The 115,343-nt window shown below is 37.7% G+C and carries 95 protein-coding genes and 1 tRNA gene; 49 read left to right on the forward strand and 47 right to left on the reverse strand.

All coding sequences use genetic code 11. The features are described from left to right. From IW22_RS00005 to IW22_RS00035, 7 genes are all read left to right on the forward strand, one after another. The coding region (locus IW22_RS00005; protein ID WP_051890838.1) for an RHS repeat-associated core domain-containing protein at positions 1-3,053 on the forward strand (3,053 nt) is incomplete at its 5' end. Between the two features lie 7 nt (positions 3,054-3,060). Next, entirely contained in the window at positions 3,061-3,519 is a 459-nt protein-coding gene (locus IW22_RS00010) for a hypothetical protein (RefSeq protein WP_034723146.1), read from the forward strand. Between the two features lie 168 nt (positions 3,520-3,687). Continuing rightward, on the forward strand, positions 3,688-4,614 hold the full coding sequence (locus IW22_RS24575; protein WP_034723147.1) for an RHS repeat-associated core domain-containing protein: 927 nt from the start codon (positions 3,688-3,690) through the stop codon (positions 4,612-4,614). Next, positions 4,611-5,030: a hypothetical protein gene (locus IW22_RS00020; protein WP_034723150.1), complete on the forward strand. Its 420-nt coding sequence runs from the start codon at positions 4,611-4,613 to the stop codon at positions 5,028-5,030. Before IW22_RS24575 ends, IW22_RS00020 begins: the two co-directional genes overlap by 4 nt. A gap of 141 nt (positions 5,031-5,171) precedes the next feature. Then, on the forward strand, positions 5,172-6,110 hold the full coding sequence (locus tag IW22_RS24760; RefSeq protein WP_034723154.1) for a M91 family zinc metallopeptidase: 939 nt from the start codon (positions 5,172-5,174) through the stop codon (positions 6,108-6,110). Further along, a complete protein-coding gene (locus IW22_RS00030; RefSeq protein WP_034723156.1) occupies positions 6,082-6,651 on the forward strand; it encodes a hypothetical protein in 570 nt (189 codons plus the stop codon). Before IW22_RS24760 ends, IW22_RS00030 begins: the two co-directional genes overlap by 29 nt. Positions 6,652-7,372: 721 nt before the next feature. Continuing rightward, the gene (locus IW22_RS00035) at positions 7,373-9,268 is read left to right on the forward strand and encodes a zinc-dependent metalloprotease (protein WP_034723158.1); all 1,896 of its coding nucleotides are present in this window, start codon (positions 7,373-7,375) and stop codon (positions 9,266-9,268) included. 52 nt (positions 9,269-9,320) lie between these two features. On the opposite strand, the gene ruvC is transcribed toward IW22_RS00035, so the two are convergent. Beyond that, positions 9,321-9,875 carry a crossover junction endodeoxyribonuclease RuvC gene (ruvC, locus tag IW22_RS00040; RefSeq protein WP_034723161.1) on the reverse strand — a complete coding sequence of 185 codons (555 nt, stop codon included), beginning with the start codon at positions 9,873-9,875 and terminating at the stop codon, positions 9,321-9,323. Positions 9,876-10,211: 336 nt separating this feature from the next. On the opposite strand from ruvC, the gene IW22_RS00045 reads away from it, so the two are divergent. Together IW22_RS00045 and IW22_RS00050 are read left to right on the forward strand one after the other, a co-directional pair. Then, positions 10,212-10,703 carry a hypothetical protein gene (locus IW22_RS00045; RefSeq protein ID WP_034723163.1) on the forward strand — a complete coding sequence of 164 codons (492 nt, stop codon included), beginning with the start codon at positions 10,212-10,214 and terminating at the stop codon, positions 10,701-10,703. Between the two features lie 2 nt (positions 10,704-10,705). Then, complete coding sequence (locus IW22_RS00050) at positions 10,706-12,070, forward strand: peptidase M64 domain-containing protein (protein ID WP_034723164.1); 1,365 nt, start codon at positions 10,706-10,708, stop codon at positions 12,068-12,070. A gap of 133 nt (positions 12,071-12,203) precedes the next feature. On the opposite strand, the gene IW22_RS00055 is transcribed toward IW22_RS00050, so the two are convergent. After that, on the reverse strand, positions 12,204-12,734 hold the full coding sequence (locus IW22_RS00055; protein ID WP_034723165.1) for a 2'-5' RNA ligase family protein: 531 nt from the start codon (positions 12,732-12,734) through the stop codon (positions 12,204-12,206). Positions 12,735-12,781: 47 nt separating this feature from the next. Between IW22_RS00055 and IW22_RS00060 the strand changes: the two genes are divergently transcribed. From IW22_RS00060 to IW22_RS23415, 3 genes are read left to right on the forward strand one after another with little or no spacing between them, the layout of a single operon-like run. Then, positions 12,782-13,138, forward strand: a complete 357-nt coding sequence (locus IW22_RS00060) for a PadR family transcriptional regulator (protein WP_051890841.1) — start codon at positions 12,782-12,784, stop codon at positions 13,136-13,138. Continuing rightward, the gene (locus IW22_RS00065) at positions 13,135-13,857 is read left to right on the forward strand and encodes a hypothetical protein (RefSeq protein ID WP_034723167.1); all 723 of its coding nucleotides are present in this window, start codon (positions 13,135-13,137) and stop codon (positions 13,855-13,857) included. The genes IW22_RS00060 and IW22_RS00065 overlap by 4 nt, the downstream gene beginning before the upstream one ends. Before the next feature lie 46 nt (positions 13,858-13,903). Next, the gene (locus IW22_RS23415; RefSeq protein WP_051890844.1) at positions 13,904-14,518 is read left to right on the forward strand and encodes a hypothetical protein; all 615 of its coding nucleotides are present in this window, start codon (positions 13,904-13,906) and stop codon (positions 14,516-14,518) included. Here IW22_RS23415 and IW22_RS00075 read toward each other — a convergent pair. From IW22_RS00075 to IW22_RS00090, 4 genes are all read right to left on the reverse strand, one after another. Then, positions 14,502-15,611: a serine hydrolase domain-containing protein gene (locus IW22_RS00075; protein WP_034723168.1), complete on the reverse strand. Its 1,110-nt coding sequence runs from the start codon at positions 15,609-15,611 to the stop codon at positions 14,502-14,504. The genes IW22_RS23415 and IW22_RS00075 overlap by 17 nt on opposite strands. A 330-nt stretch (positions 15,612-15,941) precedes the next feature. Continuing rightward, positions 15,942-16,652 carry a diphthine--ammonia ligase gene (locus IW22_RS00080; protein ID WP_034723169.1) on the reverse strand — a complete coding sequence of 237 codons (711 nt, stop codon included), beginning with the start codon at positions 16,650-16,652 and terminating at the stop codon, positions 15,942-15,944. A gap of 89 nt (positions 16,653-16,741) precedes the next feature. After that, positions 16,742-17,623 carry a hypothetical protein gene (locus tag IW22_RS00085; protein WP_131401662.1) on the reverse strand — a complete coding sequence of 294 codons (882 nt, stop codon included), beginning with the start codon at positions 17,621-17,623 and terminating at the stop codon, positions 16,742-16,744. A gap of 85 nt (positions 17,624-17,708) precedes the next feature. After that, positions 17,709-21,056 carry a methylmalonyl-CoA mutase family protein gene (locus IW22_RS00090; protein ID WP_034723173.1) on the reverse strand — a complete coding sequence of 1,116 codons (3,348 nt, stop codon included), beginning with the start codon at positions 21,054-21,056 and terminating at the stop codon, positions 17,709-17,711. Positions 21,057-21,241: 185 nt separating this feature from the next. On the opposite strand from IW22_RS00090, the gene IW22_RS00095 reads away from it, so the two are divergent. Beyond that, the gene (locus IW22_RS00095; protein WP_034723174.1) at positions 21,242-21,574 is read left to right on the forward strand and encodes a hypothetical protein; all 333 of its coding nucleotides are present in this window, start codon (positions 21,242-21,244) and stop codon (positions 21,572-21,574) included. Here IW22_RS00095 and IW22_RS00100 read toward each other — a convergent pair. Next, positions 21,571-22,680: a DUF3667 domain-containing protein gene (locus IW22_RS00100; RefSeq protein WP_034723175.1), complete on the reverse strand. Its 1,110-nt coding sequence runs from the start codon at positions 22,678-22,680 to the stop codon at positions 21,571-21,573. The two genes, IW22_RS00095 and IW22_RS00100, sit on opposite strands and share 4 nt — an antisense overlap. Before the next feature lie 1,038 nt (positions 22,681-23,718). Here IW22_RS00100 and IW22_RS00105 point away from each other — a divergent pair. The 9 genes from IW22_RS00105 (at position 23,719) to rpsB (ending at position 32,853) form a co-directional block, all read left to right on the forward strand. Continuing rightward, positions 23,719-23,904 (forward strand): hypothetical protein, encoded by a 186-nt coding sequence (locus tag IW22_RS00105; protein ID WP_034723176.1) that lies wholly within the window; start codon positions 23,719-23,721, stop codon positions 23,902-23,904. 25 nt (positions 23,905-23,929) lie between these two features. After that, complete coding sequence (locus tag IW22_RS00110; RefSeq protein ID WP_034723178.1) at positions 23,930-24,181, forward strand: hypothetical protein; 252 nt, start codon at positions 23,930-23,932, stop codon at positions 24,179-24,181. 28 nt (positions 24,182-24,209) lie between these two features. After that, a complete protein-coding gene (locus IW22_RS00115) occupies positions 24,210-24,389 on the forward strand; it encodes a hypothetical protein (RefSeq protein WP_034723180.1) in 180 nt (59 codons plus the stop codon). Positions 24,390-24,870: 481 nt separating this feature from the next. After that, positions 24,871-27,636 (forward strand): type 2 lanthipeptide synthetase LanM, encoded by a 2,766-nt coding sequence (lanM, locus tag IW22_RS00120; protein WP_034723182.1) that lies wholly within the window; start codon positions 24,871-24,873, stop codon positions 27,634-27,636. Positions 27,637-27,716: 80 nt separating this feature from the next. Then, positions 27,717-29,903 carry a peptidase domain-containing ABC transporter gene (locus tag IW22_RS00125; protein ID WP_034723184.1) on the forward strand — a complete coding sequence of 729 codons (2,187 nt, stop codon included), beginning with the start codon at positions 27,717-27,719 and terminating at the stop codon, positions 29,901-29,903. A 75-nt stretch (positions 29,904-29,978) separates the two neighbouring features. Beyond that, on the forward strand, positions 29,979-30,485 hold the full coding sequence (locus IW22_RS00130; RefSeq protein WP_034723187.1) for a hypothetical protein: 507 nt from the start codon (positions 29,979-29,981) through the stop codon (positions 30,483-30,485). Between the two features lie 550 nt (positions 30,486-31,035). Beyond that, positions 31,036-31,491 carry a 50S ribosomal protein L13 gene (gene rplM, locus IW22_RS00135; protein WP_034706094.1) on the forward strand — a complete coding sequence of 152 codons (456 nt, stop codon included), beginning with the start codon at positions 31,036-31,038 and terminating at the stop codon, positions 31,489-31,491. Between the two features lie 6 nt (positions 31,492-31,497). After that, positions 31,498-31,884 (forward strand): 30S ribosomal protein S9, encoded by a 387-nt coding sequence (gene rpsI, locus IW22_RS00140; RefSeq protein WP_034706090.1) that lies wholly within the window; start codon positions 31,498-31,500, stop codon positions 31,882-31,884. Positions 31,885-32,091: 207 nt separating this feature from the next. Beyond that, entirely contained in the window at positions 32,092-32,853 is a 762-nt protein-coding gene (gene rpsB, locus IW22_RS00145; protein WP_034723189.1) for a 30S ribosomal protein S2, read from the forward strand. Between the two features lie 52 nt (positions 32,854-32,905). Here rpsB and IW22_RS00150 read toward each other — a convergent pair whose 3' ends face one another. From IW22_RS00150 to tsf, 11 genes are all read right to left on the reverse strand, one after another. Next, positions 32,906-34,750: a WG repeat-containing protein gene (locus IW22_RS00150; protein ID WP_034723191.1), complete on the reverse strand. Its 1,845-nt coding sequence runs from the start codon at positions 34,748-34,750 to the stop codon at positions 32,906-32,908. A gap of 56 nt (positions 34,751-34,806) precedes the next feature. After that, positions 34,807-35,241, reverse strand: coding sequence for a DUF6759 domain-containing protein (locus IW22_RS00155; protein ID WP_034723193.1), 435 nt, complete (start codon positions 35,239-35,241; stop codon positions 34,807-34,809). Between the two features lie 10 nt (positions 35,242-35,251). Then, complete coding sequence (locus IW22_RS00160) at positions 35,252-35,941, reverse strand: DUF6759 domain-containing protein (protein WP_185113569.1); 690 nt, start codon at positions 35,939-35,941, stop codon at positions 35,252-35,254. Between the two features lie 20 nt (positions 35,942-35,961). After that, positions 35,962-36,639: a tRNA (guanosine(46)-N7)-methyltransferase TrmB gene (gene trmB, locus IW22_RS00165; RefSeq protein ID WP_034723195.1), complete on the reverse strand. Its 678-nt coding sequence runs from the start codon at positions 36,637-36,639 to the stop codon at positions 35,962-35,964. A 98-nt stretch (positions 36,640-36,737) separates the two neighbouring features. Beyond that, the gene (locus tag IW22_RS00170) at positions 36,738-37,511 is read right to left on the reverse strand and encodes a DUF6759 domain-containing protein (protein ID WP_034723196.1); all 774 of its coding nucleotides are present in this window, start codon (positions 37,509-37,511) and stop codon (positions 36,738-36,740) included. A 202-nt stretch (positions 37,512-37,713) separates the two neighbouring features. After that, positions 37,714-38,502 (reverse strand): hypothetical protein, encoded by a 789-nt coding sequence (locus tag IW22_RS00175; RefSeq protein ID WP_051890847.1) that lies wholly within the window; start codon positions 38,500-38,502, stop codon positions 37,714-37,716. Positions 38,503-38,816: 314 nt separating this feature from the next. Next, a complete protein-coding gene (locus tag IW22_RS00180) occupies positions 38,817-42,215 on the reverse strand; it encodes a T9SS type B sorting domain-containing protein (protein ID WP_034723200.1) in 3,399 nt (1,132 codons plus the stop codon). Between the two features lie 113 nt (positions 42,216-42,328). Beyond that, complete coding sequence (locus IW22_RS00185) at positions 42,329-45,169, reverse strand: T9SS type B sorting domain-containing protein (protein WP_034723202.1); 2,841 nt, start codon at positions 45,167-45,169, stop codon at positions 42,329-42,331. A 139-nt stretch (positions 45,170-45,308) separates the two neighbouring features. Then, positions 45,309-48,134, reverse strand: coding sequence for a T9SS C-terminal target domain-containing protein (locus tag IW22_RS00190; protein WP_034723204.1), 2,826 nt, complete (start codon positions 48,132-48,134; stop codon positions 45,309-45,311). A 79-nt stretch (positions 48,135-48,213) separates the two neighbouring features. Then, positions 48,214-51,564 (reverse strand): T9SS type B sorting domain-containing protein, encoded by a 3,351-nt coding sequence (locus tag IW22_RS00195; protein ID WP_034723207.1) that lies wholly within the window; start codon positions 51,562-51,564, stop codon positions 48,214-48,216. Between the two features lie 191 nt (positions 51,565-51,755). Further along, positions 51,756-52,583, reverse strand: a complete 828-nt coding sequence (tsf, locus tag IW22_RS00200) for a translation elongation factor Ts (RefSeq protein WP_034723209.1) — start codon at positions 52,581-52,583, stop codon at positions 51,756-51,758. 143 nt (positions 52,584-52,726) lie between these two features. On the opposite strand from tsf, the gene IW22_RS00205 reads away from it, so the two are divergent. Then, complete coding sequence (locus tag IW22_RS00205) at positions 52,727-53,455, forward strand: DUF6759 domain-containing protein (RefSeq protein ID WP_034723212.1); 729 nt, start codon at positions 52,727-52,729, stop codon at positions 53,453-53,455. 63 nt (positions 53,456-53,518) lie between these two features. Here IW22_RS00205 and IW22_RS00210 read toward each other — a convergent pair whose 3' ends face one another. The 8 genes from IW22_RS00210 to IW22_RS00245 form a co-directional block, all read right to left on the reverse strand. Beyond that, a complete protein-coding gene (locus tag IW22_RS00210) occupies positions 53,519-54,475 on the reverse strand; it encodes an acetyl-CoA carboxylase carboxyltransferase subunit alpha (protein ID WP_034723213.1) in 957 nt (318 codons plus the stop codon). 48 nt (positions 54,476-54,523) lie between these two features. Continuing rightward, the gene (gene gltX / locus IW22_RS00215; protein ID WP_034723214.1) at positions 54,524-56,248 is read right to left on the reverse strand and encodes a glutamate--tRNA ligase; all 1,725 of its coding nucleotides are present in this window, start codon (positions 56,246-56,248) and stop codon (positions 54,524-54,526) included. 220 nt (positions 56,249-56,468) lie between these two features. Beyond that, positions 56,469-57,377, reverse strand: a complete 909-nt coding sequence (locus tag IW22_RS00220; protein ID WP_034723215.1) for a glycosyltransferase family 2 protein — start codon at positions 57,375-57,377, stop codon at positions 56,469-56,471. Between the two features lie 123 nt (positions 57,378-57,500). Then, positions 57,501-59,441, reverse strand: a complete 1,941-nt coding sequence (locus IW22_RS00225; protein ID WP_034723217.1) for a PQQ-binding-like beta-propeller repeat protein — start codon at positions 59,439-59,441, stop codon at positions 57,501-57,503. A gap of 2 nt (positions 59,442-59,443) precedes the next feature. Continuing rightward, positions 59,444-60,214, reverse strand: a complete 771-nt coding sequence (locus tag IW22_RS00230; RefSeq protein ID WP_034723218.1) for a T9SS-dependent choice-of-anchor J family protein — start codon at positions 60,212-60,214, stop codon at positions 59,444-59,446. A gap of 263 nt (positions 60,215-60,477) precedes the next feature. Then, on the reverse strand, positions 60,478-61,725 hold the full coding sequence (locus tag IW22_RS00235) for a glycosyltransferase family 61 protein (protein WP_051890849.1): 1,248 nt from the start codon (positions 61,723-61,725) through the stop codon (positions 60,478-60,480). 65 nt (positions 61,726-61,790) lie between these two features. Then, positions 61,791-62,978 (reverse strand): glycosyltransferase family 4 protein, encoded by a 1,188-nt coding sequence (locus tag IW22_RS00240; protein WP_034723220.1) that lies wholly within the window; start codon positions 62,976-62,978, stop codon positions 61,791-61,793. Beyond that, entirely contained in the window at positions 62,975-63,952 is a 978-nt protein-coding gene (locus IW22_RS00245) for a glycosyltransferase (protein WP_034723222.1), read from the reverse strand. Before IW22_RS00245 ends, IW22_RS00240 begins: the two co-directional genes overlap by 4 nt. A gap of 59 nt (positions 63,953-64,011) precedes the next feature. Between IW22_RS00245 and IW22_RS00250 the strand changes: the two genes are divergently transcribed. After that, positions 64,012-65,091, forward strand: a complete 1,080-nt coding sequence (locus IW22_RS00250) for a glycosyltransferase family 4 protein (protein ID WP_034723224.1) — start codon at positions 64,012-64,014, stop codon at positions 65,089-65,091. On the opposite strand, the gene IW22_RS00255 is transcribed toward IW22_RS00250, so the two are convergent. The 10 genes from IW22_RS00255 to pdxA form a co-directional block, all read right to left on the reverse strand. Further along, positions 65,088-65,831, reverse strand: coding sequence for a polysaccharide deacetylase family protein (locus IW22_RS00255; protein ID WP_051890852.1), 744 nt, complete (start codon positions 65,829-65,831; stop codon positions 65,088-65,090). The two genes, IW22_RS00250 and IW22_RS00255, sit on opposite strands and share 4 nt — an antisense overlap. Positions 65,832-66,232: 401 nt before the next feature. Beyond that, positions 66,233-66,988 (reverse strand): glycosyltransferase family 2 protein, encoded by a 756-nt coding sequence (locus IW22_RS00260; protein WP_034723226.1) that lies wholly within the window; start codon positions 66,986-66,988, stop codon positions 66,233-66,235. Further along, on the reverse strand, positions 66,988-68,235 hold the full coding sequence (gene rocD, locus IW22_RS00265) for an ornithine--oxo-acid transaminase (RefSeq protein WP_034723229.1): 1,248 nt from the start codon (positions 68,233-68,235) through the stop codon (positions 66,988-66,990). Before rocD ends, IW22_RS00260 begins: the two co-directional genes overlap by 1 nt. A 245-nt stretch (positions 68,236-68,480) precedes the next feature. Next, positions 68,481-69,272, reverse strand: a complete 792-nt coding sequence (locus IW22_RS00270; RefSeq protein ID WP_131401663.1) for a hypothetical protein — start codon at positions 69,270-69,272, stop codon at positions 68,481-68,483. Positions 69,273-69,507: 235 nt separating this feature from the next. Next, positions 69,508-69,915: a type VI secretion system tube protein TssD gene (tssD, locus tag IW22_RS00275; protein ID WP_034723231.1), complete on the reverse strand. Its 408-nt coding sequence runs from the start codon at positions 69,913-69,915 to the stop codon at positions 69,508-69,510. A 333-nt stretch (positions 69,916-70,248) separates the two neighbouring features. Beyond that, positions 70,249-71,604, reverse strand: coding sequence for an acetyl-CoA carboxylase biotin carboxylase subunit (gene accC / locus IW22_RS00280; protein ID WP_034723232.1), 1,356 nt, complete (start codon positions 71,602-71,604; stop codon positions 70,249-70,251). A 100-nt stretch (positions 71,605-71,704) separates the two neighbouring features. Further along, entirely contained in the window at positions 71,705-72,184 is a 480-nt protein-coding gene (gene accB, locus IW22_RS00285; RefSeq protein ID WP_034723234.1) for an acetyl-CoA carboxylase biotin carboxyl carrier protein, read from the reverse strand. A gap of 127 nt (positions 72,185-72,311) precedes the next feature. Further along, positions 72,312-72,515 (reverse strand): 50S ribosomal protein L32, encoded by a 204-nt coding sequence (gene rpmF / locus IW22_RS00290; protein WP_007843326.1) that lies wholly within the window; start codon positions 72,513-72,515, stop codon positions 72,312-72,314. Between the two features lie 66 nt (positions 72,516-72,581). After that, a complete protein-coding gene (locus IW22_RS00295; RefSeq protein WP_034723236.1) occupies positions 72,582-73,112 on the reverse strand; it encodes a YceD family protein in 531 nt (176 codons plus the stop codon). 84 nt (positions 73,113-73,196) lie between these two features. Further along, positions 73,197-74,288 carry a 4-hydroxythreonine-4-phosphate dehydrogenase PdxA gene (gene pdxA, locus IW22_RS00300; protein ID WP_034723237.1) on the reverse strand — a complete coding sequence of 364 codons (1,092 nt, stop codon included), beginning with the start codon at positions 74,286-74,288 and terminating at the stop codon, positions 73,197-73,199. Positions 74,289-74,336: 48 nt separating this feature from the next. Between pdxA and IW22_RS00305 the strand changes: the two genes are divergently transcribed. Genes IW22_RS00305 through IW22_RS00315 form a run of 3 tightly spaced genes read left to right on the forward strand, consistent with a single transcriptional unit; the run spans position 74,337 to position 77,072 of the window. Beyond that, a complete protein-coding gene (locus IW22_RS00305; RefSeq protein ID WP_034723238.1) occupies positions 74,337-74,921 on the forward strand; it encodes a riboflavin synthase in 585 nt (194 codons plus the stop codon). A gap of 1 nt (position 74,922) precedes the next feature. Further along, on the forward strand, positions 74,923-76,377 hold the full coding sequence (locus IW22_RS00310; protein WP_034723240.1) for a sensor histidine kinase: 1,455 nt from the start codon (positions 74,923-74,925) through the stop codon (positions 76,375-76,377). Beyond that, positions 76,377-77,072, forward strand: a complete 696-nt coding sequence (locus IW22_RS00315; protein ID WP_034723242.1) for a tRNA1(Val) (adenine(37)-N6)-methyltransferase — start codon at positions 76,377-76,379, stop codon at positions 77,070-77,072. The genes IW22_RS00310 and IW22_RS00315 overlap by 1 nt, the downstream gene beginning before the upstream one ends. 87 nt (positions 77,073-77,159) lie before the next feature. Here IW22_RS00315 and IW22_RS00320 read toward each other — a convergent pair whose 3' ends face one another. Beyond that, positions 77,160-77,870 carry a cell division ATP-binding protein FtsE gene (locus IW22_RS00320; RefSeq protein WP_034723244.1) on the reverse strand — a complete coding sequence of 237 codons (711 nt, stop codon included), beginning with the start codon at positions 77,868-77,870 and terminating at the stop codon, positions 77,160-77,162. Positions 77,871-78,024: 154 nt separating this feature from the next. Continuing rightward, complete coding sequence (rpmH, locus tag IW22_RS00325; RefSeq protein ID WP_034701860.1) at positions 78,025-78,183, reverse strand: 50S ribosomal protein L34; 159 nt, start codon at positions 78,181-78,183, stop codon at positions 78,025-78,027. Positions 78,184-78,418: 235 nt separating this feature from the next. On the opposite strand from rpmH, the gene IW22_RS00330 reads away from it, so the two are divergent. After that, the gene (locus IW22_RS00330; RefSeq protein WP_034723247.1) at positions 78,419-79,417 is read left to right on the forward strand and encodes a DHH family phosphoesterase; all 999 of its coding nucleotides are present in this window, start codon (positions 78,419-78,421) and stop codon (positions 79,415-79,417) included. Between the two features lie 17 nt (positions 79,418-79,434). Here IW22_RS00330 and IW22_RS00335 read toward each other — a convergent pair whose 3' ends face one another. The 5 genes from IW22_RS00335 to tilS form a co-directional block, all read right to left on the reverse strand. After that, entirely contained in the window at positions 79,435-80,256 is an 822-nt protein-coding gene (locus tag IW22_RS00335; RefSeq protein WP_034723250.1) for a patatin-like phospholipase family protein, read from the reverse strand. A 71-nt stretch (positions 80,257-80,327) separates the two neighbouring features. Beyond that, positions 80,328-81,110 carry an alpha/beta fold hydrolase gene (locus IW22_RS00340; RefSeq protein ID WP_034723252.1) on the reverse strand — a complete coding sequence of 261 codons (783 nt, stop codon included), beginning with the start codon at positions 81,108-81,110 and terminating at the stop codon, positions 80,328-80,330. Between the two features lie 111 nt (positions 81,111-81,221). Next, positions 81,222-81,740 carry a biopolymer transporter ExbD gene (locus tag IW22_RS00345; protein WP_034723254.1) on the reverse strand — a complete coding sequence of 173 codons (519 nt, stop codon included), beginning with the start codon at positions 81,738-81,740 and terminating at the stop codon, positions 81,222-81,224. Positions 81,741-82,013: 273 nt separating this feature from the next. Then, on the reverse strand, positions 82,014-84,080 hold the full coding sequence (locus IW22_RS00350; protein WP_034723256.1) for a protein-disulfide reductase DsbD family protein: 2,067 nt from the start codon (positions 84,078-84,080) through the stop codon (positions 82,014-82,016). Then, entirely contained in the window at positions 84,077-85,396 is a 1,320-nt protein-coding gene (gene tilS, locus IW22_RS00355; RefSeq protein ID WP_034723258.1) for a tRNA lysidine(34) synthetase TilS, read from the reverse strand. The genes IW22_RS00350 and tilS overlap by 4 nt, the downstream gene beginning before the upstream one ends. 90 nt (positions 85,397-85,486) lie before the next feature. Between tilS and IW22_RS00360 the strand changes: the two genes are divergently transcribed. The 7 genes from IW22_RS00360 to IW22_RS00385 all read left to right on the forward strand — a co-directional run bounded on the left by IW22_RS00360 (position 85,487) and on the right by IW22_RS00385 (position 91,020). After that, positions 85,487-86,320: an OmpA family protein gene (locus tag IW22_RS00360; protein WP_034723259.1), complete on the forward strand. Its 834-nt coding sequence runs from the start codon at positions 85,487-85,489 to the stop codon at positions 86,318-86,320. 628 nt (positions 86,321-86,948) lie between these two features. Beyond that, the gene (locus IW22_RS24275) at positions 86,949-87,101 is read left to right on the forward strand and encodes a CCPGW family putative bacteriocin (protein ID WP_165571850.1); all 153 of its coding nucleotides are present in this window, start codon (positions 86,949-86,951) and stop codon (positions 87,099-87,101) included. Positions 87,102-87,508: 407 nt separating this feature from the next. Continuing rightward, entirely contained in the window at positions 87,509-88,156 is a 648-nt protein-coding gene (locus tag IW22_RS00365; protein WP_034723262.1) for an O-methyltransferase, read from the forward strand. Between the two features lie 83 nt (positions 88,157-88,239). After that, positions 88,240-88,956 carry a C40 family peptidase gene (locus tag IW22_RS00370; protein WP_034723263.1) on the forward strand — a complete coding sequence of 239 codons (717 nt, stop codon included), beginning with the start codon at positions 88,240-88,242 and terminating at the stop codon, positions 88,954-88,956. 17 nt (positions 88,957-88,973) lie between these two features. Next, on the forward strand, positions 88,974-89,441 hold the full coding sequence (locus tag IW22_RS00375; protein WP_034723265.1) for a DUF1648 domain-containing protein: 468 nt from the start codon (positions 88,974-88,976) through the stop codon (positions 89,439-89,441). Continuing rightward, positions 89,438-89,782 carry a cupin domain-containing protein gene (locus tag IW22_RS00380; protein WP_034723268.1) on the forward strand — a complete coding sequence of 115 codons (345 nt, stop codon included), beginning with the start codon at positions 89,438-89,440 and terminating at the stop codon, positions 89,780-89,782. Before IW22_RS00375 ends, IW22_RS00380 begins: the two co-directional genes overlap by 4 nt. A 5-nt stretch (positions 89,783-89,787) precedes the next feature. After that, a complete protein-coding gene (locus tag IW22_RS00385) occupies positions 89,788-91,020 on the forward strand; it encodes a 3-deoxy-D-manno-octulosonic acid transferase (RefSeq protein WP_034723270.1) in 1,233 nt (410 codons plus the stop codon). A gap of 273 nt (positions 91,021-91,293) precedes the next feature. On the opposite strand, the gene IW22_RS00390 is transcribed toward IW22_RS00385, so the two are convergent. From IW22_RS00390 to IW22_RS00400, 3 genes are read right to left on the reverse strand one after another with little or no spacing between them, the layout of a single operon-like run. Further along, complete coding sequence (locus IW22_RS00390; protein WP_034723272.1) at positions 91,294-91,920, reverse strand: hypothetical protein; 627 nt, start codon at positions 91,918-91,920, stop codon at positions 91,294-91,296. Continuing rightward, positions 91,920-92,675, reverse strand: coding sequence for a glycosyltransferase family 2 protein (locus IW22_RS00395; RefSeq protein ID WP_034723792.1), 756 nt, complete (start codon positions 92,673-92,675; stop codon positions 91,920-91,922). The genes IW22_RS00390 and IW22_RS00395 overlap by 1 nt, the downstream gene beginning before the upstream one ends. A 22-nt stretch (positions 92,676-92,697) precedes the next feature. Beyond that, positions 92,698-93,675 carry an acyltransferase family protein gene (locus tag IW22_RS00400; RefSeq protein WP_034723794.1) on the reverse strand — a complete coding sequence of 326 codons (978 nt, stop codon included), beginning with the start codon at positions 93,673-93,675 and terminating at the stop codon, positions 92,698-92,700. Positions 93,676-93,873: 198 nt separating this feature from the next. Between IW22_RS00400 and IW22_RS00405 the strand changes: the two genes are divergently transcribed. The 14 genes from IW22_RS00405 to IW22_RS00470 all read left to right on the forward strand — a co-directional run bounded on the left by IW22_RS00405 (position 93,874) and on the right by IW22_RS00470 (position 113,137). Continuing rightward, positions 93,874-94,347 carry a lipocalin family protein gene (locus tag IW22_RS00405; RefSeq protein ID WP_034723273.1) on the forward strand — a complete coding sequence of 158 codons (474 nt, stop codon included), beginning with the start codon at positions 93,874-93,876 and terminating at the stop codon, positions 94,345-94,347. A gap of 179 nt (positions 94,348-94,526) precedes the next feature. Next, positions 94,527-97,502 carry a leucine--tRNA ligase gene (locus IW22_RS00410; protein WP_034723275.1) on the forward strand — a complete coding sequence of 992 codons (2,976 nt, stop codon included), beginning with the start codon at positions 94,527-94,529 and terminating at the stop codon, positions 97,500-97,502. Between the two features lie 240 nt (positions 97,503-97,742). Beyond that, complete coding sequence (locus IW22_RS00415; RefSeq protein WP_034723277.1) at positions 97,743-98,606, forward strand: MotA/TolQ/ExbB proton channel family protein; 864 nt, start codon at positions 97,743-97,745, stop codon at positions 98,604-98,606. Positions 98,607-98,674: 68 nt separating this feature from the next. Beyond that, positions 98,675-99,277 carry an ExbD/TolR family protein gene (locus IW22_RS00420; RefSeq protein WP_034723279.1) on the forward strand — a complete coding sequence of 201 codons (603 nt, stop codon included), beginning with the start codon at positions 98,675-98,677 and terminating at the stop codon, positions 99,275-99,277. A 15-nt stretch (positions 99,278-99,292) separates the two neighbouring features. Further along, positions 99,293-99,865 (forward strand): ExbD/TolR family protein, encoded by a 573-nt coding sequence (locus tag IW22_RS00425; RefSeq protein WP_034723280.1) that lies wholly within the window; start codon positions 99,293-99,295, stop codon positions 99,863-99,865. Positions 99,866-99,888: 23 nt separating this feature from the next. Next, entirely contained in the window at positions 99,889-100,728 is an 840-nt protein-coding gene (locus tag IW22_RS00430; protein ID WP_034723281.1) for an energy transducer TonB, read from the forward strand. Between the two features lie 76 nt (positions 100,729-100,804). Further along, on the forward strand, positions 100,805-101,002 hold the full coding sequence (locus IW22_RS00435; protein ID WP_185113570.1) for a DUF308 domain-containing protein: 198 nt from the start codon (positions 100,805-100,807) through the stop codon (positions 101,000-101,002). After that, positions 100,992-101,864 carry a PstS family phosphate ABC transporter substrate-binding protein gene (locus IW22_RS00440; RefSeq protein ID WP_034723283.1) on the forward strand — a complete coding sequence of 291 codons (873 nt, stop codon included), beginning with the start codon at positions 100,992-100,994 and terminating at the stop codon, positions 101,862-101,864. Before IW22_RS00435 ends, IW22_RS00440 begins: the two co-directional genes overlap by 11 nt. 92 nt (positions 101,865-101,956) lie before the next feature. Continuing rightward, a complete protein-coding gene (locus tag IW22_RS00445; protein WP_051890854.1) occupies positions 101,957-103,606 on the forward strand; it encodes a tetratricopeptide repeat protein in 1,650 nt (549 codons plus the stop codon). An 82-nt stretch (positions 103,607-103,688) separates the two neighbouring features. After that, positions 103,689-104,408, forward strand: coding sequence for a bacillithiol biosynthesis deacetylase BshB1 (bshB1, locus tag IW22_RS00450; RefSeq protein WP_034723284.1), 720 nt, complete (start codon positions 103,689-103,691; stop codon positions 104,406-104,408). Positions 104,409-104,443: 35 nt separating this feature from the next. Then, a tRNA-His gene (locus IW22_RS00455) sits at positions 104,444-104,519 on the forward strand. 600 nt (positions 104,520-105,119) lie between these two features. Then, the gene (locus tag IW22_RS23420) at positions 105,120-107,357 is read left to right on the forward strand and encodes a T9SS type A sorting domain-containing protein (protein ID WP_165571851.1); all 2,238 of its coding nucleotides are present in this window, start codon (positions 105,120-105,122) and stop codon (positions 107,355-107,357) included. Between the two features lie 274 nt (positions 107,358-107,631). Next, positions 107,632-108,066, forward strand: coding sequence for a hypothetical protein (locus IW22_RS00465; RefSeq protein ID WP_034723285.1), 435 nt, complete (start codon positions 107,632-107,634; stop codon positions 108,064-108,066). 25 nt (positions 108,067-108,091) lie between these two features. Beyond that, positions 108,092-113,137 carry a DUF4132 domain-containing protein gene (locus IW22_RS00470; protein WP_034723286.1) on the forward strand — a complete coding sequence of 1,682 codons (5,046 nt, stop codon included), beginning with the start codon at positions 108,092-108,094 and terminating at the stop codon, positions 113,135-113,137. Positions 113,138-113,263: 126 nt separating this feature from the next. Here the strand turns inward: IW22_RS00470 and IW22_RS00475 are convergent, their stop codons facing one another. Then, on the reverse strand, positions 113,264-115,099 hold the full coding sequence (locus IW22_RS00475; protein ID WP_228383967.1) for a M1 family aminopeptidase: 1,836 nt from the start codon (positions 115,097-115,099) through the stop codon (positions 113,264-113,266). Positions 115,100-115,343: the final 244 nt, after the last annotated feature.

Below are 115,343 nucleotides of genomic sequence, written 5' to 3' on the forward strand. Positions count from 1 at the left end.
AACCTGTTAAATTTGAATATGGTGTTAATATAGGAAACGATGTCTTTCAATTCGTGACCACCACTATTTGGGAAAATAATGCTACAAAATCCAATGTAAGTCTGCCATCTGCCTATGCCGCCAATACATTATACAGAAATGCAATTATAGATGAAGATGGAAATAAAACCTATGAATATAAAAATGGAAAAGGGCAGACCATTTTGTTAAGAAAAATGATATCCGGTTCAGAATATGCAGATACCTATTATGTGTATAATGAATATAACCAACTGGCATTTGTTATTCCTCCAAAAGCTGTCAATCAAGCCATCACCGATACCTTATTGAATGATTTATGCTATCAGTACCGCTATGACGGAAAAGGCAGACTGGTGGAAAAGAAACTTCCGGGGAAAGGCTGGGAATACATGGTCTACGATAAAGCAGACCGACTGCTTCTTACCCAGGATGCAATGATGGCCTCCCAAAACAAATGGCTGATGACCAAATATGATATGTTTGGAAGAGTGGCTTACACGGGAATCGTGAACAATAACAGCAGCAGCAGAAATACCTTGCAGAGTCAGATGGCAGATCTGGTTATTTACGATGCGCGACATCCGACAGGTTTTGTAAGGAATGGAATTACCGTTTATTATACCAGTGTCTATTTAAATGCAGATACGCTTTTGTCCGTTAATTATTATGATTCGTATCCTCAGGGATATGGTTTCAATCCACCTTTTCCATCCGCTATTCAGGGCGAGCCTGTTTTAACAGAAACGCCTTCCTCTGACGGAAGAAGCACAAAAGGATTACCCGTAATGGGTATGGTCAAGAATATTGAAGATGACAGCTGGACCACAAATTACACCTACTACGATACCAAAGGCCGCCCTGTGGGCAGCTATTCCATCAATCATTTGGGCGGGTATACCAAAACAGAATCCAAGCTGGATTTTGCGGGAGTTCCCCAGATGACCAATACCTACCATGTAAGAAGACCCGGAGAATCAGGCATAACGGTTAAAGAACGTTTTGTCTATGACCATCAGAACAGATTGAAAGAACATTACCATCAGGTAGATGACAAACCGGAACAGCTTCTTGCTGAAAATACGTATAATGAACTGTCCCAGCTTAAAAATAAAAAAGTAGGGAACAACCTGCAGAGTATTGATTATGCCTATAACATCAGAGGCTGGATGACTGATATCAATAAAGATCAGATGTCTGTTCCTGATCTTGGAGGAAAACTGTTTTCATATAAAATCAAATACAACCAGAAAGAAGGAATTACCCAACCGGGTGGCAGTATGTTCACTGGAAAAGAAGTAAAAGCAAAATACAACGGAAATATTGCCGAAGTAGACTGGAGATCGGTAGAATCATTAGGAGCCAATCCCTCGCTTACGCCTAAAAGATATGGCTATGCTTATGATGCATTAAACAGACTTACTGCGGGATATTATCAGAATCCACAGAATCCTTACAGCAAAGAACATACGGAGTCTTTGACCTATGACCTGAACGGAAACATAAGCAAGCTTTACAGAACGGCCGGCATGGAGAATACGGTCACAGCTGTTATTGATGATCTTGACTATACTTACACCGCAGGAAACCAGGTTTCTAAAATTACCGACAATGGAAATTCTGCAGGCTATGAAGGAGGTGGCGGAGAGATTAAATACGATCTCAATGGAAACATGTGGAAAATGGCTGATAAAAACATCAGCAAAATCCAGTACAACCATCTGAACCTTCCTACCCAAATAGATTATGGTGATATGGGAATAATGGGTTCTTATCAATATATATACCGTGCAGACGGAACCAAGGTTCAGAAAATAGCCCTGCGGTCTGAATGCGGAATTATGAACTGTTATGGAGTTTCCAACATATCAGATTATCTGGATGGTTTTCAGTATATGAGCTCTGCTACGATTAATAATGGTGGGGGCGGAGATACGGAGTTATCCCGTTCATTTGCACAGGAAACTTCAAGAGCAATGGAAATTCAGGCTTTTTCTGTAGAAGAAAAGAAAACGGTCCCTCCAACCAAAACAAAAGATCTCAGTTTTTTTCCTACTGCAGAAGGATTTTATGATTACGCGAAAGATCAGTATATTTATCAGTACAAAGATCATTTAGGAAATGTGAGAATAAGTTTCGGCAGAAACAGCACAGGTGCTCTTGAAATCACAGATGCCAATGATTATTATCCCTTTGGGATGAATCACCTGAAGACCGGAAATGCTTTCTTTGGGCAGAATACGTATAAAAATTATAAGTTTCAGGAACAGGAACTTCAAGAGACTGGATTTTACAGTTTTAAGTGGAGAAATTATATGCCAGACTTGGGAAGATTTTTCAATATAGATCCTTTGGCTGAAAAATATCCTTATAACGGAACTTATAATTTTTCTGAAAACCGTGTAATTGACGGTAGAGAACTGGAAGGTTTGGAAGTTGTTTTAGTTAAAGATACTGAACATAATAAACCTATTATCAAAACTGCTAATAATGGACAATATGCCGATAATGCTAATACAAAAACGATTCACGTTTTCGCCCATGGTAATCCATCAGCTTTTTACAATGAGACAATGAAAGGAGAAACAACAATCAATGATGGTAAGGATTTGAATAATGTTTTGAATCAAGGAAGTAAATTATGGAGTAGTTCTGAAAGTAAAGATGGTTTTACAGTTGTTTTACACGCTTGCAGAACTGGAAGAACAACGATTGATAAAAACGGAAATGTTAAAGAATCTGTTGCTGAAACAATTTCAGGATCTAAAGAAATGAAAGGTGTTACTGTTATTGCTCCTGACGAAAGAGATGGTTTCACCAATAACGGAAAAGAAATTGGTCCACAATCAACAAACAGCACAGATAAGAATGGTGAATATTTACCAGGAACTCCTAAAAGTGAACAAGGAAGACAGACTGGTCAATTTGGAAATTGGAACAGTTTTCAAAATGGACAAAGGACAGATCAGCAACCAGGAAATACAAAACCAAGTGGACAAGATCAACGAAGTTTTTTAGAAAGATTATTTAATTAGCCAACTTATGAAAATTATTGCAACTTTAATATTAACCGTTTTATTTATTTCTTGTCATAAAAAGGAAACATTTGATAAACCAAAGGATACGGATACTATAGTTACCATGAATCAAATCACTACAAATTATGATACTCTTATTAAAAGAGTTAAGTGTAAAGGTGACATAGATGCCTATGATGAAATGTTTTTTAGTTTCATGGACTCTAATGAAGCCGAGAGGACAGATAGTTTGATGATATATTCCAAAATAATGGCTGAAAAATATCATAATAAAAAGGCATACTTAGATTATTTCGTAGCGTTGTGTGAAAAATATAATGTCCATGTTGATTACAGTAATTACTCAACAATTAATTTATCAAAAATGGAATCTTTTTCAAAAAAACAAGCAGAAGACTGGTTAAAGAAAATGTTAGAAAAAAAAGTAATTACACAAGAACAATATAATTCTGTACAAAGATAAACCAAAAGAGGCTGTCTCAAAAGCACCTTCTCTCTCGGACTCCTGAGTGACAACTTTTGTCATTTAAGGAATTCTCAGAGCGTTGGTTTACCTTTTGGTGCAGCCTCTTTTATCATTTCATTCACAGAAAATCGTTATGTTTATCAGTACAAAGATCATTTAGGAAATGTGAGAATAAGTTTCGGCAGAAACAGTGCAGGTGCTCTTGAAATCACAGATGCCAATGATTACTATCCTTTTGGGATGAATCACCTGAAAACAGGAAATGCTTTCTTTGGACAGAATACGTATAAAAATTATAAGTTTCAGGAACAGGAACTTCAAGAGACTGGATTTTATAGTTTTAAATGGAGAAATTACATGCCGGATGTGGGAAGGTTTTTTAACATAGATCCGCTTGCGGAAAAGTATCCTACATGGGGACCATATGTCTTCAGTGGTAATAGAGTAATTGATGCTAGAGAATTAGAAGGTTTAGAACCTTACTTACTTTATGGCTCTTCAGATGAAGCTGCTGAGAATTTTGCCCAGCAATATAACGGAGTTTCTATTGTTAATTCAATTGAATTAAAAACAACTCTTTATTCTCAACAAAAAGAAGGAAAAAATTTTTATTCTTACGTCACTCCAGTTGGCTTTCTAGAATTAGATGAAAAAGGAAACCCTAAACCTGGGACTAGTGTAAATGCTTCTATAGATATCCCTGAGGGGACAAAAAAAGAAGGTGACGCTCATACACATGGAGCTGATTTAATAAACAGAGTTAAAAATTATACGGAAAATGACAATGTTTTTAATGATTTTGATAAAAATGTAGCTAGAGGAAATGGAGATTGGTCTAAAAGATCGACTCAGTATGTAGTAACTCCAAATGGTTTATTATTAGTATATGATCCTAACCTTAATGCTCCTTCAAATAGGAAAGGGAATGTGTTGAAAACTAGTAAACCAATACCTAGTGATCCTTTAAGTCCAACAAGAAAAAACAAAATATCACCTGAGGTTCAGCCTGTAGTTCCTCCTGTGGTTATTGATAGTAATGGAGAGTCTGCGCAGCTAAATTATAAGTTCAAAGAAGAAAAAAAACGACAATGAAAAAAATAATATTATGTTTAATTTTTGCACAAAATATAATTTGCTTTGGGCAGAATACTTTAAATACAAACTTGCTAACAAAGCAATCAATGATATCTTTAATAGCAAATGCCGAAAATTATATAGAAAAAAAAGTTATTTTAAAAGGATTTTTAAATATTCAAAAAGATGATATGGCTATTTACTTATCAAAAGATGATTTTATTAATTTCAATACAAATAACGCAATTTATTTATTTTTATCAATAGATGATATGAATAAACTTAATATCACTAAAATGAGCCGAAAATATGTTTCAATAATGGGAACTTTTTACATTCCAAAAAATAAAGATATACAAATGGGAGATAATTATATAGGAGCATTAAAAAACATAGAGTACGTTGAGTTAATTGAACAAAGAAGAGGAAAATAAAACGATACTATTTTACCCCTGCTGGTGCGAGCGTCTCGCTCGTGCCCCAAACAAAACGACAAAACCACTGTAAAAAAGCAGTGGTTTTTATTATTTCCTCCAAACTGTTATATTTATCAGTACAAAGATCATTTAGGAAATGTGAGAATAAGTTTCGGCAGAAACAGCACAGGTGCTCTTGAAATCACAGATGCCAATGATTATTATCCCTTTGGGATGAATCACCTGAAGACCGGAAATGCTTTCTTTGGGCAGAATACGTATAAAAATTATAAGTATAACGGGAAGGAACTGCAGGAGAATGGGATGTATGATTATGGGGCGAGATTTTATATGGCGGATATTGGGAGATGGAGAGTGGTGGATCCGCTGGCGGAAACTTCACGTCGTTGGAGTACTTATACCTATGCCTACAATAACCCAATTAGATTTATTGACCCTGATGGAATGCAAAATAAAGATATTACTATTCCAAGCGGAACTGATCAAAAAGGCATTGATGCTATAATGGCAAATCTTCAAAAGTTGACAAGAGATAAATTAACAACTGTTAAAGGTATTAATGGAAAAACACATGTTTTTATAGAGAAGTTTGAAAAAAATGGAAAGTATGAAAATGGGACCCAATTAATAAGAGATTTAATAACTGATGAAAAAAATGTTAACATAAGAATTGGTGAAAGTAATTTTGCTAAAGCTGATAACAAGGAAACAGCATCAAATGGCGTTGGAACAGATTCAGATATAACATTTAATCCTACAGGAAAACAAGATGTAAGAGTTTCTGGTGAGGATGGGAAAACGATGTACGAAACATCCCCAAACTTTATTATACTAGGACATGAATTAATACACGCTAAAGATCATGTTAGTGGTACACTTAATAAAACGGATGGTGAGCATAGTTATTTAGATTTGAAAGGAATAAGATTAATTGAAACACATTCCAAGGCTGAATTTAGAGCATCTGGCTTTCCTGGATTTATAGGTAAAGATGGGTTTTCAGAAAATAAAATAAGAAAAGAACATGGACTAAAATTAAGAGCATCATATGAAAGTTTTAGAGGTCGAACTAGGTAAAAGCATAATAATATTGTTTATGATTTTATTTTCATGTAAGGAAAATAAAGTAATTCAAGAAAGAGATAGAAATGATAAACTTTCAGTTGAAGTTTTATCAATTGAGAAGAAAAAAGGATTATCTAATATTTCAATTCTTGTAGATAATTATAATAATGATAAATATGTAATGCTATTTAAATATCATGGATTTGAAGGAAAAGAAACTTATCCGGAAGTGATTGAAAGTGCAAAAGAAACTATTATTGACTATAATTTTTTCCTTAAAAATCATATTCAAGATTCTATTAGTGATCCTTCTATACAAAATACTAATGAGTCATTTACTCTTTTTATAATACCTAAAGGTAAAACTAAGATTACACTAAAGGATATCCCTATATCAAATACAATGAATAAAAAATATTTATATCTATATTTTAGTAAAATGAAAGAAGAAACCTTTAAGGCATTACCAAAAAAGACAAGTGAATATGATATAATTGCAGACGAAAAAGGATTTAGAAATTATAAATTTTCAAAAGAAATAATTGTTTTTTGATAGGAAAAAATAGAAGAGGTTGTCCTAAAAGTTTGGGCAACCTCTAATTTTGTCGTTTTTGTTCGTATCCTCCTCGGCTGTCGCTAGCATCTCCCCTGTTGGCGCGAGCGTCTCGCTCGTGTCCCCAACAAAACAAAACCACTGTAAAATTGCAGTGGTTTTTATTATTTCATTTAACTGTTATATTTATCATCAGTAAATGGTGTATTGCAGAATCGGAATGTGAAAGAAAATGTTCTATGTATAAGTGATACTATTTCATAACCAACATAAATTAAAAAAAACGTAATTAGGATCATAATTTGATCTTTTTAGTTTATTTTTTGAACCTAAAAGAGTCTTCCGTTACTCTTTTTATATCTTCGGTGATTCTTTGAGAATGCATTTTGAATCTAAAATAGTCTTTCGTCACCCTTTTCGTGTCTCGGGCAGGCCTCTGTGGTTATATTTTAAGTCAAAAAGAGTTTCCGGACATTCCTTTTCAATGGGGTTTATACCTTTTGACGGTTCACAACAGAACAAAGACGAGACGTTTTAGAATATTCCTTTTCTTATAAAGCAAAATAGGTAATTAATCAAAAAAAATTGTCAGTTGAAAAGGATAAAATACTGTTATTATAATGGTTTTGTTATTTTAATTGGTGATTATAAGTTGTTTGTTTTATTGTTTTGGTAAAAAAAACTTATATTTACGCCGAATTAATCAAAAAATTAGTGAAAAATGAAGAAAATAAGTATTCTTTCAATGTTTTTGTTGTTTTTTAATGCTTTTTCTCAAAATGTTGAACATTTTTGTGGTTTTGACGAAGAAATGAGAAAAATGGACATAAGATTTCCTGAATTAAAGAAAAGCAGAGAAGAAGTAGAAGCCAGATTAAGTAAAATGGACAAGCAGTCTTTTCTTAATAAAGTAGGCGGAACAACTTCCTGGAATGGTCTGTACACAGGACAAACCTTTGAAATCCCAATTGTAGTACACGTTATTGAATCCAGTGCAACCGCTAACTCAAATTTAGCTTTATCAGATCAGGATGTGATCAACTGGATCGACAGAGCCAATAAAATGTATGCCACCACTTACGGAAACGGGTTCTATGCAGAAGGGGCAGGGGCAACAGGAGGAAATGTCATTCCTTTTAAACTGGTACTGGCTAAAAGATCACCAACATGTGCTCCAACCAATGGAATTGTAAGATATAACGGAAGTACAATCCCTTTATATGATACCAGAGGTGTAAAGTCTGCTTCTACAGGCAACGGGGCAAGTGACAGCCAGATCAAAACTATGGCACCGCACTGGCCTGAAACTTCTTATTTCAACATCTATGTAGTTATTGGATTTGATGGTCAGCAGCAAAATGCGGGTGGGCTAATGGGATATGCAAGATTCCCGGAATCTTATGACTATTTCTATGAAAGCTTTATGAAGGTAGCTACCCTTAAAAATCTGAATGATACCACACTTACTCATGAGCTGGGTCATGCATTTGGTCTTTATCATACGTTTCAGGGAGTTAATTATACAAGCCAGACAACATGTCCTGTCAATAATAACTGTGCAACGGACGGGGACAGAGTTTGTGATACGTCACCTTCAAGAAGTATGTACGGTGTAGCTGTTCCGAATAATACGACTATAGATCCGTGTACCAATCAGAACCATGACGGAACACAGTATAACGTAATGAATTATACCAACTCTAACCGTAAATTCACAGAAGGGCAGAGAGACAGAGCGATCATGCTGATGATGGAATACAGAAAAAACCTGATCACTTCAACAGCAGGGCAGGATCCGGCAGCGGTGATCCCATCTCCTGTAACAGTAGTGGCAGCACAGTGTAATCCTTCAGGAATTGTAAATCCAGCCAATAATAACTTCGGAATCGGAGCTTCAAGAGTACAGTTTGGAACTATTAGCAGCACAACGAATGGATATGATTCTGACGAACCTGCTCCGAAATACTATGAAGATTATTCTGCAGCAACGTGCATCAGGCCTGCTTATTATACAGATATTCCGTCCAACGCAAGTACGGAATTGAAAGTTACCTATGATAACGGCTTTAGCCAGGCAGATAAGTTTAAAACTAAGGTGTGGATTGATTATAACAACAATGGAGTATTTGAAGAATCTGAGATAGTAGCCAATGATCTGTCTGCTTCTATGGCTTCGGGAGCAAGAAAAGTTGTTACTGTAAGCGTTACGCCTCCTGCTACAGCTTTAACGAATACTTATTTAAGAATGAGAGTTTCTGTAGATGCAGCCACCTTTAATGGAGCAGTGCTTGCTGATGGGACTTCATGTTCACAGCTTCAGTACGGACAGGTAGAAGATTATGCAGTAAGGATAACCGGAGTTTTAGGAACTTCAGATGTAAAAAACAATACAGCAGAAGCAAAAATTGTTTATCTGAAATCTGAAAATAAATTGAAACTGACTGGTAATGGAATTTTTGGAGATTATCAGATCTATGACCTAAGCGGTAAGCTTATCCAAAAAGGAAATACAAAAACCAACGAGATCCAGATTGAAAGAGCGCTTCCAAAAGGAGCATTTATTATCAATTACTCCGATAAGAACAAAAACGGATCTAAGAAGTTTTTAAATAATTAATTCTGAATTATTCAAATAGTAAAGCCCCGATTAAGGGGCTTTTTTTATATCATTATTTCAACCTGTCCGGATTTTGTTTAAGGAAGCTTTCCCAGCCACTGAATGATTTGGTGTCCGCTATCGTACCGGAATTGAAATGGTGGCATACGGCAACCGCAAGACCATCTGAGGCATCCAGATATTTGGTGGGAAATTCTTTCAGATTTAAAAGATTCTGAAGCATTCCGGCTACCTGTTCCTTGCTGGCATTTCCGTTTCCGGTGATGGCCATTTTAATTTTTTTCGGAGAGTATTCCGTGATGGGAATGTTTCTGTAAAGACTGGCAGCCATTGCTACTCCCTGAGCGCGGCCCAGTTTAAGCATACTCTGCACATTTTTTCCAAAAAACGGAGCTTCCAGAGCTACTTCGTCAGGGTGATATTCATCAATCAGGGCTAATGTTTTGTCGAAAATATATTTCAGCTTCGTTTCGTGATTCGGATATTTTTTTAGGATTAATTCGTGAATAGAAACCATCTCCATTTTGCCTTTTTTTACGGAAATAATACCAAAACCCATAATGGCCGTTCCGGGATCAATGCCTAAAATTATCTTCTCTGAAATCATGGCTCAAAGATAGGATATTCTAAACTTTTTTATCAGACAAAAAGAGGATTTAAAATAACGGGTGTTTGGGCTGAAAAAATAAGTTAAAAGATTTGGAAGCTGGAAGCGGGAGGCTTGAAGATACTATTGGGTTTTAGATTTCTAGTAGTTTTCTTAAAATTTAATGAAGAAGCTTTTTAAGAAAACAATAAAAAGTAGGATACAGCTAATATTGCAGACTTCAATAACTTCCCTCCTCTAGCTTCCGGCTTCCTTCCCTGATCAAAAATCCCAAATTTCAACAAAAAAATATTCAATGTATCGGGAAATATGTATAACTTTAAAATAAAATGTGCCATGAAAAATTTACTTAATTTATGTATTGTTCCCGTACTTCTGTTATTCAGTTTTCAGAAAAACAGTGCGTTAGGTTATTTGGGGAATAAAACATCCGGTGCTGAGATCCGGAAAGAAGGTAAGATTGTTTATCTGTTTTTTAGAACTGATAAAGAAGCTTCCGGGAAAGAAAGAATTATCCTTCAGGAAAAGAAAGTGGCTGAAGGAAAGCTGAAATTTAGCCCTTCTTTTGACAGAAGTGAAGTTGAAGCCGGAGATCTTATTGTGATCCTGTCTGATTCAGGTGGAAAGGAAATCATGAAACAGCTGGTGAAAAATCCACTGCATCCTGAAATGGAAGTTTATGAAAAAGAAGGTGTCAGCAGAAAGAAAATTCCTCTTGAAAATGCTGAATTCAGTGTAAGGTATTCCTATTCTGAACAGATTCAAACCGTAAGAATCGAAAAAGTGACCGAATCCGAAAATCAGCTTTTATTCACCCAAAAACTATAGCCATGAGAAAAATTTTATTATCCCTTTTCGTTGGCAGCTGCTGTGCTGCACAAACCTTTCAGACCGTTCCCCTTCTTCAGAACGGAACGAATGATAAACGGATTATTATTGCGGTATTGGGTGACGGTTTTACCACGGCCCAGCAGAATTCCTTCGTCTCATCGGCGCAGGCTACCGTTAATTACCTTTTTACAAAAAGCCCATATACAGAATATAAAAATTATTTTAACGCCTATGCCGTAAAGGTCGTTTCTACTGCTTCAGGCGTAAAACATCCTGGAACTGCGACTGATGTCACTGAACCTGTCATTCCGGTGTCCAATCCGAATAATTATCTTGGATCTTCCTTTGATTTTGGGGTTCACCGGTGTATTTACAGCAATACGACCAATAAGGTAGGTCAGGTTCTGGCTGCCAATGTTCCGGACTATGATATTACTTATGTGCTGGGCAATTCCACAGAGTACGGAGGATGTGGCGGTTCGTATGCATTCGCATCTCTCAACGGATCTTCCAATGAAATTGTTGTTCATGAATTAGGACATTCATTTGGAAAACTGGCTGATGAATACTGGTTTTCCGGTTCCGGAGAATCTCCCAATAAAACCCAGACTTCAAATCCTACAACAGTAAAATGGAAAAACTGGGTAGGGCTTAACGGAGTAGGTGTATATTCTTATTCAGAAAGCCCTTCATGGTACCGTCCGCACCAAAGTTGTGAGATGAGGTATCTGAATCAGCAGTTTTGCTCAGTCTGTAAAGAAGCCATTATTGAAAAAATTCATTCATTGGTGTCTCCGGTAGATTCTTATACCCCTGCAAATACATCAGCGGTGAATGCCAACTCCAATGTGACCTTTACCGTGAATGAAATTCTCCCGATTCCTAATACATTGGTTAATTCATGGAAGCTGAACGGAACCTTGCTTGCATCAACGGCTAATTCACTCACCATTTCTCCATCCCAATTGAATGTTGGGAATAATACCCTGATCTTTTCGGTGAATGATAACAATACACTGCTTAAAGTGAATAACCACAGTACCCTGCATTTTACCAATGTGACCTGGACACTGAATAAATCTGCTGCCAAAAAAATGACAGAAGTAAAAGCCGAAGAAAGAAGATACAGCATATATCCCAATCCTTCAGACGGTGAATTTTTTATCAAAGGAAAACAGGAATTTGCAGGAAATACCAGAATCGAGCTGTATGATACATCCGGAAAGCTGATCCGTATTAAATCAGATCTAAAAGACCGTTCAACATTGTTAGTTGATATTAAAAATCTTCCTGCCGGAACCTATCTTGTAAATGTTTATGAAAATGAAGGAATGATTATTTCTCAGAAAATTGTGAAAGAGTAGGAGAGGAAGGAAAGGTTAGATGGAAGTTACTGTTAGACCTTTAATTTCTTGCAGCCATCTAATACCTAATCTTCGATACTCAAGCTTCCTTATCCAAATAATGCCGGTTGTAAAAGCCGGCATTTATTGTTCATTAATGATTTCCTGTGAGTTTCTTTTCTGCGATCGGAATCCAATTCTGATCATGACGGAGAAGTAATATTTTATCAACGATAAATTTAGTTTTGTATTCTTTTTCTTCGTAAACTTCCCATGCTTTCAGGTAGTTGTCATAGCTGAGGTCTCTGTAACCAACAGTCATATGGGAATGGAAAGAATATTTGATAAAATTAAAATGCTGTTTTACGTTTTGATGAAGGATGTTTAAATTGTTATTCGGTTCAGGCTGTACAAAGAGGACAGGGTTTTTAGGATTTGGAAAACTTCCAAAACCGTTCAGTATGATTTCAAAGGGAGGCAAATCGGTATCTATCTTTTGAAAAGCTGTATGAATGTCACTCTCAAGCTCCAACTCTCTGGAGAAGGGTGGAAATAAAGTGATGTGGGCATCATTTTTCAATGCTTTTGAATTATCATAGTTCAAAGCGAGATCTTCTTTAAAAATCTTCACCTCGTCAATAACTTCCTGTGGAGGATAGATCGCGATGAAATACATTTTTTTCATACGGCAAAATACATTTTTTTGAGAAAAATTTCATACATAAGAAAATTATGCATAGATTTGAAAGGTATAAAAAAGATCATTTGAAAAAGAACAGTCTTTACAAAGGAACACTCCAGAACATTATTTTGAAGCTGCTTTCAAAAGAAGTGAAAATGTATGGATATCAGATCACGCAACGGGCAAAAGAGCTTACAGAAGGAGAGCTTGAAATGACCGAAGGTGCGCTGTATCCTTTGCTGCACAAACTGGAAAATGATGGAATGATCACTTCAGAAATTCAGAAAATCAACGGAAGAGACCGAAAATATTATCTTTTGACAGAGAAAGGGAAAAAGCATCAGACTGTTCAGGAGAATGAAATGAAAAGTTATTTGTTAAACCTAAATACCATTTTTAACATATGATGACCGAGGTACAGGAAAATGAGGTGACGGACTATCTTATCTTTCAAAGGCTTCCATTGGATATTTTGTTGGAAGTAAAAGACCATATGATTTCGCAGATTTCAGATATCGAGCGTAAAGACCATTTAAATTTTGAAGACGCTTTCTTAAAGACCAAAAGATTGTGGGAAAATGAGTTTAAAATGACGAGTTATTCTATTTTTTACTCAGAGCTGATTCCTGTGATTGTTAAGAAAATCATCAAAGGGAACAATAATAAAATTCTTAAAAAGTCATTGTTATTAGCCCTCATTTCTTTTGTCATTAACCTTTTGCTGATTTACAGTTCCACCAGCAAGGAACAATATGCTCTGTTCTTTAGGATACAGAATTCTCTGTTTTTTCTGGCCCCGGTTTTAGTCTGGGCATTCCACTACAAAATCCGAAAATTTATCAGAACAGATTTTAAGTATAAAGGGAAATTGTTTTATACCATGTATCAGCAGAATATGGGTTTACTGGTGATATGCCTGATGTCGATGGCGCAGGTCATTACCAAAGACGGAAATTCGCTCTACCAGTTTTTTAAAACCCAGAATCATGATGATTTGATCAGCGTTGTGATTTCTCTCGCCTTTATTTTTACACTGCAGACATTTATGATTTTTGGGCTATTCAATTTCTTTGAACATAAAAAGTCTCTTAAAAAACTTCAGAATTTTCTACAGACTGCAGCGTGATAGACTGAACAATCAACTGAAAAATACCATTTAACATTTATTAAACATGATAAATACGGCACAGGAAATCGAGATCATACAGTATCTTATTTCAAAAAAACTGAATCAGAAACTATTGTTGGAAATCAAAGATCATTTTATACTTCAGATATCCAACCTGATGGAGGAACAGAATGAAGGTTTTCAGGAAGCTTTTCTCCAGACCAAAATGAACTGGAAAAGCGAACTTGAAATGGTAAAAGCTGATTTTTTATCGGCAAGAAAAATAACCAGAATTGAGAAAGATATTCTTCAGACCCGCTTCAAAAAAATGAGTGTTTATGCACTGGCCTTTTCACTAATTTTTTCAGGCTTACTCTATATAAAACCCAATCTATTTAATGATGTACAGATCTTATTTTTGTTAACAATATTGGGGCTTTCTGTTTATAATTTTATGCGGAAAACGATGAATCTCAACGGCTATTTTCAGATGAGCTTTCATCCTCTTCTTTTGAAAAACTTTTTTGCAGGAGCTGCATTGATTGCAATTTCATGTTTCTTTTTTAAAGACGTTCATACGGCCCTTTCTGTCATGATTAAACCTTTCTTTCTGTTTGCTGCAGCGATTCAGACCCAGCTTCTATACTGGAACGCAAAGAAAATTAATGTTTTGATCTAAGATGTAACAGCGTATTCTCAAGGTTATCCGTCATTTTTTTAACTTCAACATGAGGCCTGAAAGTAGAACTCTTGCCCTTTTCTTCATCAGCAATATTTGATAAAATCAGGACGGATGTTTTGGTTTGAGGATAATAAATGTTCAGAGAAGGTGACCCTTTTACATAACCGCTGTGAAAATAACTTTCCGGCTTGCCAATATTCATCATAATCCCGTATCCATAACCCATTTTTCCCAGAATAGCATGGTGTCTTTCCGCACTTTTGGAAGTGAACTGCTTTAAAGTTTCCGGTTTGAGAATTTTTCCACTATACAGAGCATTATTCCATAAGTGAAGATCATCTATGGTAGAAAGAATACCGCCTGCAGGAGTGCCAATGTCTTTACTTCCAAGTCGCTTGGGCATATTGGGAACTTCCTGTGCATTTTTTTCATTACCGAGATAAGCACTTGCAAAGTTATTTCCTTCAAAAGTATTTCCGGTAGAAGAATTTTTCATTCCTGCTTTTCTGAACAGTTCCTGCGCATTTTCATCATAAGATTTACCGGAAACTGTTTCTACGATTTTACCCAAAGCATTAAAACCGTCATTGGAATAAAAGAAATCCGAACCGCTTTTAAACATCAGTTTTCCTCCGAAAGTATTAAGCCCTGAAGTATGATTCAAAAGCTGATGAATGATGATATTTTCATATTCTTTAGTCTGAAATTCCTTAAGATATTTGGATGCCTTATCGGTAACATTCAGTTTTCCCTGTTCCATCTGAAGAAGAACCATAGCTGCGGTGAACTGCTTGCTTACAGAGCCAATGGCAAAAACGGTACTGCTGTCGATCTTTGTTTTCGTTTTAAAATTGGAATAACCGTTTTCCTTCCGGTACAGCTGCAGCGAATCTTTGAAGACGGCAATGCTTCCGTTGAAATTATATTTTTTAAATACAGAATCGATCTGCTGCTCCAAAAGGGTTTTCTGGAACGCTGTTATCGTAGAATCAATGATGGCGTTTTTGTCAACCGGTTTTATTTTGGGAATTTCGGTTGTACATGAACATAAAAAGTAAAAAAGGAACAGGAATGTAATTTTTTTGATCACAGGTGTGTTTTTAGGATTAAAATTGAACGTATTGATACTAAGAATAATACCTATTTAAATGTAATAAAATTCTTAAAATTTTCATAATAGATGCAAAATTTATGCTAAAACAAGGAATTGTGTTTATAAGTATTTTTATTTTTGAATAGATGATCAAAGACTATCGTGAAAGAGTATTTGTTTGAATGAGTTATGAGTTTCAATATGGGATCGCCTGTAAAACTTAGGGATGAAATAAGTTTTTTTTAACGCAAAGTTCTATACTAATTTAAACATGTCAAGGTTCAAAACCTTGAGATGGTTAATAGGACTGCCATACGACAGCAGCCTTTATATCAGGATCAGATCGCAGAACCAGAAAACATAGGCTCCATCCTCATCGTCAGGATTGGCTTTTGGTTTTGGATAAGTCTTCTTTACTGTTTCCCCTATTTCAAACTGGATGGGTTCTCTGAAGATCGGTCCGTCAAAAGTAAACGTATGGAACTCCCCATTTTCTCCACAGGGATCAACGTTTTTTGGAAGGTCACGGATAAAATCCCGGTCAATGATTCTCCCTGCGAAACTTTTATCGAGATAGGTTTCATTCACGCAGGTGACAATGGTTTTAAATCCAAGATCCAGAAATTCATGGATAAGGTCTGTTGTGTTCTGTTTCCAAAGTGGGAAAATACCTTCCATACCTATTGATTTTAACTGGTCTTCACGGTATTTCCGGAGGTCTTCCAGGAAAATATCTCCAAAGACAGACTGTGTGATTCCCATCGCCTGAATTTCAGACATCGTCTTATTCATGAGCTCCCGGTATTCTTCCATAGACGGTTCTTTGGGAAGTTCCATCTTAATCAATGGGAATCCCAGACTTTCAGCCTGCTTTTCCAATAGCGAAACGTGAACACCATGCATGGAAATTCGCTGAAATTCTTTGTTAACGCTTGTCAGCAGGGTAATGACTTCGGAACGGTTTTCCTGTAAGGTTTTATAAAGGGCAAGAGCAGAATCTTTTCCGCTGCTCCAGTTGAATACGGCTTTGGGTTTCATATCGCAAACATAGTAAATATTGAAGATAAAAACCTTTCGGAAATGATCAATGTGATTACAGCTCTGTTATCTGATTGCTACTCCAGATCTTAATGTCTTCTGCGGTATGATAAGACTATTCCATACTGAAGATTGTAATCTTTTCCAAGAAGTTCTTCGGCATAAGTTTCCGGTAGAAAATAAGATTCTATATCGGAATCGTTTTTATTTTTATCATATTCCTCATAAGAAATCTCTTCACCATCTAAGAAGTACAGTGTATATCTCCTGTCAGGGTTAAAATTTATCTTTTGGGCCTTGTCAATATTTAAGTTCAATGGAATGTCTTCTTTTGAGCGTCTGCTGTTGGCAGATAAAAACAGCTTGTTTGTATTGGATTCATTTTCGAAAACATAGATGTTTTTGAAGCTGATGTCTTCTTCAGAAATACCGATTTCCCCGGAAAAAAAAGAATAGGTAGAGTATTTTTTGGAAAGGGTAAGAATGCTTGTTTTATTATATTGCTGTACTGTTTCTTTATTTCCTGAAATGTTAAATTTCAATGTTTTTGTTTTAGATCTGTAAAACTCTCTGTCTTTATCCGGTGTGTCCTGTGTATCAGATGATGGGGCATAAAGAATCATGCCGATTTCTAGGGTTCTAAGCGTGTCTGCTTTTTTGGATTGGGCATTCAGGGCGGAGGTGAACATGGCGGCAATAAATATTCCGCTGGCAATTTTACGAAACGGAAGTTGGAAAAGGTGGTGATTTATTTTTGCTGTTTGTTCTTCTTCAGTATATAATCTGCTCTTCTGTATTTTTCCGCATACAGACCGATTTTCACTTAGTAATATCTGTATCTCTTCATCCGTTTTACCAGTAAGATCATACACTTTTTTAGAACACAGGTCGCAAAACTTTCCTCCGGGAGCCTGTTGCATGTTGTCCCAGTTTTCACTGCACGGACTTGAAATTTGAAATTCTTTTTTCATCATGGTCAACTTTAGATTAAAAATACAAAAAAACCTCAAAGAAAATTCTCTGAGGTTTAATTTATATAAGTCGATCCAGGTTGGATTACATATTTCTTCTGTATTTACCACCTACTTCAAACAAAGCATTGGTGATTTGTCCAAGAGAACAGTATTTCACGGCATCCATCATCACGGCAAATAAGTTCTGCTGGTTGATGGCGGCATACTGAAGTTTTCTTAGGGCTTCCTGAGATTTATCTTCATTCGATTTCTGGAAATTATGAAGCGTTTCGATCTGAACCTGCTTTTCCTCTTCAGTAGAACGGATAACTTCTCCCGGACGAACCGTTGGTGAACCATCTTTTCCAAGGAAAGTATTTACCCCGATGATCGGATATTCTCCCGTATGTTTCAGCCATTCGTAATGCATCGATTCTTCCTGGATCTTAGAACGCTGGTACATGGTTTCCATAGCGCCAAGAACACCGCCTCTTTCGGTAATTCTGTCGAATTCTGTATACACTGCTTCCTCTACAAGATCCGTTAATTCTTCAATAATGAATGAACCCTGTAATGGATTTTCGTTTTTAGCTAAACCTAATTCTTTATTGATAATCAGCTGAATAGCCATTGCTCTTCTTACAGATTGTTCAGTTGGCGTTGTAATCGCCTCGTCATACGCGTTGGTGTGAAGAGAGTTACAGTTATCATAAATAGCATAAAGCGCCTGTAGCGTTGTTCTGATATCGTTGAAATCAATTTCCTGTGCGTGAAGAGAACGTCCTGAAGTCTGGATGTGGTATTTCAGCATCTGGCTTCTTTCGTCTGCTCCGTACTTTATTTTCATGGCTTTAGCCCAGATTCTTCTGGCTACACGCCCGATAACTGAATACTCAGGGTCGATACCGTTGGAGAAGAAGAAAGATAAGTTCGGCGCAAAATCATTGATGTCCATTCCACGGCTTAAGTAGTATTCCACATACGTGAAACCATTAGCCAGTGTAAATGCCAGCTGAGAAACAGGATTCGCTCCCGCTTCAGCGATGTGATATCCTGAAATGGAAACGGAATAGAAGTTTCTTACTTTTTCAGTAATGAAGAACTCCTGCACGTCACCCATTAATCTTAGTGCAAATTCAGTAGAGAAAATACAGGTATTCTGAGCCTGATCTTCTTTTAAAATATCGGCCTGAACCGTACCACGAACCGTTGCAATGGTTTTAGCCTTGATTTCAGCATAAGCCTCAGCCGGGATTACTTCATCTCCTGTAATTCCCAATAGTTTTAAACCTAAACCGTTATTGGAAGGAGGAAGTTCACCGTTATATTTTGGTCTTTCTAAGCCTCTGTCATCAAATTTTGCTTTTAAAACAGCTTCAACTTTAGCTTCAAGCTTGTGTTCAGCGATATATTTTTCAACATTCTGATCAATCGCAGCATTCATAAAGAAAGCCAGCAACATCGGAGCAGGACCGTTGATGGTCATGGAAACTGAAGTCATCGCATTAACCAGATCAAATCCTGAATACAGTTTTTTAGCATCATCAAGCGTTGCAATAGAAACGCCCGCATTTCCAATCTTACCGTAAATATCCGGTGGTAAAGCCGGATCCTGACCATATAATGTTACAGAGTCAAATGCTGTTGACAAACGTTTTGCATCCATTTCTGCAGAAACATAATGGAATCTTCTGTTGGTTCTTTCCGGACCTCCTTCTCCTGCAAACATCCTTGTCGGATCTTCACCGGTTCTTTTGAATGGATAAATTCCGGCGGTGTACGGGAATCCTCCAGGAAGGTTTTCCTGACCTTTCCACTTGATCAGGTCACCCCAATCTGTATATTTCGGTAATGAAATTTTTGGAATTCTTAAGTGGGATAAAGATTCGGTAGAGGTTTCCACCTTGATTTCTTTTCCACGTACAAAATAAGAATAGAACTCTTCGTGGAAGGCTTTTTTCGTGTCATCCCAAGTTCTCAGGAAGTCGATGTTTTCCTGTTGAAGGTCTTTTTCTGCTTTTTGATATTCAGCGTCTAATGTTTCATTGGATAAGAAACTTTTTACGCCTTCGATATGATACATTTTTCTGGCAAGCTCAGCCTGCTTTTCAACGTTGGCATCATAAATTCTGTTGTTTTCAACAATTTCAGACAGATAACGTACTCTTTTTGGAGGAATGATGGTTACTTCATCCGTGATTTCCTGCTCAACAAAGCCCTGTAAGTTTAATCCTGAAAACTTATCATTTACTTTTTCAACAAGTCTGTTGTAAAGTTCAGTGGTTCCGTGATCATTAAACTGTGATGCTTTTGTTGCATAAACCGGCATGTCGTCCAACGGACTTTCCCATAATAAATGGTTTCTCTGAAACTGCTTTCTTACAGCCTGAAGTGCATCAAGAGCACCACGTTTATCAGATTTATTCAATGCTACAAGATCTGCATAATCCAGCATGTCGATCTTTTCAAGCTGTGTAGAAGCACCATATTCAGGGGTCATCACATACATGGAAACATCAGCAAAATCTGAAACTTCAGAACCGGACTGCCCGATACCGGATGTTTCAAGAATAATAACGTCAGGAGCGGCCAGCTTCAATACATTCAAAGCAGAATGGATAAAAGGCGAAACGGAAACGTTATTTTCTCTTGTTGCCATAGAACGCATATAAACTCTTGGATCATTGATCGCGTTCATACGGATTCTGTCTCCTAAAAGGGCACCTCCCGTTTTCTTTTTGGAAGGGTCGATAGAAATGATGGCAATTTTTTTATCAGGATTGGAACGGATAAAACGTCTTACCAATTCGTCGGTAAGAGAAGATTTTCCGGCTCCACCTGTACCTGTGATCCCGATAATCGGAATATTTAAGTCTTTTGATTTTTCGTCGATAGCTTTTACCAGTTCAGGTTTTTCGTCTGAAAAGTTTTCTACAGCTGAAATAATTTTAGCAATGCTTGTGGAATTTTCAAAATCAATTAAATCCAAATCAGCGGCTGTGATATCTTTTCCAGTGGCAAAATCCGATCTTTTAACCAGATCATCGATCATTCCCTGTAAGCCAAGTTCACGGCCATCATCCGGAGAATAAATTCTGTCGATTCCATAAGACATGATATCTTCAATTTCCTCAGGCAGAATTACACCGCCACCGCCACCAAAGATCTTGATCTGTGGGGAATTTTTCTCTCTTAAAAGGTCGTAGATATATTTAAAATATTCGTTGTGACCTCCCTGATATGAGGTTAGGGCAATAGCGTTGGCATCTTCCTGGATCGCTGTGTTTACAACTTCCTCTGCTGATTTGTCGTGGCCAAGGTGGATCACTTCACATCCTGTTCCCTGGATCACGCGTCGCATGATATTGATCGCAGCATCGTGTCCGTCAAATAATGACGCCGCGGTTACGATTCTCACTTTGTTGGTTGGAGTATATTTTTGGGTTTCCATATAAAAACTAGAAAATTTCTGAATTTTCAAATATAATAATAAAATAAGAACCTTTTGGTTTTGTTTAATGATTTGATTTCAAGAGGGTTGATTGTAGATAATAGATTGGTTTTTTACCTGCTTATCAATCATTCGTTTAAAAATGATCAGTAAAATCTCTATTTTTGCATCATTATCTATTAAGTATGAAAAAGGCTTTGATGTATTTTGCGTTGGGAACGGCAGTGAGTTTCCTGATCAATTATTTCTTTATAAGTTCAGAAAATGTAGGGTTGGACCTTTACTATGCCATCGCTTTTGGATTGGCGTGGGGGCTGGCTTATTATCTTGATACCCCGAATTTTTCCCTGCCTGGAAAGCTGGGACTGTCATTTGCTGCCATGGGAGTACTTGTTCTGATAGGCACGCTGATTTTTAATGTTCAACTTGCGGTTCCGTCCATTCTGAAATTTTCTACAGTTTTTGTAGCATATTATTTAATTGCAAGTTTCAGGGCAAACAAATCGCTGCGCCGCTAGTGCATGAGCAAAAAGCTGATGATTCCCAGTCCCATCAATAAGAAGGTAAACAGTATAGTGTTGATCGCAAATAATACAGCGCCTACTATAATGGTAAGAACAGGATGCGTTCTGTAAGTTCTGTAGTGGGCGATAAAAAAGTAACATCCTGCATAAATAATAGCAGCTGAGATAAAAAGTCCGTTCATTGCCATAGCAAAACTACTTTCATCAAAATAGTTCAATACTTTCTGAGTGACAAAAAGCAACAGGGTAAGAAGGAGTAAAAAGGAAAAGTAGTGGAGTGTAAAAACACCGTGGTCAAAATACCACCATTTTCTTTTGCTGTGAAAGATCCATAGCAGAAAAGCAAACAAAGGAAGATAAAGGAAAAGAGCTTTGGGTAAATTGTGAATCGAACTTTTTATAAACAGATTCGTGATCTCTCTTGGAGAAAGACCTTTTTCCTCCATTTCAAAAATCTTGGCGATAAACGGGCGGAAGGTTTCATATTTATGGCCGTTCTTTTCTTCCCGTCTGTCAAAATCTTCCATAGACTGTAGTCCTATAGATTTTGTAATACTTTTACTTTGAAGTATATTTCCTACATCAATGTCGTTTTTAGGATTCTTAGAGAGGTTAGTGGTGTCTAACGCCTTTGTTAAAGCTCCGCCTGTAAGAGAGTCTGCTTGAGCCACTTCCGGAGATTCTTTAAGGATTTTTTGAACGGATTCATTTGCTATCACTTTCTTTTGAATTTCTTCTTTGGTGATTTTCTCTTTTTCCGCACCTTGTTTTCCAAAATCCATATTCGCCACCTGAAACGAAATAAACAGGAATGTGACAAAACTTATAAAGATATAAAGTTTTACAGGAGGAACAAATTGTGCTCTTTTGCCTTCCAGATAAATTTTGGTAAGTTTTCCCGGGTTGAAAAGCAGGTTTTTCATGGTTCCCCAAAACTGCCCGTCATAATGGGTAAAGTCCTCAAAAAAGTGGGTGAACAGATAATAAAAGGGGTGGCGGCTTTCGATATTCTCCTGTCCGCAGTGGGGACAGAATCTTTCTTCCACCTGATGCCCGCAGTTCAGGCATGTTTTATCTTCTCTGATTTTTCCGTGGCTCATCGTTTTTAAGGATTTATGGCAAATATAATTATTTCATCAATGGATTATTGAAAAACTTATAGGGATACATCTGAAAATATTAATAATGTGATATTGAGTGATGAGTGATGAGTGATGAGTGATGAGTTACAAGTTATGAGTTTCGAGATAGGAGATTCGGGTTACGAGTTCTGTACGTACGTCCCTGAAATAAGTTGACCAAAAAAAGATCAATTTATTATAAAAATTAACATCAGACTTATTAAAAAGAACAGGGTTTATTCTGAAGATTTTAAGCGTGAAATTGTTTCTCTCTTTGAAAAAGGCCGCTACAGTGTGTACTTCCCTGAAATAAGTTGAAAGCATATGGATATAAGATAGTTGCTGGTTCAGACCACAAAAATGCATTTCCGAAACCCGTATCTCGTACCCCTAATCCCAAACCTCGTACTCCGCAACCGGAATCCCGAAACAATATAAAGTGAAATCTAAAACAAACATTTTATCCCAAACTCAGTTTGCTTGAAGCTATGATCATAAAAAGAAAAAGCAGGCTCAAAGTTATTATTGAGTACTTATTTTCATGAAATTGATTTAAAATTTTAATTAAAAAAGAGTAAAAAAGTAATAAATTTTATACCTCATTTTTGCTTCCGTTTTGAATAATTCCACTTTTCTGATGGCAAATTTTCCAATCTCTTTAAAGATAGCAAAAATCTTATTCCGGGTTCCGGAATTGGGGTGCTTAGATCGGGATATTGATAGGTGTCAATTTCCGTAATAATGCCTGCTGAAAAGAATTAAGATGCCTGTTTGGGTGTTAATTTAAGGCCATGAAAAAATGTCAGGAGACTTAAAAAGCGCTTAGAAAAAATTAACCATAAACTCGATTTTAAATTTAATTTATTTTGTTTATTATTTTTATGAGTTCAATTAAACCGTTGTTTAAACGAGTTTAACATAATAAAATTTTTCTCCAAGTGTGGAATAAAATTTTTACTTTTGGAAAAATCATTTTTAAGGATTTAATTAATAAAACTAATTTTAAATATAAATATCATGAAAAACAAACTAGACAAATTCGAAAAGTTCAACAAAAAGGCAGGTCTTAACAAAGAGATTTTAACTCATGTAAAAGGAGGTTCTGCAGGTCCAGGTCCAGGTTATATTTTTACAGTGAGCGGAGAGTGTAATTCATCAGGAAAAAGCTGCTGGAAAATTTTAAAAGACTTAATAGGTTTATAAACTTTTAATACAAAATCTAAATATCATGAAAAACAAACTAGACAAATTCGAAAAATTCAACAAAAAAGCAGGTCTTAACAAAGAGATTCTAACTCACGTGAAAGGAGGTGCTGCAGGATCAGGTTATATTAATACAGTAAGCGGTGAGTGTAATTCATCAGGAAGAAGCTGCTGGAAAGCTTTAAAAGATTCAGGCTATATTAATACAGTAAGCGGTGAGTGTAATTCATCAGGAAGAAGCTGCTGGAAAGCTTTAAAAGATCTTTTAGGATTCTAAACTTTTATTCATACAAAATCAAATTATCATGAAAATTAATCAAAACAAATTCGAAAAATTCAATAAGAAAGCAGGTCTTAACAAAGAGATTCTAACTCACGTGAAAGGAGGTGCTGCAGGTTCAGGCTATATTAATACAGTAAGCGGTGAGTGTAATTCATCAGGAAGAAGCTGCTGGAAAGCTTTAAAAGATCTTTTAGGATTCTAAACTTTTATTCATACAAAATCAAATTATCAATTAAAGGACTTACTAGGATTCTAGTATTTTTTTAATGCAAAAACATCATGCAAAGTAAAAAATAAACCCGAAAAATTCAGTAAAAAACCACGCTTAACAAAGGGCTTTTAAACCTGGACCGGATTACAGAAAAACGATCAAAGGGGATTGTGATGGTTCAGGAAGAAGTTGTTGGTAAGAGGTAGAAGATATACTTGAATCACTCGCGGTTAGGTTTTAATATAAAATTTGCATGAAGGCCAGACAAAATAAAATAACGCTATTTTGGAAAATGTGAAAGGAGGAAAGCCGGGACAGGAGCAGCATCAATCTGTAAGTGGTAACTATGCTGTTTTAGAAAAAAGCTGCCGGACCGTTTTATTCAGTAACATTTTACCTTTTTAGATTATAAATTTTAATAATACAATGCATTCTGTATATTTCCAATATATAGAATGCTATTTTTTTAGTTATGTTTGATACCCTATTTTTAGATAAACAGCGAGAGTCTCTTTTTGACGAAGAATTTGATAAAACTCTTTTTTTAAATATTTTTACCGACTGGATTTCTTTTGCGAAAAAAGAAATTAAACTGGTTCCGGGAATATTTGAGCAGGAAGCCGTTCAGATATCATTAAATGAATTGCAGGATACTCTTATCTCCCTGTCTGAAAGAGTTCTTTTCATAGAATACAATGTGTTTTTAGAAGAAAATGAAGCTTCATCCATAGATGAGTATGCTCAGATGCTTTTAAACAGTGAGTACAGAAAATATCTGTATGACGAATATCCCCATCTTTTCAAACTGGCCCATGAAACCATTGTTTTATTTATTCATAATATCAATGAGATCGTAAGTCATTTTTTGCTGGATCAGGATCAATTGGTATCGGTCCTGAACATCAGAATATCTCCCATACATTTTATCCGACTGGGATTAGGAGATAAGCATAACGGCAATAAAACGGTCGCTTTAATCAGGCTGAGTGATTGCAATTTAATCTATAAACCCAGAAAGTTACAGATTGAGGGTTACCTGTCAAACTTTATTGAATTCTATAACAAAGAATGCGGCACCCATATCTATATTCCCAAAATGGTCTTAGGAAAAGACTATGGATGGGTGGAGTTTATTGAAAATACTGAAAATCAATTCAGCAGCAAGCCCTATAAAGATATTGGTCATGTTTTAGCCATTCTTTATATGATCAACGGGACAGACTTTCACTACGAAAACATCATTTTTTCTCACGGAAGAGTGGCGCTCATAGATTGTGAAACTATTTTTACGCCCACCAGAAACAAAACGCACGACATACATTCTGTTTTATCCATCGGTTTATTACCCAACAGAGTAGATCTTGGCGGTGAGGAAATCAATATGGGAGGAATCAATCTGGTAAGGAATATGGATATCCAGACTTCTTCCATAACAAGACAGGATATATCCATAGTAGATGGCAGTATCACAAGTGTAGATACAAATATCACTTTTGGAAAAGACATAAAAACAGCAAATGACGAAGCAGATTATAATTTAAAAAATTATTTGGATGATATTCTATCCGGTTTCGAGCATTCCTACAAATTCTTCATGGAAAAAAAGCCTCAGATTATTGACTTCTTGGGCAGTTTACCGGAAGATATACCTGTAAGATACCTGGTAAGACATACTATGGTTTATTCTCATATTTTATATGAATCCCTTAACCCTGAGTTGCTTACCAATGAAGAAGAAAGAAAAGTATTTTTAGAACAGCTGAATCTTTCTTTTGAGCATCATCCCCATCACAGAATCACTTTTTCATCAGAAATCAATGCACTGATGAATAATGATATTCCCTATTTCTATTGCGGTTTCAAATCAGATGGAGTAGAGGATAATTCTTCTCTTCTTAAGAAAGGCTACTTTGATCAAAGCCCTATGGAAGCTTCTCTGGCTAAAATAAACAACAGCTCTGCTGCCGATTTGAATAAGCAGCTGCTGCTGATAAAATACAGTTTTGCTCAAAATACCACCCGGGATTATTCCAATGTTTTTACAGACCGCTATGTACAGGACAACATGCAGTCGTATTACAGCTTTTTTCAATCGCTGGTAGGAAATGATTCCTCTTATTTTAGTTTAAAAAAATCTTTTGATAAGTCTCATGAATATCTGTTAGAGCTTAGCGGTCCGGACTTTTTTAATGGAGGATTCGGAGATCTGCTGTGCCTGGCTGAAGCCAACAAAATTTACGGCAATACTGATATTACCAGGCTCATAGACGTTTTGTATGAGAAAAATAGCGAAACTATGTATACCGGTAATTATCCTTTAGGAATGTCGGGTATTGGAGGTATGCTGTATTCCCTTATCAGATTATACAGCATTAATAAAGAAGAAAAATATGCGGGGCAGATCAGGAAATATATACAGTATCTTGATCTTAACCATTTGATTATAAGTTCTGCGAATAACGGAGTAACGAACGGTAGGGCAGGATTGCTCATCGCGCTCCTTGAAATCTATAAAAAAGGAATAGAAACCCAGCTGGTAAAACCATTGATACAGTCACTTTACCATCATTTGAACACTTCAAAGGTGATCTGCGATGAAGGTATATACTGGAAATCAGAATTTCAGCGTTCCCCACTGTGCGGAATGGCCCACGGATCCTCAGGAATTATTTTATCCCTGCTAAGGTATTATCTCATTTTTGAGAATAGCGAAGCATGCAGAGATCTGATAAAAAATGCCGTTCTGTACGAAAACACTTATTATAACAGCCATCATAACAACTGGAAAGACAACAGAGATTTTGTAGCCGATGAAGAAAATGCCTTCCTTACCTTTGGATGGTCACACGGAAGCCCCGGTATCGGCCTTACGAGGTTATCATTGATACAATCCGGTATTTTTGAAGGAGATTCTTTCCATGATGTGGTGTATAAAGACCTGATCAATTGTGTGAAGTCAACATTAAACTTTGGTCTTACCGGAATGGACAACGTCATTTTTGGAAATTATGGCAATGCAGAACTATTATTCAGATTTGCAAGACATGTTAAAAACAATGAAATTCTTTACGGGATTGAAAACAACTTAAACAGTATAGATCAGCTATACTTAATTGAAAATAACAAAGGCTTATTATCTCCCGGTCTTTTTAACGGCGTTTCAGGATGTGCATATCAGTTACTATACTTCAATCAAAATATTAAAAATTCAATTTTGACCTTTGAATGTAATGAATGAACAGGGATTTAATGGTATAGGCTATTATTGGTAAAATACAAAAATCATCGCGGTGATTTTTTTTAAACAATTCAAATATTTTGAAAGACTTTCCTACGTATAAACAGCTTGATGAAAAAGACTGCGGACCAAGTTGTCTGAAAATAATAAGTAAATATTATAAAAGAAATATCCCTATTCAAATGATTAGGGATTTATCTGAAACCAACCGCGAGGGCAGTAGTTTACTGGGAATAAGTAATGCTGCTGAAAGTCTTGGGTTTAGAACTTTAGGCGTACTGGTAGATTTCAATGCTTTGAAAGAAGCTCCCTTCCCATGCATTATTCATTGGAATAATCAGCATTTTGTGGTTGTGTATAAAATAGACAAGAATGAACTGGTCTATTTGTCAGATCCGGCCTATGGGCTCATTACCTATCCCAAGAAAGAATTCATCAAATTCTGGATTGGAGAAGGCTCCGATGAAAATACAGAAGGCATTGTTCTCATGCTTGATCCCACACCGGCGTTCTTTGAAGATCCTTCTGAAAAAGACGATAAAGTCCTGAATTTTTCATTCCTGTCAAAATATTTTCTAAGGTACAAATCACTCCTTTTTCAGATTTTCGTAGGTCTGGTCGTCAGCAGTATACTTTCGCTGATGCTGCCTTTCCTCACGCAAAGTATTGTAGATATCGGAATACAGAATCAGGACCTTAATTTCGTTTACCTGATCCTTATTGCGCAGATTATGCTCTTTATAGGAAAAACCGGTATAGAAATTATCAGAAGCTGGATTCTTCTGCATTTATCTACCAGAGTCAATATTTCTATCATTTCAGATTTCTTCATTAAACTGATGAAACTGCCCATCAATTATTTTGATACCAGAATGACCGGAGACTTGATGCAGCGTATCAATGATCACCACAGGATTGAACAGCTATTAACGAGCTCCTCTATCAATACTGTGTTCTCTTTAATCAATATTGTTGTTTTCAGCGCCGTTTTATTTTATTACGATTATAGATTATTCTTGGTCTATTTGGGCGGCTCTGCTCTGTATGCCCTGTGGATTGTTGTTTTCCTGAAAAAAAGAAAAGAATTAGACCATAAAAAGTTTTCCCAGATTTCCGATGAACAGAGCAAAGTGATTGAACTGATCAATGGAATGCAGGAAATTAAGATGTTCAATGCAGAAAGAAAAAAAAGATGGGGCTGGGAAGCCATACAGATCAAACTTTTTGATATCCGGATCAAATCCCTGTCACTGGAACAGTGGCAGTCTGTAGGAGGAAATTTCATCAATCAGCTCAAAGATATCACCATTACCTTCTTATCTGCAAAACTGGTTTTAAGTGGTAATTTAACCTTAGGGATGATGCTTTCCGTGCAGTATATAGTGGGACAGCTCAGCAGCCCGCTCGTTCAGCTCATTGATTTTGTGAAACAGGCTCAGGATGCTAAAATCTCCATTGAACGTCTCGGAGAAATCCATAATAAAGACAATGAAGAAAACGCAGATGAATTATATTCTTCGGAAGTCCCTGAAAAAGATATTGAGATCAGGAACGTATCTTTCCGGTATATCGGGTCCGCGAATTTAGTTCTTAAGGATTTAAATTTAACGATTCCATATCAGAAAACTACGGCTATTGTAGGAGCCAGCGGAAGCGGGAAAACCACATTGCTGAAATTGTTATTGAAATTCTATGAGCCTAATGAAGGAGAAATAAAAATTGGAAATACTCCGATGAAAAATATTTCACCAAGATTCTGGAGAGATCAGTGTGGCGTTGTCATGCAGGAAGGATATGTTTTCAACGATACTATTGCCAATAACATTGCGGTAGGAGAAGATTATATAGATAAAGCCAAAATGAGACAGGCGGTAGATGTGGCCAATATAAAAGGGTTTATAGAAGAACTTCCTTTAAGCTACAATACCAAAGTAGGAAATGAAGGAATTGGCGTTAGCGGCGGGCAGAAGCAAAGACTTTTCATCGCACGGGCCGTCTACAAATCTCCCGAATACATTTTCTTTGACGAAGCTACGTCTGCTTTGGATGCCAATAATGAGAAAGTCATTATGGAAAATCTTGAAAAGTTTTTCAAGGGGAAGACAGCTGTTGTTATCGCTCACAGACTGTCTACCGTAAAAAGGGCTGATAAAATCATTGTTCTGGATAAAGGGATGGTGGTGGAAGAAGGAAGCCACGCGGAATTGGTAGCCAGAAAAGGAGAATATTACAGACTTGTGAAAAATCAGCTGGAACTTGGTTCTTAAACGAAGGTTTTAGGTTGATTAGCCGCTTGTTTTTATAAAGCCTTTGATTTACAATACTATAAATATAATGCACACATGAATACACCCAAAGCAAGAATCCTTAATTTAATATATTGGATCATCATTCTCAGTGTTTCCGCATCCATGATGGTGTATGGGTTAGGGAAGCCACTGCAGTTTTCAGGCTATAAAACTGCGGACTTAAATCATATGTCCGGGCATGATGTCATGTGGACTTTTTATGGATATTCAATGGCGCTTCCCATCATTATCGGCGTTTTTGAAGTGGTTGGTGCTGTTTTGATTTTATTTAACAGGACAAGAATTTTGGGATGCTTTTTATTATCAACCATTCTGATCAATATTATACTTCAGGATTACATTTATGAAATATCCGCATTAGGCTCTGCCGTTTATTATCAGTTTCTAATTCTTATTATCCTGTGGTTCGATTCTGCCAGACTGAAAAAAATTATTAACGAACTGTTTAAAAGTGACAAAAAAGAATTTTCCTGGATCATACTTGCCATTGCCCTTGTTTTTGTCTTTTTATTAAAGTTTTTGGAAACCAAAATTTTTTGATGATCTAAGAAAGATATTAGAAAGGAAACATCAGTGCCCTGCTGTCTTAATTTTTTTAAAATTTAACTGGTTCGTTAAATTTTACGTGAATTTTAAGAATGAGATTAATAAAAGAAAGAGCCGAGGGACAAAACTCTTTACTTTATCAGGTGTGTTTTTAGAATCTTCGAAATATTTTTTTTTCAACGGTCATTCATTTTACAAGTTCTGTGCCAAAGAGAAAACAGCTGTTAAAATCTGAGTAAGCTTGGGATAGGACATTTGTTTTAGAATTCATCTATAGTGTTTCGGGTTTCGGGTAATGGGATGCGGGTTTCGTGGTTTAAGCCAGGGACTTTCTTTTCTCCACATGGCTTTCAACCCCAAAATTTCTTACTGCGAAGCCTGTACCTCGAAACCCGTACCCAAACTCACCTTGAAATTCATAAATCAACGTGAAAATCCTGCGGTGATATAGATTAAATAAAATATGTTTTCGGGTTACGAAAATTATTTGTACCTTTGCACACCCTTTTAGGGGAAAATTATGTTTAATCTTTAACTAAAACGTGTGAATACATTAAGTTACAAAACTGTTTCAGCGAACAAAGCTACTGCTAATAAAGAATGGGTTGTGGTAGACGCTGAAGGACAGCCGTTAGGAAGACTAGCTTCTACGGTTGCAAAGATTTTGAGAGGTAAGCACAAAACGAACTTTACACCTCACGTAGATTGTGGTGATAACGTTATCGTTTTGAATGCTGGGAAAATTACGCTTTCCGGAAATAAGTGGGCTGATAAGACTTACATCTGGCATACAGGTTACCCTGGTGGACAGAAGTCTATGACTGCGGCTGAACTTCAGAAGAAAGATTCTTTAAAAGTATTGGAGAAGTCTGTAAAAGGTATGTTACCTAAAAACAGATTAGGATCTGCTTTATTGAAGAACCTTTATCTATATGAAGGAACTGAGCACAAACATGAAGCTCAACAGCCTAAAACAATTAATGTTAACGAATTTAAATAATTAATTATGTCTATAGTTCACAAAATCGGAAGAAGAAAAACTTCTGTAGCTAGAGTTTATGTAAAGCCAGGTTCTGGTGTGATTACAGTAAACGGTAAAGATGCTGCAACTTATTTCTCTACAGACGTGATGGTTTATAAATTAAACCAACCGTTCATCCTTTCTGAGACTGTTGGTCAGTATGACGTTACCGTAAATGTTTTCGGTGGTGGTAATACAGGTCAGGCAGAGGCTATCAGATTAGGTATTTCAAGAGCTTTATGCGAGATCAACGCTGAGTTCAGATTAGCATTGAAGCCTGCTGGTTTACTTACAAGAGACGCAAGAATGGTGGAAAGAAAGAAGCCAGGTCAGAAAAAAGCAAGAAAGAGATTCCAATTCTCAAAACGTTAAGATTTCTTGTGGGCGAATGGCTTATGGCTGTTGGCTACAGAAATGTATTAAATTTTTTTTAAACTTAATCTCGGCGCAAAGCCAATTGCCACAAGCAAACAGCAAACCGCCAATTGCCCGTTACGTTTAGCATCCAAACACTTCTCCCATCTAAAGAAGTTGTTGATTGTTTAAGAAACGGAAAGTAAACTAACAAAAACAGAAAACATGGCAAAAGCAAATGTAAAAGACCTTTTAGAGGCTGGCGTACACTTCGGTCACATGACCAGAAAGTGGAATCCAAATATGGCTCCATACATTTTTATGGAGAAAAACGGTATTCACATTGTAGACTTACATAAAACAGCAGTTAAATTGGATGAAGCTTGTAGTGCTTTAGAAAAATTAACTTCTGCAGGTAAAAAAGTTCTTTTCGTAGCTACTAAGAAGCAAGCGAAAGAAGTAGTTGCAAAGCATGCTGCTGAACTTAATATGCCTTATATTACAGAAAGATGGCCTGGAGGTATGTTAACGAACTTCGTTACAATCAGAAAGGCGGTAAAGAAAATGAACCATATCGACAAAATGAAAAAAGACGGTACGTTCGAAACTTTATCTAAAAAAGAAAGATTACAGGTAGACAGACAAAGAGCTAACCTTGAGAAAAACTTAGGTTCTATCTCTGACATGGTTCGTCTTCCTTCTGCAATCTTCGTTGTAGATATCATGAGAGAACACATCGCTGTAACTGAAGCTAAGAAATTAGGTATTCCAGTTTTCGGTATTGTTGATACAAACTCTGACCCAAGAAAAGTAGATTTCGTTATCCCAGGAAACGATGATGCTTCTAAGTCTATTGATATGATCTTAAACATTGTTTCTGATTCTATCAAAGAAGGTCAGTCTCAAAGAAAAGCTGATAAAGAAAAATCTAAAGAAGAAGGAGAAAAGGTATCTGCTGAAACAGATGCTGATTTCGATGCTGAATAATTAAAGATTTTCTTTAATATAGGAAAAACGCTGGACCCAGGTCCAGCGTTTTTTATTTGGATATAAAAGGACGGAATATCCTGTCATCTTCGATATTGTAAAAAACATTGCCGTAGTGATCTACTGCAGCTCTTTCATCATAATACACAATACCGTAAAAATCATTTCCTGTGGTTCTGGTTTTAGGATCGTGGCATAAGATCATGTCGGTTTTTTCTGATCCGGTGTTTAAGTATTCCAGCGTATGATCTTTATACAGATGGATATAGCCTGGTTTTTTTTCGTTGAAACGGATGTGTGCATAGTTAAAAGGCCTTACAATCCTGTCTTTATGATCTGTAATCCCGTAATACTTTCCTTTTTTAACCGCAAATAAGCCTGTTTCTCCCATGATTTTAATGTCACTGTAGAAATTACTGAAAAGAACCTGATGCGTCTTTTTATCAGCCAGATTTAAAGAATCACCTTTTATAATCCTGAAATATTTCTCCTTAGTGTTGTTAATAGCATCAAAAGGCAAGGAGTATAGCATCGTACCCTTAAAATTATAAATCTCTGTACGTTCCAGCGGAATATTATAAACGGAAACCTGCCCGGTATCAAATACCCTTGGGTCTTTATATTTCTCAGGAGAAAGTGTCAGGAATATGTCTGAAGTTTTCTTGTTGAGAAAATGAAGGCCTTTCCATATCCGTGGTTCGCGCAGGCTTTCATTATAAGGATGAAAACTGTAGAAGTAGCCAATATACTGTGGATCATTATAATCCAGTCTGTTGATCTCTTTATACCCTGAAAATCTGGCAGCATTTTGTTCTACAAACACAGGATCGTTTAGCTTAAAAGGTGCGAAATAATTGTAAAGATAGTAGTCATATTCATTGTATTTTGTGATTACTTTACCCTCGAAATCAAGGATAATATAAACTAAACGATCATTTTCTGTAGCTTTCTGAATAAGATATTGGTCTTCAAAATTTGTTGCATTCGGGTGGGCCAAATTGATAATTTTAAAGTTCTGATCTGCCATATAAACATTCTCACCTTCATAATAGTTATTAGGCTTGCGATAATCCATAATCATGAATGAAATTTTTTTTGAACTTCCGGGATTATTATAACCTGTGAAATTCCGCAGTATTTTTCTTTTACTGACAATATCTACAAGATCAAACCTCGAAGTTTCAGTTTTTCCTACAGAGTAATACTGATCTTTAATGTGATAGGCAGAACGCCCGGGAGTTGCATAGACCAGTTTTCCGTCTTCACTATAAATATCCACCGTCTTCTCATCCTGCGACTGGCAGATGAAATGCTGCCCTTCAAAAGTTATCCATTTGTATTGGGTGGGAACCACTGTTTTACCGTCTCTGTTGATAATTCCATATCCTGTTTGTGGACCATACTTTATGTAAGGGGTATTTGGGATCTGTGTGAAAATGCTGTTTTTTTTCTGTGGCGTAATGTAGCCATCGCTGTGTTCAGCGCATTCAGGAAGTAGAAATGCTCCCTTATCGTTAACTGGCCTTGTACATCTGGTCATCAGATCATCATCCTGCGTATATTGCAGTATAGCAACGCCGTTATTAAAGTCTGATATAAAGCGGTAAAAAGGAGGAATAATTTCGTTCCCTTTTTCATCAATATATCCCCAGCAGTCGTCTATGGATATCTTCGCTAATGTACGGGTGTTTTTCCCGTCGGTAGGAAGGAAATCGCCAATGACCGTATATCTTTTATCAAAATTATTCTTTAAAAATGTGCTGTTTTTCTGCAGGTAAGAAACAAACAGATCCTTTTGCACTTTGATTTGATCTCTGCTCAATGTGTCAGAACATCTTTTCTGGGCGTATTGTTGGGCGTACACAAGGATAAGCAGAGGAATAATGATCTTTTTCATAAGTCAGTAATACCCCTCTAATATAAGAAAACCCGCTTATACAGCAGGTTTTTATTTTAATTGCGAATTTTTATAGAATAGGATGTTGAAATAAATTTGGTAGTCTGGTAAGAAGCATTGCAGAGCATGCCGGACAGTCTGTAATTCTGGTTTTTAGGAACCATGGTGTAGCCAATTTTACCTGAAGCAATCGGGATTTTTTTAAAGAACCCGTTTCCGCTTACCGTAAGAACCATATTGCACCGTGACTGATTTTCTACAGAAATCGATGTTCTGGGATTGCTGGGAGAATCTGCATTCAAAAGGTCATTTAAAACATCTGCCGTTTCAGGTTTGTAGGTTTTACTAAGCTCAGCGTATTCCCTTTCCGTACTGGCAGTGCTGTTTGCTGAACCGGTAGGATAAGTAGTTCTTGTAGGGTAGCTGCCGTAATTTGCATTACAGCTGATAAGAGTAAGGGAGAGGCCGGAGAACACAAACAGCTTTTTCATACAGTTATTTTTAAGATCTTTTCTTTTTTACAGATTTTTCCGGTTTCATCTTCTTTTGATCTTCTGCTAGGTTTTTAGCGGACTCAGATTTCAGTGTTCCGGGATTTTCAATCACTACAAATATACTTTTTTTTACGTCTTTTGCAGAAGTGTACTTGACATCACAAACGTTGCTGTTTAATGTATAATTGCCTTTATTAAGGACAATGAAGTTCTCATTGTGCGCCGGAACAGCAAGATTGTAGAAATCTTTTCCCTCAATTCTCAGAATGATATTGCAGTCCGAATTGTTTCTGAACAGAAGTACAGCCTCCTTTCTGTTAATGTCTTCATTAAACATTGCAGTAAGAAGTTCTGCCGTTTTTTCTTTGTGCTGGCAGGAGTTTTCTGCAATCAGTCTTTTAAATTCTTCTGCTTCACCGGAACCGGAGTTTCGCATGATCCTGTTGGGGATTTCGGTTATGACAGGTCTTGCTTCCATAGGTTTAGCCTGCGTTGCACCTTTTGTCCATTCGGAGTTCTTAAGAGCAATAAGTTTGGGTTTAAGCACACTCCGTTTGGGATCTTCGGGATGGGCATTTTTCAGGTACTCTTCAATTTCGTGGATATTTGTGCTTTTAAGAATTTCTTTGTTTTTTTTCTGCGCAGAAGCAGAACCCGAAATCAGGAAAATGAGGAGGATCGTTAAAGTTTTTTTCATCAGTTTGTGTTATTACTTCATCAGCTTATACGGAATTTTATATACGTTATCGTCTTTCCTTTTGCTGAAAAAAGCTCTTCATAATATGTTTTTATATCTCTTAAGTGTTCTGTACCCGGATCATATTCAGGAGCCCCATAGATATCGTGGTGCGCACTGATGATTTCATGGCCTGCACCTTGTAAATACCCTAAAGTATAACCATGCAGAAACTCTGAATCCGTTTTTAGATGAACGATTCCACCCGGTTTCAGGAATCTTTTGTACCTTTCTAAAAAGTCAGGATGGGTCAGCCTGTGCTTGGTACGTCTGTATTTGATCTGTGGATCAGGGAATGTAATCCAGATTTCGTCCACTTCATTTTCAGCAAAAAAATGATCTACCAGCTCGATCTGTGTTCTCAGGAAAGCCACATTATTCATGTCGTTTTCCACTGCTTCTTTAGCTCCGAACCAGAATCTTGCCCCTTTGATATCGATCCCGATGAAGTTTTTTTCAGGAAATGTTTTCGCAAGTCCTACAGAATATTCTCCTTTTCCGCAGCCCAGTTCCAATACGATTGGATTGTCGTTCTTGAAGAATTCCTTTCTCCACGTTCCTTTAAGGGGAGAACCTTTTAGCGCATCTTCTCTGGTTGGTTGAATTACGTTCGGTAAAATCTTGTTTTCTGCGAATCTTGCTAGTTTATTTTTGCCCATCGAGTCATTTATAAAATCCCGCAAAAATAGCAAATTTTACATAGATTATCGTGCCTTTTACCTATAAAAGACATGTACTGAGTATATTTATGAAGGGTTTATGGAGCAGTTGAAGTTCCCAGCGCTACCATGATTGCTTTCTGGATTGTCTTCTGTGAAGCGTACTGCGCACCGCAGACAAGGCTGGTAAAGAGATACTGGCCTTTATCTATAACAATCGAGCTCTCATCATGGGCAGGAATAGCGAGTCTGTATTTGGTGGTTCCTACACCTTCCATTCTTACAATGATATTGCAGTCGGACTTATTCTGGATGAGTACAATACTTTCCTTGCTGTTGGGGTCGTTATCGAATAGCGAGTTTAATATTTTTACCGTTTTGTTTTGATGTTCCATGGGATTTACGGCCATCAGCATATTGAATTCTTCGGCTTCGGCATTGGGAATGGCTGTATTGGCAGCGGCATTAACGACAAATGTGTTCTGGGCAGTACTTGGGGTATACACTACGGTAGACTGTTTGGCGGCAAGTTCTGCTTTATATTTTGCGATCTGTTTCTGTTTGATAATGGCATTCATTTCATCGAAACTGATCTTTGTAGACGGTCTTCTTTTCAAAAGGGCAAGCATTTCCTGCATATCTTTTACTTTCTGATCTGCGGGATGGGCGTCTTTAATGTAGGCGGTCATCAATTCCATGACGCGGGGTTTCAGAACAGACCTTCGCGGATCATCAGGATGGGCATCTCTGAGAAAAGCATTGATCTCATAGATGTTCTTACTTTTTATAATATTGCTGTAGTCTTTTCCCTTTTTCTGGGCAGACACACTAAAACAAAGAACGGAAACAATAAGTAAAAGTAATTTTTTCATTGACTAATATTAAGTAAAAGTTTGGTGTTCTCTCTTAATTTGTGTTTGGTCAATTAGTTTCTCAATAATAACGGTGTTCTGTTGTTTTTATTTTAAACACTTAATTGTGATATGAAATTAAGCATAATTTTAAACAAAAAAGAAATGTATACTATAAATTTTAAATAGTATACATTTCTTTACTAGTATTTATTTCGAAAAATTATTTAATTACTTCCTGAAGATTCGAGGTTTTCAGCCTTTTCTGATAGATCGGAAGATACTTTTCAATCGGGACTTTTATCGCCTCAAAATTGCCGGCTAATACATATGCCTCTATATTTTCTGAGGTATAGACAAACTGAAGGAAGTTATCAATCAGGTTTTCCGGAATCTTAAATTTGGCAAAATAATCTTTCCCCAGATAATTTTTGATCTGAGACACAGAATTATTCATCCTTTCATAGGCCATATAACGCTGCTTTTTCTTTCTGTCTCCCGAAAGGATGTCGTAGATGCTTTCCAGACTGAAAGTAAGCCCTCCGTCCCTTAATCCGGCTACAGGAAGCTCAGGAGAAGTGCCGTCACCTTTTGGCTCAGGCAGGCCGATCACTTTTTTAAGGGCCAGTCCTTTATCTACTTTACGGATAGAATTGACGTCATACCTTAGATTTCCGGTAGGTTTAAAGCGGTTTAATACAATTTCCTGAATCTCGTAATACGCTATTTTTAATTCTATTAAATTTTTCTGCTGTATCATCTGGGGAGTCAGTTTTACGTCTTTCCTTTCGGTAACGATGGAGGTAAAACGGATCACATCCCCCGGAACTGCCGGTATGTTATAGGTGCCGTTATAATCGGTAAGTACGGTTTTCTGAGTATTCAGATTGGTGACATAAACCTGGTTAAGATATAAGATCGAATTATCTCTTAAGAATACCTCTCCGGAGTAGATCTGTGCACTGACTTTTGCTAGAAAAACCAGCATCAAAAGGGTAATTAGCTTCTTCATATAATTAGGGCAAAATTACGTAGAAATACAGCAATTTATACCTATTTAGATAGTGATCTCAGGTTAAAGTTATATTAAACTTTAACACTAAACTGTTAATGAATGTTATAAACTTATATAAATTAAAACGATAGGGTGAAATTTCAACTAATATCACGAAAATGATTTACTTTAAATTCAGAATAAAAAGTCTTCGTTTTCCCAATCAGCCGGGAAATTTGAAGATGGAAACGAGTAATAACTTCCATCTTCCATCCTTTAGTCTTAGTCTTAGTCTTAGTCTTAGTCTCAACCTTAGCCTTAGGCTCAGCCTCCTATTTATGCTTCACCAGCAGCCAGCTCGAATATTTTACTGTAGTAGCAGTTCCAAACTCGCTCCAGCTGATAAAATACCAGTAAGTCGCTGTAGGCACAGGCCTTCCACCCATTCTTCCGTCCCACGTGTATCTGTTGTCTGGACTTCCTCTGAAAATCTCCGCTCCGTAACGGTCGAATATTCTGAATTCAAGATTGGTGTTACTCATCAGAGCAGAATAATCGATCTGTTCATTATGTCCGTCGCCGTTTGGAGTGATGGTATTGATCAGGTTGATGATGGCAAATGGCCTTGTCACTTCTTCACATAATTTGGAATCTCTTACAAAAACTTTATGAGCTCCTCTTGGCACATTGTTGAAAATATTTGAACTCTGCCAGCTTACTCCATCAAGAGAGTATTCATAAGGAGGTGTTCCTCCGCTTGCGCCTACCGTTACTGTAGTTCCGTTGATCTCAATAGAAGTAATCATTGGGGTGGGTGATTCAGTCACGGTAACCGTCTGTCTGTACACACAACCGTTAAAGGTAAGCTCTACCCAATAGGTTCCCACAGTGACATTGGAAATGGATGGTGAAGTGGCTCCCGTACTCCATAGATATTTTTCAAACCCCGGACCGGCATCTAATGTTGTCGTCGCTTTAGGGCAAATCACCTTGTCTTTTAAAATGTCAGACGCCTTTGGGGTCTTAATCGTAATTCTGATGGAACCCACCTCAGGACAAACTCCGTTTTTCTCGAATCTGATATAATACGTTTGAGTACCTGTGATATTTACAGTTGCTGCTATTGGGCTGGTATTATTCTGGGCATTGGCTAAAGTAGCAAAGAACGTATAAGTAACGTTCGGATCTATGGTAAATGACGGGATAAACTGGGCGAGATTAACCGCTTTTGTTCCGTCCAGATCATCATCACAGACATTGGTAGCCACAGATGTTGTTATTAAAGGAATTCTGGCTCCAATGCTGAATTGTAAAGGTTTTACCACTACGGCACAGCCATCCGGAGATTCCACTCTGATATAAATGGTTGTTGTAGCCGTATAACTCCAGCTGTTAGGAAGGGTATTGGCGTTTCCGGCATTGGCATCAGCGAGTGTAGCGTAGTATTTTACAATGGTGAAATAGCCCGGATTATTCAGGACAATGCCTGTGATATTCGGGAGTATAACGGTGACTGTTCCGTCCATATTGTCATCACAGAAAATGCCGTTGTAATTATTCAGAACGATGGCCAGATTGTATAGGGTAAGAGTGATCTGGGCAATACTTTTACAGCCCATGCTGTTTTTTACGACAGCATAGACGATAGTACCGTCCGCAGCTGTATAAGAATTGGGTGCAGTGATAAGAGCTGCTAAGTTTTCTGTCTGGGCATCTACAAGTGTAGGGTAGTAGGTGATCGCTACCGGTGAATTGTTGGTGACATTCGCAGAGGTAAGATTAAAGGTTCCCTGCCCATTGATATTACACGCTTTTAAAGTCACATTCATCACCTGAAGAGATAAAATATTAATCGTAACGGTTACCGTTTCACAATCCGTGAAAACAGGATCATTTCCACAAAATGTATAGGTGAAAGTATCCGTTCCTGTAGTCCCGGGTGTAGTCACATTGTACGTGATGACACCGGTTACAGGATTTATAACCGCTGTACCTAAAGTAGGAGGAGTCACAATAGCCACTGTAGAAGGTACCGGTGTTTGCGTGGAGGTTGTGAATGCTGGAGTTATGGTCTGTGTAGTACATACATTATAGGTTGATGTACTTAATTTTATACAGTTCAGTACCTTGAATTGGTCTGTGACCAGCGGTGCACAGCTACCCATCGTTACGGAACAGGTATAATATCCGGATTGTGTTGGGGTGATGGATGCTGCGTTAGCCCCCGGAATAATAGATCCGTTTACATACCATTGATACGTGTCATAAATAATAGGATCTACAGTAAGAACCATGCCCGGAACACAGGTTCCTCCCGATCTTAAAATAACAGGCTGGGTAGGAAATCCGGCAAAAAAACCTCCATATCCCACAGCATCACTTCCTGCATTGATTCCTGCAGTGATCGCCTTATCTGAAACTACGGTGATGGTTCCCGTTACATTGGGAATCCCATAGGTCACCCAGTTGGTGGTTCCCGTCATATTAAACGGACCTGTTGAAGCCAGAGGAGTCGCTCCGTTGACCTGAACATTGGCCCCACGTTGGGTAATAAGATTCAGTTTTGTAGGAATAGTAAGGATTCCGGATGGGTTAGCATTGGAGTGAACAAAATTTTCGTTAATAAAACCCAATTCATTGATCTGTTTCGGAAGATAGCAGTTCAGAGCCGGAATAAAATTAAATCCGCCGGTGGCTACCTCACTTCCGGAAGCTGAGTCTCCTGCAAGAACCTGATAGACGTATGCATTTTTAGAGGTTCTTAAATAAAGATTATAATGACCTCCTCCCTGATTCATATATTTTGAATCGGGAATAACGAAATACTGCCCTGCATTGATCGTCGTAAGAGGTGGGATTTCATCATTGACAAAAATTTGGGTATTGTCTTCTGTAGCAATAACGATGGCTCCTTCCATATTGGAGCCTATGCTGCCGTTTCCTTTGACAAGAGCAAATTCAGTTCCCAGCCTTTCCACCGGAACGGCCTGATCCATTAAGATATCAGAACTGGTAGGATTGTTTCCCGCATACTGCCCGTTAAAATTCCCGTTGGTCAAATTGACCGGTTTATTGGCTGTGATCTTAGCGCCGATAAACGGATCTGTATTTCCGGGGGCCGAACCTATACCGTCTATAATATAAGACTGACCTTTATTGAGGGTAAAGGTCATGGTAGGGTTTGTAGCTCCTGTAGTTCCGTTTGAAAATACTGCAGTAGGTTTATATCCGCTTATGGTCACTGTTGTATTGTCTTCCGTAGCGAGAACGCTGGCCATAAAATTTAAGATGGGATTATTAACCGTAATGGGAGCATTGGCTGCGTAAAAGTTTTTTCCTGTGGAAGGTATCCCTTTTGATGTAATAATTTCGGCGTGGTTAAATACCGAGAATCTCAGATTGGCATAAAAGGGGAATTCTGCCTTTAAATATAATCCTTTCGAAGTAGGGGTAAATAGATCCGTCTGACTGGTGGTAATGATATAATTTCTAAGTACGTCAAATTTCTGGGGATTGTTTTTGCTGATATTTACTGTGCCGATAAGCACATTGTTGTTATAAATATTTACCGGAAAAGAAGTAGTCCTGTTGGTAGATAAGTATAATTTCTGATACGGATTCGGACTTCCGCTCCTGTCCATCATAGGAGCAAACCAATGTTCTCTGTCCAATTGGGCAAAGGTAAAGGTGAAAATACAAAATATAAATAGAAAAGATAAAGTTTTCTTCATTCAGTGCGGGAGTTTAACACAAATTTAATAATAAAATGTATTCATAGCTTGAAAAAGTAATAAAAAAACCGCGATGTTAAAATCGCGGTTTTAAAACTTATATTTTTCAGTGATTATTCTCTGCCTTTTACAAGAATCCAGCCTGTATATTTTACAGGAGTTTGCTTGCCAGCAGGTTCATTCCAGTGAATCTCAAACCAGTAGTTTCCGGTAGAAACCCTCTTGCCTCCAATGGTTCCGTCCCATTTATAGCCGTTGGTTTTATCACCCTGGAATATTTTGCTTCCATAGCGGTCGAAAATACTGAACTCAAGGTTCTTCTTAGCCGACAGCAATGAATAATCCAGAACATCATTCACGCCGTCACCGTTTGGTGTAATAGCATTGATCAGGTTTGGAATTGTGATTTCAACTTTAATAGGATCACAGTTGTAGCTGTCCTTCACATACACCGTGGATATTCCTCTTGCCACATCCGTAAATATATTGGAATCCTGCCACTGGATATTGTCGATCGAATACTGATAAGGCGGATTTCCACCTATCGCATATACGGTAACAGTAGTATTGGAAATTTCAATATTGGAAACCACCGGCTGTTCTGAAGCATACACTTTTACGGTCTGAAGGGTTACACAGTCTCCTGTTTTCAATTTTACCCAATACGTTCCCACACCTGCATTTTGTATAGCCTGTGTAGTAGCACCTGTGCTCCACGCATACCCTGAGAAACCGGGACCTGCATCCAGTGTTGTTTTATCCTCAACACAAATGATCTTGTCAACCAAGACTGTAGATTTTACAGGAGGAAGAACGGTCAGTGTTACCTGAGCCACTCTGTAGCAGCCATTCGCGTTGATTACTTTTACATAAGCAACTCCCGTAGGAGCAATGTAGTTGGCAGGATTCAGGATCTCGTTGGTACTGTTGTCAGCATCCGTTGGAGAAGGGTAGTATTTTTTAGTAACTCCCGGCTGTACGGTGACAGGAGCATTGGTAAGGTTAAATAGCCCTGTTGAAGGATTATCTTCCAGAAAACAGGCCCTTAAAGCAGCATTGTTAACGGTTGGACTTTCTGAAACAGTTAAATTTAGCGTTACCTGCTCACAATCTGTAAAGTTCGGGTTGTTTCCACAGAATTTATACACAAAAGAATCAGGGCCTACATAATTAAAGGCAGGCGCATAGCTGATCACACCTGTAGCAGGATCGATCACTGCATTACCGTTTGTAGGAGGAGTGATGATGGTCACAGAACCCGGAACTACAGCCTGGGTCGAATTTGTAAATGTCGGAACAATGAGCTTTACCCCATCACATACGGTTTGGTTGGATGTAGTTTCCGCAAGACATGTGAAAACTTTGTAAACAGGTGTAATGATTGGAGGACATGAGCCCACAGTGATCCTTACGGTATATTCACCGGATTGTGTAGGCGTAAAGGAATTCGTTGTAGCTGCCGGAATAGGAGTTCCATCTCTGAACCACTGATAAGAATCAAAACTGTCATCCAGTTCCAGTACAATTCCCGGGATACAGTCACCCGTCTGTTTTGCTATGACAGGAATCGAGGAGAACCCGGCGAAATATCCACCGTAGCCTACTACACCGCTTCCTCCGGAAATCCCAGCAGTTACAGCCTTTGTTGATGTGATGGTAACGTTTCCTGTTACATTCGGAACAGAATAGGATACCCAGGATGTAGTTCCTGATACAGGATAAGGTCCCTGAGCTGCAGGAGGAGTTGCTCCGTTGACCGTAACTCCGGCTCCTGTTTCTGTAAGGATATTTAATTTTACATTATTAGTTGTAGGAGGGAGGATATTAATGTTTCCTATCTCGTCAATTTTTCTTGGAAGATAACAGTTCAATGGGGGAATATAATTAAACCCGATGGTAGCGTTACTTGTCGCTACACCCGCCAATAGCTGATATACATAAACATTTTTGGTTGTTTTGATGTACATATTGTAATGGTTGTTCCCCTGGTTGATGTAATTGTTGTTATTCAGTTTGTTGACTCTGTAGCTTTCACCTTCATTCAGGGTGACTGCCGGAGCTGTCCCGTTGTTGATATACACCTGTGTACCACCTTCGGTAGCTACAATCAGGGCATCTTCCATTCTCTCGCTGATGTCTCCGTTTCCTTTTACAAGAACGAATTCATTTCCCAGACGGTCCGTAGGTACAGACTGGTCCATGACAATATCAGACCCATCGAAGATACTACCCGGAGGTATAATGGCAAACTGGCCGTTGAAATTTCCGTTGGTTACGGAAATCGGTTTATCAGCTTCTATTTTGGCTCCAATAAAGCCTTCTTTATTTCCTGCCATATCACCTGTTCCCTCAATAATATAAGACTGGCCTTTATTAAGCGTGAAGGTGAGTGTAGGATTGGTAACAGCTGTCCAGCCGTTGGTAAATATTACATTGGGAGAATAGTTAGAAACAGTCACCACCGTATTATCTTCCGTAGCCATGATACCCGCTGTAAAGTTCAGAGAAACAAGAGGGTTTTCTAATGGCGAAACGACAGCATAAAACTTTTTACCGATTCCGGCTTTACCCTTAGAGGTCAGAATTTCACCATGGCTGGCTACGGAAAACCTGAAGGTAGCGAAATAAGGTTTCGTTCCTTTGGTATAAAGTCCCTTGTTGACCGGAGCAAACATTTCAGACGGGTTACTGGTGATGATAGATCCCAGAGGAATCTGGAATGTCTGGGGTGCTCCTTTGGCGACAGTTACTGTCCCAAGCAGGGTATTGTTACTGTAGATTTCCACCGGAAAAGGGGTGGTGGAATCTGTTGAAAAATATAACGCCTGTTGCGGAGAAGAAATCTGGGTGCTTCGGGCTGCCATAGGGGCAAACCAATGCTCAGTATCTCTCTGTCCAAAAAGCGGATTAATTGCTGTAAACAGCAAAAGAAAAATGAGTAAAAATATTTTCATTTATTTGGGAATTAGGATTGCCGCAAAAATAGGAGAATATTTAATGTGGAATTACAAAATATGTAAAAAATGTTGATTTTGGGTTAAAAAAAAACCGCGATCAGGGATCGCGGTTATATATATTATTAAGAAGGAAGGCTTATTCAAGGTTTTTAACTAAAATCCATCCTGTGTATTTAATTGGAGTTTTGTCCTTGTTGGATTCATTCCAGTTGATATGATACCAGTAAGTTCCTGTTAAAAGCTTTTTGTCGTAATGCTTTCCGTCCCACTTGTAATCATTGAATTTGTTTCCGGTGAAGATCATATTTCCATATCGGTCATAAATGACAAAAGAAAGGTTTTCTTTATAGGCTAGCTCGCTGTAGTCGATATAGTCATTTTTATTATCGCCGTTAGGAGTGATGGCATTAATCAGGTTAGGAACTGTTACTTCCACTGTTGTAGGATCACAATTGTAAGTGTCTTTTACGTAGAATGTGTGCTGGCCTCTTGTAAGTCCTGTAAACACATTCGAATCCTGCCAGTTTGTAGGAGTATCCACAGCATATTTGTAAGGCGCTTTTCCTCCGTTTACAACAATGGTAGCTGTAGTATTTGAAATTTCAATCTTAGTGATTACCGGATCTTCCGCTTTTCTTACTCTTACGACTTGTTTTAGTAAACATCCGTTTTTACCCAGGATTACAGAATATTCTCCGATACCTACATTTTGAATGGAAGCTGTAGTAGCTCCTGTACTCCATAAGTAAGAATCATATCCCGGTCCTGCATTCAGATTCGTTTTACTGTCTACACAGATAAACTGATCTACAAGAATCGGAGATTTTTTGATTGGAAGAGCGATCAGTTCAATTTTTGCATTGGCTGTACATCCTTCGCTTGTCGTTACTTTTACATATACAAATCCTCCGGCAGACGGATAATTGTCTGGAGTCAGAATTTCATTCGTTCCTGCTGTAAGGTCAGCCATTGTAGGATAGTATTTTTTTACTACCAAAGCGTAGTCTGTAACGCTGGCTTTCGTAAGATCGAAATAAGCATACGGATCTACATCATACTGACATGCCTTGATCGTAGCATCTCTCACGGTGAAAGGAACTACTGTAAGATTTAATGTAATCTGCTCACAGTCGATAAACTCAGTAGCATTGCCACAGAATTTATATACAATCTGATCAGGACCATAGTAGTTGGCATTCGGCGTATAGGTGATCGTTCCGTTTGGATTAACCACTGCTACTCCGTGTGCTGCCGGCGTAATGAGAACAAGTGTACCTGGTACAACCGCCTGCGTTGACGATGTGAATGCAGCTGTGATTACTTTTGTAGAACATGCATTAAGGGTCTGAGTTGTAAGTTTCAGACAGCTGAATACTTTATACACTGGTGTAGTAACCGGCGGACATGTGCCCATCGTTACTTTTACCGTATAGTTTCCTGATGTTGCAGGTGAAAATGTATTGGCATTGGCTCCCGGAATAGCTGTTCCGTTTAAGAGCCATTGGTAGGTTTCATACCCGTCATCCACTTCAAGAATGATTCCAGGGGCACATTCACCTGTTTTTTTAGCAATTACAGGAATGGAAGAGAAACCCGCGAAGTATCCACCGTATCCTGCAGTGCTGTATCCACCGTTAATTCCCGCAGTTACTGCTTTGTTGGATGTGATGGTGACGTTTCCTGAGATACCCGGTACAGCATAAGTTACCCACTGGGTATTCCCGGTAAGAGGGTAAGGTCCCTGATCAGCGGTAGGAGGGAATCCGTTTACCATAACCGTAGCTCCAGCTTCCGTAAGAATATTAAGCTTCAAATTAATGGTTGAGGTAGTAATACCCGGCATCTCATTAATTTTACCGATTTCATCAATCTTTCGGGGAAGGAAACAGTTTAATGGTGGAATGTAGTTGAATCCACATGTTGCATTATCAGCATTGATGGCAACAAACTGGTACAGATAGACATTTTTATTGGTCGAAATGTACATGTTGGCATGAGTTCCTGTTCCGGGTTGTGTGATGTAGTTCACTTCATCAATCCTGTACCATCCACCTGCACTCAGAGTAGCAGCGGGAGTCGTGGAACCGTTTAAATAAACTTCAGTATTGTTTTCTGTAGCGATGATAATTCCCCCTTCCATATTGGCTGCGGGCTTGGTAGACTTGGTTTTTACGATAGCGAAAGTATTTCCAAGTCTTTCTGTAGGAACAGACTGATCGAGTACTGCATCTGATCCACCGGGTGAATCTACTCCAAAGTTACCGTTGCTGCTTCCGTTGGTAAGGGTTACCGGTTTATCTGCTACCACCTTGGCTCCCATAAATCCGGATAGGTTGGCATCTGTAGTTCCGGGACCTGCTAAAATAAACGATTCTCCTTTATTTAGGGTAAATGACTGTGAATTTCCTGTAGGTGTTCCTCCATAAAATACCAATCCGTTGGTATTCCATGATACGGTTACGTTGGTATTATCTTCTGTAGCCAATATCCCTGCTGTAAAGTTGTAATTACTTGTATAAATGCTCGAAGCAGGTGTATTGGGGCTGGTAGCAACATAAAATTCTTTACCGATACCTGCCTTTCCTTTACTGGTGATAATTTCACCATGGGAAAACTGTGCAAGTCTCAAACTGCAGTAAAACGGTTTATCTCCTTTCAGGTATAGTCCCTTGGTGATTACTTTAAATGCTTCTGTTGTAGCTGAGGCAAAGACGAAACTGGCCGTTGGAGTATAGGTAACAGGATTACCTTTACTTACTGTAACGGTAGTAAGCAGTGCATTATTGTTGTATATCTTTACATCAAACGGAGTTACAGAATCTGTAGAAATATACAGTGTATTCGTGTAAGCTGTTGATACGGTATTGTAGTATGGCGCAATCCAGTGCTCTGTGTCTCTTTGGGCAAAGAGCGAGTGAATTGTAAAAAACAACAACACGAAACTGAGTAGATATCTTTTCATGTGGGTAAGGAATTAGGATTTCTACAAATTTAAAATAATATTTGAAATAGTATTAAATAAATATAACAAAAGTTAAAAATTAATCACGATTTTTAATTAAAAGCCATCCGGAATACGAAACTGGTAATTTTGTATCAGGCTCCGTCCAGGTGATTACATACCAATACGTTCCCGTAGGAAGATTTCTTCCGTTTACCTTTCCGTCCCATATGTAATTTTTGTCAGATGACCTGTAAACAGACATACCATAACGGTCGGCAACCTCTATGATCACATTCTGTTTGATCCTTAAATCTGAGTAATTAAGAACATCGTTAAGCCCGTCCCCATTCGGTGTGATGGCATTTACAAGATTCAGTACCAGAAATTCTTTAGTCACAGGAAGACATCCGTCTGATCCTAAAACATATACTTTGTGAATTCCTCTTGAAAGGCCCGTGAAAACATTGGAAGTCTGATAATTCATTCCGTCAAGGGAATATTGATAAGGAGGGGTTCCGCCTGTTACATACACTGTAGCACTGGATGATGAGACCTCTATTTTTGTAATGGTAGGCCCCTGAGCTGTTGTTACGCTTACCGTTTGACGGTATACACATCCGTTGAATCCTAAATCTACATAATAATTTCCTACCCCTACTGTTATACTCTGCGATGTAGCGCCGTTGCTCCATAGATAGGAAGAGAATCCAGGTCCTGCATCCAGAATCACTTTTTCAACAGAACAGACTACCTGGTTGCGAAGGGTGGTTGATTTTTTAGGTGTTTTTAAAGTCAGTTTCAGAGTTCCGGTATTGGGACATCCTGAGCTGCTTTGGAATCTTACATAATAGGTATGAACTGAAGTTATATTCTGTGTCGGAGAAATAGCATTGATTCCCGCCTGAGCATCAGCCAGAGAAGAATGAAATGAAAGAATTACCGTTGGGTCCGTAGTAAATAAATTCTTATAATCATTAAGATTCGCAGATTCAGAACCGCCCAGGTCATTATCACAGACATCTGCTGCAACTGAATTCGTGATCAGGGTAATTTTAGCTCCGATCTTAAAGTTAATCTGTCCAAATGCGGCAGCACAGTCACCGGTATTGGGTGAGACCCTTACGTAAACCGTTGTATTCGCCGTGTAAGTCCAGTTAGTTGGAAGATTATTGTTGTTTCCTGCTGTAGCATCTGCCTGAACAAGATAGTATTTTACAGTAAAATTGGCAGAATTGGTTACGATCTGTGGGGTTACTGTAGCGAAATTGACACTAATGATTCCGTCAAAATCATTATCACAGAAATTCGCATTAAAATTGCTGGTATTCACATTCGGTGAAGGATTCAGAGTTAATGTGATCTGTGCTGGTTTAGAACATCCGAATGAAGAAGTCACATTGGCATAAATGGTTCCCGCAGGCCCCGAATAGGTAGCAGGGCTGGCAATCTGTCCCGTTAAATTAGCATTCGTATAATAAGTGGCTGTTGTTCCGGTATCCGGACTTAAAACAGCAGTTGTCAGATCAAATGTTCCGTTTCCATTGTTGCTGGCGCAGGAAGACAGGGCAGCATTCTGAGTCTGAAGAACATCAATATTCACCACCACTTTGAAATATTCAAAATCTGCGGGGGTTCCGTTTCCGTCAATAAAATAAATAAAAGAATCTGTAGCATCTGCCGTAAGACCTGCATTGGGTGTATAAGTGATTTGTCCTGTTGTAGTATTTACCGTAGCTGTACCATTGGTTGGCTGTGCAATAATGCTCGTATGGGAAGGAACGATAGCCTGCGCAGAAGCGGTGAAAACCGGCGTGATCACTTTTGTATTACATGATCCGATGTTATAGGTTGTTGTGGATATCGGTGGGCATAATGTATATTCATATTCAGAAGTAAGCCTCGATTCACAGTTGTTTTTGGTGATAAAGCAGGTATAAGTTCCCGCTCCATACAATTCAGGATTGATAAAATAAGAAGTAGCTCCGGGAATTAAAACACCGTTGAAATACCATTGGTACGCATCATAACTGTTGTCCACTTCAAGACGGATTCCAGCATAACAATCACCTGTTTTTGTAATCGCAGGAACTGAAGAGAATCCGGCGAAATATCCTCCATACCCTACAGCACCGCTTCCTGCTGCAATTCCTGCTGTGACAGGTTTTGTCGAATTGATGGTGACATTTCCGGAAACATTCATCACGGAATAAGTAACCCATCCCGGATTTCCGGTGACAGGATAAGGACCTGTAGCCGCAGCCACAGGATTACCGTTCAGTGTTACGGCCGCACCTGTCTGCGTAATAATATTAAGTTTAGTATCATAATAAGTACCTCCGATCCTGTTAATAAAGCCAATTTCATTGATCTCTTTAGGCAAGAAACAGCTTAATGGCGGGATGAAATTCATACCTCCAGTCTGATAAACCGTACTTCCGGAAGCCCCGGCCAGAAGCTGATACACGTAAACGTTTTTGCTCGCGGAAATATTCATATTGTAATGTCCGTTACCCTGGTTGAGATAGCTGGTGCCTTCAATCATATAATAGCCTCCCGCATTAAGGTTAACACCTGGTACAGGGTTTCCGTTGACCATAAGCGTGGTATTGTTTTCTGTAGCAATGATCATGGCTTTTTCCATCCCTACACTCGCGGGACCGTTTCCTTTTACCATCACAAAATCTTTCCCCAATCTGTCTATAGGAACCGCCTGATCCATCAGAATATCTACATTGCTGTTATTTTGAGTAGTATAAAGACCATTGAAGTTTCCGTTGGTTACAGATACGGGTTTATTGGCAACAAGCTTTGCACCCAATAATCCTTTTCTGTTACTGGCACCTCCCATATCGCTTATGACATCTATGATATAAGATTTTCCTTTGTTAATGGTAAATGTTCTGTTTGGCATTACGCTGCCGTTGGAGAATACAACGTCGGAATTATAACCTGATAAAGTTACGGTCGTATTATCCTCCGTAGCTGTCACTCCCAAAGTAGAGTTTACATAATCTTTTGGATAGGTCGTGGGTGCTGTTCCTATGAAAAAAGTTTTTCCGATCCCGGCCAATCCTTTCGAAGTAATAATTTCTGCCTGACTGGGAACCGAAAATCTGAAGTTGGCAAAGAACTTTTTATTTCCTTTTGCATGCAGTCCCATGGAATTCTGTGTAAAGAGGCTGCCGGGCGTGGAAGCAATCATATAATTGTTCGGAACCGTCAATTGTACTGGGTTTCCTTTACTTACCTGTACGGTAGAAAAGACAACATTATTATTGGAAACCTGTACAGAAAAAGGGACCGTTTCGTTAGTCGACAGGTATAGATAACATTGGGGTGTTCCCTGAAGAGAGCTGGCAGACATGGGAGCAAACCAGTGCTCGGTATCCAGCTGCGCATTAAGGATCAGACAAAGAAAAGTGCAAATAGCTAGTAGAAATTTTTTCATGCTTTATTATAAGGGGCAGCAAATTTAAACATTAATAATCTATTTCTAGCTTAAAATATTTCATAAATAGACACTTACGGTTAAGTTGATGAATATTTAAGATTCACTTCATATTAGGTTAACAGCGGCGCATGATTCCATAAAAAATCCCGGTGAATATTCACCGGGATCCGTATTTTCTTTGAAAGAGATTAAGCTAAGCTAATTCTTACAAATCCTGTTACTTTAAGGTCTGAATTTACAGATTTTACATAGTCAGCAACAGAGATGCTTCCGTCTTTAATGAAAGACTGGTGTACCAATGTGTTGTCTTTGTAGAATTTCTGCATTTTACCTTTAAGGATGTTGTCGATAATGTTTTCAGGCTTACCTTCTTTTACAAGAAGTTCTCTTTCGATCTCTAATTCTTTGTCGATCGTTTCCTGAGAAACTCTGGTTTCGTCTAAAGCGATAGGGTTCATCGCAGCAACCTGCATAGAAACAGACTTAGCAGCTTCGTCAGCACCATCTACCTTAGCAGAAAGTGAAGTGATCGCTGCGATTTTGTTTCCAGCGTGGATGTAAGCTCCAAGGAATGGACCTTCGATTCTTTCGAAAGCTCCGATCTCGATTTTCTCACCGATAACTCCTGTTTGCTCGATTAATTTTTCAGCAACAGTAAGTCCGTGGAAATCTGTAGCTAAAAGCTCTTCTTTAGTAGCAGCGAAGATAGCCATTTCAGCTAATTCGTAAGCTAGTTCGATGAAAGCTTCATTTTTTGCAACGAAGTCAGTTTCGCAGTTTAGAGAGATTACCACACCTAAAGTGTTGTCCTCGTTTACTCTAGCGATTACCGCACCTTCAGAAGATTCTCTGTCAGCTCTGTTTGCAGCTACTTTCTGTCCTTTTTTTCTAAGGATATCTACTGCTTTTTCGAAGTCTCCTTCTGCTTCAACTAGAGCTTTCTTGCAGTCCATCATACCTGCACCTGTTTGGTTTCTTAATTTCGCTACGTCTGCAGCAACTGGTGTATAAGACATAATATCTATTATTTTTTATTTAAGATTAGTATTAATTTTTAGCTTAATTTTAGAGCAGGGCAAAGATAATGATTTTAATGATAAACTAAAAAATGACTTTTCACGTTATTGATATATTTAATACTATTTTAAAGACTTGATTAATGAAAAAAATCTTTCTACTCATATTTCTCTGCATTTTTACACTAGGTTTTTCCCAAAAAAAGAAAAAATCGAAATCTAAGGCTGTGGTAGAAAAAGAAACGGTAATCATCTATACAGAGCAGGATGCGGAGGCTTCAAAAGAGGCCAGAGTGATCGCCGGTTTCCTGAAACAAAACCCCGGACACGCCAAATCAGATTATTTTAAAAGAAAACTGATCGATATGATCATGGCAGATAATTCTCCTGAAGCTAAACCTACCATTAAACCAATCAGTAAAGAGAAAATTGAAAAAATTGTTAAGAATAACGAACTGAACAGCGGAAAAACAATTGCAAATACAGCTGCGCCTGCAACTACAACCGCAAAGTCGGAGAGAACGGTCAGTTATGCTTCTGTAGGATCTGCGAAAAGTACCGGAAAAACGAGCAGCAAAGCGGAACCCAGTGAGGAAAACAAAAGAACAGCTGCTATGCTTACCCATCTTTTTAATAATGACATCAGTAAAAATGATGCATATATCAATATTAAGAACAGATCAAGCTGTAATCTGATTGTAAAAATAAGCGGAAAAAAATATTATAATCTGACGGTTCCTGCCAGAGGAGAGAATTTTATCCTCATCGATAAAGGGGAATATGTACTCACCACCATGGTGTGTGACGCTAAATATTCTTCTCTGAAAAAGATCGATAAAGATATTGAGATTGCATTGAATGTATCCGAATGATACCAATAAGAAGGAAACTATAAGCAAAAACGGTTAAGAAATATTTCTTAACCGTTTTATTTTTTATCCTTTAAACTGTCCCATTGCAATGAATTTCTCCTGCCTTTGGGTTTCAAGTTCCTGTCCTGAGAATTTTGAAAACGCTTTGATATTCTGTAAAATTGAATTTTTCAGATTCAGATAAGCTGTTTCCGGGTCATACTGAGCACCTCCAAGTGGTTCTTCAATAATACCATCGATGAATTTTTCTCTTAAAGCATCTTTTGGGGTAAGGTTCAATGCATTGGCTGCATCTTCCTTGTGGTCCCAGTTTCTCCATAAAATAGAAGAACAGCTTTCCGGAGCAATTACCGTATACCATGTATTTTCAAGCATGTATACTTTGTTTCCTACACCTATTCCCAAAGCTCCACCACTTGCTCCTTCACCAATGATATAGGTGAAAATAGGCGTTTTAAGCTGAACCATTTCAAAAATGTTTCTGGCGATAGCTTCACCCTGTCCTCTTTCTTCAGCTTCCAGACCAGGATAAGCTCCTGGCGTGTCTACTAAAGTGACTACAGGAATGTTGAATTTCTCAGCAAGCTTCATCAGTCGCAAAGCTTTTCTGTATCCTTCAGGATTCGGCATTCCGAATCTTCTGTACTGTCTTTCTTTGGTCGTTCTCCCTTTCTGGGTTCCGATGATCATTACTCTCTGACCGTCCAATGTAGCTAAACCGCCGATCATGGCCGGGTCATCTGCGAAATTTCTGTCTCCGTGAAGTTCCAGAAAACTTCCTTTGTCTACCATTCCGTTGATATAGTCGATTGTATAAGGACGATCCGGATGGCGGGATAGTTGTACTCTCTGCCAAGGGGTAAGGTTTTGGTAGATTTCTTTTTTCTTTTCCAAAATCTTATCCTCAATCTGGCTGCATGCTAATTTTACATCAACACCACTTTCTTCTCCTACTAAAGAACAGGTCTGAAGTTGATCCATTAGATCTTTTATAGGAAGTTCGAAACTTAAATATTCCATTTCTTGAAGTAAATTAAATCTTTCAAATTTATGAAAAATTATGAAAAACTATTTAAAATTATTGATAGCATTGTTTATTCGGGAGATACTTTCCTCTTTTCCAATAAGTTCCATGATATCCGGAACGTCCGGGCCTTTCAGTTCTCCAACTAAGGCTAAACGGAGTGGCATCATCACTTTTCCCATTCCCAGGCCTTTGTTTTCCGCGAAATCGTGGATAGCCTGTTTGATAGTTTCTGAAGTATATTCAATGGTACCAAGGTTTTCTGCAAATTCTCCTAAAACGGCAGAAGTCTCGTCGTTCCATGCTTTTTTGGATGCTTTCTCATCATAAGAAGCAGGCGCTTCGAAGAAAAATTTCCCGTTTTCGTAGATATCTTTCGGGAAGGTAGCTCTTTCTTTCATCAAGCTGATAATTTTTAGCAGCTTTTCATCCTCAATATTTAAATTTAAATCTGAGCTTTTTAAAATCTGAAGCAATTCTTCGTCAGATTTTAATTGGATATACTGGTGATTGAACCATTCTGATTTTTCTTTGCTGAATCTTGCTCCGGCTTTATGAACTTTATTTAAATCAAATTCTTTTGCCATTTCATCCAGGGATAAAACTTCTTTATCGTCGGCAGGAGACCAGCCTAATAAAGAAACCATATTGATGAATGCTTCAGGAAGATAACCGCTTTCTCTGTACCCTTTAGATACATTTCCTGTTTTAGGATCTGTAAAATTTAACGGGAATACAGGGAATCCGAATTTATCACCGTCTCTTTTGCTTAATTTTCCGGAAAGTCCTTTCTTTAAAAACTGTTTTACAGAAGCGGTTAATGAATTATCTTTTTCATTTTCACCCAACATCGATTTGAATCTTGGACTTTTTACTTCAGAAAAGAAAGATTTAATAAGTGCTGCAGATTCTTCAAAAGAAAATTCATTGTTTTTGGCTATAAATTCTTCCGTGAAAGATTTTGTAATACTGTCAATATTATCTTTATTGATTAACGTTGAAACGTCAGGTTTTAAAATCAGTGAAAGGTGCGCAAACTGCGGAGCTTCCCAGCCCATTGCTTCGTACAGTAAAGTATGTAGACCTAAAGACGGCAGCCATTCTTCACCACGGATCACGTGAGAAATTTCCATTTCGTGGTCATCAATGATGTTGGCGAAATGATAGGTTGGCATTCCATCATTTTTCACTAAAACTTTATCATCTAAAGTATTGGTATTTACTGAAGAATGTCCACGGATAATATCTTCAAGATTTAAAGTTCTGTCAATTGGCATTTTGAATCTTACCACATAAGGGGTTTTCTCATCCAATAATTTCTGAACTTCCTCCTGAGAAAGGGCAAGACTGTTTCTCAGTTGGTTTCTGGTTTTGTTGTCATAAGAGAAAACATCTCCTTTCGCTTCGAACTCTGCACGGACGGCATCAAGCTCTTCAGGCGTATCAAAAGCGATGTAGGCATAGTCTGTTTTCAGGATCTGCTCCGTATATCTGTCGTAGATATCTCTTCTTTCAGACTGTCTGTAAGGTGCAAATTTTCCTCCTTTCTTAGGACTTTCATCAGGAATGATGCCGCACCATTCTAAAGCTTCTTCTATGTATTCTTCAGCGCCTTCCACATATCTGGCGGTATCTGTATCTTCAATTCGAAGGACAAATTCACCACCCTGGTTTTTAGCAAAAAGATAATCATATAATGCGGTTCTTACGCCTCCCAAATGCAAAGGTCCGGTAGGACTTGGAGCAAAACGAACTCTTACTTTCTCCATTTCAATTAAAATTTTGGTGCAAATTTACTTAAAATTACCTGAGTTCGGGTTATGAAAATTACGATAATAGGGCTGGAGGCTTGAAACGGAAGGCTTGAAGCTATAATTGGACGATAATTTTTAACAATAACCCTAAATTTTAATGATATGAGTTTCAGGAATGAATAAAAATCTGATTTGGGCTTGAATAACTTCCTGCTTCATATTGCCATCTCTTCCTCTATTTTTTAAGCATCAGCAGTTTAAAGAACAGGACCGGGTTTTTATATTTAACCCTGTACTTTTCTTTTTTCCATTCTGTTCGCAGTTTTTCTTTTTCAGATTCTGAATCCGTTTCTGATAAAAAAATTTCGTACCTGAAGTGGATCAGCTTAAGTCTGTATTTCTTATAAAGCTCCGGATCAGCTTTTATATAATCGATGTATTTATGGGTCACCTTTTCATAAGAATCTTTCATCAGCTTCCAGTTTCTCGAAAGGCTGGTGGAAAGAATTCTGTAGTAGAAGAGTTTTTTGTCTATAAATCCGATCTTGTACCCTTTGGATGTAAGTCTCAGATTCATGTCCCAGTCTTCCGTATTGATGCTTTCATCAAAAGGAAATTTTACGAGCAATTCTGTTTTTACAAATGTTCCTACATTGGAAGTTCTGTTTTCAGATACATTTTCATGGAAAAAATTCGGGAGACTGTCTATGACCTGCTTTTTCTCTTTCGGAGTGTAGGCATCTGTTGTGGTATCTTCGGACTGATAATATTTATAGCCGTCCGAGAGGATAAAGTCTACCGGATTTTCCTGAATGTAGGCTACCTTCTCTGCAAGACTGTCTTCAGTATACCAGTCATCTCCGGAAAGCAGGGAAACATATTCTCCCGAAGCCTTAGAAACAGCAATGTTGATATTTTTAGCCACCCCGAAACTTTCCGTATTCCTGATCATTTTATAATGCTGACCAAATTGGGAAAGCACGCGCTCTGCATTTTCAAAAGTCTTATCCCTTGAAGCATTATCCAGCAGGATGATTTCATAATTGGGGTAGGTTTGCGAAATGGCGGACATGCAGGCCTGCTCAATGAACTTTTCGTGGTTCATAGTGATGATGATAAGGCTTACAAGTGGAGGAGTATTCATTGTTTAATCAGTTAATAATTTTTGGAAGACTGAATCGTTAGATTTTCTTGCCATAATCTGGAATGAAAGTATGATAATCTTTTGAAATAGAAACAGTATAATCAGAATTTCTCTTTCTCAAGCTTATTGCATCATGGTGTATATTTTTGCTAATATAAGATCTTCCACATTATCTGCAGGGATTCCGCTTTGTCCGTAAATAAAAAAACTTTCATATCCTTCATAGTTGGGGCCTGCTTTTTTGATATGCCACTTTACGGGAAGATAGCTGGATACATCATTGGAATATCCCAATACCGTTAATTTCATTGGATTGAAATGGCTGTATAGATCAATAGCATATTGAGAAACGGCTTCCCGGCTCAAAGCGATAATATTCCAGTCACCGATCTTTAAAATTTGGATATAAACCATTGCAGATTTAGCAAGTGTACCGGAAGTATACTGATGAATAATTCTGTTAGCCCATCTTACATTTCTTTCAGAGGTCTGGTCGTATTTGCCTGTGTTGGCTTTTTTAATACTCACCGCCTTATTGAAGGTGAAATTATTAAGCGGGATAGCGATGGAGTCAAATTTAACAGAAATTTCCCCGGTAACAGCTGATGACGATGCCGAAAATAAGTTACTGAAATCCTGAGTCAGTTTATTAGCCGTTTGATCAGGAGTGTCTGTTTTATAAGGATTAATATCACCTGCACATCCCTGCATAAGCTGTACATTGTTAATGTTCTTTAGGATACCGAGTTTATCTCTTGTAGCGCCTACATAATTCGATGAAATGGTCACGAAATCACGGGGCTGGGCGTGCCAGACAGGATGGGTACTTGCACTCATGATGACACCATTCACGGTATTTGTATTGCTCTGCTTAGCCATTACCATAGTAATATTGTTATCCAGATCTTTAGCAATGTCTGCCCTGTTGTACCCTATATTGGTTTTGCCCTTTACAAAACTTAAATCACTGTCTGTTTTATTGTTAATTGCATTTTGGGTAGCTGTTAAAACAGAATTTTTTACGATATCTAGGTATTTGGGGTCAGGATTGCGGTAAAAGTCCTGAAGGCAGGAATAACCCTGAGACAGAGGGGCATAATGGGTATGGGAGCAATTGATTAAAATTGCATTTTCATCGATATTAAATGCATTTTTTATCTCAGTCTTTATTTTATGTGAAAAAGAATAATTAATGCCACACAAATCCAGGGTAATAATAAGTGCTTTTTTTGAGTTCTTTTCAAAATAGGAAGCATATGCATAGATCGGGGTCTGGTTATGCTGGGCGTAATATAATTTATTCTTATTGGAGATTGCGTATAATTTATTATTAGTATAGGCAATATTTGATAAATACGTACCGTAAGTGGTACGGTTAGGCGTTCCGATTTTTGACCAGCTTTCGTCAGAAGATGAAATATTTCTTGTCCACAAATCATTGTCATATTTAGACAAAGCAATTAAGTTCGTTCCATCATTGGTTAATGATCGTACGGCATTGGCTTTTCCGATATTTTTCCAGGGTACATTAAACGGGCTGGTATCTCTTACCCAAAGCGTATTGTTTTTCTTGGTTCCGTACAGTTTATTATTGAGAAAAGTAAGTCCGGTCGTTTCATAGGCCAATCCGATATTAGTCCACGGGCTATCATTTTCATCTGCGTTTCTTGTCCACAGTTTATTGTATTTGTCTGTGCCGTACAGTTTGCCGTTTCCATAGGCCAGAGCCGTTACATAATATGCCGTTCCAATAGAAATCCAGTTGGGTGCGCTGGCGTTGATCTCAGCCTGCCAAAGTCTATTGTCACTTGTCGCCATGTAGAATTTTGTATCAGAAGAACACATAGCAACAGCGTTTTGTGCGATGCCAGTTTCCTGTAAACTGATACTGAATCTTCCCTGTTTTGGATCACCGAAGCCGGCGAGAGGAGATGACAGGATGGTAGCGTTTGGATTGATAGATTCCTTTGAAAATCCTACCAGATAGTTTTGTCCAAAGATGAAATTCTGAAGCAAAAACAGGGTGATAAAGCCTGCAAAGATCTGCACTTTAGTTCTAGACATCGTTAATTCTCTTTTACAATTTTCTGTTCAAAAACTTCTTTATTTTCGTAGGTTCCTTTAAGGAGATATATTCCTGCCGGCAGATCTGAAATATCAATGGAATTGATATCTGAGTAGGTTTTTAGTAACCTGTTATCCATACTGAATATCTGAAGAGATGTAACGGTTTTTTCTATATTAAGTTCTCCTGATGTTGGATTAGGGTAAAATAATGATTTGCCATTTTCAGATACAGGTTTTCCTTTAACCGAAACATTGTCTATAAACCAGTTATTGCCATCATCATCTTTCTTTACAAATGCAATATAGATTTGTTTTTTGTCAAATTTTGATAAATTGATTCTTTTCAGGCTGAAATTTTTGCCGAATGATGCATCAGTATAAGAAGCAACGGTTTGAAACTGATCACGATCGAGCTGTGAATCTGTGGATATTTTGATCTCGTATTTTGTAGAATTGCCAACAAATGAGTTATGTTGCAAAAATGTGAGAAAATTACCCTCATAACCAATTAAATCTATTTTTGGACTGATCAGCCAGTCTTCATTTAATTCACCCGAATTCTCATATCTTGCAAAGAAACATTTGTCAGATCCATCTTTATTCAGACTCTCTAACTGCCAGTTATTAAAATCATCTCCCGCATCATTTGTCCCTCTTAAAACAGCCCATTCTTCAGGAGCTTTTGAAAGGTCATGATTATTAAAATTATCAGAAAACTGCCCGTAAAAGAACGAACTGAAGAATAAAAGACCTGTAAAAATCAGTTTCATGAGTATTTTTTTCTAGATAACAGATTGATTTATAATTAAAAACAAGTCAAAAAGTGATCTTAAGTAAAATCGCTTTTTGACCCGGGAAATTTACATTATTTTTGAATACAACAGGAAAACAAATAAAGATTAATTCAAATAAAAAAATATATTTGTTTTTACTTCAAACAATTGAGATATAAACTAATACGTTTGAATTTCTTTAATTTTGCTTTCTGTTTTAATAGAATCGCGAATGGTGAGTTATTGTTTCAGGAAACAGACTACGAATGATTTTGAATTTCTGTAGAAGGAAGGTTGAATAACTGCTTCAGATATTTGTCAAAAATCTCAGGATCTAACCTGTAATCTTCATGAAAGCCTTCGTAATCCTGTGGATAAATATAAAAATTAAGATCGAAATTCACTTCTTTGGCCAATGTAGAGAAAATAGCAAAATCTCCCCACACCGAACTGAACCAGCTGAGACCTTTGGCTCCTGATTTTGCAAACAGAACGTTCGTCCAGGCCGCCCCGCTTGGTCCTATGATATAATCAGCGTTGTTGACCATATAGATCTGTTCGTGGATGTTGAGATCTTCAAAGAAAACTTCCTCAAATCCATATTTTTTTGCCGTTTCAAAGATCTCCTCATCGTTATATTTTCTATACTGGGATCTCCTTGAAATAAATATTTTTTTAACAGGCTCAATATGGACTTTACTTAGGTCTAGATTATCGAAAGCCGTTTTTCTGAGATACTGCAGAGAAGATTTCGACAGCTTGGCAAATCCAGCCTCATATTTTACACCCGGCATAATATTCGGGACCGCATAATTGGTACTGGTGATATGCCACAGCTTTTTAAACTGGTAATAATTTTTTTCGTGGCTCAGGAATAGAATTTTATAATCCTTCAGAAAAAACATCAGAAGATCTTTCAGATTTTCAACCTTCTGTACATCCTGATCTATAATGATCAGCTTATTCTTCGCATCAGGGATGTATTTAAAAAACTCAACTTTAGAAAGAATATCTACCAGAAAATGATAATAATTGAAGGTGAAAGTTCCACCCAGGAAAATCGCTTCCTCGTCATAATACACATTCTTATGATTTCTTACTTTCGCAAGTGTCATAGAGTGCTGCAACAGATTGTTGGTATTGTATACATATGTAATCCTGTCGTCGTCATGCCATCTTTCGTAGAAGATAGCATCTTTTTTCAGATTTAAAAAATACGTGGAATTAGGGATACAGAGTACATCCTTAAGTGCGAGAATTTCTATAGCATTTTTAGGCGTTTTCACAGAAATCTGGGGAGCATCAAAAGTTTTAGGCAAAAATAGTTCTGCTTCTTGCTTTTCGCTGACCAAAATTTTTTCTGTACAGTACTCAGAGGGGATAGAATCCAGCGGTAAAAAATCGGTTACAAGCCTTTTTGCCCTTCTGAAAAAAGACTTGATATAATATTTTTTTCTAAGCGCTTTAAGCTGTTTTTCTAAATTTTCAATTTGTTCCGTTGCATTCATACTCTAAAACTTAGGATGACCTAAGAAGTTCGGTCGTTATTTCCGGAGGTGTAGAATGTTGTTTTCTATATCATTTCCTGGTAATAACGGATGGTTTCATCAACCATTTTATCAATGCCAAATCTGGTTTCAATTAATTTCCGGGCATTCAGTGATATCCTGTTTCTCAGATCATCGTCTTCAAAAATGAGACTTATCTTTTCATGGAAGTTTCCTTCCTCAGCAATAAGGCCGTTTACAGGCTCCTGTATGATCTCTTTAAACGAATCTATAGAAGAACATACAACCGGTTTTTGCATGGCCATTACTTCCAGCAAAGATAAGCTAAAATTTTCACCTTTGGAGGGGAAGCATACTACCTCTGCTTTACTGATAAGCTTTACAATTTCAGGACCCGGTTTATTGCCATAAAAATGGATGGAATTCCGTGTTTCATGATCAGGAATATGCTCCGTGATATAGGCGGGATAATGATTCGGATTTCCTATGAAATGTAGCGATGCTTCGGGATGATTTTTTTTAAGCTGAATAAAAGAGTTGATCAGAGTTTCCGCTCCTTTTTCAAAAGAGACGTTGCCCAAATAAAAGACGGATTTAGGAATAATTTCCGCATCTTCTTCAGGTTTGTAGAATTTTTCATCAATGCCGTTGTAGATCAGCTTTGGATTTTTGATATCAAATAAGTCTTTATTGATGGTCTCGTTGTATTTTGAGATCGTAATAATATTTTTTGATTCTTTAAAAGCAGCTTTTTCACAGAAGATCCTTCCTTTATGAACTTTTTTATAGCCGAAATATTTCTCCAGGACAGACCAGGAGCCATGGCATCGGATCACATAAGGAATGGTTTTATGGATAGAAAGTGACAGACCGTCAAAGTCATGGGTTTCTGCAATATCGAAATGAAGATTGTTTTTTTTGATCCAGGCACTTATGGTATCAGATATTATTTTTTTCTCTGATAAATAGGTTTTAAAATGAATCTGTTCAAAAGCTTTCACTTTTCCCGTAAAAGATCTTAGCAGTTCAAGAAGGGGATTAGCTTTGAAGATATCTTTAACAGAGTGGATCTTCACGCCATCTTCTTCTATATCAAACGTATATTTTGAGATCAGGAAAACATGAACGGAGATACCTCTCTTCACAAGTTTTGCACATAAATTTTTATAAAAAACGCCTGTACCACCTACTTTAGGGGTGCGGGAAGATTGGTATTCCCGGGTGACAATAAGTACATTTTTTATTTCTTTCATGAATTCAGTTTAAATACTGTGTTTACCCAATGGTCGAGTGTATACTTATAATAAACTTCTTCAGGCAGTTTTTCGTATGGCGTATTGAAAAATTCTTTTTTTACATTGCGGAAATTCTTATCCAGCACCAAAATATTATTAGGATTGTAAAAATCATAAGTTTTAATGGTCGGATTATCGGTGATCACCTTTTTCTCCAAAGCCATAGCTTCAAATATCCTGAAACTCAGTCCTGTTTGGTCGGCACGCATCAGATCAAGAATAACTTTGGTGTTTTTATAATAAGTCGGAAGAGCATGATGAGGTATTTTTTTTCTTCCGAATTTTAAAATCTCAATATTTTTTTTGTCAATGATCTGGTTCAGCTTATTTTTCCAGCCTTTCTTTCCAGCGATATACACCTCAAACTTAACTTTCATCGGGCAAAGCCTGTTGATCAGAAGATTGAGCGCAGAAAGCCTTTTCTGATCGTATGACGTGATGTAGAACAGATCCAGTTTCGGACGCTGTTTGGATGCCGGAACATGATCGAGATAATTATAATTGGTGATTTTTTCGAATCCGAAATTCTTTACATCATTATCATCAAAAGAAAATATAGTGTCAAAATAGTGCAGAAGGTGTGTAGCAGGATTCCTTGCCATGCTGTCGTAAAGGTAGGCAATATTACGGTCTGCATATTCTCTGATCTTTTGGTGGATGCTTTCGTCAATAGCTTCAGGATTGATGACCAGAATCTGATCCTGCTTTCCGATTTTTTCCAGAGATTCAAGAATGAAACTTTGTCTTTTGTAATATTTGGGGTTTTTGCCCAGAAAAATTTTGCTGAAAGTGTTTTTTATACGCTCACCAGTATTTTTATGGGTAAAGGCTCCGATGTTGATATGGCACGCCTGAATGCCTCTATCACTCAGTTTTTCCACTATGTGTTCATCATAATGCCAGAAATCGAAGCTGATTAAACAAATTTTCATACTGCAAAAATAAAAATTTCATATTTAAATTTATATTTTTGATGCAAAGCCTGGCCATAATGATAAAGAAAATTTTAATTGATGCTGAAAGATTGAAGTACCCGAAGTCTGGAATTGCAAACGTATGTGTTTCATTAATAAAGGGTCTGGACGAAAAAGGCTCTGATTTTGAGTATGCTTTTTATGGTCCAAAAAAAAATATTCCGGACACGAAAAAAAACTTTAAAATGATCGACTGGAAGTTTTGGCAAAAGAAAATTTCTGTCAACACCGGATCTTTTTCACTTATTCATACGACACATCAGCTTTCTGAATATTTTCATACCATTAAAAGCGGGCAAAAAAAGGTAGTTACACTCCACGATCTTAATTTTCTTCACGACAACAGTTCTGAACAAAAAATAGCAAAGACGACAAAGCTCGTTCAGAAAAACATCGGAAATGCGGATGCTGTGGTCTGTATCTCAGAATTTGTAAAAGAAGACTTTCTTAAAAACAGAAAACTTTTTACACTAAAAAATAATGTGAAAGTAGAAGTGATCTACAACGGACTGATTTTTCCTGAAACCACAGACTTCAGCTCTAAAAATAAATACAGTTTTATCGGAAAAAAATATATTTTAAACATCGGGGTGCTTTTCCCAAAAAAAAATCAGGAAGTTCTTCTTGATCTTATTTCAAAAAATGACAGAGAATTGGTGCTGGTTACTTCTTCGGCAAAATCAGCCTATAAAGAAAAATTTCTGGAAAAAATAAAAACGCTGGGATTGGAAGACAGGGTACATATCCTGGAAAATGTAGATAACAATGAAAAATATTTCCTTTTGCAGCATTGTGAATCATACTGTCACCCGTCACTGGCGGAAGGTTTTGGAATTCCACCTGTGGAAGCGATGTATTTTGGAAAACCGGTCTTTTTAAGCAAGCTGACGAGTCTTCCTGAAATAGGAGGGGATTTGGCTTTTTATTTTGATGATTTCTCTGCAGAACACATGCAGCATGTCTATGCTTCCGGAATGCAGACGTATGGCTCTAAAACAGGCGAATATGCCTCTCAGTTAAAGGAAAGAGCTCTGAAGTTCGGATATCTGGAGATGGCAGGAGCGTATGAAAAACTCTACCATGAGCTTCTGAATTAAAGCTTGATTTTCCCGAGCCTTAATTTCCATTTGAAAATATCAAAGCTGTCGCCCCCTTTGATATCGATTCTTTTGATCTCAAATTTATTCTTCCACGGATAATAGGCAATATTGTTACCAATACGTACCGCAGAAGTGATTCCTGCTTTTTCAAGTATCGAAAAGAATTGTTTTTTCTGTTCACCTTTCTTAGGAAACTTACCGTAAGGGTAGGCGAGTACCCTCGTAAAGGGAATCTGCTTTTCCTCCAGGGTGCGGATGTTTTCCTGAATGTCTTCAGCAGCTTCCTGCAGCGAGATTTGTGAATAGTTTCGGTGGGTGTGGCTGTGCAGCGCAATCTCTACATGTTCAGGATTAAGAGATTTGATCTCATCGAATGTCATCATTTCGCGTTTTTTGTCTGACTGATCATTCGAGATAAGCCCGGTAGGGATGAAGATCGTAGCTTTCAGCTGATATTTTTCCAATAAGGGAACCAGATACTGAAGATTGTTGAGATAGCCGTCATCGAAAGTAAGAATAAGCTTATGTTTCAATGTTTGGTCTTTATTCAGATCATTGAAAAATAAGGTATTGTAGTGGCTTTTAATATATTGAAACTGCTTTTCCAGACTTTCAGCCGAAACGGTCAGACAATCTTTGCCGGAAATTTCTTTCTCCGGAAGAATTTTATGATACATGAGGATACGGACACTCTCCTCTTTTGAAAATCCAAGTGTCCTTTTTGCAAATCTGAGCATGGTTATATGAATTTTGAAAATCGCATGTTTTATGGAATTTATACCTATAAAAATTACCTACGATCCATATAATTCTATTGTTTTATTTACTGACTAATTATTTCTTGAATAGTAGATGAGTCTACAAAAACAGACATCTGTTACAATCTTCAAATTTAATTAATTATTAGATGCACTAGCTTAAAAATACATTAAAATAAGATTTAAACAACTGAACAGCCGGATGATGACAAAGCTAAAAAAAATAAGGCTGAATAAAGGTGGTTAAAAGATAAACAGAGGGTATTCGACTATCTACAACCAATTGCATTTTGAAACTGAATCAGGGATGATCAAAAAAAACAGCCGGCTGCAATAAGTGTAAGGCAGTCCGGCTGTTTATATTTTTAATTCAAAAGATATTATTTGAATTTGTAAATCTCGTTGATCTTGATGTATTTCAGAAACGTATAAAACGCTCCGGTGATAGAAATATAAAATCCGGCTACCCCATCCAGAAAACCAAACTTTAAAAAATAGGTTTTCGTAAAATCATAAAAGGGAGAAAAGATAATTTTGAAAAGCGATACCGATTTTCCGTTCAAAACCTTTTTCTCGGCCATCAGCTGAGTATAATTATTGATTTTCTCAATATGATGGGCGATGCTTTTATAGGTATAGTGGTTGATATTTCCCGGTAGTTTTCCTTTTTTATCCTGAGTGATGAAACATTCATGGACCAGATCATCGGTGTATTTTCCGTGACCTTTTTTGAAGAATCTTTCTCTCCACACGTTGCCCCAACCGCCATATTTTATGGTTTTCTTCAGCAGGATATTGTTGAAGTGGATCTCATAGACTTTATAGGGAGGGTTCGGACTTTTTAAAATTTCTTTAATTGCATTAACTGCCGTTTCATCAGGAACTTCGTCGGAATCTAGGAACAGGATCCATTCTCCCGAAGCTTCAGACAGGGTATAGTTTTTCTGACAGCCGAAGCCGTGGAATTTTTTTCTGATAAATTTTACCTTCGGAAACCCGCTACAGATCTCCTCAGTTTTGTCTGTGGAAAAAGAATCAACGACAATGATCTCATCAGCTATCTCGTGGATGCTACTGATACTTTGCTCAATGACTCTTTCCCCATTTAAAACAATATAACAGACTGATAACTTCATTAACGAAATTCTGTAATAGTTTTTTCAATGATTTTGACACAGTCTAAAAGCTGCTCTTCGGTAATCACCAAAGGTGGTGCCAATCTGATGATATTTCCGTGGGTAGGTTTTGCAAGAAGGCCGTTTTCTTTTAACTGTAAGCATAGATTCCATGCTGTAGAGCTGTCCGGAGTGTCGTTGATCAAAATAGCATTTAAAAGACCTTTTCCTCTTACTTTGGTAATAAGACTGTTCTTTTCAATGATCTTTTCGATTTCTGCTCTGAAAAGCTGACCCAGCTGCTCTGCTCTTTCTGAAAGCTGTTCATCTGCTACTACATCTAATGCGGCTACTGCTACAGCACACGCAATCGGGTTTCCTCCGAATGTAGAACCGTGTTGTCCCGGCTTAATTACATTCATGATAGAATCGTTAGCCAATACAGCAGATACAGGGTACATTCCTCCGGAAAGGGCTTTTCCTAAGATCAGAATATCCGGTTGTACATTTTCGTGGTGACAAGCGATCAGTTGCCCTGTTCTTGCGATACCGGTCTGAACTTCGTCTGCGATGAAAAGTACATTATGTTTTTTACATAGCTCGGAAGCATTTTTCAGGAAACCTTCGTCCGGAACATACACACCTGCTTCACCCTGAATAGGCTCCACTAAAAATGCGGCGATATTTCCTGCTTCTCTGTTTAATACTTCTTCCAATGCTGCGGTATCATTATAAGGAATTTTGATAAATCCGGGTGTAAAAGGACCATAGTTCTGGTTGGCATCGGGATCATTGGAGAACGAAACAATCGTGGTTGTTCTTCCGTGGAAATTATTTTCACAAACAATGATCTTGGCTGCGTTTTCCGAAATTCCTTTTACTTCATAGCTCCATTTTCTGGCTAATTTTACGGCAGTTTCTACGGCTTCAGCTCCGGAATTCATAGGAAGAACCTTGTCAAATCCGAAAAGGGTAGTGATTTTCTGCTCATATTCACCTAATTTCGAATTGTAGAATGCTCTTGAAGTAAGGGCCAGTTTTTGAGCCTGCTCTACTAAAGCAGCTACAATTTTCGGGTGAGAATGTCCTTGGTTCACAGCAGAGTATGCTGAAAGAAAATCATAATATCTATTACCTTCTACATCCCATACAAAAACGCCTTCTCCGCGGTCAAGAACCACTGGAAGAGGGTGATAGTTATGCGCTCCATGTTTGTCTTCAAGGTCAATAAAATACTGTGAGTTTTTTGCTGTTGCTGCTGTTGACATATGTTTTGGTTTTCGACAAATTTAAGCATTATTAATGAGATGTATGAACAAAAACGTAATACGGTACACGCCAGTAATTAAAGTGTATTTTAGGGTTGGATTAGGCTGTTTTAGAAAATATTCCTTTTACAAATAAGACAAAGCAGGTTTTATATCTTTATCATATGTGATTTTTTTTCTTTGAAGATTTCAGAAAAAAAGCATAGCCATTTTTGGGATATGCTGTTTTCGTTATTCTCATCAGGTTATATACTACTGCTTATTTCACGGTATACTGTTTTTTCTCCGTCCGAAAGACTAAAGTCAGCTTTCTTTTTTGAATACTGCCTCTTCGGAGAGTTGTATTCCATTTGAATGGTAAGCGTTGCCGTATACTGTTCTGCTCTGTGTTGGTATTTTTTATCGATTTCCTCTTTTATATCAGTTGGAATGCTGATTTCTGAGATGAAAAAAGCATCAAAGCCATAATCTTTCTGTTCGGCCAGGATGGTTCCGGCGCATTCCACATCTCCGATTCCTTTTATATTCCACGTAAAAGTTTCGTGTGTTTTTTCACCATTGTCTACATAAGATGGTGCAAAGAAGAGAAGATTCCAGAAGGGCTCTTTCCGTTTATTGGTATAAAAAAGAGATTCATTTTCCAAAGCATTCAGATATTGATTCCTGAATACCTCTGCATTTTGGTGTTTTTCTTGAATTCCTGCAGTTTTTTGCTTCCAGTTTTCTACAACTTTCTGATGATCTGAAGCACTGAGAAACACGCCTTTTTCATCCACTTTCACTTCAACAGGATAAGAGCTCTGTTCCAGTTCATGGAGAATTTCCAAAAAGTCGTTTTCAAACGGCAGGGGAGCGCCTTCTATTTTTTCTATCAGCCAGTTTTTGGTGTGGTCTTCATTCTCGGTTTCCTGTATAGTGAGCTTACAGGAAGAGTGGAAGCCTTTTTTTTCTCCAAACTGTACTTCAAGTGAGTTTTCCACATGATAAATGTGGCTCCCTGAATATTTCTGAAAAGGTTTTACCCGGTTTTCTTCCATGCTTTTTTTATTGGTGTGAACTTCTTCTCCAGTTATCTGAGAAACATTTGATATCAAATCATTATTGTGTTTTTCAAGTCTGATTTAATGAAGGGGTGTAGTTGGTTTCGTTTTATCAGCATATCCATTTTTAGCTGTAAAAGGAATAAGTACAGTCAAAAAAGACAGAACAGCACCCCTTCTGCCGGGACTACCATTCTGTCTGTTGTTTCTTTTGATGTAGGAAATTACATTCTTAAGATGAAGGCCATTCTCCTTTGTAAGAAGAAGTTCCAAGATCGATTTGTTCTGCGCTGATCACAAAGCTGATGTACATACTGTTGTCATCTACCGCATCGAAATCTACTTCGTGCTGGATCACATATCCGTTCTCCCACTTCAAAGTAGTCAGTGTTCCTTCTTCGTGAGATTTGTTGAATGTTACTTCTCCGGTTGTAGGCTTGTACTTTCCGTTAAGAAGACTTTCCAGGATGTCAGATTTTTCAGTAGCTTCTACTGTGATTTTGATCAATGCATTGGAAGGATCTGATGCTACTCTTCCTGATACGTCTGTAGAACGGGATACACTGTAGTTAAGTTTTAATAACTTTTGCCCTTCACCGCCGTTGAATTTTAAAATTCCTCTTGAATTTCTTTCTGCCATGATAAGTAAATTTTAATTGTTAATATTGTGTGGTTTGTTATGTTATGTCACCAAAAATAGAAGTAATTATATTATCAGAAAAAAGTTTTTGAATAAATTTTAAAAAGTGTCGTAATTCTTCGACTAACAACTGTTAGGTAAATTGTTTACTGATAATCAATTGTTTATAAGTTTTAATGTTAAGTATTTATGAACTTCCAATAGGGAGGGAGATTGGAGGGGTAAGAAAATGAAATGGGGTAAATATTTGTTGGAGATTAAAATTTATGAATGTTGATAAATAAAAAAACTGCCCCGAAATGAGGCAGTTTACAATTTATATATAAAATAATCTTAGTGATTATCATATTTTCTATCCATTACAAAATCCTCCATGAATTTTGTAGTATAGTTTCCAGCAAGATAATCTTCATTATCCATAAGCTGTCTGTGGAAAGGAATGGTAGTTTTCACACCCTCAATATAGAATTCTTCCAGTGCACGTCTCATTTTAGCAATAGCTTCCTCACGGGTTTGAGCCGTAGTGATAAGCTTAGCGATCATTGAGTCATAGTTCGAAGGAATAGTATATCCTGAATAAACGTGAGTATCTACTCTGATTCCGTGTCCGCCAGGAATGTTTAGTCCTGTAATTTTCCCCGGAGATGGTCTGAAGTCTGCATAAGGATCCTCAGCATTAATTCTACATTCGATTGAGTGCAGTTTCGGGTAATAATTGATTCCTGAAATAGGAGTTCCCGCAGCAAGAAGGATCTGCTCTCTGATCAGGTCATAGTCAATTACCTGCTCAGTGATAGGGTGTTCTACCTGGATTCTTGTATTCATTTCCATGAAATAGAAATTTCTGTGCTTGTCTACAAGGAATTCGATAGTACCTACACCTTCATATCCAATGAATTCAGCAGCTTTTACAGCGGCAGCACCCATTTGCTCACGAAGCTCGTCAGTCATGAAAGGAGAAGGTGTTTCTTCAGTCAGTTTCTGGTTTCTTCTCTGTACAGAACAGTCTCTTTCAGAAAGGTGACATGCTTTTCCGTATTGGTCACCAGCTACCTGAATCTCAATGTGTCTAGGCTCTTCAATCAGTTTTTCCATGTACATTCCTCCGTTTCCGAAGGCAGCCACAGCTTCCTGAATAGCAGATTCCCAGTGATCTTTAAGGTCTTCGGCTTTCCACACAGCTCTCATTCCTTTTCCACCACCACCTGCGGTAGCTTTGATCATTACCGGATATCCTGTTTCTTCAGCTACTTTTACAGCATGCTCATAAGATTCGATCAGTCCGTCTGAACCAGGTACACAAGGTACTCCAGCAGCTTTCATCGTCGCTTTGGCATTGGCTTTATCACCCATTTTTTCGATCTGCTCAGGAGAAGCACCAATGAACTTGATGTTGTTTTTCTGGCAGATTCCTGAGAAATTAGCATTTTCAGAAAGGAATCCGTAACCCGGGTGGATAGCATCAGCATTGGTAATCTCTGCTGCTGCGATAATATTAGGGATTTTAAGGTATGAGTCTTTGCTCATAGGAGGACCGATACATACGGCTTCGTCAGCAAATCTTACGTGAAGACTGTCTTTGTCTGCTGTAGAGTATACCGCAACGGTTTTGATCCCCATTTCTTTACAAGTACGTAGAATACGCATTGCAATTTCGCCACGATTGGCTATTAATATTTTTTTGAACATCTTCTTCAATTTGAAAATTAGATAATTTGAAAATTAGATTAATGTTATTTTGAATGCAGAATTGAGTCTAACATCTAATGTCTAACATCTAACCTCTAAATTAAGATGGATCTACTAAGAATAAAGGCTGATCGTATTCTACCGGAGTAGCATCGTCTACTAAAATCTTCACGATTTTTCCGCTGATTTCAGAATCGATCTGGTTGAATAACTTCATTGCTTCAATGACACAAACTACTTTTCCTACGGAAACTTCGTCACCTACATTTACGAATACATCTTTATCCGGAGATGGTTTTCTGTAGAAAGTACCGATCATTGGAGATTTGATCACTACATATTTACTGTCATCAGATGCTGCTTCCGCTTTTTCAGCCGGTGCTGCTGCTGGAGCTGCTGCCTGAACTGGAGCCGCTGCCTGAGGAGCTGTGTGGTATACCGCTGGCTGTGCATAAACCGCATCGCTACCAGCTAATGGAGTTTTAATAGTGATCTCGAAATCTTTAGTTTTGTATTTAACTTCTGAAACTTCAGCCTTAGATACAAACTTGATAAGATTTTGTATGTCTTTAATGTCCATAAATTTGATATTTGATTTTGGGTCAAAGATACCAAAAAAACATAAAAAACAACAAAAAACCGCCCAATTTTATCAAAATCGGGCGGTTTTTGTATTAAAATGAGGCTTTTTCAGTGAAAAGCGACTCTTAGTTTTCTTCTGTAGTTGCTACTTCTTTTTCCAATACTACTTTACCTCTGTAGTAAAGTTTTCCTTCATGCCAGTGAGCTCTGTGGTAAAGGTGAAGTTCACCAGTTGTTGCATCTTTCGCTAATTGAGGAACTACTGCTTTATAATGAGTTCTTCTCTTATCTCTTCTTGTGGACGACTGTCTTCTCTTAGGATGTGCCATTTTGAATAACTTTTTTAATTGATGAGCGATGAGATTCATCATCTCATCATATTTAAATTATTTTATTTAATTATTGTCTTTTAACTTTCTCAGCGCTTCCCATCTAGGGTCGCTCTCATGTTCTTCCTCTTCAGGCTCTTCAATATCTTTCGGACTGAACCTGTTTAGGATTTCAAGATCTTCATCGCTTACATTCGGTGAAACTTTTTTCATCGGTATAGAAAGCTGTACATTTTCATAGATCAGCTGTGCCACGTTAAAGGCATGATCTGAGGCTGGAATAGTAATGACATCTTCATTGCTGTCGTCATATTCTTCACCAAAATGCACCAAAATTCCAATCTCGTTTTCAATAGGATAGTCGAATTCTTCATTCGTGAGATCACAAATGAGTTCTACTGTCCCGTCTACTTTGATCTCAAATTCTAAAAACGTAGTGTGCTTCTCAAGGTAGACATCGGCTACTATTTTAGGATTTGTAAATTCCTGTTCAGTGTCAAATAATTGAAAGAACGATTGATCTATCTCAAATTTGAACACGTGCTTCCCGTTTTTGAGTCCGGAAAAGCTTACGTCATAGTTTCTTAACTTGTCCATAAAATGAGTGTGCAAAAATATGCAATTTTTTTATAATAACAAATAAAATCCATAACAAATTAATTTAAAATTTGTTTTAACGAATTATCCTTCATTTTCATCAGGCAGATCTTCATCTACTCCGTTGTCTACAACCATTTTCCTTGGCTGCATACGGTTGGTCATCAGATCATTATATTCGCTTCTGTTCTTAAATATTTTAATAGCAGTGAAGATCGCTTCTGTAAAACTCTGCTCATCTGCGATGTTTTTTCCTGCAATATCATACGCCACTCCATGGTCCGGAGAGGTCCTGATAAAAGGAAGTCCGGCCGTGTAATTCACGCCTTCCTCGTAAGCTAAAGTTTTGAACGGTGCCAGTCCCTGATCGTGGTACATGGCTAAAACCGCATCGAAATTTCTGTACTTATTCGGCTGAAAAAAGCTGTCTGCAGGATAAGGACCGAAAGCCAGTATTCCGTTGTCAGAAAGTTCTTTGATAGCCGGTTCTATAATTTCGATCTCTTCTTTTCCGATCACGCCTCCGTCTCCTGCATGAGGATTCAATCCCAATACGGCGATCTTTGGTTTCTGTATACAGAAATCTTCGATCAAGGTCTGATTCAGGGCTCTGATCTGTTTTTTTATTTTTTCTTTGGAAATATTTTCTGCTACGCTGGCAATCGGAATATGGTGGGTGGAAACCGCTACTTTCAGATCTTCCGTCACTAAGAACATCAGTCCTTTTTTACTGAATTTCTCTTCAAAATAGCCTGTGTGTCCGGCATGTTTAAAGCCCATTTTCACCATTTCATCTTTGTTGATAGGTGCTGTAACCAGTACATCGATGTCCCCTTTCATTAAGGCTTCAGTCGCCAGTTCCAGAGATTCAATGGCCATTTTGGTAGATTCTTCCGTCGGAACACCCAATTCTACATTCACATTATCCTTGGTCAGGTTCACCATATTCAGTTTTCCCGGCTGGGCCTGCGAAGCTTCATTCACATAGTTGAAGTTCAGATTCAGCTTGAAAATATTTTTCTGGAAGGTAAATAACTTTCCCGAGCCAAAAATCACCGGAGTGAAAAAATCCGTAATGGTTTTGTCTGTCAGGGACTTCATGATGATCTCCGGACCGATGCCGTTAAAATCACCTATTGAAATTCCTACTCGTACTTTATGGTTTTTTGGGCTCATTTTGATTATCTTTGAAGATTATAATTTACAAATTTAGCAAAAAATAATATGTTCACAGGAATTATTGAAGCAGTTGGCGTTATTGAAAAGATTGAAGAAAAAGGAAGCAACATAGATTTCACCCTAACATGTCCTTTTACCAGCGAATTGAAAATAGACCAGAGTCTGGCTCATAATGGGTGCTGCCTGACAGTTGTTGAGATTAAAGATGATCAATATGTAGTAACAGCCATCAATGAAACACTGGAAAAGACCAATCTTGGAAAATGGGATGTAGGTACAGTCGTAAACCTTGAGCGATGCATGAAGATGGATGGAAGACTGGACGGACATATTGTACAGGGTCATGTAGATAAAACCGGTGAAGTAGCAGGAATTGAAAATAAAGACGGAAGCTATTTTATTACCATTAAATATGAAGATAACGGCAGTTTTGTAACGGTTCCGCAGGGTTCTATTACGGTAAACGGAATCAGTCTGACGGTGGCGAAAAGTGAAGATACTCAGTTTTCTGTAGCCATTATTCCGTATACCTGGGAGTTTACCAATATGCAGCATCTTAAAATCGGAGATCAGGTTAATTTAGAATTTGACATCATTGGTAAGTATATTGCTAGGTTAATTAAAAAGTAGGATGCCGATAAGTAAATACAAAGGATACAGTTTAAGGAACCGGGTGTTTTTCGGATTCCTTCTCGTTTGTTTTTTAAGTGTTGTCGCTACATCGCTCGTTCCCTATTTTGTCTTAAGGAATAATTCTCTGCAGCAAAGCAATATTGATATGCAGGAGAAGACGAATGCTGTGATGAGATACCTTGACTATGCAGTAAGCCGTACTCTCGTGGAGACGGAAGATCTCCCGATGGTATTGGGGAACAAGATTTTTGAGATAGCGGACATCAACCAGCACGATATTGTAATCTATGATCTGAAAGGGAATTATCTTCTTTCCAATAAAGACGAAAGCCTTATTGATCAGAAAACGATTCCTATCCATATCGTGAATAAGATTCTGTCTACCGACTCACGAGTGGATATCAAAGGCTATGATAAGAAAAAAGATGCGGGACGCACCTCGTCATATCTTTTGCTAAAAAACAATGAACTGGAACCTATAGGAATTGTCTATATTCCTTTGTATCATAATGAATCTGCCTATCTGGATGTTCTTCACCAGTATATCAAATACATTTTACTGGTAGATATCTTCCTGATCCTTTTCAGTATCTGGATAAGCTGGGTAACCTCAAACAGTTTAGCAAAAAATATCACTAAATTTTCTGATATGATCACCCGTATTACATTGTTTGAAAATGAAATGCGTCCGATCAGATACTATAAAAATGATGAGCTTAATGCGCTGGCAAGAGCTTATAACAGGATGATTCTTCAGATTCAGGATCAGAAAGAAAGATTGCGTTTCAAAGCATCCGAAGAAGCCTGGAGAGAGATGGCAAAACAGGTGGCTCATGAGGTGAAGAATCCCCTTACGCCCATGAAACTTACCATCCAGAACTTTGAAAGAAAATTTGATCCGGAAGATCCGAATATCAGAGAAAGGGTAAAGCAGATGAGCAAAACAATGGTAGATCAGATCGATCTGATTGCTACTGTGGCTTCAGCGTTCTCAGAATTTGCAAAGCTTCCTGAAAAAAATAATGAAGTCATTAATCTGAATACCGAAGTAGAAGATATTCTGCGTGTTTTCAATGATGACAGTATCTTTATGCATTCCAATAAAGGGAATATCATGATCAATATGGACAGGATTTATCTTTCCAGGATCATTACGAACCTTGTGACCAATGCTAAGCAGGCCCAAAGTGATGAACGTAAGCTGATCATCAATGTAGATGTGGAACAGCATCAGAGAAGGGTTATGATCTCCGTACAGGACAACGGAATAGGGATTCCTGAAAATATGTACGAAAGAATATTTGAACCTAATTTTACTTCTAAAAACAGCGGAATGGGACTTGGCCTCTCGATGGTCAGAAAGATGATCGAGGATTATAAAGGAGAAATCGCGGTGAAATCTGAAGTAGGGAAGGGATCTACATTTACCATTACACTGCCTACGAATTTATAGTGAAGCCTTTTACCTTTAAACATTTCGAAATTCAACAGTCAAAAAACGTCTTCCGTGTAGGGACAGACGGAGTATTGCTGGGTGTTTTAGCTGATGTGGAAAATGCATCAGAAGTTTTAGAAATAGGAACAGGAACCGGCCTGATTTCGTTAATGCTTGCTCAAAGAAATACAAAGGCCAGCTTTCTTGGCCTGGATATTAATGAAGATGCCGTTTTACTTACCAGAATGAATTTTGAACATTCTCCTTTTCATTCAAGGCTGAAAAATATTCACCAGGACCTTAAAACTTTTGAGACTAAAAAGAAGTTTGATCTGATTGTCTCAAATCCTCCCTATTTCGAAGAATCCGGGTCTGAGAAAGATAAAATTGCCCGCCAAACCGTAGAGTTGAATTTCCAACAGCTTATTGTAGCTTCAGTAAAATTTTTAGACGATCAGGGTATTTTGTCAGTTATTATTCCTGCTGAAGCTGGAGACGACTTTATTAAAATAGCTTTAGAAAATCAATTGTTTTTGAAGCGTAGAATCAATATCAAAGGGATAGAATATTCTAAAACGAAAAGATTAGTTCTTGAATTTTTACTGGCAGAAATGCAAGTTCAGGAGTCTGATTTCGTGATAGAAAAAAGTCCGAGACAATACTCGGACCCATATCTTGAACTCACTAAGGAGTTTCATGTCTTTGGTAAATAGAAGTTAGAGATTAGAAGTTAGAAATTAGTTGGTGACTGTTCAGCTGATCAGGATATCGTAATTTCTCAATCTCTCAATTTTTTAATTTTATTCAAATAACTCAGCCGTATCCAGCACAGAAACTTTTCCGTCTTCACATCTGATGGCTTCACCAGGGAAGTTTTGGATCATATGGTAATCATGAGTTGCCATTACTACAGCAGCTCCGTTTTCAAGGGCTACCTGCTTCAGAAGGGTCATGATCTCATTGGATGTTTCAGGGTCAAGGTTTCCGGTAGGCTCATCGGCAAGGATAAGGTCAGGGTGATTCAGTAAAGCTCTGGCAATGGCTATACGCTGTTGCTCACCACCTGAAAGTTCATGCGGCATTTTGTGCTTTTTACTCTTCATATTCACGCTTCCCAAAACTTCGTTGATGCGGTCTTCCATTTTTACTTTATCGTTCCATCCTGTAGCTTCAAGAACGAATTTTAAGTTTTTCTCAACCGTTCTGTCCGAAAGAAGCTGGAAATCCTGGAATACAATCCCTAGTTTTCTTCTTAAGTTGGGAATGTCTGAAGGTCTCAGCTTAGCCAGCTCAAAACCTACCACAGCGCCATGTCCGGATGCTAAAGGAATGTGTCCGTAAAGCGTCTTTAACAGTGAGCTTTTTCCGGAACCCGTCTTTCCGATAAGGTAGCAGAATCTGCCTTTTTTAATGTTAAGATTAACATCAGAAAGAACAGTGAAATTTTTTTGCGCAATCTTTGCGTTCTGTAAGCTTATAATATTATCTCCGGAGATATTTGTATGCGGCATAATTCAATTTTATGGGGCTATTTCTAAAATATTTTTTCAGATCTTAAAAATAGAAAAAAGAAGCTTAAAAAACCTAAACTTTAGGAAATTTTAACAACAAAAAATGCCTGAAAAACTTCTTTTCAAGCATGATTTGTATATGATATCCGAGATATTATCTCTTAGCGCGCGCAGCACTAACAGTTAAACTCTTTCTGCCTTTAGCTCTTCTTGCTGCCAAAACTCTTCTACCGTTTGGCGTAGACATTCTTTCTCTGAAACCGTGTTTGTTTCTTTTCTTTCTTTCTGATGGCTGGAATGTTCTTTTACTCATTACTATATATTTAAATCGTAATTAATCTATTAATTTTCAGGTTGCAAAGATATAGAAATTTTTAAAAGTTACAAATTTTCCTTATCTTTTTTTGGAAAATATTTGAAATGTTTTTGATCCCTTTATTCATAAACCCCGAGACACAAAAGAAATCCGGGTATAGAAATTACATTGAGATGATTTATTTAAAAGCTCTATCTTTGGAAACTCAAATTTAAAGAAAAATAAGCACACGATGTTTACACCAACAGAACTTTTAGATATCAATACATTATTTACGCCTGAAAGCAAGATCGTTATCCTTACGCATTACAATCCGGACGGAGATGCTATAGGTTCCAGTTTGGGACTGAAGCATTACCTAAGAGCAAAAGGAATTCCTGCGGAAGTAATTGTACCGAACGATTTTCCGAAATTTCTGAAATGGATGCCGGAATCCAAAAAAGTGATCATCGGGGAATACAAAAGAAAATATGCATTTGACCTGATCAGCGGGGCAGATGTGATCTTCTGTCTTGATTTCAATGCGCCTTCAAGAATCGGTATTTTAGGAGAATGGCTGACGAAGGCGAGAGCTAAGAAAATTCTTATCGATCACCACCAACAGCCTGAGGAGTTTGATTTTGTTTATTCTGATACTGTAATTCCTGCAACTTCCCAGATGATCTATCATTTTATTGAAGCTATGGGGGATGAAGCGTTGGTGAATCAGGATATGGCAGAATGTCTTTATACCGGGATTATGACCGATACCGGTGGTTTCCGTTTCCGTTCTACGAGTGCCACTACGCATAGAATTATTGCTAATTTAATTGAGAAAGGAGCTGATCCTTCCGTAATCACTTCAAATACATGGGATACGAATACGGTTTCCCGTCTTCATCTTCTTGCTCTCGTATTGGGAAGAATAGAAGTGGTAAATGATGGTAAAGTTGCTGTTTTATCACTAACCAGAAACGAGCTTAAGGAATATGGTTTCCAGAAAGGAGATACCGAAGGTTTCGTGAACTATGGGCTGAGTATTGCCGGCGTGAAAATGGCTGCTTTCTTTATGGAAGATCTTTACGACGATTTTATCAAAATTTCTTTTAGAAGTAAAGATGATGTAGATGTGAACCAGTTCTCCAGAAAGTACTTTAACGGAGGCGGACACATCAATGCGGCAGGTGGAAAATCTTTGGGCTCACTTGAAAGTACCATTGAAGATTTTAAACGTTTTATTGAAAATTCGTAATTACGGATCAAACCATATTACAGGCTCTCAGGTTGGGAGCCTTTTTTATATCCTTTCTCTTCCAGTTCCTGACAGGTGTATTCGTAAACTTCCTGAAACATAATGTCCAGATTTTTTTTGCTGAATAAGCTGAACTTTGTCATTTTGGGAGGATCTAAAAAAATATCACAGGACTTGACTTTGGAATAAACCGATTTGGCGATGGCTAAATGGAGAATCCGGTCAAACTCTTTCATCAGACTCATCTTTTTCAGTTCGTCGTAGCTTATGGAATTGACATGGGAAGCAATTAAAAAATCGCATTTGTCAATAATTGGTTCAATGGGAAGGTTGTCAAGAACGCCACCATCCACATATATTTTTTCACCAATTCGTACAGGGGGTAAAACAAAGGGAACACTTGATGAAGCCAGCAGGGGTCCAAAAAGTTCTCCTTCAGAAAAGAAGTCCACAATTCCATGGGTCATTTCGGTGGCTGTAACGTAAACAGGGATTTTCAGAATCTTAAAGTCATTCTCAGGAAAATGATCATTAAAAAGTTTTAAAATGAAATTTGAGCTGAAAATACCGTTTTTAGAGAGCTTCAGATAAGACCTTGAGAAGAAGGTGGTATTTCTTACAATATCCATCATCTCGTCCGGCGATTTTCCAAAAGAGTAAAAAGCCCCGACAATAGAACCCGCGCTGGTTCCTGAAATGATTTGTGGTTTCAGATTGTATTCTTCCAGTGCTTTCAGTACCGCGATATGGGCGATTCCACGCATTCCTCCGCCGGAAAGCGTAAGTCCGATAACCGGAGGTTTCGGAAGTGTCTTTTTTTTGAACGAGAATAAACCCATTGAGATAATTATCCCTACTAATATACAAGAAATTTCGATATGCAGAGACTAAGATTCTAGCTGCAGGTTATCTACAGAACCAGCTTTTTGGGAAGATTATGCAGAAGCTCTGTGTTGATGATTTCTGCGCAGATAGACGGTTTCTCCCAATGTCCATTGTGTCCGCAGTCTAAGATATAGGATTTTATATTGGTTCTGTCCGGAAGATGCTTGATCATCATATCCGTTTTTACGGCATTGTCATGTTTCCCGGCTAAAATCAGAATTTTGGACTCAAGATTTTCCATGATATGTTTCTTGTCCGTTCGTTCCACCATACCTTTTACACAGGCAAGAGCTCCCATATTGTTTGTAGAAAGGGCGGTGGCAAGGGCAATTTCAATTTTCCCTTCCAGAATATCTCTTTCATTGGGATTGAAAAGATTGGGAATGCCGGCTTTGGCGTAATGGGTAAAAGCGTCTTTAATGATTCTGTAGCTTTTGATCCGTTGCTGTTTTTTCTCCTCATCATCGGCGAAATAGGTTGAGAAGAATAGCGTAAGGCTTTTAAGGGTCTCAGGATATTTTTCTGCAAATGCCAGTGAGGTATAGCCGCCCATGGAATGCCCCAGCAAGTGTACCTTACTTAGTTTTTCATGGTCTAAAACTTTTTTCACTTCATCAGCCATCAGTTCCATGGTGTGAACTTCCGCCAGAATATCAGACTGGCCATGACCGGGAAGGTCTATTTTCAACAGTGAAAAATGATCGGAAAGATGAGGTTCCATATCGCTCCAGATAGAAAGGTTTTCCATAAAGCCGTGAAGCAGCACCAAAGTTTCTTTCCCGTTTCCTTTTCTTTCGAAATTCAGCATGATCTTAAATTTATAACAGTTAAAAATATTTCAGCAGACAATATCGGTCTGAAATCAATTGTATCTTCAAATGTAAATAAAAAAAGAGCATTCTGAAAATGCTCTTCTGTCTTATTGGGTTAATTCGGTATACACTTTCTTTTCCCAAGGCTTTATATCAGTGATGCCGTATCTTTCTTTTTTAGAGATCGCGATATTGTCGAGAATATCTACGAAGTTCTTATAGTTGGCTTCATCTGTTGGTTTTACAATCACTGTGAAATTTTCAGGTTTCGGAGCGTTTTTGTACGCTTCAGAAATAATCTTTGATATTTTCACCCCACTGAAATCTGTTTCTTTCAGGTTTCCGGAATTAAGATCTTTCTCGTTGCTCTGGTGATAAAACACTCTGTTGTCTTTTCCTAAAATAAAGGTAACCTGGTTTCTTTGATCCATAACAACCGGTCCGCTTGGTGGAGTTCCTTTTGCTGGTAGTCCCAGATCCATTACATTAGGTTTTGTAAAATTGGTAGTGAACATAAAGAAGGTGATCAGTAGGAATCCCAGATCTACCATTGGGGTCATATCCACGCGGATTAATTTTTTCTTTTGCTTGCCGCCCTGCTTTTCCTGTGCAATTACTTCAGCCATAATTCATAATTTTAAATGTTAAACGGTACTTGATGAAGCGTCTAGAATTCATCGTGATTCGGAAGAACCGATGCAAAGTCTGTACCTAAATTTCTTAAATGATATAAAAAATCTAAAATCAATTATAATTTAACATTAAATCTTTTGATGGGTGTATAAATTCATAATGTTTTATGATAGTTTAAGGGTTTATATTGTATTTGTCTATATTGGGATGCAAAAAAAAGCCTTACCAAAATTAATTGATAAGACTTTATGATATTTAAAGTAATCTTACTTCGTTGTTTTGTAGTAATTAACTCCGCATTCTAAGAATTTTTTAAAATCCTCTTTCGGCATATATCCGGAAACCGGTGTGTTGATTACTTTTCCGTCCGGTGTGATCAGAACGTAGTGCGGCTGGGAATTGTTGTTGAAATTCACCTGCTGGAATAAGCTCCATCGGTCACCAATCGTTTTTACCTTTTTGATCTGTCCGTCACCAAGATCGATTTTGGTTTTCTGATCTTCCGGAAGCTCTTCCTTGTCATCTACATATAAAGAAGCCAGTACCACATCATTCTGAAGGATTGGTAAGATATCCGGTTCGCTCCAGACGAATTCCTCCATCTTCCTACAGTTTTCACAGCCGTAGCCGGTAAAGTCAATGAGGATCGGTTTGTTTTCCTTTTTAGCAAGTTCAATGGCTTTAAAGAAATCATGTTCAGGGTGCATTCCGAGGATACCGTCTTTTTCATCATGGAAATAGCTGACGTTCAACGGAGGCAAAATACCACTTAGTAGCTGAAGTTTTGGACGCTCAGAAGGAATTAATCCCTGGATCAGATAAATCACAAAACCGATTCCCAATGCTCCCAGTATCTTTCTCGTAATAGAAATCTTAGGTTTTTTATCATCGTGCGGAAATCTTATAATTCCGAATAAGTATAAAGCCAGTCCCAATGCAATTACGATCCAGATAGCAATGAAAAGTTCTCTTTTCAACAGGAATGTTTTAGATACCAGGTCAGCTTTAGATAAGAATTTTAAAGCCAGAGCCAGTTCTACAAATCCAAGAACCACTTTCACCGTATTCATCCATCCTCCAGATTTTGGAAGACTCTTTAAAGCTTGCGGGAATAAAGCCAGCAAACCGAATACGATAGCCCATGCCAGTCCAAACCCTGCTAATGCAAAGGTAAGCAGCATCGGAACATTGGAAGATCCTGTAACCGCACTTCCTAATAAACCGCCCAGAATAGGACCGGTACATGAGAAAGAAACAATAACCAGCGTTAATGCCATGAAGAAAATACCTACAAGTCCGCCAGCCTCTTCAGCTTTTGAAGACTTGTTAGCAATAGAACTTGGAAGCGTAATGTCATAGTATCCGAAGAAACTTCCTGCAAAGAAAATAAATATGATAAAGAAGGCGATATTCAGCCAGACACTGGTAGAAATTTCATTGAAAATATTCCCTGCAATCCCGTCAATCAGGTGGAATGGAACACTTAATAATACGAAGATCAAAAGAATGAAAAATCCATAGATCAGTGCATCTCTTTTACCTTTTGCTTTGTTGCTGCTTCCTTTTGTAAAGAAAGAAACCGTAAGCGGAATCATCGGGAAAACGCACGGCGTCAATAAGGCAATTAAACCTCCTGCAAATCCTAAGAATAAATATGTCCAGTAGTTTTCGTCAACTTTCGTAGAAGCAGTTCCACAATCCGTTAAAGGCTTCTGGAAATCAATGGTCGCTATTTTTAGCTGCTTGGGATCTAATTGTGAAGTTTGGGTAACGGTTACTTCTCCTTTAGCAGGAGTGGCAGCAACAGTTTCTATCGTTTTCGCTGAATCTTTTGTAGCTTCAGTTTTTTCTTCTGCCGTTTCTTCAACAGCTCCTTTCGGGGTTACTTTTTGGTTGAATTCTAATGTATTCGGTGCAAGACACACTCTGTCGTCACATGTCTGATATGTAATTTCAGAAGTCACATCACCCGGTTTTGTAGGGTCTTTTAATTTGAATTTCTGCTTGAAACCGGCCGAGTTGGAATAAAAAACAATCGTTCCGCCAAAAGCTTCCGAAAATTCCTCATGCTTTTTACCGACTTCAGTAAATTTTCCAATCAGTTCAATATTCTTCCCTGAAACTTTATATTCGGTAGGGATTCCAGTATCTTCCGGAAGGTCTTTGGAATAAATATGCCAGCCGCTTTCCATCGTAGCGTTCAGAACAGCTTCATATTGATTGTTCCCCAAATCGTTGATGGTGAACTTAAATTTTACAGGATTCTTGATCTGTGCATTAATTCCTGCCGCTAAAAAGAGCAGCACTACTAAAAACCAGTTTCTAAATTTCATTTTTTCTTTTCATTAAAAATTTTGAGAATACTTTTCGTTTTCTCATCCTTTGCGTATCGTCTGTCCTGTCTTAGTGGTATGATTCCGAGCACGGAATTGTTGCCATCACACAGGATCCAAATTTTTTGCCTCGCTAAAATAGATAATTTTTCGTCCCTAAAAAATTTAGAAACTTTCTTTTTCCCTGAAAAACCCGCAGGATAAAATTCATCTCCATTCTGTTGTTTTCTTAAACGCAGTGGAAGTTGCAGTTTCTCAGCATCAAAATCCCATTCAAAACAGTTATTGATTCCTTCAATGTTTTCAATGGTGTCATCAAGGCTGATGTGAGTTTCGTTTTCAGAAAGACTCAGGTTTTCAGCCAGAAGAATTTCTTCTTTTTCTTCTTTTGAATCAGATTTCCCGGCTAAAATTAATTCATTTCTGTTGATAATCAATACATAATCGCTGGAAAAAAAAGTGCTCCCACTTTGAGCTGAGAAGATTTTTTTAATCTCTTCTTCTTTTTTAAAACCGTATTTTTTTAGAATTTCAAATTTTACAAAATCACTTTCATTATTCAGCTTTTCTTTTGATATAATTTTTTCTTTTAAGTTAAAGGTAGAAATGCTGTTTTCTATCTCTTCAATCTGCTTTTGAACAAAATTTTTGGTTTGATTTAAGTAATCAGAACTTCTTTTGAAATTGTCCAGAAAATGGTCATTCGTTTCTAAAAGCCTGGGAACGATTTCGTTTCTGATTTTATTCCTTAAATAATCACTTTTTTTATTGGAAAGATCTTCCCGGAAATCAATCCCGTTTTCTTCAGCATATTCATAGATTTCTTTTTTTGAAAAACTAAGAAGGGGACGGAGCGTGTGATTGCTGTCAGCTGGAATTCCACTCAGTCCGTCGATTCCTGAAGCTTTTGAAAGATTAATGATAAAAGTTTCCAGCTGGTCGTTCAGATGATGGGCAGTCACCAGAAATTCCAGCTGTTCCTGATTCTGAATTTCCCTGAAAAAACGGTAACGAAGTTCTCTGGCCCAAAGCTGAATAGAATTTTCCGGTTTTTTATCTTTTTCCGAAACCTCATACAGGTGAAACGGAATATGATTTTTCTCACAAAAATCCTGAACCGTCTTCTGATCAAGATCCGAATCTTCACCACGGAGTTTATAATTGATATGGGCAATCTGATAAACTAGCCCCAAACCCTGAAAAAAAGAGGCCAGAACCATAGAATCGGCACCACCGCTCACGGCCAAAAGATAGCGGTGATTTTCCGGGGCTTGAACAAGGTTTTCAAGCTGATTTTTAAAACTGATTTTTTCCAAAACGTTTGTTGAGAATTTCGTTCGTACAAAGATAATGCATATAGTTCAATTGAATTTTCCTAACTTTGATTCGTCTAAAAATGATTACGTATGAAGATTTTTAAAATTTTAGCAGTTTCTGCAATGGCGTTGGGATTGACCTCTTGTGTCTCCAAAAAGCAGTACGATGCGTTAAGTTCAAACTATAAGCAGTGTATTGAAAATATTGGCGAAAGACAAAGAGAGATCCAGGATTTAAAGTCTCAGAATTCTGCATTGTCAGGGGAAAATAATCTTTTAAAAAGCCAGCATGATGCTTTGAAATCATCTTTGGATGCCTGTCTTTCAAATACGGGTAAAAGTTCAGCGAATATTGATAAACTGGTTGGAGAGATCAATGCTTCCAACTCTTATATCAAACAGTTGATTTCAAACAATGCTAAAAATGACAGTCTGAACTTGGCATTGTCTAACAAGCTTAAAAGATCTCTTGATAATGTAGCGGATGATGACGTACAGATAAAAGTATTGAAAGGAGTGGTAATGATCTCTCTTTCTGATAAAATGCTTTACAAGACAGGAGATTACAACATTCAGCCTACCGCTCAGGAAGTATTGGGTAAAGTAGCTAAAGTGATCAATGATTACGATAAATATTCTGTCCTGATTGAAGGAAATACAGATAACGCACCTTTAAGCTCTCCTAATTTACCGAGAGATAACTGGGATCTTTCTGCATTGAGAGGTACAGCAATTGCGAAGGTTCTTCAGACACAGTTCGGAGTAGATCCTGCAAGAATCACGGCAGGTGGACGTTCTGAATACAATCCTAAAGCAACGAATATGAGTGTTTCCGGAAGAGCGGAAAACAGAAGAACGGAAATCATTATCATGCCTAAACTGGATGAGTTTATGAAATTGATGGACATTACTCCTAAGAAGTAATTTAAACCAAACATACCCATAAAAATAAATCCCGAAGCAATTCGGGATTTATTTTTTTAATCAAATTAATTCTTCTTTTTTCAATAATGAAATAATCCGTTGAAAAAATGAATTGGATATTTGTGTCTTAGTTTTTTTTCGCGAAGAATCCGCTCTGCCTATTGGCCCAGCGGTCTTCTGATTCTCAGTGTTAGTTAGTTTTTCCCCTACATTCATTTCCTTTTTTTCTTAGTGTTTTTACCCCTTGTTCTCTGCAAATGTATAACTATGTTCAACACAAACATATCCGTATTTTCCCGGTATTTTGCATCGTGGTTTTCCCGGAATCATGAATTTTGGTTTAAATGGTGCTTTCTTTTGCGAGGATGAAATGCGTGTAAATTTCTGATTTTTAATTATTTAACCATTTCAAGGTTCCGAACCTTGACACGGTGAGCGGGATTATCTAACTGTTATTAAAAAAACTCATATTCCAAATCAGGTTAATGTAGTACGTAATCAGCAGTTTGTATTAATTCTATTATTTATTTTAAAAGAATGCTTATATTTAAGTCTCCGAAAAGAGAAATAAAATAGAGAGGTATCCGAAAATCTTAAAGAGTAGGAAATTAATACTAAACTAAAAAATATGAAAAATTTAAAAAAAATGTCAAGAGGACAAATGAAAGAAGTACAGGGAGCTATCAGAGATTGTAACCCCCAGATCATTTGTCGTGTAACGAGAGACTGTTGCCCGGGTTGGGTATGCGGTTCACCGGGTGAGTATTGTATAGCCTTATAATAGAGCACATATATTAGAGAAAGGAGGGATTAATTTCTCTCCTTTTTCTTTGATGCTCTGGCATTCTATAAAACCCAAGCTACCTGCTCAACATAAATATCTGTGAAATCTGTGGTTAAAAAATATCAACCTCAAAATTCACAAAAGCTTTTTAAACACTTAAGTTATTTGAAGTTTAAATACTATGAAAATAGGAAGGTCACATAAGTTCTCAAAAATCAAAGATTTTATACGGGATAAATAAACGTAAACATCTGCATGATCTGATTAATCAGCGTGAATTTTTTTTAATCAAGATATACTCGTGACCTTTATCAGAATCAATAAAAAAAAAACTTGATCTGCTCCACAAGTTTTGCATGTGATCCGAATTTTAAAATGATTAAATTTGTTTAAATTAAAATTGTATGAGCTTTTTTGAAGAAAAGAATCCTGAAATGGACAGGTATCTGGAAACACATGCTTCCTCAGAGCCTGAAATTCTGAGAAAACTTAGAAGAGAGACTTATCAGAAAACTACGCAGCCGCATATGATATCCGGATATCAGCAAGGCAGGCTTCTGACGATTGTTTCCCAAATGATTCAGCCTAAAAATGTACTTGAAATAGGAACTTTTACTGGATATGCGACTCTTTGTCTGACAGCAGGCCTTGCTAAAGATGGGAAAATAACTACACTGGACGTTAATGAAGATCTTGCTTATCTTCCCAAGAAATATTTTGAAGAAAGTGAATTCGCGGGACAGATTGATTTTAAACTTCAGGACGCTAAAGAATTTTTAAGAGAAACTGATCAGACTTTTGATCTTATCTTTATAGATGCCGACAAGGAGAATTATGCAGAATATTTCAGATTGATTAAGCCCAGAACAAAATCCGGTTCCGTGGTGATGTTTGATAATGTTTTGTGGTACGGCAAAGTACTGGAAGAAAATCCAAAACAAAGATCCACTCAGATCATCAAAGAACTGAATGATTTGATCGCAAAAGACGACGATTTTGAAAATCTTATTTTACCTTTGCGTGATGGAGTGAATTTTCTGAGAAGAAAGTAAGACACAAGATACAAGACAACAGATATCAGACGAACTTCAGTAAATCTGAAATCTGTTGTCTGAAATCTATCATCTAAAAAATTATGAATAAAGGAATTTGTAACGTTACAGTAGCACCGGTCCGCGCAGAAGGTTCTGACAAGGCGGAAATTGTTACGGAAATATTGTTTGGAGAAAGCGCTGATATTTTGGAAGTGAATAAAAACTGGACCAAAATAAAGATGCATTATGACGGATATGAAGGATGGATGGATACCAAACAGCTGAGATCTGTAACAGACGAGGATTTGGCCAAAAGAAAAGTAACCGTAGTGACTGAGGATTTTTCATCAGTACTGATGAAAGATGGGAAAACCCTTCTTTCAATGGGATCTGAGGTAGAATTTCCGGTAGTGGCTTCAAGAAGAAGTCATGATCTTCGCGAAAGTATTGCTTTGGCAGCGAAGGAATTCCTTAATGTGCCTTATCTATGGGGTGGCAAAAGTTTTTTTGCGGTAGACTGCTCCGGGTTTACACAACTCGTTTATAAAATTCATGATATAAAATTGCCGAGAGATACTTATCAGCAGGCAGAAGTTGGTGTACCTTTGACTTTCGTTGAAGAGAGCCAGCCTGGAGATTTAGCTTTCTTTGAGAATCCGGAGGGGAAAATTATTCACGTAGGAATTATGCTGGATAACCAAAGGATCATTCATGCCTCAGGAAAAGTAAGGATAGATATTCTTGATTCTACAGGGATCTTTAACAAAGAAATGAATAAACATACGCATAAGCTGAGAGTGATTAAAAACATGCTCTAGCCTTAAATACGGTCGGAATGGAGAATATTATTTTTACAGCCTTTGATATTTTTAATTTCGGATTGCTGGTTTTTTTCTGGTGGTTTACCCTGAAACATTACAAAGCTCTTCCTAAAAGAATTCCTGTCCATTTCGATTTTGACGGAAAGGCAGATAACTTCGGAAGCAAAATATATTCTTTTATCACTCCGGTTATGGGAACCGCCTTATTTTGTTTTTTTGCCTACGCATTAAGACATCCTGAAACGGCCAATTTTCCCGTCGATATTACGGATAAGAATAAATATGCCCAGTTCCTCATTATGGAAGTTTTTCTGAGATGGCTGTTTGTCTTGGTGATGTTGATCTTTATGAACGGCCAGGATTATATGTTCCGGTACTCCTTTGATGAAAACGTGAAGCCTAGAGTTCCGTTATCTACAGCTATTTTATCCGTCATCGGAAGCCTTATCGTGGTATTCATTCTTGTAGCTATATTCAAATGATACAATCTAAAGAAAATTCAACGCATTATACTTGGGGAAACGGCTGTGACAGCTGGGTTCTGAATGATTCCCGCAATTTTTCCGTAAAACAGGAAAAGATGCCCACCGGCACTGCTGAACAACTGCATTTCCATGAAATGGCAGAACAGGTTTTTTATATTTTAAAAGGACAAGCGGTATTTGATATTAATGATGAAAAGTTTTCTGTCAAGGCGGGAGAAAGTATTTCCATTCAGCCTCAGTCAAAACACTGTATTTCCAATGAATCTCAGGATGATCTGGAATTTCTTGTCATCTCCAGTCCGTCTACCCATAACGACCGAATAGAAATTGAAAAATAATTAAGATGTCATTCCTATACAACATATTTGTCAGTCTTCTCATTTTCGGAATGAAAGTTTTCTCTTTGTTTAATGATAAAACTAAAAAAGGAGTTGAAGGAAGAAAACAGTCTTTAGATAAGGTAAAAGCAACATTTTCGCCATCAGATAAGGTGATCTGGATGCACGCAGCCAGCCTCGGTGAATACGAGCAGGGACTTCCAGTTTTGGAAAAACTGAAAGAAAAATTCCCGAGTCATAAGATTCTTGTGACCTTCTTTTCCCCTTCAGGTTATGAAAATGTAGTAAAAAAGAAACATATCGCCGATGTGATCTGTTATCTTCCTTTCGATAAAAAGACCACTATAAAAGAATTTATATCCCAGTTTGATCCCGAATTGTTTTTCACTGTTAAATATGATTACTGGTATCATCTATTGGCTGAGCTGAAACAACACGGTGCTAAGATCTATGTGATCTCCGCTTTGTTCTATGAAAGACAGGCGTTTTTTACTTCCTACGGGAAATGGTTTGTCAAGCAGCTCAAAAAAAATGTAGACTGGTTTTTTCACCAAACGGAATTTTCTTTTGCATTGGCCAAAAGTATCGGACTCAGTAATTCTTCAATAACGGGAGATACAAGATTCGACAGGGTAAAGCAGCTGAGAGTACGCGACAATCATGTAGATTTTATTTCAGAGTTTCTGGGAAATCGTCAGGCGATCGTCTTCGGAAGTTCATGGCAGGCGGAGGAAAAAATCGCAGCCACCATTTCTAAAATGAATGCGGATTTAAAATTAATCATTGCTCCTCATGATCTGAAAAGAGTAGATCATTTAAAAAATATTTTCCCAGATGCATTACTGTATAGCGCTATAAATAATGCTGAGCTTCCAGTTTCTGAATATCAGGTTTTAGTTATCGACAGCATCGGCCTGTTGTCAAAACTTTATTCATACGCCGATGTGGCTGTTGTAGGAGGCGGTTTTCATGATGCGGGATTACACAATATTCTGGAAGCAGCAACATTCGGTGTACCTGTGATCTTTGGAAATCATTACAGAAAAAATCCTGAAGCAGACGGCCTGATTGAAGCAGAAGGCGGAAAGTCTTTTACCGAAGAATATGCGGCGGCAGATTTTGTGTTGTTTCTCTTTAATAATGAGGAAGAACTGCAGGGAATGTCAGACAATGCCCGAAAGTTCGTTGATGGCAAGCCTGATGCAACTCAACTCATTCTACAAAAAGTTTTAGAGTAGGAGCGTTTTAGGGTAGGAGTGTTTGAGAGTTTTAGAGTTTCGGGGTTCGGGTTTGAGAGTAGGAGGTTTGAGGGTTTTGGGTTTTAGGTAAGAGACTTTCACCATTCACTTGCGAAGCAAAATTGACCATTGACATTCTAAACCGAAAAAAAGTCTAGCGTCTGCAATCTGATGTCTAAAATCTCATATCTATTTCAAGATTCACCATTCACTTGCGAAGCAAAATTGACCATTGACATTCTTAACCCAACAAAAGTCTCGTGTCTGAAATTTTTATCTCAAAAACCCTTGGCTTTTCGTATCCTTCATGATTTGGTCTATGTCATCCGGAATATTTTCAGATTCAAGCCAGTTGAGGTCTAAACCATTATTGATACAGAGCTTCTGCAAATAATGATTTTCAGAAATTTTTTGGTGAGTGTCTCTCAGGAGTTCATCGATTTCCATCCAGTAATCTTCATCCAGTTTTTTCGTTAAAACCAATGCCTTGAATACTTTATTGATGATGTAAATATAGAGTTTATAAACGTTGTCAAACCTTTGTCTGCTGAGGTCTTCGTTTGAATCCAGAATTCTGTTGACCAGTAAAATGTTCAGGGAGACTTCCCCGAATTTATCCGTAGTTATTTTCACGTGCTCAGTAATGTCTGCGCTCACGGTTCGGACTGTGCTCATGAAATACTTGGCATTTCCTACATATTTAGACGCCAGAAGAAGTTTTTCGGCAACATTGTCTTCCATGGCATTTCTCTTGTCGTCTGTAGTCTCTTGATCAATCAGTTCGAAATACAGTTTTTTAGACAAAAGTTTATCCTTTTTCAGCAATCTGAAAATAAGACGGTCTTTTTCTACGTTTGAAAAAGCACTCAAAGCTGCTTTAAACTCTTTTGAGTACTCCATTAATTGAATATTTTAGAATATTTCAGAAATCCGTTAACCGCCCAATTGGCTGTGTAATAAAGAGATTTTACAGTAGAAAATCCCATAAAGTCTTTATAGACCAGATACTGATCTTTGATGATGTTTTTTTTCTTTCGGGAAACACTGTTCTCACGCATCCTGTACTTGGCCAGTGTTTTATTGATGGGCATTCCTTCCGGAATTACTTTTAAAAGATTAAGCCACATCACGTGATCTTCTCTTTTGCTTTTTACCGGGAATAAAAATTTCCCGACTCTTTTGGTATCATACATCGTAGAAACCGGTGCCAGTCTGCAGGTTTTAAGAAGATTGGAAAAAGTGACGACCTTGTCAGCTAAGAAATCCTTTAAAACAGGCTGCAGCTGTTCATTGCATCTTGAATAGTTACAGTAAACCAATTCTGCATTGTTTTCCTGCATATAATCAGTCATGGTTTCCAGGTATTCGGGATACCAGAAGTCATCGGAATCCAGAAAGGCGATATATCGTCCTGTAGCTCTTTCCAGGCTGTTGTTTCTCGCATTCCCTGCGCCGCCGTTTTTCTCAAGGACCTGCAGTTTTATCCGTGGATCATTGTATTTTTTTATAATATCTACGGTATTGTCTTTGGAAAGATCATCTGTGATCAGCCATTCCCAGTTTTCATAGGTTTGGTTTAAAACAGACTGTATCGTTTCTTCGATGAATTCAGCAGAATTATAACAGGGAGTGATGATGGAGACCAGGTCTTTCATTTGCGTATTTACTGGGGTAAAATTATAAAAATTTTTTCTCATAAAGATGCCACGACGCAATTCCGACACCAATCACTACCAGCATACATACAAAACTCATGAAAAAAGGATTATAATTAGCGAATAGTCCAAGCGTAGCAAATACCCTGATAATAGGGAAGTGGAAGATATAAATACCGTATGTGAAGTCTCCGTATTTTCCGAAATTATTCAGGAACTTCAATGAATAGGCGATGTACAGTACAATAATACTGATCATGATAGGCGAGAATAATTTGATATGAAGAATCAGATCGATCCAAACGGTAATGATAGCAATGATAAATAGCGTGTTTTTGTATTTGATAAACTGATCAAAATAAAAGTAACCAAGCATTCCACCTATGAAATAGCACAGCGAACCGGGAAGCTGTTTGGAAATAGAAATTTTCCCGGCCATTTCAAAATAATTAAGGAACGCCAGAGAAAGAAAATACAGAACGATCAGGCTGATATTTCTGTATTTGTTATTTTTCCCGAATAATAAAAAGATCAGTGGAACCGCAAAATAAAAGCACATTTCAATCTTAAGGGTCCATAGCGCACCATTGACGGCTTCATTCCCAAATACTCCGGGAAGGGAAGGAGCCATAAAGTTCATGAAGATGGAATTCCAGAAGAAATATTTATAAACCTGAACATTTCCAAAATAGTTGGAGAAAGAAAGGGTACTTACCAAACTCAGAAGTACAGTGCAGAGAAATACAACCAGTAAATAAGCAGGAACAATCCTGTTGATTCTTTTCTTGATATAGCTTTTCAGGCTGGAAGATCTTTCATAGCTCCTGGCAATAAGGAATCCACTGACAATGAAAAACGAAAAAACGGCAACTTCTACAGGACTGTGCGTTAAAAAAGTAAGCTGGCTGGAGTCACTTAAAGCTCCCAGATGCCCTACAAAGACAATGAAAGCGAGGAGAACGCGGATGAAGTCAAAATTATTTTTCGTTATACTTTGCATTTTTGTTTTCTTTCTGCAAAAATAGTTTTTTTAATAAAAAGCGGAGGGTATCTGATATTCAATATTTGTTAAATAACGCCTATTATGAGGGTTAATGTTCTAAAATTTTTAGAAATATGTAATATTGAAATAATTTTTCACAAAAAATGGTGTAATAAATCAAAAAAATTATAATTTTAGCCCTTGAAAATTTTATATATGAAGAAATTAGCATTACTATTTGCAGGTTTATCATTATTTTTAGCTACGGGATGTAATGATGATGGCGATACTACGATGGAATATCCTCTTGTAGGCGTTTGGCAGCCGCTTAAAGAAGTAGTGACCACCGTTAAAACAGGAGCAGATCCGGTTTCAGATCTTATTACCTATACCGACTGTCAGAAAGAATCCAGATGGAGATTCAATACGGAAGCATCCGGAAAAAGAACGGACTGGGACTTTATAGGAGCTACACCGCAGTGTGCTATTCAGTCAGATAGAAATTTCACGTACACGTATGAGAAAAGCGCAAAAACAGTAGTGATCAAATATCAGGGGACGGTAGAACCTTCCAATGCCAAAGTGGTTACCCTCAATGACGTGACCCTAAACCTTTCGGTAAGAGAAGAGACTCAGGATCCGGCTGTATATAAAACAAGAACCTATACGTTCAAGAGAATTCCTCAATAATATACATTCCATACCTTATATAGATCTCATCTCCGGATGAGATTTTTTTGTTGAGAGGCATTCCCGAATTAATTAAAATTAAAATTCCTATTTCTTTTAAAATCATTATTTTTGTGAAAATTAGAATGGGAGTTGAAAAATGTAACATCTAATATCTAACATCTAATATTTATAATAAAGTGTTTTACGATCATCAGCAGATAGAAAAAAAGTGGCAGAAGTACTGGGAAGAAAACCAGACCTACAAAACCTCCAATAACACGGACAAACCTAAATTTTATGTTCTCGATATGTTTCCGTATCCATCCGGAGCAGGGCTTCACGTGGGGCACCCGCTGGGATATATAGCATCAGATATTTACGCGAGATATAAAAGACACCAGGGTTTCAATGTCCTCCACCCGGTAGGTTATGACAGTTTCGGACTTCCTGCTGAGCAGTATGCCATCCAGACAGGACAGCATCCGGCGGTCACCACTGAGGAGAATATCAACAGATATGAAGAGCAGCTGAAAAAGATAGGTTTTTCATTCGACTGGAGCAGAGAAGTGAGAACTTCAGATGCATCCTATTATAAATGGACGCAGTGGATTTTTATCGAGCTGTATCATTCATGGTATAATAAAAGTACCGATAAGGCAGAACCTATCCAGACTTTGATTCAGCATTTTGAAGAAAAAGGAACTGAAGGGTTAAATGCCAACCAAAACGACGAATTAAATTTTACGGCAGAAGAATGGAAAGATTCTTCAGACCTTGATAAAGAGGATATCCTTTTAAATTACCGTCTGGCGTTCAGAGCGGAGACTACCGTTAACTGGTGTCCGGCTTTGGGAACCGTGTTGGCGAATGATGAAGTGAAAGACGGAAAATCCGAAAGAGGAGGATTCCCTGTATTCCAAAAGAAAATGATGCAGTGGAGCATGAGAATCTCAGCCTACTCTGAAAGATTATTACAGGGATTGAATACGCTGGACTGGCCGCAGCCTCTTAAAGATGCGCAGGAATACTGGATTGGAAAATCTCAGGGAGCACAGGTTCAGTTCCAGGTAGAAGGTCATGACGAAATCGTTGAAGTGTTTACCACAAGACCAGATACTATTTTTGGGGCAACATTTATGGTGCTGGCTCCTGAAAATCCTTTAGTGGATACCATTACTACAGAAGCTCAGAAAGCAGAAGTAGATTCTTATATTGAAGAAACGTCCAAGAAAACGGAAAGAGACAGAATGGCTGACGTGAAAAACGTGAGCGGTGCTTTTACGGGAAGTTATGCGGTTAATCCATTCAGCGGTGAAAAAATGCCGATCTATATTTCAGATTATGTATTGATGGGATATGGGACAGGTGCTGTAATGGCTGTTCCTGCCCATGACGAACGTGATCATAGATTTGCGAGGAAATTTAACCTTGATATTAAAAAGGTAGTCGATACCGATGAAGATGTTCAGGAAAAATCTTTCGATTCTAAAGATTCAGTGTGTGTAAACTCTGATTTCTTAAACGGGCTGAATTATAATGATGCCAAATCCAAAATCATTTCTGAAATCGAAAATAAAGGAATTGGCCACGGAACGACCAACTACAGACAGCGTGATGCCATTTTCTCAAGACAACGTTATTGGGGAGAGCCGGTTCCTATATATTATAAGGAAGGAATGCCTTACACCCTTCCGGTTTCCGCTTTACCGCTGGAACTTCCAGAAGTGGAAAAATATTTACCGACTGAAGATGGTGATCCGCCGTTAGGAAACGCAAAAGTATTTGCGTGGGATGAAGCCAATCAAAAAGTAGTTTCCGTAGATCTGATTGATGATAAAACGGTATTCCCGTTAGAATTATCTACCATGCCGGGTTGGGCAGGAAGCTCATGGTATTTCCTTAGATATATGGATCCTTCCAATGATGAGTTTTTTGCTGATAAAAAAATGTCAGATTATTGGGGACAGGTAGATTTATACATCGGAGGGAGCGAGCACGCTACCGGTCACTTATTGTATTCCCGTTTCTGGAATATGTTCTTAAAAGACAGAGGTTATATTAATAATGATGAGCCTTTCCAAAAACTGATCAACCAGGGGATGATTTTGGGAATGAGTGCGATGCCTATTATTGCAATTCCTAAAATCTCATTTACGGAAAGAAATATTGATAAGTCTGGTGAATTTAATGGGAGGAATATTTTTGTTTCAAAAGATTTAATTAAACAAATTAATTTTGAGTACCAGATATCTGAACTTGATTACAATCTTGGAGAATCTTTAAAAAATGAAATGGGACTAAACAATTTTGATGATGATGAATTAAGGTTTGTTTTTCAACCATTAGAATTATATATTCCTATTACTTTTATATCTGGATCGAATAATGAAGTTGATTTTGAAAAAACAAATTCTGATTATAGATTATTTAATTTTGAAAAAAATAGCATTAAAAATTCAGAAGGGAAATTTATAGTTCACCGTGAAGTAGAAAAAATGTCCAAGTCTAAATACAACGTTGTAAATCCTGACGATATTTGTGAAGAATATGGAGCAGACGGATTAAGATTATATGAAATGTTCTTAGGTCCATTGGAGCAGTCCAAGCCTTGGAACACACAAGGACTAAGCGGAGTATACGGCTTCCTTAAGAAATTCTGGAACCTGTATTTCAACGGAGATACTTTTGAGGTTTCTGACGAAGAACCTACAAAAGCAGAATACAAAGTTTTGCATACCTTAATAAAGAAGGTCGTGTATGACATTGAAAACTTCTCATTCAATACATCTGTATCTTCATTTATGATCGCTGTTAATGAGCTTCAAAAAATAAAATGCAACAAACGCAATATTTTGGAACCCTTAGCCGTTATCATCTCTCCGTATGCACCGCACATCTGTGAAGAGCTTTGGAGTCTGCTGGGCAATAAGGAATCTGTGGAATTTGAGAAATTCCCGGTATTAAACGAAGATTATCTGGTAGAAGACGAAATCGAGTATCCGGTGAGCGTAAACGGTAAAATGAAGTTCAAAATTTCTCTTTCAGCTCAGTTATCAGCGAAGGAGGTGGAAGATTTGGTGATTTCTGATGAAAAAATGCAGCCTATTTTGGAAGGTAAAACACCTAAAAAAATCATCGTAGTGCATCACCGTATTGTGAATATCGTAATTTAAAAAAAAGTTAACATTGGCAAATTAAAAAAAATGAGGGTCTTATTTTTTTAAATTTCTAACTCAAATGTTAAATTTGAGGAAAATAAATAAAATAATTAAAAATAATTATTATATCGAAATCGTATTAAAATTTCTTTATCAGAAAAATGCAAAATGTTTATTTAAGACTCTTGCATTTTAATTAATTTTGCCTTTAATTTACACCTTGTAAAATTTTAAAACAATATAATTTAGTTAAATATGGAAATGAATGTTTCAAAAAATGATGAGCAAGTAGTTGCTAGAAAAGCAGGAGGTTTAAACCCGGCTGTTATTATTCCTATTTTATTCGTTATAGGAGTTTGTATTTATTTATTTGTTCTTGGGAACCCAGGGAACTTTAAAGACGCAGAAAAACTAGGTGGTGGATCTGTAGCTTTCTCTAGTGTTGAAGGAAAAGACATTCACCCAGAATCGTTTTTAGGTATTATCTACAAAGGAGGGGTTATCGTACCAATCTTGATTACTTTCATGATTACTGTAATCGTTTTCTCTTTTGAAAGATATTTCGTACTAGGTAAGGCTGCTGGAAAAGGTAACTTAGACAACTTCGTAGTACAGGTAAGAAGCTTATTGAATCAAAACAAAATTGATGAAGCTTTAGAAGAGTGTGACAGACAACAAGGATCTGTAGGTAACGTAGTAAAAGAAGGTCTTACTACTTACAAAGCACTTTCTCACGATACTACTTTAAATAAAGAGCAAAAAATGGTAGCTCTTAACAAAGCTATCGAAGAGGCTACTACTCTTGAAATGCCAATGCTTGAAAAGAACATGATGATTCTTTCTACATTAGGTACTGTAGCTACATTAATCGCACTTTTAGGAACTGTAATCGGGATGATTAAAGCATTCTTCGCATTAGGTTCAGGTGGTGGTACTCCAGATGCTGCTGCACTTTCTACAGGTATCTCTGAGGCCTTGATCAACACGGCATTAGGTATTGGTACTTCAGCGATCGCGATTATCCTTTATAACTTCTTTACATCTAAAATTGACGGATTAACTTATAAGATCGACGAGATCGCTATGAGCATCCAGCAGTCTTTTGCTGAATTCAACTAAGAATTGAATTTGTAGCAAGGAATTTGCATTCCAATTAAAAGAAGTTTAATTTAAAATAATTCAAAACAATGGCGAGAGTCAAACCAAAAAGACATGGAGTAGTGACGGATATGACGGCAATGTGTGACGTTGCCTTCCTACTACTTACGTTCTTTATATTGACCACTCAGTTTAAAAAACCTGACGTGGAGCAGATTAAACCGCCATCTTCAATATCAGAGAAGTTACTTCCTGATGCAAGTTTGATGACCATCAACGCGACTCCGGACGGAAAATTCTATTTCCAGCCGGTAGAGAATGCATCAGAGAGATTACAGCTTTTAGAAAAAATGGGTCAAAAGTATAATATGACTTTTACCAACCAGGAAAAAGCTGCCTTTCAAAAAGTACAAGCAATTGGGGTTCCTATGAACCAATTGAAAGGCTATCTTGATTTGTCAGATGAGGAGCAGAAGAACTTTAAGAGTCCTAAAGGGATTCCTATGGATAGTACAAATAAGCAGCTAGTAGACTGGGTACAACAAAGTTTAAGCGTAAATCCTGATTACAAATTAGCAATCAAGGGTGACGTTACCACTGAGTATCCTAAAGTTAAAAGCCTATTTGAAGGTTTAAGAGATATTGATTTTCTTAAATTCTGGTTGATTACATCACAAGAAGGTAAACCATAATAATATCATTTAGAAATGGCAGAAGTACAAGTACAGGAAAAAGGCGGCAAGGGCGGCAAAGTACGTTCCAAGAAGCAGAATACCAGAGTAGATATGACTCCAATGGTGGACCTGGGTTTTCTATTGATTACCTTCTTTATGTTCACAACCACATTTAGCAAACCGAATGTAATGGATTTGGGTCTTCCGGCAAAACCGAAAGATGAGAAACAAAAACCACCTCCAACAGAGATTAAACTTTCTAACTCAATTTCTTTATTATTAGGGAAAGACAATAAGATTTTTTGGCATCAGCAGGATAATTCATCCTTAAATGATCAGACTCTTAACGAAACTACTTATGATAGAGAAGGGATTAGAAAAGTAATCGAGAAAGCAAAAGCAGGGGCAGCAGATAAAACAAAATTTACTGTTATTATCAAACCTACTGACGATGCTGTATATAAGAACTTTGTAGATATTCTTGACGAAATGGCTATTACCAAAAGCGAGCAGTACGGGGTAACCGATGTGAAACCTTGGGAGCAAGCTATTTATGACAGAAAAGTTGGGAATAATGGAGCTGCGGCTGCACCAGCTACAAAGTAATTTAACCATAAAACTGTAAATCTATGGCAGATGAAAATGTATACAATCAGAATCTTACTTTAGATGAGATTGTATTTGAAAATAGAAATAAGGAATATGGTGCCTATGATCTTAGACATCAGTATCCAAGACTTCTGACAAAATCTTTTATTGTTGGAACGGCATTATTCCTGGTTGCGGCTTTGTCTCCTTTTATTTATCTTACAATTAAGAGACTTACTGAACCGCCTAAGCAAGAAGTGAAGGCAGATTTGGTAAATATTATTGAAGAGGATCCGATCATTGACCAACCAAAAGAAGAAGAACCACCTCCACCACCTCCTCCAAAAGAAGAAGAAAAAATTGAGGTGATTCAGAACGTAGTTCCGGAGCCTGTAAAAGCTCCAAAGATTGAAACGCCACCGCCGCCAATTTCTAAGCAGTTAGAAACGACGACCGGTTTGAATAATCAGGAAGGGGTAAAAGCTCCGGCTTATACACCACCACCACCACCGCCATCTACTGGTAACAAAGCCAGTACAGCGGAAGTAAAAACAAATAACCCTAATGAGATCTACAAAGATGTAGACCAGTCTGCAGAATATCCTGGAGGTATGGCCGCATTAAGAAAGTATCTTGGGGAAAATTTTGATACTTCTCTAATGGAAGGAGGTGAAGGTACCCTTAAGGCGAAACTTAAGTTCGTTGTAGAAAGAGACGGAACTGTTTCTGCAGTTACTATTGAAGAGAAATCTCCAAATGGCGACTTTAACAGTGAAGCTGTTCGTGTAGTTAAGAAACTGAAAAAATGGACTCCTGCGAAAAGAAACGGGGAGAGCGTTAGATCTTACTATAGCGTACCGTTTACTATGAACTTTGAATAAGACTTATTTATTCGAATTATAAATAAAAAGAGAAGCATATGCTTCTCTTTTTTATTTTTTTTGGTATTTTTGTTACATGATGTTCAATTGGTTATCCTTAGTTACCGGATTATTTTATATCGTATTGGGAATAGTAGTTATTATCTACAAATTTTTCTTCACGATTTTAGAGCCTGTTATTGCTTATGCGATGGGTGCAGTGCTTATTCTTTATGGAATATTTAGAATCTATAGAGCAGTTTCAAGAATTAAAGATTCAGGAAATGAGAAATAGTTTGAAAATTGCGTTGCTTTCTGTGATATGCATCGCTGCTGTAAGCTGCAAAAAAGAAGATAAATCTCCATCCTATCATAAAGGAGACCTTACCATACTTACCGATGAGTCTTTTAAAAGCGTTACCGAAGCTTTGGCAGACGGGTACATGATCAATTATCCAGAAACCCATATCAAAATAGAAACAAAGAAAGAAGACCTGGGTTTTCTTGATTTGCTTCATGATAAGGCAAGAATAACGGTCATGTCCAGAGATCTTACCCCTGAAGAGAAAAAGGCATATGAAGAACAGGTAGATCTGAAATTTCTTCCCGCTAAATTCGCTGCAGATGCAGTCGTTTTTGTTGTCCCAAAAGATTCTCCGAAACAGAGTATTTCTATGGATGAAATTAAAAGCGGACTTGAATCTGATGCCAAGAATTTTATCTTCGACGGAACTAACTCAAGTAATTTGAACTTTGTTGCCCAAAAACTGAAGAAACAACCGAAAGACCTTAAATTCTCCATTATTCCGGGAAGTCAGAATATCATTGAAGAATTGGGTAAACATACTGATAAAATCGGAGTTATCGGCCTGAATACGTTCAGTCGTCCTTATGATAAAACTTCTGAAAAACTGAGAGAAATGGTTAAAGTTTTACCTATACAAAGTAACGGAAAATTATATAGTGTGGATAATGAAAGCCTTCGTCAAATGACCTATCCGTTTACCAGAGTTCTTTATTTCTTAACCAATGAAGGAAACTTTAATATTGCTAATGGATTTATCAGGTATTCATGTACACAACTAGGGCAGATGATTGTAGAAAAAGAAGGTCTACAGCCCTATAATATATACAAAAGAGAGGTTCAGATGCGTTAAAAAATATTAAAATAGCATTTTAACTTTTGTAAAAACTTTGTTTTGGTCTGAAAATTGTGGAGCATATAACTCAAAATATAGAAAATATAAAAATGAAAGATATAATGATTATGAATGTAAAGAAAATTGCTTTTGGAGCAGCCGTGGTATTTTTTGCCGGTTTAGCCTCTGCACAGACGTTGCAGGATGGTATTAACAGTATAGACAGTGATAAATACGCACAGGCTAAAACCAATTTCACTGAAATGGTTGCCAAAGCACCTACAGCAGAAAATTACTTCTATTTAGGGAATACTTACCTTAAGCAGGGTGAACCGGATTATGCTAAAGCCGTTGAAAGCTTTAATAAAGGTTTAGCTGCTGATAACAAAAGCTACCTGAACAAAATAGGTTTGGCTACTGTGAAGTTAGGGAAAGGGGATAAAAGCGCAATTGCTGATATTCAGAAAATTGTTGCAGATTCCAGAGAAAAAGATGCCGAAGTATTATTCAGAGCTGCTGAAGCTTTAACTTTATTTGAAAAAAATAACGCTCCTGATGTAGCGATCCAATTCCTGACAAAAGCTGTTGAAAAAGCTGAGAAAAAAGGAGTTCCTGCTCATTACTATTATACGCTTGGGGATGCCTACAGAATTAAAAGAGCACCGGGTGAAGCGATGTCTGCTTATGACAAAGCATTGCCTTTAGCTAAAAATAAAGCATCTGTTTACACAAGAATGGCTACTTTATGGATGGCTGCACAGCAATGGCAACAAGCTAAACAAAGCATTGACAAAGCGATTGGTGTAGATGCAACTTATGCACCGGCATACAAAGCTTTGGCTTCTTATGATATCAGATACCAGCAGAATGCAAAAGCAACACAAGACCTTATCAATTATACAAAATATGCTGATGAGGATCCATATACTCAGTTAGAAATTGCTAAACTATATTTCACCAACGAAGATTATGCAAACTCTAAAACGGTATTAGATAAAATCTTTGATAAAATTGATGATCCTATCAAATTTAAATTAAGAGCTTACCAGTCTTATGCAGACGGAAACTATGCAGAGGCAAAACAGAATATGGATACTTTCGTATCTCAGGCTGAGAAAACAAGAATCCAGCCGGCTGATCAGGGTCTTCAGGGACTTATCGCGGCAGGATTGGCTAAAACGGAAACGGATGCAGCTAAAAAAACAGCTTTAACTACAGAAGCTCAGCAGAAAATTGCTATTGCTAAAGCGGCTAAAGATGAAACGATGAAGTGGGATATCGAACTTGCGAATATTGCAGGTGGTGGAGCTTCTCAGGCTGAAGCAGAGAAAGGGCCAACTACTCCGGAAATTGAAGCATTGAAGAAGAAAGTAGCCGCTAATAAAGAAGATTCAGATTCTCTATTCAAATTGGCAACAGCTTATCAGGATGCTAAAAACTGGAACGGAGCTATTCTTACATGGCAGAAAATGAGTGCACTTCTTCCGGATTGGGCACCAGCTTATTACAGTCAGGGATATTCTTACCAGCAGGCAGGAAACAATGATGCTGCGAAATTAGCATACGAGAAATTCATCACTACCGTAAAACCTGCTGATGCAGAAGCTAACAAACAGACTTTAGCATATGCTTACTTCGCGGTAGCTTATATGAACAAAGATTCTGATAAAGCAAAAGCTAAAGATTATGTAGCTAAATCTTTACAGCTTGATCCTACTTATCAGGATGCTGTAAAATTAAATGCAGAAATCAATAAGTAATTTAAAATTTAAATTATAGATATTAAAACTTCCCATTCTCAATGTTTGGGAAGTTTTTATTTTAAGTCTTATATTTGAACATATGAAAACAGATATACTTGCTTTTGGAGCTCATCCTGATGATGTAGAGCTGGGATGCGGCGGAACAATCGCTAAAATGATTTCGGAAGGAAAAATATGTGCCATTGTAGATCTTACCAGAGGAGAACTCGGAACAAGAGGAAGCGATGAAACCAGAAGACTGGAAGCTGCTGAATCTGCAAAGATCCTTGGCGTTTCTGCAAGAGAAAACTTAGGCATGAAAGATGGCTTCTTAGTCAATTCTGAAGAATATCAGATGGAGATCGTAAAAATGATCCGTAAATACCGCCCGGAAATCGTCTTGGCCAATGCAATTGATGACAGACATCCGGATCATGCAAAAGGCGCGAAATTAGTATCAGATGCGTGCTTCCTTGCCGGACTGAGAAAAATTGAAACCCAATTGGATGGCGAAAATCAGGAAGTGTGGAGACCAAAGCACATTTTTCATTATATTCAGTGGAAAGATATCAAACCTGAGTTTGTGATAGACATATCTGAGCATCTGGATAAGAAAATCGCTGCCTGCATGGCCTTCAAAACACAGTTTTATGATCCGTCATCCAATGAACCGGTTACTCCAATTGCCACAAAAGACTTTTTTGAAAGCCTTACCTATCGTGCTCAGGATTTGGGACGTTTATCGGGAGTGACTTATGCTGAGGGATTTACGTCTGAGAAGCTCATTGCGATGAAAAATTTTGACGGAATTGTTTGGTAATTAAAAAATCTTCCCTATATTTGCACTCACAAAACGGTGATTGTAGCTCAGTTGGTTAGAGCGTCGGATTGTGGTTCCGAAGGTCGGGGGTTCGAGACCCCTCATTCACCCTAGAAAAGTACACTTTTATAGTGTACTTTTTTTATTTCTATACATTTCCAATGCTAAATTAATAAACACTATTTGGTGTGTAAATTCTCATTTACTGTTTGATACTCCGTAAGAAAAGTATATTTTTGCAGTTCACAACATAAAAATGTCATTATGATGATACATTTTGTGAGAAAAAACTAGAACCTTAACTTAAAAACATTAAACTATGAGAATGAGAAAAATTACCCTGAATTTATTCTGTTAATTCATCAATACTGATTGTTTCCGGAAACTTGGAACCAAAGTAAATCCTCAAAATTTCTTTATAAGTACAGGTTGTGTAATTAACATACTTGATCAGATTATTTTCTTTAGCGGGATATAATCAACTAATTCTGGAGAAACTTTGAACCTTTTACTGGTAACGATACTGTATTATGGAACCAACCAACTACTTTTTAAAATCATAGCTAACCTTTTCATCAGTGAATTTGATTTTGAAAAGTTGTCCTTTCATATGGAGTTCAGAAACCATTCAAACGAAGCGGAACCGAAAAGCTAAACGAGTAGGGAAACATTATGAAACTAAACATGAAGAGAATTATTTTATTAAAAACCATGAAAAAACTCTACTTTTTATTCTTAATCCTCATTTCAATTTCTGCATTCGCACAAACGTATACTTACAAAACATACAATACGTCGAATTCAGAAATAGGGAGCAATTATATTGCTGATATTAAAACTGATGCCAATGGACTGTTATGGCTTGCCACTTATAATGGAATTTCAACTTTTAACGGAACAACTTTTACCAATTACAATACGACCAATTCCGGTATTGCATCCAATTCAATTATAAAGATTCAAATTGATGGCATGGGAAGAAAATGGATGGCCTCCCAACTTAATGGAATCATTATGTATAACGGAACCACATGGACTAATTATACAACTTCCAATTCAGGTTTGCCCACTAATGAAATCAATGATATAGCTGTTGATGGACAAAATAACCTTTGGATTGCAACAGACTCAGGTCTTACAAAATTCAATGGTACAACATGGTCTAATTATACTTCTGTAACGAGTCTGAATTCTGTAGCAACAGACACTAATAACGGAGTTTGGGTTACCAATGGCGGTGTATTATATAAATTTAATGGAACTGATTATAATTTTATAGCGCAGGGAACTCAAAAAATATTAAGAATTGCCAACAATATGATCTATTTGCAAGGTTCTGACAGTTTAGTTACAGTAACGACGAGCGGAACTAACCTTGCGTTTATCTATCAAAGCACTTCTTGTCTTGCAGGATACAATCCTAACGCCGTGGATGTTGACAGTAACAGCAAAGTGTGGATTGGATTTAACGGATCAGGTTTGCAAAACTTTACGGATTGTACCACTTACACGAGAAACAATACAAATCTTGGTTTGCCTGATGACTATTTCAGTGCAGTCCGTACTCAATCTTCAGGGACTATCTGGTTGGGAACATTACAGCTTGGTTTAGTGAAAATGTCGCCAAGCGCTGGTCTGCCAGGTTGTTTTCAAAAAATCAATGCAGGTAGTTCGCACAGTATAGCTATAAAAACAGACGGAACATTATGGGCCTGGGGGGATAATTATTCAGGACAATTAGGAAATGGTACAACCACTAACAGGTCAACCCCAAAACAAGTAGGAACGGGTAATAACTGGAAAGAAATTGCTGGTGGAAGCAGCCATACCATTGCTCAAAAAACAGATGGAACGCTTTGGGGCTGGGGAGCTAATTCAGGTCAATTGGGTAATGGGACAAATACAGGGCAACAAACCCCGGTACAAGTAGGAACTGCTACTGACTGGAAAACTTTTGATACCGGAATGTATCATACGGTTGCTATAAAAAATAACGGAACACTATGGGCATGGGGACTCAATCCTTATGGGCAGTTAGGTACTGGTAACACGACTACGAGTTTAGTGCCTGTTCAGATAGGAACTGCTGCCAATTGGTTAGCTGTTCAATGTGGACAGGATTTTACCATTGCATTAAAAACAGACGGAACACTTTGGGCCTGGGGTAGCAATACTTATGGAACTATCGGAGATGCTACCAATACCAACAGGCTGGTACCTACTCAAATTGGAACCGCCAGCAACTGGCAAAGTCTTGGTGTTGGAACGCTTCATGTCGCTGCACTGAAAACAGACGGAACACTTTGGACCTGGGGATATAATGCTAATGGACAATTGGGAGATGGAACAACGGCACATAAAAATATACCAACACAAATCGGAACAGCCACTAACTGGCAGACCCTTGCTTCAGGAGGCAATCATACCCTTGCCATAAAATCCAACGGAACACTTTGGACTTGGGGAAGAAATCAATATGGCCAGTTAGGAAACGGATCAACTACCAACACCAACGTTCCTGCGCAACTGGGCAGTCTTACGATCTGGAAAGCTATTGCTGGTGGAATATCACATACTTTTGCATTAAAGAGCGATGGAACTGTCAGCACATGGGGGTTAAACCAGTTTGGTCAGTTAGGTGATGGTTCTACTGTTGATAAAAATGTTCCGACAGCTATTGCCTGTCCAACTTTAGGCGTTGATGACTTTACCATGTCAAAGAATTCTCTAAAGGCATATCCGAACCCGGTGAATGACAAACTTATTATTTCGTTTGATCAGAAGATATCTTTGGTATCGGTTTATAACTTGTTAGGGCAGGAAGTGTTGAGCAAAACGATAAATGCTAATGAAGGCACATTAGATTTTTCCGTCTTAGCCTCAGGAGTTTATATGGTTAAAGTTAATTCAAATGATGAGACTAAGACATTGAAAGTCATTAAAAAATAAAAGATATCAAAAATTAAATCAGTGAATTGCTGATTCATACGATCTGGTTTTTGACTATGATTCATAAAAAAGTACACTTTTTAAAGTGTGCTTTTTTATTTTATACTATTCCTGAAATTCGATTTTCAATCATCTTATGTTCCAAAACACTTACGTTCAGGTCAAAAAAAATGTAATTTTTCCAGATTAGTGATTTAATTCATAACCGTTCTGCAAGGTTTTAAAACAGTCTCCGTTAAAAAATTTCCTATATTTATTGATATCAACTTCACATATGGAAATAAAGGTAACGGTAAAGCAATTAGGCAGGAAACATCCTGTTCTTTCGGAGCAGAAGCTTGAAATTAAGTATGGTGCTTCCAGAATAGTCCTGGAAGATTTATTAAAACTGATTGTTCAGCAGCAGGTAGAAGCATTTAATGCTCAATCATTTGAACTGGAAGATACGGATTATGCGAAAATGCCTTCGGAAAATTATCTGAATATTCTTACAGACACAGGTAAAGCAGGCTTCGGAAGTATTTATAACGAAAAGAAAGCCAATCTTCAGAAGGCGCAGGAAAACGCCGTACAGGCTTTCGAAGACGGAATGTTTGCTGTATTTTATAATGACGGGCAGCTGGAAAACCTTTCCGAAACGATAGACCTGAGCTTGGAGCATACATTTACTTTCATCAGGCTTACCTTTCTTGCAGGAAGTTATTGGTAATTAAAAACACTGAATCTCAAAATACATGGAAATCACAGAAAAATTAGAATCGAAGAAGATTGTAAATTACTATAAAAATTTACGGAAAGATTTAAAGGAGCAGACGGAAAAGGGAATATTATCTCAACTTTTTTCAAAACCTAAACTGAAAAAGGAAGTAGCAGAATTAGGCCTGATGATCATGGGTAAATTCAATTATTACCAGGAATTGACCTTGGGTTCTGAGCAGTCTGAAAAACTTAAAAAATACATCAAGCCTGATATCTGGGAAGACAAAGAGTACTATAAGCTGTTAGTTTATTTCTTTGGCGATAATGCTGATCTGGTAAAACATGCCTGGAATAAAATGCCTCAGAAAATGTATCAGACAGGTTATTACAGACGATCTTTCCGTGCACCTAGTAACGAAAAATATATCTTTCTCAATCAGGTTAATTTAATAGGAGGCCTCTTGCAGTTTCCAAGTGTCTATTCTTACACTCAGGGAGGTGAGCAGTATTATAACCTTACCCTGGAAGAGCAGATCATTTACGACAGTCAGATTTCAAACAGTTTAAACCAGTTCTATATCTGGTCCGCAGCGATTGACACAGGAAATACAGCCATTTATCAACTGATTGAAGATGTTATTTTCAATAAACATCCTGAAGGAAAAGTATCGCGGAATATCATCAAAGCATTACTCAACAGCGAGCAGAAACATTGTTGGGAACTCGTGGAAAAACTCCTTTTAGCGGCACGGCGGCAGGAAGGTCTAAGACAAACGGTATTGGAAGCTCTGGATGAAACAAGCATCGGCGCACTGGAATATATGACGAATGTGATTGTAGAACATAAACTCACCCGTTTCTCATCCGTTGTCCGTTCCATAGATACATGGACAGGTCTGGGTTGGGATGCAGAAAAAGAATCGGTGGTGAAGAATATTGTTTCGCTGGCTCACACTTATTTCAACAATCCTGAAATGATTCCGGATGCCATAAAAAGTAAGAACAACAATGAAGTCTATATGGCGCTTTGGGTACAGTCTGTATGGGATGTGGAAAAAGCGGTTCCATATCTGCACCAGTTATATGATCATGGCAGTTTGGAAAAGAAATGCCTGGCCATAAAATTCGCGGGAGAAACCCATGATCCGTATATTCAGATGCCGTTATATTACAAAGCGGTACTGGAAGGTGATCTGCAGGTTTTGGCTTTTGCAGGCGAACCTTTATCAACGTTATTAAATGCCAATGCAGCTTCAAAATTCTATATCAACAATACAGATTATCCTGATTTCTTTGAAAAACTTCACGAGCTTACCCAAAAGATTGACGTAAAGGAAAAGAAATTTGAAGGCAAGATATTCTCCTGGCTGAATGCAACGTTCAGTAAAAGCAATTTATATGCGTCGATGTTTTATTTGGTAGGTGAGGATAAAGAAAAGCTGGATTTGGTTCTTTCTTATTTTGATCAGTTTGACCTTTCATTGCGTGAACAGCTGTCAAGAGGTATTTTAGAAGATTTCTACTGTTATTCCTACTCTTATAATTTTGGAAAGAAAAAGCAGGCAGTAACGCAGTTCCAGAAAGAATTTGCATTTAAAATTATAAAAGACAGAGGAGAATCTTTAGTGGCTTCGGGGATCAATGTGCTTCAGCAAAACCCTTTGAGCAAAGAGGAACTGATGATTTTCTTTGATATGTTCAAAAGAAAAGGCGGGACACTTCGGAAGAAACTGATAGAATTGGTCGTACAGCAGGAAGATGGAGTAGTGAGTCCATTGGTTGAAGAATTAATGGTAAAAGGAGATATCGAGCAGAGAACCGCTTCTCTGGATATCATGCTTCAGCTTCAAAAAGATAAAAGAGCCTCTGCCCAGATCGGAAGCTGGACCCAACAGTTTTCAGAAAAGCCGAAAGTATCAGAAAGGGAACAGAGCCTTTTGGATCAGCTTAATCCTTCTGATGACCAAAAAGTACTTTCCGCAGACAATGGATTCGGGTTTTATGATCCTTCTGTAATCTCAAAATTTGAACTGCCTAAGGTTGATGCCAATTCGGTATACGCACAGGCTACGAAAAAATATAAGTATGGTTTTACACAACCCATGAACCATATCAAAGGGGAATTAGAAAAGCTCAATGCTTTATTCCTTAAAAACAAAGACCATGAATACGAAGTTGATGATTGGAATGGCTCAAAAATAACTGTATTGATGGGCAATACTTACAGACACATCAGAAACAATACGGAAGGTTTTACCTCTGAACAGATCGCTGAAAACTATCCGCTGCATGAAGTATGGGCACAGTGGTATAAAGATTCAGGACTTCAGCCGAGGGATTTATTCCTGCTGACATTCGCTGAAAACTGCGACCGCAAAAAGTTCAGAGATTTCCTGGAAAACTATGTATTCTATCACAAGGATATCATACCTAATCCTTTGAAAAGCGACTACTATTGGGATAATCCTGTTAAAAGAATTCTGGAAGTTTTACAGTATAAATTTGTATTTGAAGAGAAAACAGATTTCCTGATCGATGCGTGCAGTACTCTGTTTGCCCATTTGCAGGACGATATCATTAACTACAAAGCAAAAGAAAATACCTATTATTATGGGGGAGGAACCGGTTGGCAGCAGCTGGTTTTTTTCAGTGTGTTTTTACAGGCAGTGCCTTTTAAAGACCTTACCGATGAACAATATATCAAACAGTGGAATCTTTACCGCTGGATGCAGTATAATGGTCTGGAAGAAAATAAAAAACATTCAGTTCCGAATTTCTATTTATTCTGCAAAGCGTATGAGCTGAACATTATTACAAAAGACGAACTTTATGAAGGAATTTTCACGGCAGACTCCGTTATAAGGGATCTTACCAGAGCCAAGACCCATACGATTTACCATCATCAGGAAAAATATACAGATACATTTCCTTTCCTGAAAGCAATCATTGAAGAGATTCAGAATACATTTCTGGATGTAGAACTTATTCGCGGTGATGCGAATACTGCCGTTTCTCAATTTGTACAGGAATTTCAGACCATTTACGGAACCAACCGTCTTGTGCAGCTGTTGAAAGGGCTCGGAAAGTCAACATTGTACGCCAACTACATCTATAGTTATGGCAACGAAAGTATGACCAAGCAGAAACTGTTCTCTTATTTAATCAAAAATTCTCATCCTCTGGAAAGCGATACCCAAGAATCATTCAATGAGATGATGAAGAAAGAAAAGATTTCAGAACTCCGTTTGATACAGGCTGCTGTCTATGCACCACAATGGCAGAAGCTTATCAGTAATTACTTAGGCTGGAAAGGGCTGGATTCAGCAATCTGGTGGATGCACGCGCATACCAAAACCAGCGCCTATCAGGCTCAGAATTCAGAACTGGAAAGTGAAGTGGCTAAATACTCATCCGTAGATGTTCAGGAATTCCAGGACGGGGCAGTGGATAAAGACTGGTTTACACAAGCTTACAAAGAACTGGGAAAAGCCCGTTGGGAAATGCTGTATGAATCTGCTAAATATATCTCCGATGGAAACGGACACCGCCGGGCAAGACTGTATTCCGATACGCTTACCGGTGATTTAAAAATAAAAGAAGTAACGGCTAAAGTAAAAGATAAGCGCGATCAGGATTATCTCCGGGTGTACGGACTTGTGCCATTGAGCAAAGCTAATCCTGAGAAAGATGTCCTGAGCCGCTATGAATACATTCAGCAGTTTAAAAAGGAAAGTAAAGAATTTGGTTCCATGAAGCAGGCGAGTGAAGCGCTGGCTATTCGTGTGGCATTGGAAAACTTAGCCCGGAATGCAGGCTATCCAGATCCGATCCGACTGACCTGGGCGATGGAAACCAAACAGATTCAAACGATTTTATCAAAAGAAACGCAGGTGACCATTGATGGAGTAACGGTAGGTTTGATTATAGAAGACGATGGAAAAGCCGAAATGGTCGTATTCAGAGATGAAAAACAGCTGAAATCCATTCCGCCAAAAATTAAAAAAGATAAAGCGATTGTAGAACTGGGAAACTACCGTAAGATCATGCGTGAACAGTGGACCCGTTCCCGAAAAGGGCTGGAAGAAGCCATGATAAGAGGTGATGAATTCTTTTTTACAGAAATTAAAAACCTTTTTGAACATCCGGTTATTGTAAAACATCTGGAAAAGCTCGTATTCATTTCTAATGATGATAAAATAGGATTCTATCATGATGGGAATCTGGTTAATGCTCACGGAGAAATTCAGGAATTAAATGATACCAATACGCTGAGGATTGTTCATTGTGTAGATCTTCATCAGCATGCGGTCTGGAGCGATTATCAGCACTATTGTTTTACGGAAAAACTGATTCAGCCATTCAAACAGATATTTAGAGAATTGTATGTGCCTACACCGGATGAACTGAAGGAGAAATCAGTGTCACGCCGTTATGCAGGGCATCAGGTTCAGCCGAAACAGGCATTGGCACTGCTTAAAACACGAGGCTGGAAAGTAGATTACGAAGAAGGTCTTCAGAAAGTATATCATAAGGAAGGTTTTCAGGTGAAAATGTATGCCGCTGCCAATTGGTTTTCCCCGGCTGAAGTGGAAAGTCCAACCCTGGAAACCATAGAATTCCATTCATTAAAAGATTATAAAAATATTCCTTTTGAAACTATTAATCCAAGATTGTTTTCAGAGGTGATGCGGGATATAGATCTGGTAGTGTCGGTAGCTCACGTAGGGGGAGTAGATCCGGAAGCCAGCCATTCTTCCATTGAAATGCGTGCAGTACTGATGAAAGAAACAGCCCGGTTATTCAAGCTGGATAATGTAAGTATTGAAGGCTCTCATGTATTGGTGAAAGGGAAAATGGGAGAATACAGTGTGCATTTGGGAAGTGCGGTTGTCCATCAGGTTCCGGGCAAATACCTGTCTATCCTTCCTGTTCATTCACAACACAGAGGAAGACTGTTCCTGCCTTTTGCAGATGATGATCCGAAATCTGCAGAAGTGATGTCTAAAGTATTACTGCTGGCCAAAGACGATGAAATACAGGACCCAACAATTCTTACGCAGATAAAACGAGAGTATAGCTAATCATTCCCTACGTTACATTTAATCATTTACTGGTTGGTAGATGATTAAATGTAACCTGAAGGGGAATTGTAAATTTAAAAAGCGATTGGAGATTTTCCGGATAAATTCAGCAGGAAATGATAGGCCTTACTTCTTTATTATTTTTAAAGTTTTTGTGCTGTTTTGAGTATGTACCTGTAATAAATAGACCCCTGGACTGAACTTAGAAAAATCAATCTGGTTTTTATTGATAAAATGTACGGGTACTTCCTGACCTACCATATTGGTCATGGTCACTTTATCAATAGGAGTGACATAATCTACGGTTAAAATATGACTTACCGGATTGGGATAAATTTCGATTTGATCTTTTTCAAAATCGACGTTTCCAAGTCCTAATGTAGCTGTATTGTTCCTCGAGATAATATGTTTTTCCGGATCAAATCTTACTCCGGTTATGGTAAAAGGAACATTCACTGTGAACGACTCGTTGTTTACGGTATTATTTACATACGTATTATACACCTGGCCTCCCGCGCCTGTGAACTGTAATGGTAAACGCATTTCAAAATAATTAACGGAAGAGTGTGACTGAGTTTGGCTCACAAGAACTTTTACCTGGCCAGCTCCCATATTTTGAGCTTTAATGGTATAAACAGGATAGCCCTGATTGTAGATCCAGTCATTGAAAAAATCGGTCAGGCTGCTTCCATAAACCGCTTCCATATGAGCTTTGAAATCTGGCGTTCCTGCGGTTTTATATATTAAATTAGGGTCATTTATATAATTCTTAAGCCCAAGCAGGAATGGGGTTTCACCCAGCTTAAGCCTTAACATATTGAGGACCATCGCACCCTTATTGTAAGAAAGACGGCCGTCAAAAATACGGTCTTCATCAAGGGCTTCTGCATCCGTAAGATATACCGCGCCGTTAGGTTGTGAAGTGATATGGTTGATCAGGCTGGTTCTGTTCGATATGCCTGCTGCATTACCATCATAATGTTCTATAAGCAGTTCATCCATAAAAGTGGCAAATCCCTCGTTGAGCCAGATGTCGTTCCATGTAGCACAGGTGATTTTGTCTCCAAACCATTGATGGGCCATTTCATGTTCCATCATATATCTGTTATAATTGCTGATAAAAGAGACTGTAGGATGCTCCATTCCGCTCTCGGTCACTTCTGCATTTCCATATTTTTCATTACTATATGGATAGACCCCTAACAGGGATTCGAAAAAAGTTAAAAAGGAAGGAACCGGACTTAAATTATTTTGTGCCAGGCTCAAATGTTCGGGAAAAACATAATTAATAATCGGGTAAGTATTGGGAGCGGTACCCCCGGTCTGATTGAAAGTGCTGTAATTGGTCACGGAGACGGAAACCAGATAAGCCGGAATGGGATAGTTGTGATGAAAATGGGTAGTTTTGTCAGATCCGGAAATGACTGGAGCGGCAGGTTCCACACCGTTTCCGACCGCTACATATTGGGATGGTGCTGTAATATACAAATCAATACTGTCTATTTTATCTCTCATGTCTTGCTTACATGGCCACCATTCTCTGTCTCCGAATGATTCTGATAATGTAAAGAAGATAGGGGAGCTGTTGTGGGTCGTAAAAAAGACATGTCCCGTACTGGGTGGTATACCGGCATAGGTGATTTCTACAGATGCACTTGTACCTGCCAGTTGTGTTGTGGGAAGGGTAATTACTAATTCTTTGTTTGCATTTTGTATGAATGAAAGGTTTACATTATTCTGCTTTACAGAACTTACGACCATCTGACTGACCAGGTCAAAGGTTATCGTATTCATATTCGATAGAGCTGTATAGGTGGTGGTCACTTTTCCGGATATGTTTCTTACACTTGGATTAACTTTTAATTCTAATTTATGATAAGTAACATCGTAGTTGACCGTATTTGGATTGAACTGAACGTTCTTTTTACTCAACGCTGACTTCTTTTCTTTTTTTGAAATCATGTCAGTGTGGTGTTTTCCTTCTTGTGAAAATACAAATGAAAATGATAGAATATTTAGTAGAATGTAAATAATGCGTGTTTTCATTGTTAATAAATTTGTTTTTTATCGAAATAATTCAATGCGAATATAATTTATTTTTTCATTATTTCAATATATAGCTGTTCATTTTATTTCGTGTGAAATTCTCTCGTTTCAAATGTCTCTTTTTGAATCAGGAGTTCTGTTTATATACTGAAATGACAAT

Source organism: Chryseobacterium sp. JM1 (assembly GCF_000737715.1).
In the GTDB taxonomy this organism is placed as follows: domain Bacteria; phylum Bacteroidota; class Bacteroidia; order Flavobacteriales; family Weeksellaceae; genus Chryseobacterium.

Bases quoted from the DNA above. Each gene is read 5' to 3' on its own strand.
- IW22_RS00130 (WP_034723187.1), top strand. From the start codon at position 29,979: ATGAATACACCCAAAGCAAGAATCCTTAATTTAATATATTGGATCATC.
- IW22_RS24275 (WP_165571850.1), top strand. From the start codon at position 86,949: ATGAAAAATTTAAAAAAAATGTCAAGAGGACAAATGAAAGAAGTACAG.
- IW22_RS00095 (WP_034723174.1), top strand. From the start codon at position 21,242: ATGAAAAAGGCTTTGATGTATTTTGCGTTGGGAACGGCAGTGAGTTTC.
- rocD (WP_034723229.1), bottom strand. From the start codon at position 68,235: ATGTCAACAGCAGCAACAGCAAAAAACTCACAGTATTTTATTGACCTT.
- IW22_RS00475 (WP_228383967.1), bottom strand. From the start codon at position 115,099: ATGATTTCAAAAAAAGAAAAGAAGTCAGCGTTGAGTAAAAAGAACGTT.
- IW22_RS00310 (WP_034723240.1), top strand. From the start codon at position 74,923: ATGCCGATAAGTAAATACAAAGGATACAGTTTAAGGAACCGGGTGTTT.
- IW22_RS00375 (WP_034723265.1), top strand. From the start codon at position 88,974: ATGGAGAATATTATTTTTACAGCCTTTGATATTTTTAATTTCGGATTG.
- IW22_RS00155 (WP_034723193.1), bottom strand. From the start codon at position 35,241: ATGAAAAAGCTGTTTGTGTTCTCCGGCCTCTCCCTTACTCTTATCAGC.
- IW22_RS00105 (WP_034723176.1), top strand. From the start codon at position 23,719: ATGAAAAACAAACTAGACAAATTCGAAAAGTTCAACAAAAAGGCAGGT.
- IW22_RS00210 (WP_034723213.1), bottom strand. From the start codon at position 54,475: ATGGAATATTTAAGTTTCGAACTTCCTATAAAAGATCTAATGGATCAA.
- pdxA (WP_034723237.1), bottom strand. From the start codon at position 74,288: ATGAGCCCAAAAAACCATAAAGTACGAGTAGGAATTTCAATAGGTGAT.
- IW22_RS00400 (WP_034723794.1), bottom strand. From the start codon at position 93,675: ATGCAAAGTATAACGAAAAATAATTTTGACTTCATCCGCGTTCTCCTC.
- IW22_RS00100 (WP_034723175.1), bottom strand. From the start codon at position 22,680: ATGAGCCACGGAAAAATCAGAGAAGATAAAACATGCCTGAACTGCGGG.
- tsf (WP_034723209.1), bottom strand. From the start codon at position 52,583: ATGTCTTATACACCAGTTGCTGCAGACGTAGCGAAATTAAGAAACCAA.
- IW22_RS00335 (WP_034723250.1), bottom strand. From the start codon at position 80,256: ATGGGTTTATTCTCGTTCAAAAAAAAGACACTTCCGAAACCTCCGGTT.
- ruvC (WP_034723161.1), bottom strand. From the start codon at position 9,875: ATGATTTCAGAGAAGATAATTTTAGGCATTGATCCCGGAACGGCCATT.
- rpmH (WP_034701860.1), bottom strand. From the start codon at position 78,183: ATGAGTAAAAGAACATTCCAGCCATCAGAAAGAAAGAAAAGAAACAAA.
- IW22_RS23415 (WP_051890844.1), top strand. From the start codon at position 13,904: ATGATAAATACGGCACAGGAAATCGAGATCATACAGTATCTTATTTCA.
- IW22_RS00415 (WP_034723277.1), top strand. From the start codon at position 97,743: ATGGAAATGAATGTTTCAAAAAATGATGAGCAAGTAGTTGCTAGAAAA.
- IW22_RS00045 (WP_034723163.1), top strand. From the start codon at position 10,212: ATGAAAAATTTACTTAATTTATGTATTGTTCCCGTACTTCTGTTATTC.
- IW22_RS00440 (WP_034723283.1), top strand. From the start codon at position 100,992: ATGAGAAATAGTTTGAAAATTGCGTTGCTTTCTGTGATATGCATCGCT.
- IW22_RS00365 (WP_034723262.1), top strand. From the start codon at position 87,509: ATGAGCTTTTTTGAAGAAAAGAATCCTGAAATGGACAGGTATCTGGAA.
- rpsI (WP_034706090.1), top strand. From the start codon at position 31,498: ATGTCTATAGTTCACAAAATCGGAAGAAGAAAAACTTCTGTAGCTAGA.
- IW22_RS00090 (WP_034723173.1), bottom strand. From the start codon at position 21,056: ATGGAAACCCAAAAATATACTCCAACCAACAAAGTGAGAATCGTAACC.
- IW22_RS00180 (WP_034723200.1), bottom strand. From the start codon at position 42,215: ATGAAGAAAACTTTATCTTTTCTATTTATATTTTGTATTTTCACCTTT.
- IW22_RS00435 (WP_185113570.1), top strand. From the start codon at position 100,805: ATGATGTTCAATTGGTTATCCTTAGTTACCGGATTATTTTATATCGTA.
- IW22_RS00170 (WP_034723196.1), bottom strand. From the start codon at position 37,511: ATGAAAAAATTACTTTTACTTATTGTTTCCGTTCTTTGTTTTAGTGTG.
- bshB1 (WP_034723284.1), top strand. From the start codon at position 103,689: ATGAAAACAGATATACTTGCTTTTGGAGCTCATCCTGATGATGTAGAG.
- IW22_RS00240 (WP_034723220.1), bottom strand. From the start codon at position 62,978: ATGAAAGAAATAAAAAATGTACTTATTGTCACCCGGGAATACCAATCT.
- IW22_RS00190 (WP_034723204.1), bottom strand. From the start codon at position 48,134: ATGAAAAGATATCTACTCAGTTTCGTGTTGTTGTTTTTTACAATTCAC.
- IW22_RS00320 (WP_034723244.1), bottom strand. From the start codon at position 77,870: ATGCCGCATACAAATATCTCCGGAGATAATATTATAAGCTTACAGAAC.
- IW22_RS00360 (WP_034723259.1), top strand. From the start codon at position 85,487: ATGAAGATTTTTAAAATTTTAGCAGTTTCTGCAATGGCGTTGGGATTG.
- lanM (WP_034723182.1), top strand. From the start codon at position 24,871: ATGTTTGATACCCTATTTTTAGATAAACAGCGAGAGTCTCTTTTTGAC.
- IW22_RS00380 (WP_034723268.1), top strand. From the start codon at position 89,438: ATGATACAATCTAAAGAAAATTCAACGCATTATACTTGGGGAAACGGC.
- IW22_RS00245 (WP_034723222.1), bottom strand. From the start codon at position 63,952: ATGAAAATTTGTTTAATCAGCTTCGATTTCTGGCATTATGATGAACAC.
- IW22_RS00270 (WP_131401663.1), bottom strand. From the start codon at position 69,272: ATGGAAGAAAACCGGGTAAAACCTTTTCAGAAATATTCAGGGAGCCAC.
- IW22_RS00390 (WP_034723272.1), bottom strand. From the start codon at position 91,920: ATGGAGTACTCAAAAGAGTTTAAAGCAGCTTTGAGTGCTTTTTCAAAC.
- IW22_RS00385 (WP_034723270.1), top strand. From the start codon at position 89,788: ATGTCATTCCTATACAACATATTTGTCAGTCTTCTCATTTTCGGAATG.
- IW22_RS00085 (WP_131401662.1), bottom strand. From the start codon at position 17,623: ATGAAAAAAGAATTTCAAATTTCAAGTCCGTGCAGTGAAAACTGGGAC.
- IW22_RS00060 (WP_051890841.1), top strand. From the start codon at position 12,782: ATGCATAGATTTGAAAGGTATAAAAAAGATCATTTGAAAAAGAACAGT.
- IW22_RS00470 (WP_034723286.1), top strand. From the start codon at position 108,092: ATGGAAATCACAGAAAAATTAGAATCGAAGAAGATTGTAAATTACTAT.
- IW22_RS00250 (WP_034723224.1), top strand. From the start codon at position 64,012: ATGATAAAGAAAATTTTAATTGATGCTGAAAGATTGAAGTACCCGAAG.
- gltX (WP_034723214.1), bottom strand. From the start codon at position 56,248: ATGGAGAAAGTAAGAGTTCGTTTTGCTCCAAGTCCTACCGGACCTTTG.
- IW22_RS00420 (WP_034723279.1), top strand. From the start codon at position 98,675: ATGGCGAGAGTCAAACCAAAAAGACATGGAGTAGTGACGGATATGACG.
- IW22_RS00185 (WP_034723202.1), bottom strand. From the start codon at position 45,169: ATGAAAATATTTTTACTCATTTTTCTTTTGCTGTTTACAGCAATTAAT.
- accB (WP_034723234.1), bottom strand. From the start codon at position 72,184: ATGGACATTAAAGACATACAAAATCTTATCAAGTTTGTATCTAAGGCT.
- IW22_RS00425 (WP_034723280.1), top strand. From the start codon at position 99,293: ATGGCAGAAGTACAAGTACAGGAAAAAGGCGGCAAGGGCGGCAAAGTA.
- IW22_RS00395 (WP_034723792.1), bottom strand. From the start codon at position 92,675: ATGAAAGACCTGGTCTCCATCATCACTCCCTGTTATAATTCTGCTGAA.
- IW22_RS00020 (WP_034723150.1), top strand. From the start codon at position 4,611: ATGAAAAAAATAATATTATGTTTAATTTTTGCACAAAATATAATTTGC.
- IW22_RS00205 (WP_034723212.1), top strand. From the start codon at position 52,727: ATGAAAAAAATCTTTCTACTCATATTTCTCTGCATTTTTACACTAGGT.
- IW22_RS00445 (WP_051890854.1), top strand. From the start codon at position 101,957: ATGAAAGATATAATGATTATGAATGTAAAGAAAATTGCTTTTGGAGCA.
- IW22_RS00160 (WP_185113569.1), bottom strand. From the start codon at position 35,941: ATGAAAAAAACTTTAACGATCCTCCTCATTTTCCTGATTTCGGGTTCT.
- IW22_RS23420 (WP_165571851.1), top strand. From the start codon at position 105,120: ATGAAAAAACTCTACTTTTTATTCTTAATCCTCATTTCAATTTCTGCA.
- IW22_RS00080 (WP_034723169.1), bottom strand. From the start codon at position 16,652: ATGAAACCCAAAGCCGTATTCAACTGGAGCAGCGGAAAAGATTCTGCT.
- IW22_RS00465 (WP_034723285.1), top strand. From the start codon at position 107,632: ATGGAAATAAAGGTAACGGTAAAGCAATTAGGCAGGAAACATCCTGTT.
- IW22_RS00305 (WP_034723238.1), top strand. From the start codon at position 74,337: ATGTTCACAGGAATTATTGAAGCAGTTGGCGTTATTGAAAAGATTGAA.
- IW22_RS00255 (WP_051890852.1), bottom strand. From the start codon at position 65,831: ATGCTCAGATTTGCAAAAAGGACACTTGGATTTTCAAAAGAGGAGAGT.
- rpmF (WP_007843326.1), bottom strand. From the start codon at position 72,515: ATGGCACATCCTAAGAGAAGACAGTCGTCCACAAGAAGAGATAAGAGA.
- accC (WP_034723232.1), bottom strand. From the start codon at position 71,604: ATGTTCAAAAAAATATTAATAGCCAATCGTGGCGAAATTGCAATGCGT.
- IW22_RS00050 (WP_034723164.1), top strand. From the start codon at position 10,706: ATGAGAAAAATTTTATTATCCCTTTTCGTTGGCAGCTGCTGTGCTGCA.
- IW22_RS00225 (WP_034723217.1), bottom strand. From the start codon at position 59,441: ATGTCTAGAACTAAAGTGCAGATCTTTGCAGGCTTTATCACCCTGTTT.
- IW22_RS00055 (WP_034723165.1), bottom strand. From the start codon at position 12,734: ATGAAAAAAATGTATTTCATCGCGATCTATCCTCCACAGGAAGTTATT.
- IW22_RS00030 (WP_034723156.1), top strand. From the start codon at position 6,082: ATGAAAGTTTTAGAGGTCGAACTAGGTAAAAGCATAATAATATTGTTT.
- IW22_RS00350 (WP_034723256.1), bottom strand. From the start codon at position 84,080: ATGAAATTTAGAAACTGGTTTTTAGTAGTGCTGCTCTTTTTAGCGGCA.
- IW22_RS00150 (WP_034723191.1), bottom strand. From the start codon at position 34,750: ATGAAAAAGATCATTATTCCTCTGCTTATCCTTGTGTACGCCCAACAA.
- IW22_RS00115 (WP_034723180.1), top strand. From the start codon at position 24,210: ATGAAAATTAATCAAAACAAATTCGAAAAATTCAATAAGAAAGCAGGT.
- IW22_RS00345 (WP_034723254.1), bottom strand. From the start codon at position 81,740: ATGGCTGAAGTAATTGCACAGGAAAAGCAGGGCGGCAAGCAAAAGAAA.
- IW22_RS00235 (WP_051890849.1), bottom strand. From the start codon at position 61,725: ATGAATGCAACGGAACAAATTGAAAATTTAGAAAAACAGCTTAAAGCG.
- IW22_RS00295 (WP_034723236.1), bottom strand. From the start codon at position 73,112: ATGGACAAGTTAAGAAACTATGACGTAAGCTTTTCCGGACTCAAAAAC.
- IW22_RS00370 (WP_034723263.1), top strand. From the start codon at position 88,240: ATGAATAAAGGAATTTGTAACGTTACAGTAGCACCGGTCCGCGCAGAA.
- IW22_RS00330 (WP_034723247.1), top strand. From the start codon at position 78,419: ATGTTTACACCAACAGAACTTTTAGATATCAATACATTATTTACGCCT.
- tssD (WP_034723231.1), bottom strand. From the start codon at position 69,915: ATGGCAGAAAGAAATTCAAGAGGAATTTTAAAATTCAACGGCGGTGAA.
- IW22_RS00220 (WP_034723215.1), bottom strand. From the start codon at position 57,377: ATGAATACTCCTCCACTTGTAAGCCTTATCATCATCACTATGAACCAC.
- IW22_RS00110 (WP_034723178.1), top strand. From the start codon at position 23,930: ATGAAAAACAAACTAGACAAATTCGAAAAATTCAACAAAAAAGCAGGT.
- IW22_RS00430 (WP_034723281.1), top strand. From the start codon at position 99,889: ATGGCAGATGAAAATGTATACAATCAGAATCTTACTTTAGATGAGATT.
- rpsB (WP_034723189.1), top strand. From the start codon at position 32,092: ATGGCAAAAGCAAATGTAAAAGACCTTTTAGAGGCTGGCGTACACTTC.
- IW22_RS00065 (WP_034723167.1), top strand. From the start codon at position 13,135: ATGATGACCGAGGTACAGGAAAATGAGGTGACGGACTATCTTATCTTT.
- trmB (WP_034723195.1), bottom strand. From the start codon at position 36,639: ATGGGCAAAAATAAACTAGCAAGATTCGCAGAAAACAAGATTTTACCG.
- IW22_RS00175 (WP_051890847.1), bottom strand. From the start codon at position 38,502: ATGAAGAAGCTAATTACCCTTTTGATGCTGGTTTTTCTAGCAAAAGTC.
- IW22_RS00230 (WP_034723218.1), bottom strand. From the start codon at position 60,214: ATGAAACTGATTTTTACAGGTCTTTTATTCTTCAGTTCGTTCTTTTAC.
- IW22_RS00260 (WP_034723226.1), bottom strand. From the start codon at position 66,988: ATGAAGTTATCAGTCTGTTATATTGTTTTAAATGGGGAAAGAGTCATT.
- IW22_RS00035 (WP_034723158.1), top strand. From the start codon at position 7,373: ATGAAGAAAATAAGTATTCTTTCAATGTTTTTGTTGTTTTTTAATGCT.
- IW22_RS00010 (WP_034723146.1), top strand. From the start codon at position 3,061: ATGAAAATTATTGCAACTTTAATATTAACCGTTTTATTTATTTCTTGT.
- IW22_RS00195 (WP_034723207.1), bottom strand. From the start codon at position 51,564: ATGAAAAAATTTCTACTAGCTATTTGCACTTTTCTTTGTCTGATCCTT.
- IW22_RS00405 (WP_034723273.1), top strand. From the start codon at position 93,874: ATGAAGAAATTAGCATTACTATTTGCAGGTTTATCATTATTTTTAGCT.
- IW22_RS00340 (WP_034723252.1), bottom strand. From the start codon at position 81,110: ATGCTGAATTTCGAAAGAAAAGGAAACGGGAAAGAAACTTTGGTGCTG.